General features: G+C 71.3%; 99 protein-coding genes, 1 tRNA gene, 2 rRNA genes and 1 other RNA gene (2 of these 103 only partly in view). 70 read left to right on the forward strand and 33 right to left on the reverse strand.

The features are described from left to right. A 23S ribosomal RNA gene (locus tag BN1555_RS19565) occupies positions 1-1,737 on the forward strand (it extends 1,388 nt beyond the left edge of the window). Positions 1,738-1,812: 75 nt separating this feature from the next. Next, positions 1,813-1,929: ribosomal RNA gene (gene rrf, locus BN1555_RS19570) — 5S ribosomal RNA — on the forward strand. 101 nt (positions 1,930-2,030) lie between these two features. On the opposite strand, the gene BN1555_RS19575 is transcribed toward rrf, so the two are convergent. The 5 genes from BN1555_RS19575 to BN1555_RS19595 are packed head-to-tail and all read right to left on the reverse strand — an operon-like array spanning position 2,031 to position 7,424. Beyond that, positions 2,031-3,341: a DUF58 domain-containing protein gene (locus tag BN1555_RS19575; RefSeq protein WP_093800589.1), complete on the reverse strand. Its 1,311-nt coding sequence runs from the start codon at positions 3,339-3,341 to the stop codon at positions 2,031-2,033. Between the two features lie 10 nt (positions 3,342-3,351). Beyond that, entirely contained in the window at positions 3,352-4,326 is a 975-nt protein-coding gene (locus BN1555_RS19580) for an AAA family ATPase (protein ID WP_093800590.1), read from the reverse strand. Then, positions 4,323-5,507 (reverse strand): DUF4350 domain-containing protein, encoded by a 1,185-nt coding sequence (locus tag BN1555_RS19585; protein WP_093800591.1) that lies wholly within the window; start codon positions 5,505-5,507, stop codon positions 4,323-4,325. The genes BN1555_RS19580 and BN1555_RS19585 overlap by 4 nt, the downstream gene beginning before the upstream one ends. Then, positions 5,504-6,193, reverse strand: a complete 690-nt coding sequence (locus BN1555_RS19590) for a DUF4129 domain-containing protein (protein WP_093800592.1) — start codon at positions 6,191-6,193, stop codon at positions 5,504-5,506. The genes BN1555_RS19585 and BN1555_RS19590 overlap by 4 nt, the downstream gene beginning before the upstream one ends. 4 nt (positions 6,194-6,197) lie before the next feature. Continuing rightward, positions 6,198-7,424, reverse strand: coding sequence for a DUF7847 domain-containing protein (locus tag BN1555_RS19595; protein WP_093800593.1), 1,227 nt, complete (start codon positions 7,422-7,424; stop codon positions 6,198-6,200). Between the two features lie 138 nt (positions 7,425-7,562). Between BN1555_RS19595 and mtnA the strand changes: the two genes are divergently transcribed. The 7 genes from mtnA (at position 7,563) to BN1555_RS19630 (ending at position 16,134) form a co-directional block, all read left to right on the forward strand. Next, positions 7,563-8,717, forward strand: coding sequence for an S-methyl-5-thioribose-1-phosphate isomerase (gene mtnA / locus BN1555_RS19600; RefSeq protein WP_093800594.1), 1,155 nt, complete (start codon positions 7,563-7,565; stop codon positions 8,715-8,717). 4 nt (positions 8,718-8,721) lie between these two features. Beyond that, positions 8,722-9,411, forward strand: a complete 690-nt coding sequence (gene mtrA, locus BN1555_RS19605) for a two-component system response regulator MtrA (protein ID WP_187281934.1) — start codon at positions 8,722-8,724, stop codon at positions 9,409-9,411. 1 nt (position 9,412) lies between these two features. After that, entirely contained in the window at positions 9,413-11,413 is a 2,001-nt protein-coding gene (mtrB, locus tag BN1555_RS19610; RefSeq protein ID WP_093800595.1) for an MtrAB system histidine kinase MtrB, read from the forward strand. After that, the gene (locus tag BN1555_RS19615) at positions 11,403-13,289 is read left to right on the forward strand and encodes an LpqB family beta-propeller domain-containing protein (RefSeq protein ID WP_093800596.1); all 1,887 of its coding nucleotides are present in this window, start codon (positions 11,403-11,405) and stop codon (positions 13,287-13,289) included. The genes mtrB and BN1555_RS19615 overlap by 11 nt, the downstream gene beginning before the upstream one ends. A gap of 138 nt (positions 13,290-13,427) precedes the next feature. After that, the gene (locus BN1555_RS19620) at positions 13,428-14,156 is read left to right on the forward strand and encodes a ComF family protein (RefSeq protein ID WP_093800597.1); all 729 of its coding nucleotides are present in this window, start codon (positions 13,428-13,430) and stop codon (positions 14,154-14,156) included. Positions 14,157-14,419: 263 nt separating this feature from the next. Further along, complete coding sequence (gene raiA / locus BN1555_RS19625) at positions 14,420-15,166, forward strand: ribosome hibernation-promoting factor, HPF/YfiA family (RefSeq protein ID WP_255306099.1); 747 nt, start codon at positions 14,420-14,422, stop codon at positions 15,164-15,166. Positions 15,167-15,387: 221 nt separating this feature from the next. Further along, entirely contained in the window at positions 15,388-16,134 is a 747-nt protein-coding gene (locus tag BN1555_RS19630) for a response regulator (protein WP_093800598.1), read from the forward strand. Here BN1555_RS19630 and BN1555_RS19635 read toward each other — a convergent pair. Further along, positions 16,127-17,299 carry a winged helix-turn-helix domain-containing protein gene (locus tag BN1555_RS19635; RefSeq protein ID WP_093800599.1) on the reverse strand — a complete coding sequence of 391 codons (1,173 nt, stop codon included), beginning with the start codon at positions 17,297-17,299 and terminating at the stop codon, positions 16,127-16,129. The two genes, BN1555_RS19630 and BN1555_RS19635, sit on opposite strands and share 8 nt — an antisense overlap. Positions 17,300-17,349: 50 nt before the next feature. Further along, the gene (locus BN1555_RS19640; RefSeq protein WP_093800600.1) at positions 17,350-17,922 is read right to left on the reverse strand and encodes a GNAT family N-acetyltransferase; all 573 of its coding nucleotides are present in this window, start codon (positions 17,920-17,922) and stop codon (positions 17,350-17,352) included. A gap of 240 nt (positions 17,923-18,162) precedes the next feature. Here BN1555_RS19640 and secA point away from each other — a divergent pair, with 240 nt between their 5' ends. Continuing rightward, on the forward strand, positions 18,163-20,997 hold the full coding sequence (gene secA / locus BN1555_RS19645) for a preprotein translocase subunit SecA (RefSeq protein WP_093800601.1): 2,835 nt from the start codon (positions 18,163-18,165) through the stop codon (positions 20,995-20,997). Between the two features lie 133 nt (positions 20,998-21,130). Here the strand turns inward: secA and BN1555_RS19650 are convergent, their stop codons facing one another. Beyond that, complete coding sequence (locus tag BN1555_RS19650; protein ID WP_093800602.1) at positions 21,131-21,655, reverse strand: Rv3235 family protein; 525 nt, start codon at positions 21,653-21,655, stop codon at positions 21,131-21,133. Positions 21,656-21,933: 278 nt separating this feature from the next. Between BN1555_RS19650 and BN1555_RS19655 the strand changes: the two genes are divergently transcribed. Together BN1555_RS19655 and BN1555_RS19660 are read left to right on the forward strand one after the other, a co-directional pair. Continuing rightward, the gene (locus BN1555_RS19655) at positions 21,934-22,440 is read left to right on the forward strand and encodes a DUF6912 family protein (RefSeq protein WP_093803507.1); all 507 of its coding nucleotides are present in this window, start codon (positions 21,934-21,936) and stop codon (positions 22,438-22,440) included. Between the two features lie 49 nt (positions 22,441-22,489). Continuing rightward, a complete protein-coding gene (locus BN1555_RS19660) occupies positions 22,490-23,155 on the forward strand; it encodes an HAD family hydrolase (RefSeq protein WP_093800603.1) in 666 nt (221 codons plus the stop codon). 170 nt (positions 23,156-23,325) lie between these two features. Here BN1555_RS19660 and BN1555_RS19665 read toward each other — a convergent pair whose 3' ends face one another. Continuing rightward, positions 23,326-23,892, reverse strand: coding sequence for a DJ-1/PfpI family protein (locus BN1555_RS19665; protein WP_093803509.1), 567 nt, complete (start codon positions 23,890-23,892; stop codon positions 23,326-23,328). A 467-nt stretch (positions 23,893-24,359) separates the two neighbouring features. On the opposite strand from BN1555_RS19665, the gene BN1555_RS19670 reads away from it, so the two are divergent. Next, complete coding sequence (locus BN1555_RS19670; protein WP_093800604.1) at positions 24,360-29,303, forward strand: NAD-glutamate dehydrogenase; 4,944 nt, start codon at positions 24,360-24,362, stop codon at positions 29,301-29,303. A 137-nt stretch (positions 29,304-29,440) separates the two neighbouring features. Here BN1555_RS19670 and BN1555_RS19675 read toward each other — a convergent pair whose 3' ends face one another. The 5 genes from BN1555_RS19675 to BN1555_RS19695 all read right to left on the reverse strand — a co-directional run bounded on the left by BN1555_RS19675 (position 29,441) and on the right by BN1555_RS19695 (position 37,823). Beyond that, complete coding sequence (locus BN1555_RS19675) at positions 29,441-30,562, reverse strand: glycosyltransferase 87 family protein (RefSeq protein WP_255306440.1); 1,122 nt, start codon at positions 30,560-30,562, stop codon at positions 29,441-29,443. A gap of 301 nt (positions 30,563-30,863) precedes the next feature. Next, positions 30,864-31,739: a carbohydrate ABC transporter permease gene (locus tag BN1555_RS19680; RefSeq protein WP_093800606.1), complete on the reverse strand. Its 876-nt coding sequence runs from the start codon at positions 31,737-31,739 to the stop codon at positions 30,864-30,866. Beyond that, on the reverse strand, positions 31,736-33,019 hold the full coding sequence (locus BN1555_RS19685) for a carbohydrate ABC transporter permease (RefSeq protein ID WP_093803510.1): 1,284 nt from the start codon (positions 33,017-33,019) through the stop codon (positions 31,736-31,738). Before BN1555_RS19685 ends, BN1555_RS19680 begins: the two co-directional genes overlap by 4 nt. A gap of 84 nt (positions 33,020-33,103) precedes the next feature. Further along, positions 33,104-34,420 (reverse strand): ABC transporter substrate-binding protein, encoded by a 1,317-nt coding sequence (locus tag BN1555_RS19690; protein WP_255306100.1) that lies wholly within the window; start codon positions 34,418-34,420, stop codon positions 33,104-33,106. Positions 34,421-34,646: 226 nt separating this feature from the next. Further along, positions 34,647-37,823 carry an FtsK/SpoIIIE domain-containing protein gene (locus tag BN1555_RS19695; protein ID WP_093800608.1) on the reverse strand — a complete coding sequence of 1,059 codons (3,177 nt, stop codon included), beginning with the start codon at positions 37,821-37,823 and terminating at the stop codon, positions 34,647-34,649. A gap of 410 nt (positions 37,824-38,233) precedes the next feature. Here BN1555_RS19695 and BN1555_RS19700 point away from each other — a divergent pair, with 410 nt between their 5' ends. The 4 genes from BN1555_RS19700 (at position 38,234) to BN1555_RS19715 (ending at position 43,633) form a co-directional block, all read left to right on the forward strand. Continuing rightward, complete coding sequence (locus BN1555_RS19700) at positions 38,234-39,871, forward strand: serine/threonine-protein kinase (RefSeq protein WP_093800609.1); 1,638 nt, start codon at positions 38,234-38,236, stop codon at positions 39,869-39,871. Positions 39,872-40,010: 139 nt separating this feature from the next. After that, positions 40,011-41,261 (forward strand): serine/threonine-protein kinase, encoded by a 1,251-nt coding sequence (locus tag BN1555_RS19705; RefSeq protein WP_093800610.1) that lies wholly within the window; start codon positions 40,011-40,013, stop codon positions 41,259-41,261. 67 nt (positions 41,262-41,328) lie between these two features. Continuing rightward, positions 41,329-42,435, forward strand: coding sequence for a peptide chain release factor 2 (gene prfB, locus BN1555_RS19710; RefSeq protein WP_093800611.1), 1,107 nt, complete (start codon positions 41,329-41,331; stop codon positions 42,433-42,435). A gap of 268 nt (positions 42,436-42,703) precedes the next feature. Continuing rightward, complete coding sequence (locus BN1555_RS19715) at positions 42,704-43,633, forward strand: LPXTG cell wall anchor domain-containing protein (RefSeq protein ID WP_093800612.1); 930 nt, start codon at positions 42,704-42,706, stop codon at positions 43,631-43,633. Positions 43,634-43,791: 158 nt separating this feature from the next. On the opposite strand, the gene BN1555_RS19720 is transcribed toward BN1555_RS19715, so the two are convergent. Next, entirely contained in the window at positions 43,792-43,986 is a 195-nt protein-coding gene (locus BN1555_RS19720) for a hypothetical protein (RefSeq protein ID WP_093800613.1), read from the reverse strand. 270 nt (positions 43,987-44,256) lie between these two features. Between BN1555_RS19720 and ftsE the strand changes: the two genes are divergently transcribed. The 5 genes from ftsE (at position 44,257) to ssrA (ending at position 48,103) form a co-directional block, all read left to right on the forward strand. After that, positions 44,257-44,946 carry a cell division ATP-binding protein FtsE gene (gene ftsE / locus BN1555_RS19725; protein ID WP_093800614.1) on the forward strand — a complete coding sequence of 230 codons (690 nt, stop codon included), beginning with the start codon at positions 44,257-44,259 and terminating at the stop codon, positions 44,944-44,946. Between the two features lie 9 nt (positions 44,947-44,955). Beyond that, complete coding sequence (ftsX, locus tag BN1555_RS19730; protein ID WP_093800615.1) at positions 44,956-45,873, forward strand: permease-like cell division protein FtsX; 918 nt, start codon at positions 44,956-44,958, stop codon at positions 45,871-45,873. 68 nt (positions 45,874-45,941) lie between these two features. Then, positions 45,942-47,111: a S41 family peptidase gene (locus tag BN1555_RS19735; protein ID WP_093800616.1), complete on the forward strand. Its 1,170-nt coding sequence runs from the start codon at positions 45,942-45,944 to the stop codon at positions 47,109-47,111. Positions 47,112-47,129: 18 nt separating this feature from the next. Beyond that, complete coding sequence (gene smpB, locus BN1555_RS19740; RefSeq protein WP_093800617.1) at positions 47,130-47,615, forward strand: SsrA-binding protein SmpB; 486 nt, start codon at positions 47,130-47,132, stop codon at positions 47,613-47,615. 117 nt (positions 47,616-47,732) lie between these two features. Continuing rightward, positions 47,733-48,103, forward strand: a transfer-messenger RNA (tmRNA) gene (gene ssrA / locus BN1555_RS19745). Positions 48,104-48,184: 81 nt separating this feature from the next. Here ssrA and BN1555_RS19750 read toward each other — a convergent pair. Then, positions 48,185-49,474 carry an MFS transporter gene (locus BN1555_RS19750; protein ID WP_093800618.1) on the reverse strand — a complete coding sequence of 430 codons (1,290 nt, stop codon included), beginning with the start codon at positions 49,472-49,474 and terminating at the stop codon, positions 48,185-48,187. 83 nt (positions 49,475-49,557) lie between these two features. Here BN1555_RS19750 and BN1555_RS19755 point away from each other — a divergent pair, with 83 nt between their 5' ends. From BN1555_RS19755 to BN1555_RS39070, 11 genes are all read left to right on the forward strand, one after another. Beyond that, on the forward strand, positions 49,558-50,523 hold the full coding sequence (locus tag BN1555_RS19755) for a LysR family transcriptional regulator (protein WP_093800619.1): 966 nt from the start codon (positions 49,558-49,560) through the stop codon (positions 50,521-50,523). A gap of 293 nt (positions 50,524-50,816) precedes the next feature. Continuing rightward, positions 50,817-52,148, forward strand: a complete 1,332-nt coding sequence (locus BN1555_RS19760) for an MFS transporter (protein ID WP_093800620.1) — start codon at positions 50,817-50,819, stop codon at positions 52,146-52,148. Positions 52,149-52,253: 105 nt separating this feature from the next. Next, positions 52,254-53,411, forward strand: coding sequence for a uroporphyrinogen-III synthase (locus BN1555_RS19765; protein WP_093800621.1), 1,158 nt, complete (start codon positions 52,254-52,256; stop codon positions 53,409-53,411). Positions 53,412-53,669: 258 nt separating this feature from the next. After that, positions 53,670-54,206, forward strand: a complete 537-nt coding sequence (locus BN1555_RS19770; protein WP_093800622.1) for a GNAT family N-acetyltransferase — start codon at positions 53,670-53,672, stop codon at positions 54,204-54,206. A gap of 86 nt (positions 54,207-54,292) precedes the next feature. After that, on the forward strand, positions 54,293-54,904 hold the full coding sequence (locus BN1555_RS19775; RefSeq protein WP_093800623.1) for a CGNR zinc finger domain-containing protein: 612 nt from the start codon (positions 54,293-54,295) through the stop codon (positions 54,902-54,904). 26 nt (positions 54,905-54,930) lie between these two features. Further along, complete coding sequence (locus BN1555_RS19780; protein WP_176710083.1) at positions 54,931-55,560, forward strand: sigma-70 family RNA polymerase sigma factor; 630 nt, start codon at positions 54,931-54,933, stop codon at positions 55,558-55,560. Beyond that, entirely contained in the window at positions 55,557-56,324 is a 768-nt protein-coding gene (locus BN1555_RS19785) for an anti-sigma factor family protein (protein ID WP_093800625.1), read from the forward strand. The genes BN1555_RS19780 and BN1555_RS19785 overlap by 4 nt, the downstream gene beginning before the upstream one ends. A gap of 135 nt (positions 56,325-56,459) precedes the next feature. Then, a complete protein-coding gene (locus BN1555_RS19790; protein WP_093800626.1) occupies positions 56,460-58,844 on the forward strand; it encodes a HelD family protein in 2,385 nt (794 codons plus the stop codon). 369 nt (positions 58,845-59,213) lie between these two features. Then, a complete protein-coding gene (locus BN1555_RS19795) occupies positions 59,214-60,647 on the forward strand; it encodes an NAD-dependent malic enzyme (protein ID WP_093800627.1) in 1,434 nt (477 codons plus the stop codon). 337 nt (positions 60,648-60,984) lie between these two features. Continuing rightward, complete coding sequence (locus BN1555_RS19800; protein ID WP_028815325.1) at positions 60,985-61,266, forward strand: HU family DNA-binding protein; 282 nt, start codon at positions 60,985-60,987, stop codon at positions 61,264-61,266. A gap of 445 nt (positions 61,267-61,711) precedes the next feature. Continuing rightward, positions 61,712-61,873, forward strand: coding sequence for a hypothetical protein (locus BN1555_RS39070; RefSeq protein ID WP_176710084.1), 162 nt, complete (start codon positions 61,712-61,714; stop codon positions 61,871-61,873). 76 nt (positions 61,874-61,949) lie between these two features. Here BN1555_RS39070 and murA read toward each other — a convergent pair whose 3' ends face one another. Continuing rightward, entirely contained in the window at positions 61,950-63,290 is a 1,341-nt protein-coding gene (gene murA / locus BN1555_RS19805) for a UDP-N-acetylglucosamine 1-carboxyvinyltransferase (RefSeq protein WP_093800628.1), read from the reverse strand. A gap of 253 nt (positions 63,291-63,543) precedes the next feature. Between murA and BN1555_RS19810 the strand changes: the two genes are divergently transcribed. The 15 genes from BN1555_RS19810 to BN1555_RS19880 all read left to right on the forward strand — a co-directional run bounded on the left by BN1555_RS19810 (position 63,544) and on the right by BN1555_RS19880 (position 81,835). Further along, a complete protein-coding gene (locus BN1555_RS19810; protein WP_093800629.1) occupies positions 63,544-64,104 on the forward strand; it encodes a YqgE/AlgH family protein in 561 nt (186 codons plus the stop codon). Between the two features lie 214 nt (positions 64,105-64,318). Beyond that, positions 64,319-64,621 (forward strand): DUF3039 domain-containing protein, encoded by a 303-nt coding sequence (locus BN1555_RS19815; RefSeq protein ID WP_093800630.1) that lies wholly within the window; start codon positions 64,319-64,321, stop codon positions 64,619-64,621. 242 nt (positions 64,622-64,863) lie between these two features. Then, positions 64,864-66,168 (forward strand): extracellular solute-binding protein, encoded by a 1,305-nt coding sequence (locus BN1555_RS19820; RefSeq protein ID WP_093800631.1) that lies wholly within the window; start codon positions 64,864-64,866, stop codon positions 66,166-66,168. 5 nt (positions 66,169-66,173) lie between these two features. Beyond that, positions 66,174-67,067, forward strand: a complete 894-nt coding sequence (locus BN1555_RS19825) for a carbohydrate ABC transporter permease (protein WP_093800632.1) — start codon at positions 66,174-66,176, stop codon at positions 67,065-67,067. After that, the gene (locus tag BN1555_RS19830; protein WP_093800633.1) at positions 67,064-67,897 is read left to right on the forward strand and encodes a carbohydrate ABC transporter permease; all 834 of its coding nucleotides are present in this window, start codon (positions 67,064-67,066) and stop codon (positions 67,895-67,897) included. Before BN1555_RS19825 ends, BN1555_RS19830 begins: the two co-directional genes overlap by 4 nt. A 4-nt stretch (positions 67,898-67,901) precedes the next feature. Then, positions 67,902-69,560 (forward strand): beta-N-acetylhexosaminidase, encoded by a 1,659-nt coding sequence (locus tag BN1555_RS19835; protein ID WP_093800634.1) that lies wholly within the window; start codon positions 67,902-67,904, stop codon positions 69,558-69,560. Between the two features lie 288 nt (positions 69,561-69,848). After that, entirely contained in the window at positions 69,849-70,745 is an 897-nt protein-coding gene (locus tag BN1555_RS19840) for an FAD binding domain-containing protein (RefSeq protein ID WP_176710085.1), read from the forward strand. Then, positions 70,742-72,196: a 2Fe-2S iron-sulfur cluster-binding protein gene (locus BN1555_RS19845; protein ID WP_255306101.1), complete on the forward strand. Its 1,455-nt coding sequence runs from the start codon at positions 70,742-70,744 to the stop codon at positions 72,194-72,196. Before BN1555_RS19840 ends, BN1555_RS19845 begins: the two co-directional genes overlap by 4 nt. Beyond that, positions 72,193-74,508 (forward strand): xanthine dehydrogenase family protein molybdopterin-binding subunit, encoded by a 2,316-nt coding sequence (locus tag BN1555_RS19850; protein ID WP_093800636.1) that lies wholly within the window; start codon positions 72,193-72,195, stop codon positions 74,506-74,508. Before BN1555_RS19845 ends, BN1555_RS19850 begins: the two co-directional genes overlap by 4 nt. 67 nt (positions 74,509-74,575) lie before the next feature. Then, complete coding sequence (locus BN1555_RS19855; protein WP_255306102.1) at positions 74,576-75,124, forward strand: AAA family ATPase; 549 nt, start codon at positions 74,576-74,578, stop codon at positions 75,122-75,124. A gap of 139 nt (positions 75,125-75,263) precedes the next feature. Then, positions 75,264-76,403, forward strand: coding sequence for a lactonase family protein (locus BN1555_RS19860; protein WP_255306103.1), 1,140 nt, complete (start codon positions 75,264-75,266; stop codon positions 76,401-76,403). Between the two features lie 140 nt (positions 76,404-76,543). After that, entirely contained in the window at positions 76,544-78,028 is a 1,485-nt protein-coding gene (locus tag BN1555_RS19865) for an MFS transporter (RefSeq protein ID WP_093800637.1), read from the forward strand. Positions 78,029-78,203: 175 nt separating this feature from the next. Next, the gene (locus tag BN1555_RS19870; RefSeq protein ID WP_093800638.1) at positions 78,204-79,985 is read left to right on the forward strand and encodes a DEAD/DEAH box helicase; all 1,782 of its coding nucleotides are present in this window, start codon (positions 78,204-78,206) and stop codon (positions 79,983-79,985) included. 323 nt (positions 79,986-80,308) lie between these two features. Continuing rightward, positions 80,309-80,950 (forward strand): IclR family transcriptional regulator, encoded by a 642-nt coding sequence (locus BN1555_RS19875; RefSeq protein ID WP_093800639.1) that lies wholly within the window; start codon positions 80,309-80,311, stop codon positions 80,948-80,950. A 93-nt stretch (positions 80,951-81,043) separates the two neighbouring features. Beyond that, positions 81,044-81,835 carry a S16 family serine protease gene (locus BN1555_RS19880; RefSeq protein WP_093800640.1) on the forward strand — a complete coding sequence of 264 codons (792 nt, stop codon included), beginning with the start codon at positions 81,044-81,046 and terminating at the stop codon, positions 81,833-81,835. Here BN1555_RS19880 and BN1555_RS19885 read toward each other — a convergent pair. The 4 genes from BN1555_RS19885 to BN1555_RS19900 form a co-directional block, all read right to left on the reverse strand. Next, positions 81,762-83,081, reverse strand: coding sequence for an MFS transporter (locus tag BN1555_RS19885; RefSeq protein ID WP_093800641.1), 1,320 nt, complete (start codon positions 83,079-83,081; stop codon positions 81,762-81,764). The two genes, BN1555_RS19880 and BN1555_RS19885, sit on opposite strands and share 74 nt — an antisense overlap. Further along, the gene (locus BN1555_RS19890; protein ID WP_093800642.1) at positions 83,078-83,269 is read right to left on the reverse strand and encodes a hypothetical protein; all 192 of its coding nucleotides are present in this window, start codon (positions 83,267-83,269) and stop codon (positions 83,078-83,080) included. Before BN1555_RS19890 ends, BN1555_RS19885 begins: the two co-directional genes overlap by 4 nt. Before the next feature lie 16 nt (positions 83,270-83,285). Continuing rightward, positions 83,286-83,903, reverse strand: a complete 618-nt coding sequence (locus tag BN1555_RS19895; RefSeq protein ID WP_093800643.1) for an ArsR/SmtB family transcription factor — start codon at positions 83,901-83,903, stop codon at positions 83,286-83,288. Positions 83,904-84,019: 116 nt separating this feature from the next. Then, positions 84,020-84,505 carry an Lrp/AsnC family transcriptional regulator gene (locus tag BN1555_RS19900; protein ID WP_093800644.1) on the reverse strand — a complete coding sequence of 162 codons (486 nt, stop codon included), beginning with the start codon at positions 84,503-84,505 and terminating at the stop codon, positions 84,020-84,022. Between the two features lie 143 nt (positions 84,506-84,648). Between BN1555_RS19900 and hppD the strand changes: the two genes are divergently transcribed. From hppD to BN1555_RS19915, 3 genes are all read left to right on the forward strand, one after another. After that, positions 84,649-85,797 (forward strand): 4-hydroxyphenylpyruvate dioxygenase, encoded by a 1,149-nt coding sequence (hppD, locus tag BN1555_RS19905; protein ID WP_093800645.1) that lies wholly within the window; start codon positions 84,649-84,651, stop codon positions 85,795-85,797. Positions 85,798-86,107: 310 nt separating this feature from the next. Beyond that, entirely contained in the window at positions 86,108-86,299 is a 192-nt protein-coding gene (locus BN1555_RS19910) for a hypothetical protein (RefSeq protein ID WP_141662868.1), read from the forward strand. A gap of 103 nt (positions 86,300-86,402) precedes the next feature. Then, positions 86,403-87,326 (forward strand): phage baseplate protein, encoded by a 924-nt coding sequence (locus BN1555_RS19915; protein WP_255306104.1) that lies wholly within the window; start codon positions 86,403-86,405, stop codon positions 87,324-87,326. 191 nt (positions 87,327-87,517) lie between these two features. Here BN1555_RS19915 and BN1555_RS19920 read toward each other — a convergent pair whose 3' ends face one another. Continuing rightward, complete coding sequence (locus BN1555_RS19920; protein ID WP_093803513.1) at positions 87,518-88,948, reverse strand: tetratricopeptide repeat protein; 1,431 nt, start codon at positions 88,946-88,948, stop codon at positions 87,518-87,520. Positions 88,949-89,046: 98 nt separating this feature from the next. On the opposite strand from BN1555_RS19920, the gene BN1555_RS19925 reads away from it, so the two are divergent. From BN1555_RS19925 to BN1555_RS19940, 4 genes are all read left to right on the forward strand, one after another. Next, positions 89,047-90,414, forward strand: a complete 1,368-nt coding sequence (locus BN1555_RS19925) for an FAD-binding oxidoreductase (protein ID WP_093800648.1) — start codon at positions 89,047-89,049, stop codon at positions 90,412-90,414. 101 nt (positions 90,415-90,515) lie between these two features. After that, positions 90,516-90,929, forward strand: coding sequence for a VOC family protein (locus BN1555_RS19930; protein WP_093800649.1), 414 nt, complete (start codon positions 90,516-90,518; stop codon positions 90,927-90,929). Positions 90,930-91,020: 91 nt separating this feature from the next. After that, entirely contained in the window at positions 91,021-92,652 is a 1,632-nt protein-coding gene (locus BN1555_RS19935) for an RDD family protein (RefSeq protein WP_093800650.1), read from the forward strand. A 69-nt stretch (positions 92,653-92,721) separates the two neighbouring features. After that, a complete protein-coding gene (locus BN1555_RS19940; protein ID WP_093800651.1) occupies positions 92,722-93,390 on the forward strand; it encodes an RDD family protein in 669 nt (222 codons plus the stop codon). Here the strand turns inward: BN1555_RS19940 and BN1555_RS19945 are convergent. Continuing rightward, positions 93,379-93,684 (reverse strand): hypothetical protein, encoded by a 306-nt coding sequence (locus BN1555_RS19945; RefSeq protein WP_093800652.1) that lies wholly within the window; start codon positions 93,682-93,684, stop codon positions 93,379-93,381. The genes BN1555_RS19940 and BN1555_RS19945 overlap by 12 nt on opposite strands. Before the next feature lie 377 nt (positions 93,685-94,061). On the opposite strand from BN1555_RS19945, the gene BN1555_RS19950 reads away from it, so the two are divergent. Both BN1555_RS19950 and BN1555_RS19955 read left to right on the forward strand, forming a co-directional pair. Beyond that, positions 94,062-96,458 carry an immune inhibitor A domain-containing protein gene (locus BN1555_RS19950; RefSeq protein ID WP_093800653.1) on the forward strand — a complete coding sequence of 799 codons (2,397 nt, stop codon included), beginning with the start codon at positions 94,062-94,064 and terminating at the stop codon, positions 96,456-96,458. Positions 96,459-96,580: 122 nt separating this feature from the next. Then, positions 96,581-96,895, forward strand: coding sequence for a hypothetical protein (locus BN1555_RS19955; protein ID WP_093800654.1), 315 nt, complete (start codon positions 96,581-96,583; stop codon positions 96,893-96,895). 54 nt (positions 96,896-96,949) lie between these two features. Here the strand turns inward: BN1555_RS19955 and BN1555_RS19960 are convergent, their stop codons facing one another. Both BN1555_RS19960 and BN1555_RS19965 read right to left on the reverse strand, forming a co-directional pair. After that, on the reverse strand, positions 96,950-97,534 hold the full coding sequence (locus tag BN1555_RS19960; RefSeq protein ID WP_093800655.1) for a nicotinamidase: 585 nt from the start codon (positions 97,532-97,534) through the stop codon (positions 96,950-96,952). Between the two features lie 165 nt (positions 97,535-97,699). Then, positions 97,700-99,028, reverse strand: a complete 1,329-nt coding sequence (locus BN1555_RS19965) for a nicotinate phosphoribosyltransferase (RefSeq protein ID WP_093800656.1) — start codon at positions 99,026-99,028, stop codon at positions 97,700-97,702. An 82-nt stretch (positions 99,029-99,110) separates the two neighbouring features. Between BN1555_RS19965 and clpS the strand changes: the two genes are divergently transcribed. The 4 genes from clpS to BN1555_RS19985 all read left to right on the forward strand — a co-directional run bounded on the left by clpS (position 99,111) and on the right by BN1555_RS19985 (position 102,296). Next, the gene (clpS, locus tag BN1555_RS19970) at positions 99,111-99,425 is read left to right on the forward strand and encodes an ATP-dependent Clp protease adapter ClpS (RefSeq protein WP_093800657.1); all 315 of its coding nucleotides are present in this window, start codon (positions 99,111-99,113) and stop codon (positions 99,423-99,425) included. After that, positions 99,425-100,027: a DUF2017 domain-containing protein gene (locus BN1555_RS19975; protein ID WP_093800658.1), complete on the forward strand. Its 603-nt coding sequence runs from the start codon at positions 99,425-99,427 to the stop codon at positions 100,025-100,027. The genes clpS and BN1555_RS19975 overlap by 1 nt, the downstream gene beginning before the upstream one ends. 335 nt (positions 100,028-100,362) lie before the next feature. Continuing rightward, positions 100,363-101,811: an amino acid permease gene (locus BN1555_RS19980; protein ID WP_093800659.1), complete on the forward strand. Its 1,449-nt coding sequence runs from the start codon at positions 100,363-100,365 to the stop codon at positions 101,809-101,811. Positions 101,812-101,879: 68 nt separating this feature from the next. Next, entirely contained in the window at positions 101,880-102,296 is a 417-nt protein-coding gene (locus tag BN1555_RS19985; RefSeq protein ID WP_093800660.1) for a M67 family metallopeptidase, read from the forward strand. Here the strand turns inward: BN1555_RS19985 and BN1555_RS19990 are convergent. Continuing rightward, positions 102,185-103,258, reverse strand: coding sequence for a GlxA family transcriptional regulator (locus BN1555_RS19990; protein ID WP_093800661.1), 1,074 nt, complete (start codon positions 103,256-103,258; stop codon positions 102,185-102,187). The genes BN1555_RS19985 and BN1555_RS19990 overlap by 112 nt on opposite strands. A 91-nt stretch (positions 103,259-103,349) precedes the next feature. On the opposite strand from BN1555_RS19990, the gene BN1555_RS19995 reads away from it, so the two are divergent. The 4 genes from BN1555_RS19995 to BN1555_RS20005 all read left to right on the forward strand — a co-directional run bounded on the left by BN1555_RS19995 (position 103,350) and on the right by BN1555_RS20005 (position 105,918). Further along, on the forward strand, positions 103,350-103,985 hold the full coding sequence (locus tag BN1555_RS19995) for an HD domain-containing protein (RefSeq protein ID WP_093800662.1): 636 nt from the start codon (positions 103,350-103,352) through the stop codon (positions 103,983-103,985). Positions 103,986-104,485: 500 nt separating this feature from the next. Beyond that, entirely contained in the window at positions 104,486-104,596 is a 111-nt protein-coding gene (locus BN1555_RS41660; protein ID WP_369688986.1) for a putative leader peptide, read from the forward strand. Between the two features lie 93 nt (positions 104,597-104,689). Further along, complete coding sequence (locus BN1555_RS20000; RefSeq protein WP_093800663.1) at positions 104,690-104,968, forward strand: MoaD/ThiS family protein; 279 nt, start codon at positions 104,690-104,692, stop codon at positions 104,966-104,968. Beyond that, entirely contained in the window at positions 104,968-105,918 is a 951-nt protein-coding gene (locus BN1555_RS20005; protein ID WP_093800664.1) for a PLP-dependent cysteine synthase family protein, read from the forward strand. The genes BN1555_RS20000 and BN1555_RS20005 overlap by 1 nt, the downstream gene beginning before the upstream one ends. 189 nt (positions 105,919-106,107) lie before the next feature. Here the strand turns inward: BN1555_RS20005 and BN1555_RS20010 are convergent, their stop codons facing one another. Continuing rightward, on the reverse strand, positions 106,108-106,638 hold the full coding sequence (locus BN1555_RS20010; RefSeq protein ID WP_093800665.1) for a type II toxin-antitoxin system PemK/MazF family toxin: 531 nt from the start codon (positions 106,636-106,638) through the stop codon (positions 106,108-106,110). Between the two features lie 172 nt (positions 106,639-106,810). On the opposite strand from BN1555_RS20010, the gene BN1555_RS20015 reads away from it, so the two are divergent. Next, on the forward strand, positions 106,811-107,563 hold the full coding sequence (locus tag BN1555_RS20015) for an MBL fold metallo-hydrolase (protein ID WP_093800666.1): 753 nt from the start codon (positions 106,811-106,813) through the stop codon (positions 107,561-107,563). A 79-nt stretch (positions 107,564-107,642) separates the two neighbouring features. Here BN1555_RS20015 and BN1555_RS20020 read toward each other — a convergent pair whose 3' ends face one another. Together BN1555_RS20020 and BN1555_RS20025 are read right to left on the reverse strand one after the other, a co-directional pair. After that, a complete protein-coding gene (locus BN1555_RS20020; RefSeq protein WP_093800667.1) occupies positions 107,643-108,893 on the reverse strand; it encodes a PTS transporter subunit EIIC in 1,251 nt (416 codons plus the stop codon). Between the two features lie 268 nt (positions 108,894-109,161). Beyond that, positions 109,162-110,424: a PTS transporter subunit EIIC gene (locus tag BN1555_RS20025; protein ID WP_093800668.1), complete on the reverse strand. Its 1,263-nt coding sequence runs from the start codon at positions 110,422-110,424 to the stop codon at positions 109,162-109,164. Between the two features lie 221 nt (positions 110,425-110,645). On the opposite strand from BN1555_RS20025, the gene BN1555_RS20030 reads away from it, so the two are divergent. The 4 genes from BN1555_RS20030 (at position 110,646) to rdgB (ending at position 112,809) form a co-directional block, all read left to right on the forward strand. Next, positions 110,646-110,879 carry a PTS sugar transporter subunit IIB gene (locus BN1555_RS20030; protein ID WP_093800669.1) on the forward strand — a complete coding sequence of 78 codons (234 nt, stop codon included), beginning with the start codon at positions 110,646-110,648 and terminating at the stop codon, positions 110,877-110,879. Between the two features lie 80 nt (positions 110,880-110,959). Next, on the forward strand, positions 110,960-111,691 hold the full coding sequence (gene rph / locus BN1555_RS20035; protein WP_093800670.1) for a ribonuclease PH: 732 nt from the start codon (positions 110,960-110,962) through the stop codon (positions 111,689-111,691). Positions 111,692-111,817: 126 nt separating this feature from the next. Next, positions 111,818-112,195: a hypothetical protein gene (locus tag BN1555_RS20040; RefSeq protein WP_093800671.1), complete on the forward strand. Its 378-nt coding sequence runs from the start codon at positions 111,818-111,820 to the stop codon at positions 112,193-112,195. An 11-nt stretch (positions 112,196-112,206) separates the two neighbouring features. Next, the gene (rdgB, locus tag BN1555_RS20045) at positions 112,207-112,809 is read left to right on the forward strand and encodes an RdgB/HAM1 family non-canonical purine NTP pyrophosphatase (protein ID WP_093800672.1); all 603 of its coding nucleotides are present in this window, start codon (positions 112,207-112,209) and stop codon (positions 112,807-112,809) included. Between the two features lie 59 nt (positions 112,810-112,868). Here rdgB and BN1555_RS20050 read toward each other — a convergent pair. The 4 genes from BN1555_RS20050 to bcp form a co-directional block, all read right to left on the reverse strand. After that, positions 112,869-112,952: transfer RNA gene (locus BN1555_RS20050), tRNA-Leu, on the reverse strand. Next, the gene (locus BN1555_RS20055) at positions 112,918-113,538 is read right to left on the reverse strand and encodes an HNH endonuclease (RefSeq protein ID WP_255306105.1); all 621 of its coding nucleotides are present in this window, start codon (positions 113,536-113,538) and stop codon (positions 112,918-112,920) included. Before BN1555_RS20055 ends, BN1555_RS20050 begins: the two co-directional genes overlap by 35 nt. Positions 113,539-113,700: 162 nt before the next feature. Continuing rightward, positions 113,701-115,203, reverse strand: coding sequence for a glycine betaine/L-proline transporter ProP (gene proP / locus BN1555_RS20060; protein ID WP_093800673.1), 1,503 nt, complete (start codon positions 115,201-115,203; stop codon positions 113,701-113,703). A 107-nt stretch (positions 115,204-115,310) separates the two neighbouring features. After that, a protein-coding gene (gene bcp / locus BN1555_RS20065; RefSeq protein WP_093800674.1) for a thioredoxin-dependent thiol peroxidase crosses the window boundary here: on the reverse strand, positions 115,311-115,343 show its 3' end. The gene runs 435 nt beyond the window's last position; the window shows 33 of its 468 coding nt (coding positions 436-468); its start codon lies beyond the right edge, outside the window; it ends in the stop codon at positions 115,311-115,313.

Consider the following 115,343-nt stretch of genomic DNA (forward strand, 5'->3'; position numbering starts at 1 on the left):
GATACACACGTGAGAAACGTGTGCGCCGATTGACTAAGGGTTCCTGGGTCAAGCTGATCTGCCCAGGGTAAGTCGGGACCTAAGGCGAGGCCGACAGGCGTAGTCGATGGACAACCGGTTGATATTCCGGTACCCGCTTTGAAACGCCCAGTATCGAATCCTCTGATGCTAAGGCCGTGAAGCCGTCCCGGAGCCTTCGGGCAAAGGGAAGTGGTGGAGCCGCCGGCCCAAGGTGGTAGTAGGTAAGCGATGGGGTGACGCAGGAAGGTAGTCCAGCCCGGGCGGTGGTTGTCCCGGGGTAAGGGTGTAGGCCGAGGGGTAGGCAAATCCGTCCCTCATCAAGGCTGAGACCTGATGCCGAGCCGATTGTGGTGAAGTGGATGATCCTATGCTGTCGAGAAAAGCCTCTAGCGAGTTTCATGGCGGCCCGTACCCTAAACCGACTCAGGTGGTCAGGTAGAGAATACCGAGGCGTTCGGGTGAACTATGGTTAAGGAACTCGGCAAAATGCCCCCGTAACTTCGGGAGAAGGGGGGCCATCACCGGTGACGAGTCTTGCACTCCGAGCTGGGGGTGGCCGCAGAGACCAGCGAGAAGCGACTGTTTACTAAAAACACAGGTCCGTGCGAAGCCGTAAGGCGATGTATACGGACTGACGCCTGCCCGGTGCTGGAACGTTAAGGGGACCGGTTAGTGACCTTTCAGGGTTGCGAAGCTGAGAACTTAAGCGCCAGTAAACGGCGGTGGTAACTATAACCATCCTAAGGTAGCGAAATTCCTTGTCGGGTAAGTTCCGACCTGCACGAATGGCGTAACGACTTCTCGACTGTCTCAACCATAGGCCCGGTGAAATTGCACTACGAGTAAAGATGCTCGTTTCGCGCAGAAGGACGGAAAGACCCCGGGACCTTTACTACAGTTTGATATTGGTGTTCGGTTCGGCTTGTGTAGGATAGGTGGGAGACTTTGAAGCATGCACGCCAGTGTGTGTGGAGTCAATCTTGAAATACCACTCTGGTCGTGCTGGATGTCTAACCTCGGTCCGTGATCCGGATCAGGGACAGTGTCTGATGGGTAGTTTAACTGGGGCGGTTGCCTCCTAAAGAGTAACGGAGGCGCCCAAAGGTTCCCTCAGCCTGGTTGGCAATCAGGTGTTGAGTGTAAGTGCACAAGGGAGCTTGACTGTGAGACCGACGGGTCGAGCAGGGACGAAAGTCGGGACTAGTGATCCGGCAGTGGCTTGTGGAAGCGCTGTCGCTCAACGGATAAAAGGTACCCCGGGGATAACAGGCTGATCTTCCCCAAGAGTCCATATCGACGGGATGGTTTGGCACCTCGATGTCGGCTCGTCGCATCCTGGGGCTGGAGTCGGTCCCAAGGGTTGGGCTGTTCGCCCATTAAAGCGGTACGCGAGCTGGGTTTAGAACGTCGTGAGACAGTTCGGTCCCTATCCTCTGCGCGCGTAGGAATATTGAGAAGGGCTGTCCCTAGTACGAGAGGACCGGGACGGACGAACCTCTGGTGTGCCAGTTGTCCTGCCAAGGGCATGGCTGGTTGGCTACGTTCGGAAAGGATAACCGCTGAAAGCATCTAAGCGGGAAGCCTGCTTCGAGATGAGTGTTCCCACCCCCTTCGAGGGGTTAAGGCTCCCAGTAGACGACTGGGTTGATAGGCCAGATGTGGAAGCCCGGCAACGGGTGGAGCTGACTGGTACTAATAGGCCGAGGGCTTGTCCTCAGTTGCTCGCGTCCACTGTGTTTGTTCTGAAGTAACGAACCGTGCCCATGTCCGGTTGGTTCAACTTCACAGTGTTTCGGTGGTCATAGCGTTAGGGAAACGCCCGGTTACATTCCGAACCCGGAAGCTAAGCCTTTCAGCGCCGATGGTACTGCAGGGGGGACCCTGTGGGAGAGTAGGACACCGCCGAACAATTCTTGTGGGAGAGCCCCGCACCTTCTGGTGCGGGGCTTTTCCGCGTTCCCGGCCAGCTCCCTCAGACCGGCCGTCGGTGGAGTCTTTTCTTGTGGTTTTTACAGGCGGCCTGCTGCCTTCAGTGCGAGATAGGCGTCGGCGAGGGCCGGGGCCAGGTCGTCGGGAGAGGCGTCAACGACGGTGACGTTGTGGCGGGTGAGCTTTTCTGCCGTGTGGCGTCGTTGCTGCTGAGCCTGGGTGCTGGCGGCGGCTTCGTAGACTGCGTCCGCTGTGCCACGACTGGTTGTCATCTGCTCGATGCGAGGGTCTGCCACTGAAGCCACCAGGACGGTGTGGCGCTGGGTGAGCTGCGGGAGCACGGGGAGGAGGCCCTCCTCGACCGGTGCGGCGTCCAGGCTGGTGAGCAGTACGACCAGGGAGCGCCGGGGGGCGTTGGCCAGTGCCATTGCGCTGAGGCCCCGGGCGTCGGTTTCCACCAGCGCGGACTCCAGTGGAGCCAGGGCATTGACGAGCGCGGGCAGGACGTCACCTGCTGTGCGGCCCTGGACTTGGGCGCGGATACGGCGGTCGTAGGCGAGCAGTTCCACTCGGTCTCCCGCCCGCGAGGCGAGAGCGGCGAGGAGAAGAGCCGCGTCCATCGACGCGTCCAGGCGCGGTACGTCGCCGACGCGGCCGGCCGACGTGCGGCCGGTATCAAGGACGAGAAGGATGTGGCGGTCGCGTTCCGGGCGCCACGTGCGTACGGCGACGGTGTTCTGCCGGGCGGTGGCACGCCAGTCGATGGAGCGGGTGTCGTCACCGGGTACATAGTCGCGAAGGCTGTCGAATTCGGTTCCTTCGCCGCGTGTCAGGACACTGGTGCGGCCGTCGAGTTCGCGAAGGCGGGCCAGCTTGGAGGGGAGGTGCTTCCGGCTTGTGAAGGGAGGCAGGACGCGGACCGTCCAGGGGACTCGGTGGGTGCCCTGGCGGGCTGCGAGGCCAAGAGGTCCGAACGAGCGGACGGTGATCCGTTCCGAGTGGCGGTCGCCGCGCCGAGTGGGCCGGAGGACGGTGGTGAGGCGACGGCGCTCGCCGGCTGGGATCGCCAGTTTGTGACGTGATGCTGTCTGTTCGGTGCCCGTGGGCCAGCTGCTGGGCGGCCAGGCGTCGCGGAGCTGGCCACGCAGGGCGCGGCCCGAGGGGTTGGTGACGGTCAGCTGGATCTCAGCGCTGTCACCCAGTCGAACTGACGTGTCACCACTTCGGGTGAAACGGAGTTTTCGCACTGGCGCGGCCAGGGCGTAGTCGCACAGAATTGCGAGTGTGAGAGGAGTGTTCACGGCGAGGACCCCGGACCAGTTCGGCGCGAGGATGCCGATGGGGATCGAGCCGAGGGCCGCGAGGAGTGCGGTTCGTCCGGTGAGAGCCACAGTCATCGCCTCAGCGGGGGACGGGGACGTGGGTGAGGATCGCGGTGATGACGGAGTCTGCGGTGACTCCTTCCATCTCGGCCTCGGGCCGGAGCTGGATGCGGTGGCGCAAGGTGGGGAGGGCCAGGGCTTTCACATCATCGGGAATGACGTAGTCCCGGCCGGTGAGCCAGGCCCAGGCCCGGGCGGTGGAGAGCAGGGCGGTGGCGCCTCGAGGGGAGACGCCGAGAGCGAGCGAGGGGGATTCGCGGGTGGCTCGACAGATATCCACGACATAGCCGGTGATCTCCGCGGAGACAGAGGTCTTGGCCACGGCGGCGCGGGCCGCCTCCAGGTCGGCGGGGCCGGCAACCGGGCGTAGGCCCGCGGCCTGCAGGTCACGGGGATTGAAGCCCTCCGCGTGGCGGGTCAGGACGCCGATCTCGTCCTCGCGGGACGGGAGCGGAACCGTGAGTTTGAGGAGGAAGCGGTCCAGTTGGGCCTCGGGGAGGGGGTAAGTGCCCTCGTACTCCACGGGGTTCTGGGTCGCGGCGACCAGGAAGGGGTCGGGCAGGGGGCGGGGTGTGCCGTCGACCGTGACCTGTCGCTCCTCCATTGCCTCCAGGAGAGATGCCTGAGTCTTGGGGGGCGTGCGGTTGATTTCGTCCGCGAGCAGGAGGTTGGTGAAGACGGGGCCGGGCTGGAAGGAGAACTCGGCGGTGCGGGCGTCGTAGACCAGGGAGCCCGTGACGTCGCTGGGCATGAGGTCGGGGGTGAACTGGACCCGTTTCGTGTCCAGTTCGAGGGAGGCCGCGAGTGCGCGGACGAGCAGCGTCTTGGCCACTCCGGGGACTCCCTCGAGTAGGACGTGGCCTCGGCAGAGGAGGGCTACGACGAGTCCGGTGACAGCGGGATCCTGGCCGACCACGGCCTTTGCGATCTCGGTGCGCAAGGCTTCGAGCGAGGCTCGGGCGCTGTCCGGGTTCTCTGCTGGCTGGGCGCTCATGAAGCGCGTACCTCTCTTTCGAGGGCGTCGAGTTCGTCTGCCAGGCGGATGAGGCCGGCGTCGTCGGGAGGTGCGGTGCCGAAGAGGAGGGCCGGGAGGTCCCGGCCGGTCGTCGGCAGGTGGGCGGAGACGGCTGGGAGCAGGACGTCGGAGGCGTGGGCCCGGGAGAGGGGAACGCCGAGAAGGGGGGCCAGTCGGGTGCGGGTCGCCGAGCGCAGGGCCGAGGCCGCGCGGTCGCGGGCGTCGGCTCTGCGGTAGAGGCGGGCGCGGCCCTCGGTGGTTTCGGAGGCCCGGACGGCTACGGGGAGCTGTTCGGTGACAAGGGGGCCGAGCCGGCGGGCGCGCCAGACGGCGGTGAGCACGGCGGCGAGGGCGAGTTGGAGTGTTCCCCAGAGCCAGCCCGGAGGGACCAGGTCGTAGAAGCTGCTTCTGCCGCCGTCGGTGGCCGAGGCGTCGCCGAGCGAGGGGAGGTACCAGACGAGATGAGGCCGGGAACCGAGGAGTTGAAGGGCGAGCGAGGCGTTGCCCTGTTTGTCGAGGCGGTCGTTGTGGAGGATGTCTGGCGCGCCCAGCAGGACGGTGTCGCCGTCCGCTGGGGCAGGGACGCGGAGAACGGTGGGGAGACCGTCGCTGAGGTAGCAGGCGTCGTTGCCGGGGACGTCGGTGGTGTAGCGGATTCCGCCGGTGTCGGCGTCGCCGGCGCGGAGCGCGGCGGGCAGCGAGCACTGGGGGGAGCGTGCCGACACGGCGGTGCGGGCCGATGCGCGTACACCTGGTGCGAGGGTGGACACGGAAGGGGCGTCCGGGGTGAGGAGGACGGTGCGGGCGCCGGAGTCCTGTACCGCCGTGCGGAGCTGCCTCTGCTGGTGGGGTGTCAGGAGATCGGGGGTCGTGACCAGGAGTGTGGTGTCGGGTGCTGCCGCGCTCGTGGCTTCGCCGAGGGTGGTGACCACGCGGGTGGTGACACCGCGGGCGGTAAGGAGTTCGGCGACGGCGCGGCTGCCCTGAGGGTCCGCGGAGCGGGGGTCGAGGCTGCCGTGCTGGTCGCCGGAGTGTGCGGCGGCGATGGCGATCCCGGCGACCAGGACGACGACCGCCCCCAGGAGGAGACCGCGGCTGCGCGTCCAGACCTGGCGGATGGTGAGGGCGGTCGATGTGGAGAGTGCGGGAGCTCCGGTCATTCGGCAGCTCCCCGGACCGTGGCGTCGAGCAGTGGCTTCGTGCGCCGGAGGTCGGAGTCGAGTTCGCTCAGGCGCCGGTACGCCTGCCCGTCGGCGGTGCGGCCGCCGTATGCGACGTCGTCGAACTCGCGGGCGGCGGCGCGCAGCAGGTCGGCGTGGCCGGGCAGGGAACGTCCGGCTTCCGCCGCGGCCTCGTCCGCGGTGCGACCGGGGCGCGGGTCGAGGAGTGCCCGCTCCTCCAGGGAGCGTACGACGGCTCGCATGCGCTCCTGGACGGCCTGGTTCCAGCGGTGCGCGGCGGCGTGTTCCTCTGCGGCGGTGCGGTGCTCCGCCGCGCTGCGCGGGCCTTCGTCGAACAGTGCGCCTTCGGAGGAAGGCGTGCGCTGCGGGGTGCCGAGGCGCAGCCACAGGCCGATGACGAGGAGCACGACGAGCACGACGACGACCACGAGTCCGACCGCGCCCCCGGGTGTGGCTCCGGAAGCGGCGGTGAACAGGTCGTTGACCCATTCCCAGAAGCGGTCGATGGCGCGCTCGAGGAGATTCGGGTCGTTCTCGTGGTACACCGGCTTGGACAGTTCGCGTTCCGCGGCCTCGCGGGCCGGGACGCGTGGAGTGTCCACCGGTACGTCGTCACTTGCGCGAGCCCAGAGGCGCGCCGCTGTCCTGCCCCCCGCCGCGGACACCGCATCAGCCTCCGGGAGTGGTGTCGGTGGGCTGCTGGGGGCCGTATCCGGGGAGGCCCGCGGCGCGGGCGAGTTCGAGGTCGAGAGCCTCACGGCGGATGCGCTGGTCCACGTAGAGCAGGACACTCACACCGGCGGAGATCGGGTAGGTGATCGAGGAGGCGATCACTGCGCCGATACCGGTGATGATCAGGAAGGGCCAGCCGAACTCGGGCGCCTGCCCGGTGAGGAGTCCGCCCAGACCGTCGTCCGCGGCGTAGGCGATGAGACCGAACGGTACGGCGATGATCATCGACACGATGAAAGTCAGGAGGCCCGTCAGCAGGAGGATGCCGAAGATGCGCCACCAGGCGCCGCTCACCAGCTTGGCGGACCGGGTCAGGGACTTCCTGATGCCCTGCCGCTCCAGCATCAGTGCGGGGGAGGCGAGACTGAAGCGGATCATCAGCCACAGGGTGACGACGAGGGCCGCGAGACCGCCCAGCAGCGACAGCGCGATGCCTGCTCCGGAGCCCAGCAGGACTCCGGGCGTGATGCCGACCGTCATGATTCCGACGGTCATGGCGGTGAGCAGCAGGGTCAGGCCGAGCAGCTGCGGCAGCCGGGGCTTGGCCTCGCGCCAGGCGTCGGAGAGCGTTACGGGGCGGCCGAGTACGGAGCGGCTGACCACCATGGTGAGCAGCGCCGTGGTGAAGAGCGTGGCGATGAGGGTGATCACGAAGGAGGGAAGCGCACCGACCAGGGTGGTTTGCATCGCGTCGAGGGCCTGGCTCAGGGCCTCGGACGGCGTGGCGTTCGGGTCGACCTGGGCCGGCTCGGGCAGCAGGTAGCGCTGGATCAGGACGTCGCAGATCTGCGTGACCACGGCGACGGTGACCGTGATGCCGAGGACGGTGCGCCAATGGGCGCGCAGTGTCGACACCGCTCCGTCGAGGATCTCGCCGACCCCGAGCGGGCGCAGCGGGATCACCCCCGGCTTGGCGGCGGGGGGCGGGCCTCCCCAGCCGCCTCCCTGGGGCCTGCCGCCCCAGTTCGGCGCGGGCTGCTGCGGAAGGCTCGGGGGCCCACCGGGGGCGCTGGGCGCGGACCACTGGCCGGCCGGCGGCTGCGCCTTGGACCACTTCGACGCGGCGTCACTCTGGTCGGCCGGCTCGACAGGCCGGGGAACGCCGGGCTTCTGGTCGTCAGAGGGGGCGGATCCGGGCGAGGCCCAGCCCGGAGAGTCGTTCATTGTCGCTCCTTCACGGTGCCCGCCCGCGGTCGCGGCGGCAGGTTGACAGCCATCGTGTCATGGGGGCCTGCCGGTGGGCCGGGCCCCGTATCTCCTTTGCACCTTCAATTGTCGGTGTCTCACCGGCAGACTGGGCAGATGGCTGATCAGGACGCGCAATTCCCAGCGGGCGCCAAGCCGCCCGCGCTCCCTTCGCTGCGCTGGGAGGAACCGCCCGAGGGGCCCGTGCTGGTGCTGCTCGACCAGACGCGGCTGCCCGCCGAGGAGGTCGAGCTGGTCTGTACGGATGTGCCTGCCCTGGTGCAGGCCATCCAGACGCTCGCCGTCCGCGGGGCACCGCTGCTGGGCCTCGCCGGTGCCTACGGCGTAGCTCTGGCCGCCGCGCGGGGGTACGACGTGGACGAGGCCGTGGCGCTGCTGCAGCGGGCGCGGCCCACCGCGGTGAATCTCGGGTACGGGGTGCGGCTCGCGGCGGAGGCATACCGGGCGGCCGTCGGGAAGGGGGCGGACGCCGAGGGGGCGGCGGCGTCCGCTCTGGCCGCGGCGCGGGAACTGCACCGGGCCGACGCCGAGGCCAGCGTGCGCATGGCGGCGCACGGGCTGGCTCTGCTGGAGGAACTGCTGCCGGGGGGCGGGCACCGGATCCTGACCCACTGCAATACCGGGGCGCTGGTCTCGGGCGGTGAGGGCACGGCGTTCGCAGTGGCGCTGGCGGCGCACCGGACGGGCAGGCTGCGGCGGCTGTGGGTCGACGAGACCCGCCCGCTGCTGCAGGGGGCCAGGCTCACGACGTACGAGGCGGCCCGCAACGGGATGGCGTACACGCTGCTCACGGACAACGCGGCGGGTTCGCTGTTCGCCGCCGGCGAGGTGGACGCCGTACTGATCGGGGCGGACCGGATCGCCGCCGACGGTTCGGTGGCGAACAAGGTGGGGAGCTATCCGCTCGCGGTACTGGCCAAGTACCACCACGTACCGTTCATTGTCGTCGCACCTGTGACGACCGTGGATCTCGGCACTCCGGACGGTGCGTCCATCGAGGTGGAGCAGCGGTCGGGGCAGGAGGTGACAGAGTTCACCGTGCCGTTGATTCCGGTGGCCGGTTCCGATGCCGGGGTGGGGGCCGGGACGCCCGTGGCGCCGTTGGGAACACAGGCGTACAACCCGGCCTTCGACGTAACGCCGCCGGAGCTGGTGACCGCGATCGTCACGGAACAGGGTGCGATTTCCCCGGTCACGGGGGCCGGACTGGCGGAGCTGTGTGCCAGGTCACGCCAGGTAACGATTAGCTAATGGGATGATGTCGTTTATGAAGGGACGCGTCCTTGTCGTCGACGACGACACCGCACTGGCCGAGATGCTCGGCATTGTGTTGCGTGGTGAAGGATTTGAACCGTCGTTCGTAGCGGATGGCGACAAGGCACTTGCCGCATTCAGGGAGGCCAAGCCCGACCTGGTGCTGCTGGATCTCATGCTGCCCGGACGGGACGGCATCGAAGTCTGCCGGCTGATCCGGGCCGAGTCCGGGGTGCCGATCGTGATGCTCACCGCCAAGAGCGACACCGTAGACGTGGTCGTTGGGCTGGAGTCCGGTGCTGACGACTACATCGTCAAGCCGTTCAAGCCCAAGGAGCTCGTCGCCCGTATCAGGGCGCGACTGAGGAGGTCGGAGGAGCCGGCGCCGGAACAGCTGGCGATCGGAGACCTGGTCATTGACGTGGCCGGGCATTCCGTGAAGCGGGAGGGACAGTCCATCGCCCTGACCCCGCTCGAGTTCGACCTGCTGGTCGCGCTCGCCCGTAAGCCGTGGCAGGTGTTCACCCGCGAGGTACTGCTGGAGCAGGTGTGGGGATACCGCCATGCCGCGGACACCCGGCTGGTCAACGTCCATGTTCAGCGGCTGCGCTCGAAGGTCGAGAAGGACCCCGAGCGGCCGGAGATCGTCGTGACCGTCCGCGGGGTCGGCTACAAGGCCGGACCGAGCTGACATGACCCGAGGCAGCGCTGCTCCGATGCCCGGGGAGCCGGGAGTCCGTACGGGGCGGGCTGCCGGTCCCAGGCGAGGGATGCCCGCGTCCAGGGGCGGCCGTTTTCTGCAGGGCGGGCGGCCCGCCCTGCGGCTCTTCGCGCGCTGGGTGCGCCGGCCGCTGCTGCCCTCCCTGCGGCTGTGGCGGCGGAACATCCAGCTGCGCGTGGTCGTCGGCTCGCTGCTGATGTCGCTCGGTGTGGTGCTGCTGCTCGGTTTCGTCGTGATGTGGCAGGTGCGCAACGGCCTGCTCGACGCGAAGCAGGAGGCCGCCCAGAGTCAGGCGGCCGGTGGATTCGACGTGGCGGAGGAGAAGGCCCGTACCGTCGCGGGAACGGGTGCGGGAGCCGGTGACAGCTCGGAGATCCGGGCCGCCGCCCGCAACTCCACCAACTGGCGGACCGAGCTGGTCGAGCAGCTGGCCAGTGGCGGCCGGCAGGCCTTCCACGTGGTGGCGCTGAGCGCCGACTCGGACGACGAGAGTTCCATCAACCGGGGGCCGCGCGCCTCGGGCGGCGTGAACCAGAGTGCGAGCGTGCCGCAGAAACTGCGGGACGCCATCGACGAGGGGACCGGCAAGGCGTACAAGGCCTTTGTCCGGATCACGTACACGGACGCGCAGGATCCCGAGCCGGGCCTGGTCATCGGCAAGCAGCTGAACGACAACAGCGGCCAGCCCTACCAGCTCTACTACCTCTTCCCGCTGACGCAGGAGGAGGAGTCGCTGAGCCTGGTGAAGACCACGCTCGCCACCGCGGGAGTGTTCGTCGTGGTCCTGTTCGGCGGCATCGCGTGGCTGGTCGTGCGGCAGGTCGTCACGCCCGTACGCATGGCCGCAGGGGTCGCCGAGCGGCTGTCCGCCGGCCGGCTCCAGGAGCGCATGAAGGTCACGGGCGAGGACGACATCGCCCGGCTCGGTGAGGCCTTCAACAAGATGGCGCAGAATTTGCAGGTCAAGATCCAGCAGCTGGAGGAGCTGTCCCGGCTGCAGCGGCGCTTCGTCTCGGACGTCTCGCACGAGTTGCGTACGCCGCTGACGACCGTACGGATGGCCGCCGACGTCATCCATGAGGCGCGTTCCGACTTCGACCCGGTGACGGCGCGGTCCGCCGAGCTGCTCGCCGGGCAGCTGGACCGGTTCGAGTCGCTGCTCGCCGACCTGCTGGAGATCAGCCGGTTCGACGCGGGCGCGGCGGCCCTGGAGGCGGAGCCGATAGACCTGCGTGAGGTCGTACGCCGGGTCATCGAGGGCGCCGAGCCGCTGGCCGAGCGCAAGGGCACCCGGATACGGGTGACCGGTGACGAACAGCCCGTCGTCGCCGAGGCCGATGCCCGGCGCGTGGAGCGCGTACTGCGCAATCTCGTGGTCAACGCCGTCGAGCACGGTGAGGGCCGGGACATCGTGGTCCGGCTGGGTGCCGCGGGCGGGGCGGTCGCCGTGGCGGTCCGTGACTACGGCGTCGGGCTCAAACCGGGGGAGGCGATGCGGGTCTTCAACCGGTTCTGGCGTGCCGATCCGGCGCGGGCGCGCACCACCGGCGGGACCGGCCTCGGGCTGTCCATCGCCGTCGAGGACGCGCGGCTGCACGGCGGCTGGCTGCAGGCGTGGGGAGAGCCGGGCGGCGGATCACAGTTCAGGCTGACCCTGCCGCGTACGGCGGACGAGTCGCTGCGCGGTTCGCCGATTCCGCTGGAACCCGAGGATTCACGGCGTGGGCGCGAGCGCGCGGAGGCGGACAGCCGGATCGCTGGCAACGGGCCGGACAGCGGCGCGCACCGGCTCGCGACCGTGCCCGCTCAGCCGGGTGCCGAGCGGTCGCCGCTGCCGACGGTGCCGCGCGCGGCACCCACGGCGGATCCGACGGCGCTGCCGGGCAGTGGGGCCCGGGTGGTGGCGCGCCCGGCGGGTGACGGCGACAGTTCATCGCAGGCGGAGCGGAAGGACAGCACCCGTGGGCACTGAGCGAGGACGCGGCGGCCGGTGGCGGGTGCCCCGTACGCCGGTGCTGCTGGGATGCGGCGGTCTGCTGCTGGCCGGCTGTGCGTCCATGCCGGACAGCGGTGACGTGGAGGCTGTGGACGCTTCTCCGCGCGGTGACTCGCAGGTGCGGGTGTACGGGATGGCCCCGAGGGTCGGGGCGCAGCCCAACGAGATCGTCGAGGGGTTCCTGGAGGCGATGACGGGCGACGACCCGCAGTTCGCCACGGCTCGCAAGTACCTGACGAAGAAGGCGTCCGACACATGGAACCCGAGCCGGGTCACGGTGCTGGCCAACGGCCCGGTGCCCCAGGACCAGCGGGCCAGTGACCGCGAGGGCGGGGTCTATACGTACGCGCTGACCGGTACGGAGATCGCCGAGGTGAACGGGCAGCGCGCGTACCGGCCGGTCAACCGCGAGTACCACGAGACGATCCATCTCAGCAGGCAGAGCGGTCCGGACGGCCAGGAGTGGCGCATCGACGGTCTGCCGCAGGGCCTGGTGCTCGGCGAGTCGGACTTCGAGCGCATCTACAGCTCGGTCAACAGGTACTACTTCGCCTCGGGCACGTCGTCCGAGCGGACCGGGGCCGCCCACCCGTGGCTGGTCGCCGACCCGATCTATGTGCGCAAGCGCATGGACCCGCAGACCCAGATGGACCCGGTGACGCAGACGGTCGAGGCACTGCTGAGCGGCCCGACCAACTGGCTGAAGCCGGTGGTGAGCTCGAGCTTTCCCACGGGTACGGCGCTGAAGCTGAAGGAGGGCACCAAGTCGCTGGTGTTCGACGACCGCAACGCTCTCAAGGTGCCGCTCAACGGGAAGGCGTCCAACGTCGGCCAGAAGCGGTGCAGGGAGATGGCGGCCCAACTGCTGTTCACCCTGCGGGACCTGACGTCGTACCGGACCGGCCAGGTGGAGCTGCAGCGGTCGGACGGCTCGACGCTGTGCGTGCTCGGCGGTGACCAGGCGCAGGACTTCGCTCCGGAACGCGCTTCGGGGAGCCCCGACTACCAGTACTTCCTCGACACCAAGCAGCGTCTCGTACGGATGGTGGCCAACACCGAGAACGCCGACGCCGACCACGAGGCCGACCCCGTGCCGGGCCCCTTCGGCAACGGCGAGCGGCAGCTCGGCGCGGTCGCGGTGGCGCGCGACGAACGGCGGGCGGCAGGGGTCTCGCAGGAGGCGCATGCGCTGTACGTGGCGTCCGTCGTCTCGGACGGCGAGCCGCGGGAGCCGGTGCTGACCAGCAGCGGCAAGGAGAAGACGGACCGTCTCTCGGCGCCGAGCTGGGACGGCCGGGGCGACCTGTGGGTGGCCGACCGGGACCCCCGGCAGCCGCGGCTCCTGCGGCTGGCGGGCGGCGAGGGCGAGCCGGAGGAGGTCAAGGTCGTCGACGGCCTCGACGGGGCTCGTATCGAAGCCCTGAAGGTGTCCGCGGACGGCGTGCGGATCGCGCTGCTGGTCTCGCAGGACGGCCGGACGACCTTGAAGCTCGGCCGGGTCGAGCGGCACGGGCCCGATGACAAGCCGGAAGTTTCCGTTGCCGACCTGCGGCCCATCGCCCCGCAGATGGAGGAAGTGACGGCCGTGTCCTGGGCCGGCCGCAGCCGTCTGGTGGTGGTCGGCCGCGAGTCCGGCGGGGTGCAGCAACTGCGGTACCTGCAGACGGACGGTTCGACGTCGGACGCCCAGTCGGTGCCGGGCGCGAACCGGGTGACGGCGGTCGCCTCGGCGGACGACGACCGGCTGCCGCTGCTGGCGCACTCGCTGGAGGACGGGATTGTGCGGTTGCCGCCGGGCGCCAACTGGAAGACCGTGGTCAGCAAGGGATCGTCCCCGGTCTACCCGGGTTAGCCGGGCTCGCTTCCGCCCCTGTTTTCCTTAAGAGGTGCAGGTGCAGGTGCAGGTGCAGGTGCAGGTTCCCGGCTTCCGGCCCCTCTGGGTTTTCCACAAGGGTGGCTGTCGCGGGCGCGGCCCGGCAGGGTGGGTGCCATGCGCGGGTGGTGGCGGGAGATCTCCGGCCTGGTGCTGCCGGTCGCGTGCGGCGGCTGCGGCAGGCCGCGGACGCTGCTGTGCCCGGAGTGCGGGCGGGCGCTGTACGGCGCGGGCGCGCGCCGGGTGCGCCCGTGTCCCGAGCCGCCGGGGCTGCCGGTGGTCCATGCCGCCGCTCCGTACGAGGACGCGGTACGGGCCGTGCTGCTCGGGCACAAGGAGCGGGGCGCGCTGGGGCTGGCCGGACCGCTGGGTGTCGCGCTGGCGGGCGCTGTACGGGGTGCGACGGCAGGTTCACCGGCCGGGGCGGCGGGGCCGCTGCTGCTCGTACCCGTGCCGTCCGCGCCCGGAGCGGTCAGGGCGCGCGGACACGATCCGGCGCGCCGGATCGCGCTGGCGGCCGCGGGCGAACTGCGGCGCGCCGGGGTACCGGCCCGGGTGCTCGCGGTGCTCAGGCAGCGGCGTGCGGTGCACGACCAGTCGGGTCTGAGCGCCCGGGAGCGGGGAGTGAACCTGGCGGGGGCTCTGGAAGTGGCCGCCGGGGGCGGCCGGCTGCTGGAGGGCGGCCGGACCGTACTGGTGGACGATCTCATGACAACGGGGGCTTCGCTCGTGGAGGCGGCCCGTGCACTGAGTGCCACCCGAGAACGGCTGATTCCCGCATCCGGCCAGTTGAACGCGGCTGTGGTCGCGGCACCGGCGCTCTCCTTCGGAATGAACCGGAACTGACGGGGAACTTGGATCGTTGCAGGTGGAGACGGAGGAAAAGCACTTGATCGGAGGTACGCACCGGTAGCGGGTGCCGACATACGTCCGAGCGAGCTATGTTCGGTTGTGAGGAAAAGCAGAGCCTGCACCTCACTGGGTTTATGTGAACGGCTGCGCTTCGGGTTTTCTCTTCAGCCCGAAGTCGATGGGGTGGGGACCTTGTCGACTGGGGAGGAGGAGGTGAAAGTCACCAAGTCCGAGGTTCCGGTGAGCACCGGGACCTGGTGCAAAAGGGAGAGGCCCCGCCGCTGAAGCGGGGCTATCCGGGAACGGAGTTCTGCGTGGACATCGTCGTCAAGGGCCGCAAGACCGAGGTGCCCGAGAGGTTCCGCAAGCACGTGGCCGAGAAGCTGAAGCTGGACAAGATCCAGAAGCTCGACGGCAAGGTGATCAGCCTGGACGTCGAGGTGTCCAAGGAGCCCAACCCGCGGCAGGCCGACCGTTCCGACCGTGTGGAGATCACGCTTCACTCGCGTGGTCCGGTGATCCGGGCCGAGGCGTCGGCCGCTGACCCGTACGCAGCGCTGGACCTCGCAACGGGGAAGCTGGAGGCACGGCTGCGCAAGCAGCACGACAAGCGCCACACGCGCCGTGGCAACGGCAGGCTGTCGGCCGCCGAGGTCGGTACGGTGGTGCCGGATGCCGCAGCCATCAACGGCAACGGGACGCTCGTCACCGAGGAAGCGGCGCCCGCCGTCCCCACCACCAGGATCGGCCCGCTCGAAGTGCAGGGCGAAGGACCGCTGGTGGTCCGCGAGAAGACCCACGTCGCGGCACCGATGACGCTCGACCAGGCGCTCTACGAGATGGAGCTGGTCGGGCACGATTTCTATCTCTTCGTCGACTCCGAGACGAAGGAGCCCAGTGTCGTCTACCGGCGGCACGCCTACGACTACGGTGTCATCCACCTGACGACGGACGCTCTGGCCGAGGCCGAGGCGGGCGGCGCCGGAGGTGCGCTCGGCGGGTGATCCGCCGGGCACGCTGAACCAGCGCGGGCAGTGTGCCGTACCCATCCGTGGTGGTGCCCCTGGAGCGCCTGTGCGCCCCCCGGGGCACCATCGTGCGACCGAAGGATCACCGCTGTGCCGTCCGGGCATGAAATCATGACGTCGCAAGCCAATCGGTGCTCTGCACACTGTGGTTGGGGCAGCTCATGAATTTCGGGCCACGGCCTTCAGGGGGAGGAACGATGGCGGACAGCTTCGGTCCGGTGCACGACGGGTTCGGCGTGGAGGATGCCGACGGTCCCGACACGGACGCCGGGGGGTCGCGCAAGGAGCCCATCAGGGTGCTGGTCGTGGACGACCACGCCCTGTTCCGCCGAGGGCTGGAGATCGTCCTGGCGCAGGAGGAGGACATCCAGGTCGTCGGCGAGGCCGGTGACGGGGCGGAGGCCGTGGACAAGGCCGCCGATCTGCTGCCCGACATCGTGCTGATGGACGTACGGATGCCCAAGCGCGGCGGCATCGAGGCATGTACCTCGATCAAGGAAGTGGCTCCCAGTGCGAAGATCATCATGTTGACGATCAGCGACGAGGAGGCGGACCTCTACGACGCGATCAAGGCGGGTGCGACGGGATATCTCCTCAAGGAGATCTCCACGGACGAGGTGGCCACCGCGATCCGGGCGGTGGCCGACGGCCAGTCCCAGATCAGCCCGTCGATGGCGTCCAAGCTCCTCACGGAGTTCAAGTCGATGATCCAGCGCACCGACGAGCGACGGCTCGTCCCGGCGCCGCGGCTGACCGACCGGGAGCTCGAGGTCCTCAAGCTGGTCGCGACCGGCATGAACAACCGGGACATCGCCAAGGAGTTGTTCATCTCCGAGAACACCGTGAAGAACCATGTCCGGAACATCCTGGAGAAGCTGCAGCTGCACTCCAGGATGGAGGCGGTGGTCTACGCGATGCGGGAGAAGATCCTGGAGATCAGGTAAGGTGGGCCAGTTCGGCGGTCAGCGCGGTGCGCAGCTCCGGTGTACCGACGCGCTCCAGCCGTACGTCCGTGCAGCCGACCCACTCCGCCGCCTCGACCAGGGCCCGGGCCATCGGCGCCGCCGCCTTCCGGCTCTCCAGGGAGACCTGGCGCGCCACCAGGGTCTTGCCCTCGCGCGCCGGGTCGACCCGGCCCAGCAGCCGGCCGCCCGCGAGCAGGGGCATCGCGAAGTAACCGTGGATCCGCTTCGGCTTGGGGACGTATGCCTCCAGGCGGTGCGTGAAGCCGAAGATGCGTTCGGTGCGCGGGCGGTCCCAGACGAGCGAGTCGAAGGGCGACAGCAGTGTCGTGCGGTGGCGGCCGCGCGGGGTGCTCGCCAGTGCCTCGGGGTCCGCCCAGGCGGGCTTGGACCAGCCCTCGACCTCGACCGGAACCAGCCCCGACTCGGCGATCACGGACTCGACCTGCTCGCCCTTGAGGCGGTGGTAGTCCGCGATGTCGGCGCGCGTACCGACGCCGAGCGACTGCCCGGCCAGCCGTACGAGGCGGCGAAGGCACTCGGTGTCATCGAGGTCGTCGTGGCGGACGGCGTCCGGGACGGCGCGTTCGGCGAGGTCGTAGACCCGCTTCCAGCCGCGCCGCTCGGTGCACACCACCTCGCCGTACATCAGCGCACGCTCGACGGCCACCTTCGACGCCGACCAGTCCCACCACTCCCCGCCGTTCTTCGCGCCGCCCAACTCGGTCGCGGTGAGCGGTCCTTCGGCGCGCAGCTGCTTGATCACCGCGTCGTACGTGCCGTCCGGCAGGTCGTGGTGCCACTGCGGGCGGTCGCGGTAGGCGCGGCGGCGGAAGGCGAAGTGCGGCCATTCCTCGACGGGCAGGATGCAGGCGGCGTGCGACCAGTACTCGAAGGCATGGCTGCCGGTCCAGTAGGCGTCCTCCACGGCCGCCCGGCCCACGGCGCCGAGGCGGGCGTACGCGATCAGCTCGTGGGAGCGGGCCAGCACGGAGATCGTGTCGAGCTGCACCGCGCCCAGGTGCCGCAGCATCCCGCGCACCCCGCCCCGCCGGTCCGGCGCGCCCAGGAATCCCTGGGCGCGCAGGGCGATCCTGCGGGCTTCGTCGGCGGACAGGGAGGCAGTGGGCGACAGCAGACTGGTCATGGCCGCACCCTAAGGGCCGTCACTGACAACAGGGCCTGGACTGCGGGAAATCAGGCCCTGGCGGGCAGGTACGGGCGGTCCGTGGGCAGTCCGAGGTCGGAGGGGAGCAGGGCGCCGACCCAGCCGTCGCGGCGTACGCCCTTGTTCGCGATACCGGAGCGCTGGATGCCCTCGATGACGAAACCGGCCTTCTCGGCCACCGCGCGGGACGCGTCGTTGCCGACCTCGGCGCGCCACTCCAGGCGTTCCACGCCGGCCGCGGTGAAGGCCCAGTGGGCGAGGGCCCCCACCGCCTCCGTGACGTAGCCGCGGCCGCGGTGCGGCTTCGCCGCCCAGTACCCGATTTCCGCGATCCCCTCACCGCGCGTGATCGACGACAGCGCCGCCACCAGTTCCCCGCCGCCTCGGGTGAGCACCGCGAAGGCGTACGCCGTGCCGTAGCGCCAGCCGTCGGGCACGATCCGGCCGGTGAAGCTCTCCGCGTGCTCCCGTTCGTACGGTGAGGGAATCGACGTCCAGCGCTGGATGCCGGGGTCCTGGCAGGCCTGGAAGACGGCCTCGGTGTCGGCGGGCTCGAAAGGGCGCAGCAGCAGACGCCCGGTGGTGAGGACGGTGGGCTCCATCGGCCGATTCTCGGTGGGGCGGGCGGGGCGCGCCAGACCTTTTCGGGACGGCCCGGCACCTTCCGGGCTCCCTGTCCGTTCTCTTTGCGGGTGACAGTGGGCCTTCCTGCGAGCGGGCCTCCCGGCGTGGCGGGGTCCTCGCTTACGATGGCCGTTGCGGTGGGGACCACCTGCCGTGCCCGCGCCAGAGTCCACATACGACCCAGTGCACAGGCCCGACCGGCAAGGAGACCAGCCTCAGTGTCCGTCTTCAACAAGCTCATGCGTGCAGGCGAAGGCAAGATCCTGCGCAAACTGCACCGCATCGCGGACCAGGTCAACTCCATCGAAGAGGACTTCGTCGACCTCTCCGACGCCGAGTTGCGGGCGCTCACCGATGAGTACAGGCAGCGGTACGCCGACGGCGAGAGCCTGGACGACCTGCTCCCCGAGGCGTTCGCGACCGTTCGCGAGGCGGCGAAGCGCGTTCTCGGCCAGCGCCATTACGACGTTCAGATGATGGGTGGCGCCGCCCTGCATCTCGGTTATGTCGCCGAGATGAAGACCGGTGAGGGAAAAACCCTCGTCGGCACCCTCCCCGCGTATCTGAACGCGCTGTCCGGCAAGGGCGTCCACCTGATCACGGTGAACGACTACCTGGCCGAGCGGGACTCCGAGATGATGGGCCGGGTGCACAAATTCCTCGGCCTCGAGGTCGGCTGCATTCTTGCCAATATGTCGCCCGCGCAGCGCCGTGAGATGTACGCCTGCGACATCACGTACGGCACGAACAATGAATTCGGCTTCGATTACCTGCGCGACAACATGGCGTGGTCGAAGGACGAGCTCGTCCAGCGCGGTCACAATTTCGCGATTGTCGACGAGGTCGACTCGATCCTGGTCGACGAGGCCCGTACGCCGCTGATCATCTCGGGCCCGGCCGACCAGGCCACCAAGTGGTACGGCGACTTCGCCAAGCTCGTCGTCCGCCTGAAGAAGGGCGAGCCGGGCAACCCGCTCAAGGGCATCGAGGAGACCGGCGACTACGAGGTCGACGAGAAGAAGCGCACGGTCGCCATCCACGAGTCCGGCGTCGCCAAGGTCGAGGACTGGCTGGGCATCGACAACCTGTACGAGTCGGTCAACACGCCGCTCGTCGGGTATCTGAACAACGCCATCAAGGCCAAGGAACTCTTCAAGAAGGACAAGGACTACGTCGTCATCGACGGCGAAGTCATGATCGTCGACGAGCACACCGGCCGTATCCTCGCCGGCCGCCGCTACAACGAGGGCATGCACCAGGCGATCGAGGCGAAGGAAGGGGTGGACATCAAGGACGAGAACCAGACCCTCGCCACGATCACCCTGCAGAACTTCTTCCGCCTCTACGACAAACTCTCCGGCATGACCGGTACGGCCATGACCGAGGCCGCCGAGTTCCACCAGATCTACAAGCTGGGCGTCGTGCCGATCCCGACGAACCGGCCGATGGTCCGTGCCGACCAGTCCGACCTGATCTACCGCACCGAGGTCGCGAAGTTCGCCGCGGTCGTCGACGACATCGTGGAGAAGCACGAGAAGGGGCAGCCGATCCTGGTCGGCACCACTTCCGTGGAGAAGTCGGAGTACCTCTCGCAGCAGCTCTCCAAGCGCGGTGTCCAGCACGAGGTCCTCAACGCCAAGCAGCACGACCGTGAGGCGTCGATCGTCGCCCAGGCCGGCCGCAAGGGCGCCGTCACCGTCGCCACGAACATGGCGGGCCGCGGTACGGACATCAAGCTCGGCGGCAACCCGGACGACCTCGCCGAGGCGGAGCTGCGCCAGCGCGGCCTCGACCCGGAGGAGCACATCGAGGAGTGGGCCGCGGCCCTGCCCGCCGCGCTGGAGAAGGCCGAGCTGGCCGTCAAGGCCGAGTTCGAAGAGGTCAAGGCGCTCGGCGGCCTCTACGTGCTGGGCACCGAGCGGCACGAGTCGCGCCGTATCGACAACCAGCTGCGCGGCCGCTCCGGCCGACAGGGCGACCCGGGCGAGTCGCGGTTCTACCTGTCGCTGGGTGACGACCTGATGCGCCTGTTCAAGGCCGCGATGGTCGAGCGCGTGATGTCGATGGCCAACGTGCCGGACGACGTGCCGATCGAGAACAAGATGGTGACGCGGGCCATCGCGTCCGCCCAGTCGCAGGTCGAGCAGCAGAACTTCGAGGCGCGCAAGAACGTCCTGAAGTACGACGAGGTGCTCAACCGGCAGCGCGAGGTCATCTACGGCGAGCGGCGCCGGGTGCTCGAGGGCGAGGACCTGCAGGACCAGATCCGTCACTTCATGGACGACACCATCGACGCGTACATCCAGGCGGAGACCGTCGAGGGCTTCGCCGAGGAGTGGGACCTCGACCGGCTGTGGGGCGCGTTCAAGCAGCTCTACCCGGTGAAGGTCACCGTCGAGGACCTGGAGGACGCGGCGGGCGACCGGGCGGGCATCACCGCCGAGTTCATCGCCGAGTCCATCAAGGACGACATCTACGAGCAGTACGCCGAGCGTGAGGCGCAGCTCGGCTCCGACGTCATGCGTGAGCTGGAGCGGCGCGTGGTGCTGTCCGTCCTGGACCGCAAGTGGCGCGAGCACCTCTACGAGATGGACTATCTCCAGGAGGGCATCGGCCTGCGCGCGATGGCCCAGAAGGACCCGCTGGTCGAGTACCAGCGCGAGGGCTTCGACATGTTCAACGCGATGATGGACGGCATCAAGGAGGAGTCCGTCGGCTACCTGTTCAACCTGGAGGTCCAGGTCGAGCAGCAGGTCGAGGAGGTTCCGGTGCAGGCTGTGCCCGACCAGGCGGGGGCCGGAAGGCCGTCGCTCAGCAAGGAGGACGCGGTGCCCGCCGGCGCCGGCCGTCCGGAGATCCGGGCGAAGGGGCTCGACGCCCCGCAGCGGCCCGACCGGCTGCACTTCTCCGCTCCCACGGTGGACGGCGAGGGCGGTGTCGTCGAGGGCGACTTCGACAACGAGGACGAGCCCGCCCGGTCCGAGTCGGACGGCATGACGCGCGCCGAGCGGCGCAAGGCGCAGAAGGGCGGCGGACGCCGCCGCAAGAAGTAGGCGCGGGCAGGCGGGCGGGCGTACAGCCCGTACGACCCTGCGTGGCATGACGGCCGGGGCCGGACACCGACGGGGTGTCCGGCCCCGGCCGCGTCCCGGCTGTGCCGCGGCCCCGGCCGTGTCTGTGCGGCCTTCACGCCGGGGCGCAGGCGGCCGTCGCCGGTGTGCCGCCCAGCTCGACGGCGGCGCACCGCCAGCGCAGGTCGCGGCCCTGCTCCAGGCGGAACGCCATCGCCCGTACCTGTTCGCCGGCCGCGATGCTCGCGAAGGCCTCGACGACGCCGGGGCGCGGATGGAAACCGCCGCAGGTGCGTACGACGGGAAGAGTGCCGCGCGTGCGCAGCGGGGTCGTGGGCGCGAGCTGGACGAGCTGCTCGTACGCCTCGCCGATGGTGTGCCCGAGCATCCAGTGGACGGGGCGCCGGCCGCTGAGCACCGCCAGCAGGCGCTCGGCGAACTGTTCGTGCGGGGTGGGACGGCGGTGGTGGTGCCGGAGTGCCTGGGCTGCGGGCGTGGTGGACGTGGTGGTGGATGCGGTGTGGGGGGCGCCGGCTGTGGGGCTGCCGGCCGCCGTCCTGGGGGCCCTCGCCCTGAGTGCGGAGGCGCCGGGCCCGCGCTGGTCGTGGCGTCCGTGCGGCCGGGTCCTGTCCTTGTTCATCTGTGTGCCCCGCTCTGCCGGCCCGGTTTTGATACCGGGCGGTAACTTCTGTTGGTGCTCTTCTACGGGGGACGGACGGGTGGCGGCAAGGAGCGGTGGACGCGGGAGGCGCCGGCCAAGCGGATCACCTATCAGGGTGACGGAAGGCAGTGCCGGGGCGGCGCCCGCTCGGCACCGGCCTCACGGGGTGGACGTCGCAGGAGCCGGGGACCACCACCCCGAAGGGGGACTCCGTACGTATCCTTGAGTCCGTCTCCGACTACGAAAGCGGCCTGCCGATGCGCGTCTACGTCCCCCTGACCCTTTCCGGTCTCGCCGAGGCGCACAAGGCGGGCGAGCTGGGACCCGGCCCGCTGGCCGCCTACGCCGTGACCCCCGGCCTGCGCGAGTGGTACGTCTCGGACGACATCGAGGAGCTCGAGTACGCCGCGCTCAACCGGGCCGCGGCCGCGTCGCTGCGGCTGGTGGCGGGAGACCCGGGCGCTGCGCGGCGCCGGGTCGTCGTGGCCGTCGACGTACCGGACGGGGACGCGGTCGCCGACCCGGACCGGGGGCTGGACGCCGCGGCGATCGGCGAGGTGCGGATCGCCGCCGCGGTACCGCTGAAGAAGGCGGCGGCGGTGCACGTCGACGCCGACGACGCGGAGGCGGACGTGACGGCGGCGGCCGCGGCGCTGGGGGCGGCGGACCACGGGGACGACGACGCGCAGTTCACGGTGGACGGCGCGGAGGACCACGAACTGCTGTGGTACGGGGTGCAGGAGATCCCGAATCTGATCGGCTGAGCCCGGCTGGGATGTCTGCGCTGTCGTACCCGGTGGGTACCTTCTTGGAATGGGGAAGCACACGACGACGCATCTCGTCTGGGACTGGAACGGCACGCTGCTCGACGACATCAGTGCGGTCATCGGCGCGACGAACGCGGCGTTCGCGGAGATCGGGATCGAACCGATCACGCTCGAGCGGTACCGCGAGTTGTACTGCGTGCCCATCCCCCGCTTCTACGAGAGGCTGATGGGGCGGCTGCCGACGGACGCGGAGTGGCTGGTCATGGACGAGGCCTTCCACCGGCACTACACCGAGCTGCGCGTGGTGTGCGCGCTCACGCACGGCGTCGAGGAGCTGCTGGTGGAGTGGCAGTCGACGGGCCGCAGCCAGTCACTGCTGAGCATGTACGGGCACGAGCAGCTGCTCCCGGTGGTGCGGGGGTACGGCATCGAGCGGCACTTCGTGCGGGTCGACGGGCGGACCGGGCCTTCGGGCGGCAGCAAGGCCGCGCACATGGCCCGCCATGTCGCGGCGCTGGGCGGTGTCACGCCGCGGCAGGTGGTCGTGATCGGCGACGCGGTCGACGACGCGGTGGCGGCGGCGCATGTGGGGGCGCGGGCGGTGCTCTATACGGGGGGCTCGCACAGCAGGGCCAGCCTGGAGCCGGCCGGCGTGCCGGTGGTGGACAGCCTGGCGGAGGCGGTGGCGCTGGCGGAGCGGTGGATGGAGTGAGGGGTGCGGGGACGCCTCCTGCCAGGCCCCGGCCTGCCCCCGTTCCGCTCCGCCCCCGTTCCGCACCGGCACCGCACCCGTTCCGGATCGGGCCGCACCTCTTCCGGATCGCACCGCACCCGTTCCGGCCCGCCCCGTCCTGTTGCAGCGCGCACCACCCCGCCGCGTGCTCAGGTCACCGGGCTCCTCGCGCGCAGGACCGTGAGGAACTCACGCATCCAGCTCGGGTGGTCCGGCCACGCGCGGGCCGAGACCAGGGTGCCGTCGACCACCGTCTCGACGTCCTGGAAGGTCGCCCCGGCGGACTGCATGTCGAGCTCCAGGGCCGGGTACGCGGTGACCCGGCGGCCGGCGAGCCCGTCGACGGCCGCCGTCAGGAGCGGGCCGTGGCAGATCTGGGCCACCGGCTTGTCCGAGTCGAAGAAGGCCTTGAGGATCTTGCGGAGTTCCGGATCGTTGCGCAGATACTCCGGCGCCCGCCCGCCGGGGACCACCACGGCTGCGTACTGGCCGGCTTCCACCTCGGAGAACGCGAGGTCGGCGGGCCAGGTGTAACCGGGCTTCTCCGTGTACGTGTCGAAGCCGGGTTCGAAGTCGTGGACCACGAACCGGAGCTTCTTGCGGGTCGGGGCGGCGATGTGGACCTCGTACCCCTCCTCGCGCAGGCGCTGGTACGGGTAGAGGACTTCCAGCGACTCCGCTGCGTCGCCGGTGACGATGAGGATCTTGGGTGCCATGGCGGTGTGCTCCCCTCGGGCGGCCTGTTCCGTGCCGTCCGGTTCAACCTGCACCGGCGGGCGGCGTTTGCCAAGGCGCCCCGCCGGTTCCGGCGGCCGGGGGGACCGCCGGGCGGCACCTGCCATGAAGCGGCGCGCGCTGCGCTGTCCAGACTGTCAAACTTCCGGGCTGGTTTTGTACACCGATCGGACATGACGGCGCCCCGGTCCGGGGGGATAGCCTGGTGCCGTGATCAGCGCGATAGCCCTCGGGGGCAGTGAAGCCCCCGGCATCCGCCCGGAGCACCACCGTGCCCGGGCGATCGCTGGTCCCCGAAACCCGGACCGGCCGTCAAAAATGGCCAATAACGTCATGGGTATCCCTCACCGCGGCATAACGTCGACCCGACCGGATACCCCGCGTCGTGGCGTTGTGCCATCTTTCTTCACCTACGTCACGCAATGGCGCGCGACAGGAGCCAGAGGACATGCAGACCAAGCTGGACGAAGCCAAGGCCGAGCTGCTCGTACGGGCGGCCCGGGTAGCTGAGAACAGCCCGGCCGGGGGGCAACCTTCGTCCGGGTCCACGAGCGAAGGCATTCCCGACCGGGACACACTCCTCGCGTACCTCCAGCGCTACTACCTGCACACGGCCCCCGAAGACCTCGCCGACCGCGACCCGGTCGACGTGTTCGGCGCGGCCCTCTCGCACTTCCGGCTGGCGGAGAACCGCCCGCAGGGCACCGCCAGCGTCCGGGTCCACACCCCGACCGTCGAGGAGAACGGCTGGACCTGCAGCCACTCCGTCGTCGAGGTGGTCACCGACGACATGCCCTTCCTGGTCGACTCGGTCACCAACGAACTGTCCCGCCAGGGCCGCGGCATCCATGTCGTGATCCACCCGCAGGTCACCGTGCGGCGCGATGTCGCCGGAAAGCTGATCGAGGTCCTGCCCGGCGACGGAGCGCGCGCCGGCGACCAGGAGCTGCCGCACGACGCGTGCGTGGAGTCCTGGATCCACGTCGAGATCGACCGCGAGACCGACCGCTCCGACCTCAAGCAGATCACCGCCGACCTGCTGCGCGTCCTGTCCGACGTCCGCGAGGCCGTCGAGGACTGGGAGAAGATGCGCGACTCCGCGCTGCGCATCGCCGAAGAGCTGCCGAGCGAGCCCACCGCCGACGACCTGCGCGACCAGGAGGTCGACGAGGCCCGCGAGCTGCTGCGCTGGCTGGCCGCCGACCACTTCACCTTCCTCGGGTACCGCGAGTACCAGCTGACCGACGACGACGCGCTCGCCGCCGTCCCCGGCACCGGGCTCGGCATCCTCCGCTCCGACCCGCACCACAGCGGCGACGAGGCGCACCCGGTGAGCCCGTCCTTCAGCCGGCTGCCCGCCGACGCCCGCGCCAAGGCCCGCGAGCACAAGCTGCTCGTACTGACGAAGGCCAACAGCCGCTCGACCGTGCACCGGCCGAGCTACCTCGACTACGTCGGCGTGAAGAAGTTCGACGCCGACGGCAACGTCGTCGGCGAGCGCCGCTTCCTCGGGCTGTTCTCCTCGGCCGCGTACACCGAGTCCGTACGCCGCGTCCCCGTCATCCGCCGCAAGGTCGCCGAGGTCCTGGAGACCGCGGGCTTCTCGCCCAACAGCCACGACGGCCGCGACCTGCTCCAGATCCTGGAGACGTACCCGCGCGACGAGCTCTTCCAGACGCCCGTCGACCAGCTGACGTCCATCGTGACGAGCGTGCTCTACCTCCAGGAGCGGCGCCGGCTGCGCCTGTACCTGCGCAAGGACGAGTACGGGCGCTACTACTCCGCCCTGGTCTACCTGCCCCGTGACCGCTACACCACCGCGGTGCGGCTGCGGCTCATCGACATCCTCAAGGAGGAGCTCGGCGGCATCAGCGTCGACTTCACCGCCTGGAACACCGAGTCGATCCTCTCCCGCCTGCACTTCGTCGTCCGCGTCCCGCCGGGCACCGAGCTGCCCGACCTCACCGACGCCGACACCGAGCGCATCGAGGCCCGCCTGGTCGAGGCCGCCCGCTCCTGGGCCGACGGCTTCTCCGAGGCCCTGAACGCCGAGTGCGGCGAGGAGCGCGCCGCCGAGCTGCTGCGCCGGTACGGGCACGCCTTCCCCGAGGGCTACAAGGCCGACCACTCGCCGCGCTCCGCCGTCGCCGACCTGGTCCACCTGGAGCAGCTGACGCACGGCCGCAACAGCTTCGCGCTGTCCCTGTACGAGCCGGTGGGCGCCGGACCGAACGAGCGCCGCTTCAAGATCTACCGGATCGGCGAGCAGGTCTCCCTGTCCGCCGTCCTGCCGGTGCTCCAGCGGCTCGGCGTCGAGGTCGTCGACGAGCGTCCGTACGAGCTGCGCTGCGCCGACCGTACGCATGCGTGGATCTACGACTTCGGCCTGCGCATGCCCAAGCCGAACGGCAACGGCGACTACCTCGCCGACGACGCGCGCGAGCGCTTCCAGGACACCTTCGCCGCCGTGTGGACCGGACAGGCCGAGAACGACGGCTTCAACGCCCTGGTCCTGAGCGCCGGCCTGAGCTGGCGGCAGGCGATGGTGCTGCGCGCGTACGCGAAGTACCTGCGCCAGGCCGGTTCGACCTTCAGCCAGGACTACATGGAGGACACCCTCCGCAACAACGTCCATACCACCCGGCTGCTGATCTCGCTCTTCGAGGCGCGGATGTCGCCGGAGCGCCAGAGCGCGGGCACCGAGCTGACCGACGGGCTGCTCGAAGAGCTCGACGGCGCGCTCGACCAGGTCGCGTCCCTGGACGAGGACCGGATCCTGCGGTCCTTCCTGACCGTCATCAAGGCGACGCTGCGCACCAGCTTCTTCCAGAAGACGAAGGTCGGTGAGCCGCACTCCTACGTGTCGATGAAGTTCGACCCGCAGGCCATCCCGGACCTCCCCGCGCCCCGCCCGGCGTTCGAGATCTGGGTGTACTCGCCGCGCGTCGAGGGCGTCCACCTGCGCTTCGGCAAGGTCGCCCGCGGTGGTCTGCGCTGGTCGGACCGGCGCGAGGACTTCCGGACCGAGGTGCTCGGCCTGGTCAAGGCGCAGATGGTGAAGAACACCGTCATCGTGCCGGTCGGTGCCAAGGGCGGCTTCGTGGCGAAGAACCTCCCGGACCCCTCCGTCGACCGCGACGCGTGGATGGCCGAGGGCATCGCCTCGTACAAGACCTTCATCTCGGCGCTGCTCGACATCACCGACAACATGGTGGCGGGTGAGGTCGTGCCGCCGAAGGACGTCGTGCGCCACGACGAGGACGACACGTACCTCGTCGTCGCCGCCGACAAGGGCACCGCGACCTTCTCCGACATCGCCAACGAGATCGCGGTCGCGTACAACTTCTGGCTCGGCGACGCCTTCGCGTCCGGCGGCTCGGTCGGCTACGACCACAAGGGCATGGGCATCACGGCCCGCGGTGCCTGGGAGTCCGTCAAGCGGCACTTCCGCGAGCTCGGCCACGACACCCAGAACGAGGACTTCACGGTCGTCGGCGTCGGTGACATGTCCGGCGACGTCTTCGGCAACGGCATGCTGCTCTCCGAGCACATCCGCCTCGTCGCGGCCTTCGACCACCGGCACATCTTCATCGACCCGAACCCGGACGCGGCCACCTCGTACGCCGAGCGCCGCCGTCTGTTCGAGCTGCCGCGCTCCTCGTGGGCCGACTACGACACCTCGCTGCTGTCCGCGGGCGGCGGCGTCCACCCGCGCAGCGCCAAGGCGATCCCGGTCAACGCGCACATCCGCGAGGCGCTCGGCATCGAGCGGGGCGTCACCAAGATGACCCCGGCCGACCTGATGAAGGCGATCCTCAAGGCGCCGGTCGACCTGCTGTGGAACGGCGGCATCGGCACGTACGTCAAGTCGTCGGCGGAGTCGAACGCCGACGTCGGCGACAAGGCGAACGACGCCATCCGCGTCAACGGCGAGGACCTGCGGGTCAAGGTCGTCGGCGAGGGCGGCAACCTGGGCGCGACCCAGCTCGGCCGCATCGAGTTCGCGCGGGACGGCGGCCGGATCAACACCGACGCCATCGACAACAGTGCGGGCGTGGACACCTCCGACCACGAGGTGAACATCAAGATCCTGCTGAACGGGCTCGTCGCTGACGGCGACATGACCGTCAAGCAGCGCAACAAGCTGCTCGCCACGATGACCGACGAGGTCGGCACGCTGGTCCTGCGCAACAACTACGCGCAGAACACGGCGCTGGCCAACGCCGTCGCCCAGGCGCCCTCCCTGCTCCACGCCCACCAGCGCTTCATGCGCCGGCTGGAGCGCGACGGGCACCTCAACCGCCCGCTGGAGTTCCTGCCCACCGACCGGCAGATCCGCGAGCTGCTGAGCGCGGGCCGCGGCCTGAGCCAGCCGGAGCTCGCCGTCCTGATGGCGTACACCAAGATCACGGTGGCGGACGAGCTGATCCACACCGGTCTGCCGGACGACCCGTACCTGCGGGGCCTGCTGCACGCGTACTTCCCCGAGGCGCTGCGCGAGAAGTTCCCCGAGCAGATCGACGCGCACGCGCTGCGCCGCGAGATCATCACGACGGTGCTGGTCAACGACACCGTCAACACCGGCGGCTCGACCTTCCTGCACCGTCTGCGGGAGGAGACCGGGGCGTCGGTCGAGGAGATCGTACGGGCGCAGTTCTCGGCCCGCGCGATCTTCGGCCTCAGCGAGGTCTGGGACGCCGTCGAGGCACTCGACAACAAGGTCGCGGCCGACGTCCAGACCCGGATCCGGCTGCACTCGCGCCGCCTCGTCGAGCGCGGTACGCGCTGGCTGCTGGGCAACCGGCCGCAGCCGCTGGAGCTCGCCGAGACCATCGAGTTCTTCAGTGCCGGTGTGGCGCGGGTCTGGGACGAGCTGCCGAAGCTGCTGCGCGGCGCTGACCTGGAGTGGTACCAGTCCATCCTGGACGAGCTGACGGCGGCGGGCGTTCCCGAGGAGCTCGCGCTGCGGGTGGCCGGGTTCTCGTCGGCCTTCCCCACGCTCGACATCGTCGCGATCGCCGAGCGCACCGGCAAGGCGCCGATGGAGGTCGCCGAGGTGTACTACGACCTCGCCGACCGCCTCTCCATCACCCAGCTGATGGACCGGATCATCGAGCTGCCGCGGGCCGACCGCTGGCAGTCCATGGCCCGCGCCTCCATCCGCGAGGACCTGTACGCGGTGCACGCCGGCCTGACGCAGGACGTGCTCTCCGTGGGTGACGGGACCTCGACGCCGGAGGAGCGCTTCAAGGCGTGGGAGCAGAAGAACGCGGCGATCCTGGGCCGTGCGCGGACCACGCTGGACGAGATCCGGGGATCGGACGCGTTCGACCTGGCGAACCTGTCGGTGGCCATGCGGACGATGCGGACGATGCTGCGTACCCGCGTCTGACCGGTACACAGCCTGACCGGTACGCATGTCTGACCGGTACGCAGGCTGATCGGTACGCAGGGGGCGCCCCGCACCGGAATGTCCGGTGCGGGGCGCCCCCTTTCCCGCTCCTGGGCCCTGGGTCCCGAGTCCTGCTCCTACAGGCACCGGGCGGAGGCCCAGAGCCTGCGGCAGGACAGCAGGGCCGCCGCGACGAGCAGAGCGTTGCGTACGACCATGAGCGCGCATCCCAGCGGCGTGCCCGCCACCACGTCGTTGTACAGCACCGGGTAGGCGAGCGTGCTCACGGCGGCCGCGGGCAGCAGCAGCGCCGCGACCGGGCGCTGGGTGGTGGCCCGCGAGGTGAGGCAGGCGGCGGCCAGGCCGAGCAGCCAGACCAGGTACTGAGGGCTGATCACCCGGCTGGTGACGGTGAAGAGCAGCACGGCGGCCAGCGCGGCGTCGAAGGGGGTCGCCGGTGTCCAGCGGCGGGCCCTGACGCGCCACAGCAGCAGCCAGCAGAAGGCGGCGGCCGTGGCGAGGAGGGAGGCATGGGCGAAGGACGAGACGTACGGCCCGGTGAACTCCATGGCGCCGTACCGGTACTCGACCTTGCCCGGCCAGCCGGCCGGCCGGGCAAGGGACAGTACGGTGCCGGCGACCGATTCGATCTGCACGCCCCTGCTGCCCTGCTGGCGCAGGAAGCCGAAGGTGTGCGAGAAGACGGACGCGAGGACGGCGAGCAGCGCCGCCGCGCCGGCGGCGGCGGACAGCCAGGCGTGGCGGGTGGTACGCCCGCGGGGGGCGCCCAGCAGCACGAGGACCGGCCAGAGCTTCACCGTCGCACCGAGCCCGGCGAGCACGCCGCCGACGCGCGGACGGCGGTGCATGCAGAGCAGGGCCAGTGCGGCGAGGGCGGTGACCTGGACGTCGTACCGGACGAGGGGCAGGTGCAGGAGCAGCGGCAGGGCGCCCACCCACATCCAGGCACCGGCCGTGGAGCGGCCGGGGCGCCGGCCCGCGCGCGCGAGGGCGACGGCGAGCAGCGCGTCGGCGGCCAGGGTGAGGAGGAGGAACGCCTGGAAGTACGTGAGCCAGGGCAGGGCGCCCGGCCCGAGGATCACCAGGGCCGCGCCGGGCGGGTACTGCCACATGGCGTCGTCCAGGGGGAAGCCGCCCCGGACGAGCTGCTCGTACCAGCGGTGGTAGATCTGGTGGACCTCGCCGTTGATCGTGCCCACGTGGAAGACACCGAGGGGCTGCGCGAGCAGGGCGAGCATGGCGAGGCGGGTGGCGGCCCAGACGGCACCGAGCCTGCGGGCGCAGCGGCGCGCGGCGGCCGCGGAGGTGGGGGAGCCGGGGAAGCCGGGGGCGGTGTTCGCGTCGGTGACCGCGATCTGCTGCGTCGTCATCAACGTGGACTTTAGCCACCCTTGGGCTGTTCCTACGCCTTTGTGTGCGCCGCGTAGGCGGCGACGTTCTTCGCGGTCCCGTTCATTCGTACCGTCCGCCCGAGCAGCCGGACGGCGGCCCGGTCGTGGGGACCGGGCCGCCGTGGTGGGTGCGGGTGTGCGGGCGGGACTACTTCACCGCGCCGGCCATCACGCCGGACACGAACTGCCGCTGGAACGCGAAGAAGACGATCAGCGGGATGATCATCGAGATGAAGGCGCCGGGCGCCAGGATGTCGATGTTGTTGCCGAACTGCCGTACCTGGCGCTGGAGCGCCACCGTGATCGGAGGGCTGGCCGAGTCGGCGAAGATCAGCGCGACCAGCATGTCGTTCCAGACCCAGAGGAACTGGAAGATGCCGAGCGAGGCGATGGCCGGACCGCCGAGCGGCATCACCACGCGCGCGAACAGCCGGATCTCACCCGCCCCGTCGAGGCGCGCCGCCTCCAGCAGTTCCTTGGGGATCTCCGCGAAGAAGTTGCGGAGCAGGAAGATCGCGAAGGGCAGGCCGAAGGCGACGTGGAAGAGGACCACGCCCGCCGTGGTCTCGAAGATGCCGATCTTGCCGAAGAGTTCGGACACGGGCACGAGGGCGACCTGCACGGGCACCACCAGCAGGCCGACGACCACCAGGAACCACCAGTCGCGGCCCGGGAAGTCCATCCACGCGAAGGCGTACCCGGCCAGTGAGCCGATCACCACGACCAGGACGGTCGACGGGACGGTGATCATGATCGTATTGAACAGGGAGTCGACGACGGTGTTGTTGTCGAGGAGGCCGGCGTAGTTGTCCAGGGTGAGGTCGGAGGGCGCGGAGAAGACCTTCCACCAGCCCGTCTCCGCGATGTCGGTGGGGCTGCGCAGCGACGAGAAGAGCAGCCCGATCGTCGGCATCAGCCAGAACAGCGCGACCAGGATCAGGAAGACCCGCATCGCGCCGCCGCCCGCGCGCGCCGCGATCCGCGCCGGGAGGGACTGCCTGGGCTTCGTACTCGTGAGGGTCACCGGCGGCTCTCCTTTCGCATCCGGCGGATGTTGAAGAGCATCACCGGGACGACCAGCAGCAGGAGCAGCACGGCGATGGCGCTGCCGACGCCGGGATCCGCGTCCGTGCCGAACGACGAGCGGTAGAGCTGGAGCGCCAGCACGTTCGCGTCGTCCTGGGACGACCCCGGCGCGATGATGAACACCAGGTCGAAGATCTTCAGTACGTTGATCATCAAGGTGACCAGCACCACCGCGAGGACGGGCGCGAGCAGCGGGACCGTGATGCGGCGGAACACCTGCCACTCGTTGGCGCCGTCGACCCGGGCCGCCTCCAGCAGCTCGCGCGGCAGCCCCGCGAGCCCGGCCGCGATCAGCACCATCGCGAAGCCCGCCCACATCCAGACGTAGGAGCCGATGATGGCCGGGGTCACCAGGCCCGGGCCGAGCCAGTCGACGCCGTTGTACGGCTCCCGGAAGTTCGAGGCGGGCAGGCGCAGCTCGGCCCCGTCGGCCTTCGCGGAGAGCGTGAAGGTGCCGTCGGCGCCGGCCGTGGCCGAGTCGACGACCTTGCCGTCCTTGACCGCCTCGACCTTGATGCCCTTGAGGCCGAACTCCTTGGGGTCGATGGTGTTGGGCTTGCCGCCGCCGCCCTTCGTGAAGTCCAGCCAGGCCGTGCCGGTGACCTTGCCGGGCCCGGCCTCGGCGGGCGCGGCGGTCTCGGCGTCGCCCGGCATCTTGGCGGGCGGCACGCCGACCAGCGGCAGCAGGACCTGCTCGCCCGCCCTGACCGGCTCCTTGGTGACGAAGGACCCGCCGCCGCCCGCCTTCAGCGGATGGACGGGCAACGGGCGCGCCTTCGGGAAGCCGGCCGACTCGGAGAACATGTCGTGGACGCTCACCGCGACGGCGTTGGCGACCCCGCGCTCCGGATTCTGTTCGTACACCAGCCGGAAGATGATGCCCGCCGCGAGCATCGAGATCGCCATCGGCATGAAGACCAGCAGCTTGAACGCCGTACCCCAGCGGATGCGTTCGGTGAGTACGGCGAATATCAGGCCCAGCGCGGTCGAGACGGCCGGGGCGACGACCACCCAGACCGCGTTGTTCTTGACGGCGGTCAGGATGGTGTCGTCGGTGAAGATCTCGACGAAGTTGTCGAGGCCGGCGAAGCTGTCGCCCGACTTGTCGAAGAAGGACCGGTAGACCGAGTACCCGATCGGGTAGACCACGAGCGCGCCGAGCAGCACCAGGGCGGGCAGCAGGAAGCAGGCCGCCATCGCTGTGCGTGTGCCTGTCACGCTCTTGCGTGTGCCGTTGCCGGCGGGGGGCGGCGTGACCTTCGCGGCGCCCCCCGCGGTCGCTGACGTCATCGCGTCAACCCGTCAGCTCTTGTACGCCTTGGCCGCGTCGGACTCCAGCCGCTGCTGGGTCCCCGCGATGTCCTTCGGATTCTTCAGGAAGTCCTGGAGCGCCTTCCACTCGCCCTTGCCGGGCGTGCCGCCGAACGACTGCGGGGCCTGGTCCGACATGTCGAAGCGGAAGTCGTCACCCGCCGCGATCAGCGCCTTCGCGATGTCGCGCTGCACGTCATTGGGGTACGCCGCCACGTCCAGGGCCTTGTTGGGCGATACGAACCCGCCCGCCCGGGCCCAGATCTCCGCCGCGTCCGTCGAGGCCAGGAAGGTCAGCAGCGCCTTGGCGCCCTTCGAGTCCTTGAGCGCCACGGCCGCGTCGCCGCCGGTCACCACGGGGGACTCGTCGCCCACCGCCGGGAACGGGAACACCTTGGCGTCGGTCCCGACCTTCGCCTTCGTCTGCGCGATGTTGATCGAGACGAAGTCGCCCTCGAAGACCATCGCGGCCTTGGGCTCGTCGGCGAACGTCTGGGTGACGGACGCGGGGAACTCGGTCTGCAGGGCCCCGTCCTGGCCGCCCGCGATGAGTTCCTTCTTGCCGAACAGCTCGGCGAGCGTGGTCAGCGCGTCCTTCACGGACGGGTCCGTCCACTTGATCTTGTGCTGGGCCAGCTGGTCGTACTTCTCGGGCCCGGCCTGGGAGAGGTAGATGTTCTCGAACCAGTCGGTGAGGGTCCAGCCGTCCGCGCCGCCCACCGAGACCGGGGTGACGCCGGAGGCGGAGATCGTCTCGGCGGTGGAGAGGAAGTCCTTCCAGGTCTTCGGCTCCTGCGCGCCCGCGTCCTCGAAGGCCTGCGTGTTGTACCAGACCAGGGACTTGTTGGCGGCCTTGAAGTACACGCCGTACTGCTTGCCGTCGACCGCGCCGATGTCCTTCCAGCCCTGCGAGTAGTTCTTGTCCAGCTGGGCCTGGGTGGCGGCGTCGACCGGCTTGGCCCACTTGCGCTCGACGGCCTGCTGGAGCGCGCCGACCTGCGGCAGCATCGCCACGTCGGGCGGCGAACCGCCCGCGATCTTCGTGCCGAGGAAGTTGACGATCGGGTCCTGGGCCGGGACGAAGGTGACCTTCGCGCCGGTGCGCTTCTCGAACTCGGTGAGTACCTTGGTGAAGTTCTCCTGCTCGGGGCCCGTCCAGACGGCGGCGACCTGGACCTCTTCGCCGTTCAGTTCGGGCAGTTCGACGGTGGCCGCGGGGTCCTTCGTGTTCCCCGCGGCGCCCTCGTTCTCGTCCTTCTCCTTGTCGCCACCGCAGGCGGTGAGGGCGAGCGTGCTCGCGGCGATCATCGCCAGGGCAGCCCTCCGAGCCCTGCGTCCCCTGGGTGTGCGAAGAGTTGTGCGCATGCCTGCCCCGTCTCTCCTGTGCGCGTACGGACCGGCGCAGCCTCGAGAGGACCACTGGCGCCGATGCCGGTCTAGCTGTCCCGTGGGTCAGTCCTACGCCCGGCTGTCGGCCCCGGCAATAGCGCCTTCCGCATCAACCGGGTGATCGTAATGGGCCTGTGACGTTCAGTCAGGCTTCACCGGGGGTGCCGAGGGGCGGCAGCGGGGTCGCGTTGACCGTGCGGGCGGCCCGGTCCAGGGCGCTGGCCAGCAGGGCGAGGTCGGTCGGCCCGTTGCCCAGTTCGCGCACCGGGCGGCGGGCCGGCGGATCGCCCATCCGCTCCCACTCCAGGGGAACGACGGTGGGGCGCAGCGTCGCCGTACGCGGAATGCGGCCGGTGACCCGGCCGCCCTGGAACGGGGTCACGGCGGCGTCCGGGCGATGCAGGCCACCGCGCCCCGGTGCGGGCTCCTCGGGGGCGGGCGCGGACGGCGGGGTGTCCAGCACCACGCGCAGCCGTGCGCCGCGCGCGAGCTCGGTGTCCGCCGTGCGGTCCGGTCTGGCGGACGTGACCACCAGGTGGACGCCCAGCCGCTCACCGTCCCTGGCCACCGCTTCCAGGGCCCGTACGACGGAACCGGCCGCGGGCCGGCCCGTACTGCCGAGGGCGGGGGCGACCAGCGCGTCGAAGTCGTCGACCAGGACGACGAGGCGGGGGAGGGGCGAGGGCCCGGTGTCGGCGCGGGCCTGGCGCTCCCGGGACGCGGTGGTCCGCAGGCGCAGCGTGCCGCTGGGGGGCGAGTCCGGGTCGCCGTGGAGTTCGGCGGCGCTGGGGCGGCGCTGGCCGACCATGCGGCCCGACACCTCGCGGTGCGTGTGCCACTCGGCGAAGCCGGTGGAGCCGAGGAGCTCGTGGCGGCGCTTCAGCTCCGCGCCCAGGGCCTGGGCGAACTCCCGCATGCGAACGGGGTCGGAGGCGACGAGGTGCGTGGAGACGTGCGGGAGTTCGGTGCAGGCGCGCAGGCCTTCGCCGCGTTCGCCGCCGGCGCCGTCGACCAGGACGAGGCCGAGACGGTCGGGGCGGGCCGCGGCGGCCAGTGAGGCCGCGACGGAGCGCAGCAGCTCGGTGCGGCCGCTGCCCGCCGGGCCCTCGATGAGCAGGTGCGGGCCCTCGGCGGTCAGGTCTACGCAGAGCGGGCCGCGCGGGCCCGCCCCCAGCACCGCCCACGCGCGGGTGGCACCGGGCGCCTGGCCGTCGTCGGCGGCTGCCGCCCAGCGGGCCATGAGGGAGGCGGGGGTGGCCCTGGCCAGGCCCAGCTCGTCCAGGAGGCGGGAGGACGCGGGGAGGGCTGCTGCGCGGCCGGGCCGGCCGGCGGCGGGTCCGTCCGTACGCAGCGGGGCGAGCGCCCGCGCGAAACGCTCCGCCCAGGCGGCGGACACCGCGTCCACCGCGGCGAGCGTGCCGTGCCCCGCGGGCTCGCCGCCCGCCGTGCGCAGCAACCGCAGCGCGGTGGCCACGTCGCCGCTGAGCAGGGCGGCGGCGCCGCATGCGCGGAACGCGGGCGAAGCGGCGCAGGCGGCCTCGTAGGTCTCGGTGACCGGGGAGAGGGGCGACGCGGCGGCCGTCTCGGCGAGGCAGACGAGGTGGATGCCGGACGCCGCACCGGTGGCGGCGAGCCGAGTGGTGGCTTCGCGCAGGCCCACGGAACCGGGGTCGCCGTCGACGACGACCACGGTGTACGGCCCGTGGTCAGGGCCCTGCTGCCCCTCGTCCGTCCGGCGCACCAGCTCGGCGATCCGGGCAGTGGCCTGGTCCCGGTCGTAGGCGAGGAGCAGCCGGCAGTCCTGGCCGTGGGCGGGCCGCAGGTGCGGCAGCCAGCCGAGCCAGCCCCACTCGGCGGTGCGTTCCTCCAGCGGCCTCGCCCGGTCCGTGCTGATCAGGACGATTTCGAGGTCGGCGGGGGAGTGCAGCGCGGCGAGCTGCGCCACGACGGACCTGGCCAGCCCGGCCAGCCGGGCCCGGGGACCGGCGAGCCCCAGGGCGCCGACTTCCCGGAGCCCCACGGTCACCGGCACGGCGGGCAGCGGGCGTCCGCCGCCGGGCACGGCCCGGTCGGCGGTGCCCAGCCGCAGTGCGAGTGCCTCGGGGTGCCCGGGATCGCGTTCCCACAGCCGGGGGCCGGGGCCGAGCGCGGTCAGCAGCAGCGAGGCGGGGTCGGGCCAGGCGTCGGGCCGGGTGGCGGGGCAGGGGGCCGCGCCCGCGCCGGCCGGTGGCATCCCGAGCGGGGTGACCTCGGCGGGCGCGTACTCGTCCACGGGCTCCGTCCGGCCTCCGGCGAGCCGCCGGGCCCAGTTTCCTATGCCGCCCCGCCGGCGGGTGGTGCCGGGCTGCGGCCCGCCGCCGTGGGCGACGTCTCCTGCGGGGCGCGCGCTCCGCGGGCCGGGCTGCGCCTCGGGGGCTGTGGCTTCCGGCTGCGGGGGCTCCGGGGCCGGCACCGCGTCCGTGCGGCCGGAGACCCGGCGGCCGCCGGGGGCCGCGGCGGCGCGGCCCGTGCCGGTCGCGTAGGCCGTCGGAGCGCTGGGAGCGGCGCTCGGGCGGTGCTGCTCCGGCGTCGGCCCCTGTGAGGGGGGCGTGCCGCGGTCCGGGGCGTCCGGGGTGCGGGTCACACGCAGGTGGCCCTCGCCGTCCGGGGTGGTCGGGAGGGACGGGGGACGGTCGCCGGGGGCCAGGCGCAGGGCCGACTCGCCGACGCGCAGCAACGCGCCCGCGGGGAGCGGGACCGGGTGGCCGGTGAGCTCCTCGCCGTTCAGCAGGGTGCCGTTGGTGGATCCCAGGTCCGCCACGGTGACCCGGCCGTCCTCCGCCAGGGTCACCGCGCAGTGCAGCCGTGACACGTCCGGGTCGTTTAGCGGCACGTCCGCGTCCGCGGAGCGGCCGATGCTGATCCGGCCGCTGTGCAGGAGGTGGACGCCTCCGGCGTCGGGACCCGCCACGACGTGCAGCCGGGCCGGGGCGTCCGGTGTCCGGTCGGGGAGGGCGTCGGCCTCGGGCGCCGGTGTGTGGAGGGACAGCACCGCCCCGTCGACCAGGGGCGGCTCGCCGAGCGCGCAGCGCTGCGTGTCGAGCCGCTCCCGCCCCGCGTAGACCACCACGGCGCCGGTGCTCTCGGGGCCGGAACCGGGACCGGAGACGGCCGCGGCCAGGCCGGAGGCGACCGCGGCCAGCGCGGTCCCGGCGGGGGCGGTGACGAGCACGTCGCAGGCGCGCCCGGTGGCCGGGGCACCCTGGAGGTCCTGGGCGTCGGCGTGCGCGCCGTGCGGGCTCTGGCCGCTGCGCGGCGCGAGGACGGTCAGCCGGATCTGCATCGCGTCAGCGGTCCCTTCTGCGCGGAGTGCCCGGCAGGGGTGCCGCTCTGTGATTCCCCCCACCCGGCACGGACGCGTCGTCCGGTACAGGTCGGCACGTGGCGCGAGGCTCCCGACCCCACAGCCCGTGCTGCAGGCATCCTCGCACCTGCCACTGACAATGCGCCCGTCGCCCACCTCGAAGTGATCTTGAATGGTCGACTGTGGACGTAAAAGTGCCGGCTTGGGACCGTCGGTGACGGGTGTGGCACGGGAGTTCGGCAACCATCCGTGCGGTACGGGCGTCTTCCCTGCGAACACGGCCCGGCCGTGCCCCGTTCGGAGGCAGGCGGGCGGCATTACAGTGGGTCGGGACCACGGGCCCGAACGCCCGGGACGACGTGAGACCACGAGCAGCGAGGAGCACATACGTGCGGCCGGTAGGCAGCAAATACCTGCTCGAGGAGCCGCTCGGGCGCGGCGCCACGGGCACCGTCTGGCGAGCCCGCCAGCGTGAGACCGCGGGCGCCGAGGCGGCCGTGGCCGGTCAGCCCGGTGAGACCGTCGCGATCAAGGTCCTCAAGGAGGAGCTCGCGAACGACGCGGATGTGGTGATGCGTTTCCTGCGCGAGCGGTCCGTGCTGCTGCGCCTCACGCACCCCAACATCGTGCGGACCCGCGACCTTGTCGTCGAGGGCGATCTGCTCGCTCTGGTGATGGACCTCGTCGACGGCCCCGACCTGCATCGCTATCTCCGGGAGAACGGCCCGCTCTCGCCGGTGGCCGCGTCCTTGCTCACCGCGCAGATCGCGGACGCGCTCGCCGCCAGCCACGCCGACGGCGTCGTCCACCGCGACCTCAAGCCCGCGAACGTCCTGCTCGACGAGCGCGACGGCCAGATGCACCCGATGCTCACCGACTTCGGCATCGCGCGCCTCGCGGACTCCCCGGGACTCACGAGGACGCATGAATTCGTCGGTACGCCGGCGTACGTCGCCCCGGAGTCGGCCGAGGGCCGCCCGCAGACGTCCGCCGTCGACATCTACGGCGCAGGCATCCTGCTGTACGAGCTGGTCACGGGGCGTCCGCCGTTCGCGGGCGGTACGGCGCTGGAGGTGCTCCACCGCCATCTGAGCGAGGAGCCCCGCCGTCCCACCACCGTCCCCGAACCGCTGTGGACGGTCATAGAGCGCTGCCTGCGCAAGGAACCGGACGAGCGGCCCAGCGCCGAGAACCTCGCCCGCGCCCTGCGCACCGTCGCGGCCGGCGTCGGCGTGCACTCGACGTCCGCGCAGGTCGAGGCGGCCATGGGCGTCGGCGCGCTGCTCGCGCCCGACCCGGCCCCCGCGCCGGTCCCCGAGACCCCCGGCGCCGCCGACCCGACCCAGGTGCTGCCGAGCAACGCCGGGTCGTACGACCCGGCCGCCGCTACCAGCGTCCTGCCGTCGACCGGCGCACCCCGGCCCCCGTACGGCGCCGCCGACCCCACCGCCGTCATGCCGCCCGTGCCGCCGCGCCCCGACGGCACGCCCGGCGCCCCGGGACCCGAGGACCCGCACCCCTGGCAGAACCAGCTGCGCGCGGCCCGTGACCGCAACGAGCAGACGCAGGTCCAGTACCTCGACCCGAGCCAGGACCCGCTGCGCCGCCGCCCCCAGCGCCAGCCGCAGCAGCCGCCCCATCAGCCCCAGCGGCCCCCGCAGCGTCAACAGCAGCAGCGCCCCCAGCAGCAGCCGCAGCGGTACGCCCCGCCGCCCCCGCCGCAGCACCAGGCGCCGCCCCCGCAGCAGCGGTACGCACCGCCCCAGCAGCCCGCCCCGCCGGCCCCGCGTCCGCCGCGCGAGCCGCGCCGCCGCAGCGCCAATCCGATGCGGATCCCGGGTCTCGGCTGCCTCAAGGGCTGCCTGTTCACGCTCCTCCTGCTGTTCGTGGCGTCCTGGCTGGTCTGGGAGCTGACCCCGCTCCAGGAGTGGATCGGCACGACGAAGGGCTTCTTCGCCCAGATCGGCGACGTGATCGACGAGATCACGAAGTTCTTCAGCGACCTCGGCGGCTCCACCGGCAGCTGAATCGGCCGAGTCAGTTGATTTGTCGACTTCTGGGGGTGTATTTCGCCCCAGAAGTGAAGGTTGGTGCCATACGGCGCGCAGGACGCCCCGGCACCCGCGTAGCCTCGGGGCGACCGTCGGCCGCTGAGGGAGCACAGTCTTGGCACGGAAAATCGGCAGCCGGTACACGGCCCACCAGATTCTTGGACGGGGCAGTGCCGGCACGGTGTGGCTCGGCGAGGGGCCCGAGGGCCCCGTCGCCATCAAGCTTCTGCGCGAGGATCTCGCGTCCGACCAGGAGCTCGTCGGGCGCTTCGTCCAGGAGCGCACCGCGCTGCTCGGACTCGACCACCCCCGCGTCGTCGCCGTCCGCGACCTCGTCGTCGACGGCAACGACCTCGCGCTGGTGATGGATCTCGTGCGGGGTACGGATCTGCGTACCCGGCTCGACCGTGAGCGGCGTCTGGCGCCCGAGGCCGCCGTCGCCATCGCCGCGGACGTCGCCGACGGGCTCGCCGCCGCGCACGCGGCCGGCGTCGTCCACCGCGACGTGAAGCCCGAGAACATCCTCCTGGACATGGAGGGCCCGCTCGGGCCCGGCGGCGCGCACCCCGCGCTGCTGACCGACTTCGGCGTCGCCAAGCTGATCGACACCCCGCGCCGCACCCGCGCGACGAAGATCATCGGTACGCCCGACTACCTCGCCCCCGAGATCGTCGAGGGCCTGCCGCCCCGCGCCGCCGTCGACATCTACGCCCTGGCGACCGTGATGTACGAGCTGCTGGCGGGCTTCACCCCCTTCGGCGGCGGACACCCCGGCGCCGTGCTGCGCCGCCACGTCACCGAGACCGTCGTCCCCCTCCCCGGCATCCCCGAGGAGCTGTGGCAGCTCCTCGTCCAGTGCCTGGCGAAGGCCCCCGCGTCCCGTCTGCGCGCCTCCGAGCTCTCCGCCCGCCTCCGCGACCAGCTCCCGCTCCTCGCCGGAATGGCGCCGCTGGACGTGGACGAGCCGGGCTCGGAGGACGAGCAGGCGCAGTACGAGGCGTACGACGAACCGTCCCGGCAGCCCCCCGCGCCCGCCGCGCCGCGCCGCCGCGGCGCCGTCCCCCTGGTGCCCGGCTCGGCCCCGGACTCCAACCGCGACACCCATACGAGCATGCGCGTCCCCGCCCCCGACGAGCTGGCGGGCGGCGCCCGCGGCACGGCCCGCGCCCCCCGGGCCGCGGGCCAGCGCCGCCCCGGTTCCGCCCGCAACAAGCCGGGCGCCGTCCGCAGGCGGCGCCTCCTGCTCGGCGGCGCGGCGGTCCTGGTCGCCGCCGCGATAGGCGTGGGCGGCTGGCTGGCGGCGACGGGCACCGGCCCGGACCCCGCTCCGCAGGACACGAAGCAGTCGTCTCCGTCACAGCCGTAGCACGGGTGCGCGGCCTGCGCTCCCGGGCGAGGGGAACGTACGGCCGCCCAGCCGTTACGCTGGACCCGTGGCAGTCGTCGATGTATCCGAAGAGCTCAAGTCCCTCTCCTCGACCATGGGGTCGATCGAGGCCGTCCTGGACCTCGACAGGATGAGGGCCGATATCGCCGTGCTCGAGGAGCAGGCCGCGGCCCCGTCCCTGTGGGACGACCCGGACGCCGCGCAGAAGATCACGAGCAAGCTCTCCCACCTCCAGGCCGAGCTGCGCAAGACCGAGGCCCTCCGCAGCCGGATCGACGATCTCTCGGTGCTCTTCGAGCTGGCCGAGCTCGAGGACGACGCCGACACCCTCGCGGAGGCGGAGTCCGAGCTGATCGCGGTCCGCAAGGCGCTGGACGAGATGGAGGTGCGTACGCTCCTCTCCGGCAAGTACGACGAGCGCGAGGCCCTGGTCAACATCCGCGCCGAGGCCGGAGGCGTCGACGCCTCCGACTTCGCCGAGCGGCTGATGCGCATGTACCTGCGCTGGGCCGAGCGCCACGGGTACGCCACCGAGGTCTACGAGACGTCGTACGCCGAAGAGGCCGGCATCAAGTCGGCGACCTTCGTCGTCAAGGCGCCGTACGCCTACGGAACGCTCTCCGTGGAGCAGGGCACCCACCGCCTCGTCCGCATCTCCCCCTTCGACAACCAGGGCCGCCGCCAGACGTCCTTCGCGGGCGTCGAGGTGCTGCCGGTCGTCGAGAAGACCGACCACATCGAGATCGACGAGTCCGAACTGCGGGTCGACGTCTACCGCGCGTCCGGCCCCGGCGGCCAGGGCGTCAACACCACGGACTCCGCGGTCCGCCTGACGCACATTCCGACCGGCATCGTCGTCTCCTGCCAGAACGAGCGATCCCAGATCCAGAACAAGGCGAGCGCCATGAACGTCCTCCAGGCGAAGCTCCTCGAGCGCCGCCGCCAGGAGGAGCAGGCGCTGATGGACTCGCTCAAGGGCGACGGCGGCAACTCCTGGGGCAACCAGATGCGTTCGTACGTCCTGCACCCCTACCAGATGGTCAAGGACCTGCGTACGGAGTTCGAGGTCGGCAACCCGCAGGCGGTTCTCGACGGCGAGATCGACGGCTTCCTGGAAGCCGGAATTCGCTGGCGCAAGCAGCAGGAGAAGTAAAGCTCGCTTTGTCGACACAGCAACTGCCGCCCTTGGGGCGGCAGTTGCCTTTTGTGTCACAGTCGCATTCCCGTACGTCAGGCAACTGCTTTCATTTCGGGCATTGCGCACGCAATGACCTTGACGCCCCCTTTGAAAGTGGCAAAGCTGGCGCGTGGCATGCGTATCTCCGGGGCGTATGTGACCGGGGGAAATTTACACACCCCCAGTGTCTGTCGCCCTGTGCGCTGCTCCACTGACGAATTCAGCTACTGGGGGTAGCAAGCAGATGACCAAGAAGACGCGGATCCGCGTTGCGCGTATAGCAGCCGGTGCGGTGATCGCCGCCGGTGCTTCGCTGACCGCCGCGGGCGCCGCTTCGGCCGTCGGTATCGGCGTCGACGTGGCCGGCCTCTCCGCCGACGCCAGCGTCGACAAGGAGGGTGTCGACGTCTCCATCGCCGCCGACCCGGCCGACCCCGCCGACCCCGCGGACCCGGCCGACCCGGCCGACCCGGCCGATCCCGCGGACCCGGCGGATCCGGTGGACCCGCCGACCGACCCGGTGGACCCGCCCACGGATCCGGTGGACCCGCCGACCGACCCGGTGGACCCGCCCACGGACCCGGTGGACCCGCCGACCGACCCGGTGGACCCGCCCACGGACCCGGTGGACCCGCCCACGGACCCGGTGGACCCGCCCACGGACCCGGTGGACCCGCCGACCGACCCGGTCGACCCGCCCACGGACCCGACGGACCCCTCTGACCCGGGCGGCAATGGGGGGAACGGCACCGGCGGCAACGGGAACGGCGGCAACGGCGGCAACGGCGGCAACGACGCCGGTGGCACCGTGACCGGTGGCTCCGACGGCGGCTCCACGACCGGTGGCACCACGACCGGTGGCACCGTGACCGGTGGCTCCGACGGCGGCTCCACGACCGGTGGCAACGAGGCCGGCGCCACCACGACCGGTGGCGGCGACGGCGACGCCGGCACCTGCACCCTCGACCTCGACGGTGTCGAGTGCGAGGACAACACCGACACCGACAGCGCCGGCTCCCAGCCGGTGGCACAGGGCAAGGCCAAGGAGGAGCTCGCCGAGACGGGCGCCGCCGAGACCTCGTTCCTGCTGATCGGTGCCGCGACGATGATCGCCGGTGGCATCGGCTTCCGCATGCTGCCGCGCCTGGTCGGTGGCGGCCGCACCGCCGTCTGAACCACCTGGGCGTACAGGAAGGGCCCGGAGCGCACTGCGCGCTCCGGGCCCTTCCCCATGGGTCCGTATCCGGCCCCCGGGGGGCCGTAGAGGCGTTTACGGGCCGGCGGAAGCCCCTGGGGGCCTCCCGGGGCTCCCTCGGGCCGCGCGGTCGGGCTCTACGCGGTCTGGTGCGCCACCAGGGCCATCACCGCCACCAGCAGCGCCACGAGCGCCACCAGTGCCGCGGGGCTCAGCCCGCTCAGCGGGCCGCCCTCCTGCTGCATCCTCGCCCTGTTGGCCCGGCAGACCGGGCAGCGGCCCTGGTTCACCGGGGCCGCGCAGTTCGCGCACACCAGTCGGTCATAGGTCATGCGCTTTCCTCCTCCCGCGCGGCGGATCCGCCTGTACGCGTTCTCTCCGCCCAACGCTCAGGGAAACGCGACTGTTCCCCCTTCCACTGTGCCAGCTCCCACGTGTTCCGGCGCGCCCCGCCGGACCGCGGCCGCCGCGGTCCGCTCAGAACCGGTCGCCGACCTGTGAGCGATCCGTGATAAAACGGCCATCGCCGGACGCCGACTGCGCGCGCCCGCCCGGGTCGCGTATGGTCACGCTCACCTACTCCCGGCGACCGTGGTGCACCCGTGATCCGATTCGACAACGTTTCCAAGACCTACCCGAAGCAAAGCCGCCCCGCCCTCAGGGATGTCTCCCTGGAGGTCGAGAAGGGCGAATTCGTCTTCCTCGTGGGCTCTTCCGGCTCCGGCAAGTCAACCTTCCTGCGGCTGCTGCTGCGTGAGGAGCGCGCCAGCCACGGCATGGTGCACGTCCTGGGCAAGGACCTCGCGCGCCTGTCCAACTGGAAGGTGCCGCAGATGCGGCGCCAGCTCGGCACCGTGTTCCAGGACTTCCGCCTTCTCCCCAACAAGACCGTCGGGGAGAACGTCGCGTTCGCGCAGGAAGTCATCGGCAAGTCGCGCGGCGAGATCCGCAAGTCCGTGCCCCAGGTCCTCGATCTCGTCGGCCTCGGTGGCAAGGAGAGCCGGATGCCCGGCGAACTCTCCGGCGGTGAGCAGCAGCGCGTGGCGATCGCGCGGGCGTTCGTCAACCGCCCGATGCTGCTGATCGCGGACGAGCCGACGGGCAATCTCGACCCGCAGACCTCCGTCGGCATCATGAAACTGCTGGACCGCATCAACCGCACCGGCACCACTGTGGTGATGGCGACCCACGACCAGCAGATCGTCGACCAGATGCGCAAGCGCGTCATCGAACTTGAGAAGGGCCGCCTCGTGCGCGACCAGTCTCGCGGCGTCTACGGCTACCAGCACTGAAAGGACGCCATGCGCGCCCAGTTCGTCCTGTCGGAGATCGGCGTCGGTCTCCGCCGGAATCTCACCATGACCTTCGCGGTGGTCATCTCCGTCGCTCTCTCCCTCGCCCTCTTCGGCGGGGCCCTGCTCATGCGCGAGCAGGTGAGCACGATGAAGGGCTACTGGTACGACAAGGTCAACGTCTCGATCTACTTCTGCAACAAGAACGACGCGGAGACCGCCTCCACGTGCGACAAGGGCGCGGTCACCGCAGAGCAGAAGAAGCAGGTCAAGGACGACCTCGACAAGATGGACATCGTCAAGGACGTCCACTACGAGTCGGCCGACCAGGCGTTCAAGCACTACAAGGAGCAGTTCGGGGACACCTCGCTGGCCGACACCATCACCCCGGACCAGATGCAGGAGTCCTACCGGGTCAAGCTCGACGACCCGGAGAAGTACAAGGTGGTCGCGACCGCGTTCGCGGGCCGGGACGGCGTGCACTCCGTCGAGGACCAGCGCGGCATCCTCGACAACCTCTTCGAGCTGATGAACGGCATGAACGTGGCCGCACTCTGCGTGATGGCCCTGATGCTCGTCATCGCGCTGATGCTGATCGTCAACACCGTGCGCGTATCCGCCTTCAGCCGGCGGCGCGAGACGGGCATCATGCGGCTCGTCGGCGCGTCCAGTTTCTACATCCAGATGCCGTTCATCATGGAGGCCGCGTTCGCGGGCCTGATCGGCGGCGTGCTCGCCTGCGGGATGCTGCTCGTCGGACGGTACTTCCTGATCGACCACGGCCTGGCGCTGTCCGAGAAGCTCAACCTCGTCAACTTCATCGGCTGGGACGCGGTGCTGGCCAAACTGCCGCTGGTGCTCGCGATCGCGCTGCTGATGCCCGCGCTCGCCGGGTTCGTGGCGCTGCGCAAGTACCTCAAGGTGTGACATGCGCCCCGGGCGCCGTACGGTCAACCGACCGTGCGGCGCCCTTCGTTTGTCCTAGACTCGGCGCCATGCCAGGCCCGGAAGTCACCCTCCGTCCCCGTGGAATTCGCCGTGGGGCTGCCCTGACACTGGTTTTCGCGGCCGTACTCGTCACTGCCGCCGCCACCGACTGCTGGCAGCGCGACGAGGCGAAGTCGCCTCCTCTCCCCGCCCGTTCCATCGCGGCGACCGCCGACCACGAGGAGGTCGCCGCCGCCGCAGCCCGGGCGATGGCCGACGGCAAGTCCGGCAAGGAGGCGGCCGAAGAGGTCGTCAGCCGCAGCGGGGACCGGTGGGGCGCGGTGTACGGCCCGGCGGAGTACGAGGAGTTCACGCAGGCACTCGACGGCGAGTACACGGGCGTCGGACTGTCGGTCGAGCGCGTGCCCGGCGGCCGCGTCGAGGTGACCCGGGTGCAGTCCGGCGGTCCCGCCGGGCGGGCCGGGGTCAGGGAGGGCGACCGGCTCCGTACGATCGACGGCCGCCCGGTGGCGAACCGTTCCGTCACCGAAGTCGTCGGGCTCCTGCGCGGCGACGGCCCGGCGCGGGCGGGCAGCTCCGTCGTCCTCGGCCTGGAGCGCGGCGCGCGCGAGTGGCGCGAGACGCTGCGCCGCGCGCGCCTGACCACCGAGGCCGTCACCGTGGAGCCGCTCACGGGCGGCGACGCCGTGCTGATCAGGGTGGCGTCCTTCACCAAGGGATCGGGCGAGCGGGTGCGGGACGCGGTCCGCGCCGCGCCCGAGGGCCACGGCGTCCTCCTCGACCTGCGCGGCAACGGCGGCGGGCTCGTCGCCGAGGCCGTCACCGCCGCGTCCGCCTTCCTCGACGGCGGCCTGGTCGCGACGTACGACATGCGCGGCGAGCAGCGCGCGCTCCACGCGGAGCCGGGCGGGGACACCGCCAGGCCCCTCGTGGCGCTCGTCGACGGCGGCACCATGAGCGCGGCGGAGCTCGTCACGGGGGCGCTCCAGGACCGTGGCCGGGCGGTCACCGTGGGTTCGCGCACCTTCGGGAAGGGCTCGGTCCAGATGCCGAGCCGGCTGCCCGACGGCTCTGTGGCGGAGCTCACCGTCGGCCATTACCGGACCCCCGCGGGCCACAGCGTCGACGGCCGGGGCATCAGCCCGGACCTCGTGGTGGGCGAGCGGGCCGAGGAGCGGGCCCGGACAGTATTGAGTGGCCTCGGAGGAGGGGCGTAGTGCGAAAATGGCCGCACTATGGCTAAGGAAAAAGGGCGCAAGATGATCGCGCAGAACAAGAAGGCGCGACACGACTACCTCATCATCGACACCTACGAGGCCGGCATGGTCCTGACCGGCACCGAGGTGAAGTCCCTGCGGCAGGGGCGCGCCTCACTGGTGGACGGCTTCGTGCAGCTCGACGGGGGCGAGGCGTGGCTGCACAACGTGCACGTACCGGAGTACACGCAGGGGACCTGGACCAACCACTCCGCGCGCCGCAAGCGCAAGCTGCTGCTGAACCGGGCGGAGATCGACAAGCTCGCGAGCAAGTCGCAGGAGACGGGTCACACGATCGTGCCCCTGGCGATGTACTTCAAGGACGGCCGGGCCAAGATCGAGATCGCGCTGGCCAAGGGCAAGAAGGAGTACGACAAGCGGCAGACGCTGCGCGAGAAGCAGGACCTGCGCGAGACGAACCGGGCGATCTCGGCGGTGAAGCGCAGGGAGCGGGGGCGGCTCTGAGGGTCCGCCGGGACGGGCCGTCCGGCCGGGAGGAATAGGCTGGCACGGTCGTGCGTTGTTCACGTACGATGGCACCTGTGCCCCCCGGGGCGCGGCACCACCTTGATAAAACAACATGGGGATGATCGGTTTCGACAGCGGATGTCGAGGCAGGGGAAGCGAGTCGAGGAAGCGGCAATGATCTCGTTAACCATATGTCGCAACCAATAATCGCCGATTCCAAGCGCGATTCCTTCGCCCTCGCTGCCTAAGTAGCGACCTAGCGAAGTGTCAGCCCGGGGGTGTTCCCGACCCGGATCCTGGCATCATCAAGGGAACTAAACCACTCGGTCTGGTCACGGGATCGGGTGGGAAATCAAACAGTGACTGAGCCCGTCGGAGACTTGTCCGTGTGATCTCCGGGGCCGAGAAAAACGTAGCGGACTGCACTCGGAGAAGCCCTGTCTCCGCACCGTTGGACGCGGGTTCGATTCCCGCCATCTCCACAATTCCCATGTGAAACGAAGGCCCCGCCGTCCCTGTGACGGCGGGGCCTTCGTGGTGTACCGGGCGCGGAACGCACGCCCCGCCTACCGGGGCCGGCGCAGCGCGACGCAGAAGACCGTGGCCAGGCCCGCGGCCGCGACCGGCGCCAGGTAGGCCGAGGCCGGGGTCAGGTGCTCCGCGAGCCGGCCGCCGGTGGCCGAGCCCGCCGCTATGCCGCCCAGGATCGCGGTGACGGCCAGGGTCATGCCCTCGTTCAACTGGGCCTCGGGTACGACGCGTTGGACCAGCGCCATGCCGGTGATCATCGTCGGTGCGGTGGCCGCGCCCGCCGGCAGCAGGGCGCCCGCGACGGTGACCAGCGAGCCGGTGGAGGCCGCGAGCAGCGGCAGGGACATCAGGGCCGTCATCGCCGCGACACAGACGAGCAGGCGGCGGTACGGGTCGGCTGCCGGGCGCGCGGATCCGTACAGCAGGCCCGCCACGCACGATCCGGCCGCCTGGAGGGCGAGGACCGGCCCCGCGGCCGCGCTGTGGCCCAGGCCGTCGGCGAAGGCGAGAGTGACGATCTCCATGGAGCCGAAGACCACGCCGGTGGCGAAGAAGACGGTCAGCAGGGCGGGGACACCGGGCAGGCGCAGAGGGGAGCGGGCCGTCTTGGCACGGGGGGCGACGGGCGGTTCCGTGGCGCGCTGGGCGGCGAAGACCAGGACACCGGTCATCAGGAGGACCGCGCCGGTCAGGGTGCCGGCCTCGGGGAAGAGCGCCGAGCAGAGGAAGGCGGCGGCGACCGGGCCGAGCATGAAGCACAGCTCGTCGACGGCCTGCTCGAAGGAGTTCGCGGTGTGCCGGGCCGCCGGGTCGTCGCGGTGCAGGTGGGCCCAGCGGGCGCGGGACATGCCGCCCGTGTTGGGGGTGGTGGCGGTCGCGGCGTACGCGGCGAAGAGCGTCCAGTCGGGTGCGTCGTGACGGACGCAGAGCAGCAGGGCGAGCGAGCCGAGCACGGCGACGGCGGTGGCGGGCACCGCGACGCGGGCCTGGCCGTACCGGTCGACGAGCCGGGCCGTCCAGGGCGCCACCAGGGCGGTGGCGGCGAAACCGGCCGCGGTGACGGCGCCCGCCAGGGCGTACGAGCCGCGCGAACCGGCGATCATCATGACCGCGCTCACGCTGAACATGCCCATCGGGATGCGGGCGAGGAGATTGCCCGCGGTGAAGGCGCGGGCGCCGGGGGTGGCGAAGAGGCGGTGGTAGGGGGAGAGGCGGCCGGGAGTGCGGCGGCGCGGTTTGTACGAGCCGTGACCGGGCCGGTGCGCGGCGATCAGTACGTCGCCGGAGACGGCCAGGAGAGGGGGAGGGGGCTCATGGAGGGGCATGGACCGAGCTTCACGGCGGGCGTCACCGCTGGTCCAACACCTTCTGGGCGCCGATTCACGCATCCGCGTTGTAAGTTCGCGGCGTGCCCCACGACATCGAACCCCGTCTGCTGCGCGCCTTCGAGGCGGTCGCCGAGGACCTGCACTTCACTCGCGCGGCAGCCAGACTCTACGTGGCCCAGCAGGCGCTGAGCCGCGACATCCGGCGCCTGGAGCGCGAGGTGGGCTCCGAGCTGTTCGTACGGTCCACCCGCAGCGTGTCGCTGACGGCGGACGGCGAGCGGCTCCTGCCCTACGCGCGACGCGTGCTGGCGGCGTACGACGAACTGGGCGGGGCCTGGGGGTGCGAAGAGCGGCCGCTGGTCTTCGATGTCGGCGCGTCGGTCGGCACCGCCCACCGGGTGCTGGAGGAGGCCCGGGCAGCCGCGCCCGACGTCGAGTTCGTCGCGCGCTTCCACAGCGGCCTGACGGGCGCGGCGGCCGCGATCCTCGGCGGCCGGCTGGACGTCTCGTCGGGGCGGGTCGCCGGGCTCGACCCGGCGGTGCTCGACCAGCTGGAGCACCGGCCGGTGCGCTTCGAGCGGATGGCCGTACTGCTCCGCGAGGACCATCCGCTGGCCGCGCTGGACGAGGTGCCGCTGGACGCGCTGGCGGGGGAGACCCTCTACGCGGGGGCGGGCAACCCGGCCACCGCGGAGTGGACCGATCTGGCGGTACGGCTGTTCGCCGGGCGGGGCATCGAGGTGGCTGCTCCGTTCCCGGAGATCGAGGGCGCCGAGGAGTTCGTCCGGCTCGTCCGCCGGCGGCGGTGGTCGGTTCTGGCGAGCACCGAGTTCATCACGGTGCCCGGCATGGAGCTGCGGCCGGTCGTGAAGCCCGTACCCCTGTCGCCCATCTCGCTCGTGTGGCGGAAAGGGCTGCGGCACAAGGGGCTTGAAGTGCTGAAAAGGTCAATGGACCGGCTTGTGGAGCGGCATGGCTGGCTGGACCTGCCCGCCGACGGGTGGCTCCCCGAGGCGGACATGTCACTGATGCTCGACGGCAACTGACACGACACCCCGTCCGCCGGACGAGCGCGTCGTACGCCGGCACCGTCCTCGAGCCCGCCACCGTCCGGCCGCCGACGGTCTGGCGATCCTGGCCGCGGACCGGCCGGAAGGCGTCGCGGCCCAGCGCGGACCGCGCCCGGGGCCCGGCGGCCCATCCCGCGGGGGAAGCCGCTCACAGAAGCGGTGACAGCCGGGTGAGAGCAAGGTTGCGCGCCGGTCACCTCACGGCACGGGCCTGAAATCCGCCGTGCCTAGCGTCGCCTCCACGACCCGATCACTCGTGGAGGCACGTCATGGCAGGCCGGTGGATCGAACAGTGGGACCCCGAGGACGACACCTTCTGGAAGCGGACGGGTGAGCGGATCGCCCGCCGCAACCTGCTCTTCTCCGTCCTCTCCGAGCACGTCGGGTTCTCCATCTGGACCCTGTGGTCCGTCATGGTGCTCTTCATGGGTCCGGAGTACGGCATCGACCCGGCCGGCAAGTTCTTCCTGATCGGCACGGCCACCCTCGTCGGAGCGGTCGCCCGCATCCCCTACACCTTCGCCGTGGCCCGCTTCGGCGGCCGCAACTGGACCGTCTTCAGCGCGCTGATGCTCCTGCTGCCCACGGGCGCGGCGTACGCCGTGATGGAGCCGGGCACCTCCTACACCACCTTCATGGTGGTCGCGGCCCTCACCGGCGTCGGCGGCGGCAACTTCGCCTCCTCCATGACCAACATCAACTCCTTCTTCCCGCTCCGCAAGAAGGGCTGGGCGCTCGGCCTCAACGCGGGCGGCGGCAACATCGGCGTACCCGTCGTGCAGCTGGCCGGCCTGCTGGTCATCGCCGTGGCCGGGGCGGACCACCCCCGCGTCCTGCTCGGCGCGTACATCCCGCTGATCATCCTCGCGGCCGTGTGCGCCGCGCTGCGGATGGACAACCTGGCGCCCGTGCGCAACGACACCGGGGCGGCGAAGGCGGCCGTCCGCGACGCGCACACGTGGATCATGGCCTTCCTGTACGTCGGGACGTTCGGCTCCTTCATCGGCTACAGCTTCGCGTTCGGCCTGGTCCTCCAGACCCAGTTCGGCCGTACGCCGCTCCAGGCGGCCTCGCTCACCTTCATCGGCCCGCTGCTCGGCTCCCTGATCCGGCCCCTCGGCGGCTCCCTCGCCGACCGCTTCGGCGGCGCCCGCATCACGCTGTGGAACTTCGCCGCGATGGCGGCCGCGACATCCGTCGTCGTCTACGCCTCCACGACCGCGTCGCTCCCCGTCTTCCTCACCGGCTTCACAGCGCTCTTCGTCCTCTCCGGCCTGGGCAACGGCTCGACGTACAAGATGATCCCCGCGATCTTCCAGGCGAAGGCGCTGGCGAAGGGCATGGAGGGCGAGGCGGCCGCCGCGTACGGGCGGCGGCTCTCCGGGGCCTCCATGGGCCTGATCGGCGCGGTCGGCGCGCTCGGCGGGCTGGCGATCAACCTCGCCTTCCGCCAGTCCTTCCAGACGGCGGGAACGGGGACGGCGGCCTTCGCGGCCTTCCTGGCCTTCTACGCCGTGTGCTTCACGGCCACCTGGGCGGTATACCTTCGACGTCCGGTCGCCACACCGGCGAAGCCGCAGCTCACCTACGCCGAGGTCTGAGCCGCGCGACTCCGTTAACGGCCGGGAAATACGAAGGAACCGAGCCTGTCACGTGGTGTTGACAGGCTCGGTCCTCCGCACCACCAGCACAGGAGCCGGGTAGCGATGTCCGTGAACAACACCACGCACGAACCAGAGCACGGCCCGCTCGCGGGCTTCACCGTCGGCGTCACCGCCGCCCGGCGCGCCGACGAGCTGGGCACGCTGCTGACCCGCCGGGGCGCGGCGGTCCTGCACGCCCCCGCCCTGCGGATCGTGCCGCTCGCCGACGACAGCGAACTCCTCACCCTCACCGAACAGCTCATCGACCACGCACCCGACGTGGTGATCGCCACCACGGCCATCGGTTTCCGCGGCTGGGTGGAGGCGGCGGACGGCTGGGGCCTGGGCGAGGCCCTCCTGTCCCGCCTCCAGGGCGTCGAACTCCTCGCCCGCGGCCCCAAGGTGAAGGGCGCCATCCGCGCCGCCGGTCTCACCGAGGAGTGGTCACCCACCTCCGAGTCCATGGCCGAGGTCCTCGACCGCCTCCTCGCCGAAGGCGTGGAGGGCCGCCGCATCGCGATCCAGCTGCACGGCGAACCGCTGCCCGGCTTCGTCGAGGCGCTGCGGGCCGGGGGCGCGGAAGTCGTCGGCGTACCGGTCTACCGCTGGATGCCGCCCGAGGACATCACGCCGCTCGACCGCCTCATCGACGCCACGGTGGGCCGCGGCGTGGACGCCCTGGCCTTCACCAGCGCCCCCGCCGCGGCGTCCCTCCTCTCCCGGGCCGAGGAACGCGGCATGCTTCCCGGCCTCCTGGCGGCCCTCGGCCACGACGTACTGTCGGCCTGCGTGGGCCCGGTGACAGCCCTCCCCCTCCAGGCGCACGGCATCGACACGGCGCAGCCCGAGCGCTTCCGCCTCGGCCCCCTGGTCCAGCTGATCTGCCGTGAACTCCCGAACCGCGCCCGCACCCTGCCGGTCGCGGGCCGCAGCGTCGAGATCCGCGGCCACGCCGTCGTGGTCGACGGCGAGCTGCGTCCCGTGCCACCCGCGGGCATGTCCCTGCTGCAGGCGCTGGCCCGCCGCCCGGGCTGGGTCGTCTCCCGGGCGGACCTCCTCCGGGCACTGCCGGGTTCCGGCCGCGACGAACACGCCGTCGAAACGGCGATGGCCCGCCTGCGCGCCTCCCTCGGCGCTCCCAACCTCATCCAGACGGTGGTCAAGCGCGGCTACCGCCTGGCGCTGGACCCGGCGGCGGACACGAAGTACGCGGACGCGTAACCCCCGCTGCCCTGTGGGACGTACGCACCCCCGCCCCACCCGCCACGGTGGCGGGAGGGGGCGTGCCGGGGCGCTCCCCGCAGGGTGCCGAACGCAGCCACCCCGAAGAAGTCCCCGTACCCGGACGTTCGGCACCCGAGGAGACGCCCCGACCCCGAAGCCTCCGACCCCGAAGTCCCCGCGCCCGAAGTCCCCGCGTCCGGCGGACGAAGCCCCGGCCCTGGCACCTCCCCACCCGGCCGCACCTACCGTACGAAGATGTTCTCCGCCCCCCGCCCCCTCGCCGACGGCACCGTCCTGCGCCCCGCCACCCCCGACGACGCCGCCCCCCTCGCCGAGGCCCTGGCCCGCAGCCGCGCGTACATGCGCCCCTGGGAGCCGGACCGCCCGGACGCCTTCTACACCCCCGAGGGCCAGGCCGACCGCCTGACCGCGCAGTCGGCGGAGGGGCGCGCAGTGCCGTGGATCCTCACCGAGGGCGCAGCCGTCATCGGCGGCCTCACCCTCTCCAACATCGTCCTGGGCCCCTTCCGCAGCGCCAATCTCGGTTACTGGACCGACGTCACCCGCACCGGCCGCGGCCTCGCCACCGCCGCCGTCGCGGAAGTGTGCCGCGCGGCTCGCGACGACCTCGGCCTGCACCGGGTCGAGGCCGGCACCGTCCTCGGCAACGCCGCGTCGCAGCGCGTCCTGGCCAAGAACGGTTTCGAGGAGATCGGCATCGCCCCGGAGTACCTCCACATCAACGGCGCATGGCGCGACCACAGGCTCTTCCAGCGCATCCTGCACCGGTAGGAGGGGTTCCGGCCGGCCGGAACGCCGGGCACTCTGGGTGGGACGGCGAAGGCACCCACCGGTGACCCCGAGGCGGTGACAGACGCATGGCGGCGCACACGGGCGCACGCGAGTCGCGGTTCGTTTCCGGCCGGGTCTGCCTGGACCTGGTGGCGACGGGCCCGGACCCCACCGAGCAGCTGAGCCACCCGGGACGCCTGCGGGAGTGGCTGGTGGGCACACGGCTCGTCCCCCACGACGTGCCCCTGGAGGCCGTGGACGACGCGTGGCTCCACGACTTCACCGAAGTACGCACGCACATCGGTGAATTGGTCCGCGCGGAGCTGGAGGGGAGCCCCGCCCCCCGGGCCCTGGACCGCGTCAACGCCCTGGCCGCCGCCCCGCCCCCCGGCGTCAGGGCCGTACGCACCCCCGACGGCGCCTGGGCCAGGGCGCTCACCGGCGACGCCCCCGAACGCGCGGCCCTGCTCGCCGCCGTCGCCCGGGACGCGGTGGACCTGCTGACCGATCCCGTGGCCCGCGCCCGCCTGCGCGCGTGCGAGGGAGGCGGCTGCCGCCGCCTGTACCTGGACACGTCCAGGGGCCGCCGCAGGCGCTGGTGCTCCAGCGAGGTGTGCGGCAACCGGGAACGGGTCGCCCGGCACCGGCGGCGCGCGCTGGCGGCGACGCGCGCCGAGAGTTTCCCCGGATCGCGTTGAGTCGATCGCCACACGCCTGCGTAGTGATGGGGGAGGGAGCCACACGGGGTCTCGACCGGGAGGTTCGGGTGCGCGAGGATGCGGCCGTGGCCGATAGCCGTCAGCACAGGGCTCGACATCGCAGCGAGCGCCCACGCGCCCAAAGGCCGCTACCCGACGAGGAGTTGATGCGAGCGCTCTACCGTGAACACGCCGGGCCGCTGCTCGCCTACGTACTGCGTCTCGTCGCCGGCGACCGCCAGCGCGCCGAGGACGTCGTGCAGGAGACGCTCATCCGTGCCTGGAAGAACGCCGGTCGGCTCAACCGGGCCACCGGTTCCGTCCGCCCCTGGCTGGTGACGGTCGCGCGCCGCATCGTCATCGACAACCACCGCAGCCGGCAGTCCCGGCCGCAGGAGGTCGATCCGTCGCCGCTGGAGGTCATGCCCGCGGAGGACGAGATCGACAAGGCGCTGTGGCTGATGACGCTCTCCGACGCGCTCGACGATTTGACCCCCGCCCACCGGGAAGCACTTGTCGAGACGTACTTCAGGGGGCGTACGGTCAACGAGGCGGCCGAAGTGCTGGGCATACCCAGCGGGACCGTCAGGTCCCGGGTCTTCTACGCACTGCGCTCGATGAAGCTCGCGCTGGAGGAACGAGGGGTGGCGGTATGACGACGTACGACCGGCACTCCGGGCACGACGCCGTCGGCGCCTACGTGCTCGGCATCCTGGACGACGCGGACGCCACCGCCTTCGAGGCCCACCTGGCCGGCTGCGACCGCTGCGCAGCCCAGCTCGACGACTTCGCCGGCATGGAGCCGATGATGGCGGCCCTGGCCGAATCCCCGGGCCCGCCGCCGCGGTTGACCGAGCCGAGCCCCCAGCTCCTCGGTCGGCTGACCGGCGAGGTCGCCGCGGGCCGCGCGCGAAGCCGCCGCCGCGGGCTCTACCTGGTCGCGGCCGCCGCGGTACTGGCCGTCGGCGGCCCCGCGGTCACCCTCCTGGCCACCTCGGACGGTGACGGCAGGGGCGGCCCGGCCGGCAACGTCGCGGGAGGGGTCCACCCCACCAGTCCGGCCGAGGACGCCTTCTTCCACCACATGGAGGAGAAGATCGCCGCGACCGACGCCGTCACCGAGGTCAGTGCGGCCGTCGGCATGGAGAAGAAGGGCTGGGGAACCCACACCGTCCTGGAACTCAAGAACGTCAGGGGCCCGCTGAAGTGCAGCCTGATCGCCGTCTCGAAGGACGGCGAGGAGGAGACGGTGACGAGCTGGGCCGTCCCCGCATGGGGCTACGGCATCCCGGACAGCACGCACAAGGCGGCGAAGAACCCGCTGTACGTCCACGGCGGCGCGGCGATGGACCGCGGCGAGATCGACCGCTTCGAGGTCCGGACCTTCGACGGACAGCGCCTGGTCGAGGTCGAAGCCTGACAGACCGGCACAATTCGCCGTTCCTGGCAGGTGCGGTCGCGGCTCCCCGTCGCGTACGGTTGACGGCTGCCCGCAGCACGTCAGAAGGGGGCCTCGGTGGCCGCGCAGGATGCCGCTGTCGATTCCGTGAATTCCGTGTCCGACTCCTCCTCCCAGGAGTCGGCGCGGACACGTGAGATCGGTGTGGAACAGGATCATCTGGATCAGGTGTACCGCCGTCTGGAGGAGAAGATCCACGAGGCGGAATTCCTCATGAACGACGCCGCTCAGCGCGGCCAGGTCGGCACGCCCGGCGCGCTCGCCGAGCGCGACGCGCAGGTCTTCCGCGCCGGAATCCACCTCAACCGGCTCAACAACGAGTTCGAGGACTTCCTCTTCGGACGCATCGACCTGCTCCTGGGCAGGGACGGCGAGAAGGGCCCGGACGGCGCGTACACCTCGGTGGAGCCGGCCGAGGACGCGGTGCGCCCCGACCTCACCGCGGAGATCGCCGAGACCCTGCACATCGGGCGCATCGGCGTACTCGACTCCGACTACTCCCCGCTGGTCATCGACTGGCGCGCCCCGGCCGCCGCGCCGTTCTACCGCTCCACGCCCAAGGAGCCGGGCCGCGTCGTACGCCGCCGGGTCATCCGCTCCAAGGGCCGCAAGGTGCTCGGCGTCGAGGACGACCTGATGCGCCCGGAGCTGACCGCCACCCTCGGCGGCGCCCCGCTGCCCGTCATCGGCGACGGCGCCCTGATGGCGGCGCTCGGGCAGGCCCGCAGCCACACCATGCGCGACATCGTGTCGTCCATCCAGGCCGAGCAGGACATGGTCATCCGCGCCCCCGCCGCCTCCGTCACGGAGGTCTCCGGCGGTCCCGGCACCGGCAAGACCGCCGTGGCCCTGCACCGCGCCGCGTACCTGCTCTACCAGGACCGGCGGAAGTACGCGGGCGGCATCCTCATCGTGTCCCCGACGCCGCTGCTCGTCGCGTACACCGAGGGCGTGCTGCCGTCCCTCGGCGAGGAGGGCCAGGTCGCGATCCGCGCGGTGGGCTCGCTGGTCGACGGCGCGGAGGCGTCGACGTACGACGAACCGAACATCGCCCGCATCAAGGGCTCCTCCCGCATGCTCAAGGTGCTGCGCAACGCGGCACGCGGCGCCCTGGACGCGCCGCCCGCCCCGGCGGCCCCCGCCGAGGACGGCCAGCTGGCGTTCGGCGAGGAGGAGGAGAACGCGCCCGGCGGGAACGAGACCCCCACCCGCCTGCGCGTGGTCGCCTTCGGTCAGCGCGTGGAGCTGGAAGCCGAAGAGCTGAAGCGCATCCGCCACAACGTCCTCAGCGGCACCGCCCCCGTCAACCTGCTGCGCCCCCGCGCCCGCAAGCTCCTCCTGGACGCCCTCTGGTCCAAGTCCAGCGGCCGGGGCAGAGCCGTGTCTTCTTTCGGGGGGGACCAGGAACTGATCGCCGAGCTCCGCTCGGGCTTCGACGAGGACATCTCGACCGAGACCGACTTCATCGAGTTCCTCGACGCCTGGTGGCCCGAGCTCACCCCGCGCCGGGTGCTCGCCGCCATGGCCGACGACAAACGCCTGGGCCGCTGGGCCCGCCGCGCGCTGAACCCGCGCGAGACCCGTCAGCTGGCCCGCTCCCTGCGCCGCCTGGACGCGGACGGCAACGGCCCGCTGTCGGTGCACGACGTGGCGCTCCTCGACGAGCTCCAGACGCTGCTCGGCGCCCCGGCGCGCCCCAGACGCAAGCGCGAGTACGACCCCCTGGACCAGCTCAGCGGCCTGGAGGAGCTGATGCCGCGGCGCGAGGAGACCCAGTGGGAGCGGGCCGAGCGGCTCGCGCAGGAGCGCACGGAGTACGCGCACGTCATCGTCGACGAGGCCCAGGACCTCACGCCCATGCAGTGGCGGATGGTCGGCCGCCGCGGCCGGCACGCCACCTGGACGATCGTCGGCGACGCGGCGCAGTCCTCGTGGACCGACCCGGACGAGGCGGCCGCGGCCCGCGACGAGGCCCTCGGCGCCCGCCCGCGCCGCCGCTTCACGCTCACCGTGAACTACCGCAACCCGGCGGAGATCGCGGCCCTGGCGGCCAAGGTCCTGGAGCGCGCCATGCCCGGCATGGAGTCGCCCGCGGCGGTCCGGTCCACGGGTGTGGAGCCGCGCTTCGCCGTCGTACGGGACAACGACCTCGCCCGGACCACCCGCCAGGAGGCGCAGCGCCTCCTGGACCGCGTGGACGGCACCGTCGGCGTCGTCGTGGCGATGCACCGGCGCGCGCAGGCCCGCAAGTGGCTCGCGCCGCTCGGCGAGCGCGTGGTGGCGCTCGGCAGCCTGGAGGCGAAGGGTCTGGAGTACGACGCGACGGTCGTCGTGGCGCCGGCCGAGATCGCGGAGGAGTCCCCGGCGGGCCTGCGGGTGCTGTACGTGGCGCTGACGCGTGCGACGCAGCAGCTCACGGTCGTGTCCGGGGAGCGGGACAAGCCCGGTCCGGACGGGATCCCCGCGCTGCTGGGGGACTGAACCGAAGTCAACATGGGACGGGGCCGTCACTTGCCGGGGTGGTTTGTTAGCCTGGGGGTGGCACCGGCTCGATCCAAGCCCCCGGGCCCAACCTTAGTCGCTACGAGCGACCACTTGCCGCGAGGCGAGCATGGCGGGCCGGTGTCACTCAGTACGTAGATACATACAAAGAAGAGGTCCGTGGCACCCCCGGGTGCCACGGACCTCTTCTGTTTCACCTGCGGTTCTCGTATGGTGGAAAACAGTTTCCGAAAACTAAATGACCGCATTACCTGCTACCCGCAGGTAGGTGCGACCATCGGAAGGCGTTGCCGGGCACCAGTCGCGGCCGCGTAGCAATGAAGCTAGGGAAAGCAGAGGAAGTCGGCCATGGCAACGGCGCCCAGCGTCTCGTACTCGATGACGGTCCGGCTGGAGGTCCCCGCGAGCGGGACCGCGGTCAGCCAGCTCACCACGGCCGTGGAGTCCTCCGGCGGGTCGGTGACCGGCCTCGACGTGACCGCCTCCGGCCACGAGAAGCTGCGGATCGACGTCACGATCGCGGCCACCTCGACCGCGCACGCCGACGAGATCGTCGAGGGACTGCGCGAGATCGAGGGCGTGGTGCTGGGCAAGGTCTCCGACCGTACGTTCCTGATGCACCTCGGCGGCAAGATCGAGATGGCGTCCAAGCACCCCATCCGCAGCCGTGACGACCTCTCGATGATCTACACCCCGGGCGTCGCGCGCGTCTGCATGGCGATCGCCGAGAACCCCGAGGACGCCCGCCGCCTCACCATCAAGCGCAACTCCGTCGCCGTGGTGACGGACGGCTCCGCGGTGCTCGGCCTCGGCAACATCGGCCCGATGGCCGCACTGCCGGTCATGGAGGGCAAGGCGGCCCTCTTCAAGCGCTTCGCCGGCATCGACGCCTGGCCGATCTGCCTGGACACCCAGGACACCGACGCGATCGTCGAGATCGTCAAGGCCATCGCCCCCGGCTTCGCGGGCATCAACCTCGAGGACATCTCCGCGCCCCGCTGCTTCGAGATCGAGGCCCGCCTGCGCGAGGCCCTCGACATCCCCGTCTTCCACGACGACCAGCACGGCACGGCCATCGTGGTGCTCGCCTCGCTGACCAACGCGCTGCGCGTGGTCGGCAAGTCGATCGGCGACGTACGGGTCGTCATGTCCGGCGCCGGCGCGGCCGGCACGGCCATCCTCAAGCTCCTGATCGCCGCGGGTGTCAAGCACGCGGTCGTCGCGGACATCCACGGCGTGGTGCACGCGGCCCGCGAGGACCTCGTCGACGCGGCCCCGGAGTCGGCGCTGCGCTGGATCGCCGACAACACCAACCCGGAGGGCGTCACCGGCACCCTCAAGGAGGCCGTGGTCGGCGCGGACGTCTTCATCGGCGTCTCGGCGCCCAACGTCCTGGGCGGCGACGACGTCGCGGCGATGGCGGACGGCGCGATCGTGTTCGCGCTCGCGAATCCCGACCCGGAGGTCGAGCCGACAGTCGCCCGACGGACGGCGGCCGTTGTGGCCACGGGGCGCTCGGACTTCCCGAACCAGATCAACAACGTGCTGGTCTTCCCCGGCGTCTTCCGCGGCCTCCTGGACGCCCACTCGCGGACCGTCAACACGGAGATGATGCTGGCCGCGGCCGCCGCCCTCGCGGACGTCGTCACCGAGGACGAGCTCAACGCGAACTACATCATCCCGTCCGTCTTCAACGACAAGGTCGCGGGCGCGGTCGCGGGCGCCGTCCGCACGGCCGCGAAGGCCGTGGGGTCCACTGTGACGGGTTCCACGTCCGCCTGACCCCTCCTGGCCCTTCCCGACGGGATCCACCCGGCGCGTCGCGGGTCGCGGGCTCCGAGGGACCCCTTTAGGGTGGCGGGCAATGAGCCCGCAGGGTCCCGCAGACCCTGCGGTCCGCTTCCGGCAGCGGACGGAGCGTCACCAAGGCGAGGCCGTGGCGCTTTTCGTGTGACTCCGGAGGGTGCCGGATTGGCTTTCCCGCCGCTGGTGGGGGCAGGATGCGTATTTGGGCGCGAGGGTCTGACGACAGACCCGGGTCCGGGGACTGTCCGAGGGCCCTGGCAGCATCGGCTTCGATCTCACGCCTTACAGGCAAGAAGAACACGGGAGTAACAACATGAACCGCAGTGAGCTGGTGGCCGCCCTGGCCGACCGCGCCGACGTGACCCGCAAGGACGCCGACGCCGTGCTGGCCGCTCTTGCCGAGACCGTCGGTGAGATCGTCGCCAAGGGCGACGAGAAGGTCACCATCCCCGGCTTCCTGACCTTCGAGCGCACCCACCGTGCCGCTCGCACCGCTCGTAACCCGCAGACCGGCGACCCGATCCAGATCCCGGCCGGCTACAGCGTGAAGGTCTCCGCGGGCTCCAAGCTCAAGGAAGCCGCCAAGGGCAAGTAACACCCAAGGCAGACCCGAAGGGGGCGGTCGTCCGGAACATGCCGGACGACCGCCCCCTTCGGTGCGTCCGGGCGCGTGTGTACTTGTGCGCTCGCACACCTGCGTACGGGGCCCGCCGCGATGCCGGGCGCCCGGGGAGCGGCTCCGGCGGCCGGCGGACCCGCCGCCGGAGCCGCAGCGGCGCCGGTGGCGGCCCCGGCGGCGGGGCGGGCCCTCCGGGGCCCGGCGGGGCGCCGTGTCCCCGCAGAAGCCCGGCCACGGTCTCCAGCCGCCGGTGCCGGCGCCCGTCAGGGCGCCGCCCACGGTGCGGAACGGGACCCAGGCGCCCGTCGACGAGGAATTTCCGGCACATTTCGGACGCATTCCCGGTCGGGTGGTTTACGTCCCGGGAAAGTGGTGAGGAACGGCTTCGCCGACACCACGACCCCCTGACCCAGGAGCACCCGTGCGCGCATCGAACCCGGCCCGACCGAGCCGTTCCCTCCTTCTGGTGGGTGCCGCGCTCCTGACGGCGACGCTCGCCGCCAGCATCGGATCGGCCCCGGGCCAGGCCGGCACGGACGGCCGGGCGTCGAAGAGCACCTCGGTCTCCGCCGGACAGGACTGAGCACGGCCGAAGGGGCGGCCACCCGGATGATCCGGGTGGCCGCCCCTTCGGCGTGACGCAAACTTTCGGCAGATCCTCAGACGAGCGCGCCGCCCGGCAGCTCGACCTTCGCGCCGAGCTCGACGAGCTTGTCCATGAAGTTCTCGTAGCCGCGGTTGATCAGGTCGATGCCGTGGACCCGGGACGTGCCCTGGGCCGCGAGGGCCGCGATCAGGTAAGAGAAGCCGCCGCGCAGGTCGGGGATGACCAGATCCGCGCCCTGGAGCTTCGTCGGGCCGCTGACGACCGCCGAGTGCAGGAAGTTGCGCTGGCCGAAGCGGCAGTCCGAGCCGCCCAGGCACTCGCGGTAGAGCTGGATGTGCGCGCCCATCTGGTTCAGCGCGGACGTGAAGCCCAGGCGCGACTCGTACACCGTCTCGTGGACGATGGACAGGCCCGACGCCTGCGTCAGGGCGACGACCAGCGGCTGCTGCCAGTCGGTCTGGAAGCCGGGGTGCACGTCGGTCTCCAGGGCGATCGCGTTGAGCGGGCCGCCCGGGTGCCAGAAGCGGATGCCCGCGTCGTCGATCTCGAAGGCGCCGCCGACCTTCCGGTACGTGTTGAGGAAGGTCATCATCGAGCGCTGCTGCGCGCCGCGCACGTAGATGTTGCCCTCGGTGGCGAGCGCCGCGGACGCCCAGGAGGCCGCCTCCAAGCGGTCCGGGAGCGCGCGGTGGGTGTAGCCGTCGAGCGAGTCGACACCGGTGATCCGGATGGTCCGGTCGGTGTCCATGGAGATGATCGCGCCCATCTTCTGCAGGACGCAGATGAGGTCCTCGATCTCCGGCTCCACGGCGGCGTTCGACAGCTCGGTGACGCCCTCGGCCAGCACGGCCGTCAGCAGCACCTGTTCCGTCGAGCCGACCGACGGGTACGGCAGCCGGATCTTGCAGCCGCGCAGCCGCTGCGGGGCCTCCAGGTACTGGCCGTCCGCCCGCTTCTCGATCGTCGCGCCGAACTGGCGGAGCACCTCGAAGTGGAAGTCGATCGGCCGGCCGCCGATGTCGCAGCCGCCCAGGCCCGGGATGAAGGCGTGGCCGAGCCGGTGCAGCAGCGGGCCGCAGAAGAGGATCGGGATGCGCGAGGATCCCGCGTGCGCGTCGATGTCGGCGACGTTGGCGGACTCGACGTGGGACGGGTCGAGGATCAGCTCGCCCGGTTCCTCGCCGGGGCGGACCGTCACGCCGTGCAGCTGGAGCAGTCCGCGTACGACACGCACGTCGCGGATGTCGGGCACGTTGCGCAGCCGGCTCGGACCGCTGCCGAGGAGCGCGGCGACCATCGCCTTCGGCACCAGGTTCTTCGCGCCGCGGACGCGGATCTCGCCCTCGAGCGGGGTGCCGCCGTGGACGAGCAGTACATCTTCAGTGCCGGTCATGGATCTCGCGTTCCGGTGTTGTCGGACAGGTGGCCAGAGAAAAGAGTAAGGGGCGACTACCCCTGTGCCATAAGGCCAAGGGGGGTGCTCGCATGTCATGAATCAGACACAACACGCTCCGCACAGCGGTCTCTGCGGAGGGTGACGTTCCGCCGGTGCGCGCTCCCGCTGCCGCCGTACGCCCTGAGCTGCGCACGCGTGCGCAGTGCCGTCCGCTCCCCCCGGAGGGCCAATGTGCGGGATCATGTCTGCCATGACGGAGGTGTCCTCTCTCACAGGGCGGCTGCTGGTGGCCAGCCCGGCCCTGGCGGACCCGAATTTCGACCGCGCGGTGGTGCTTCTCCTCGACCACGACGAGGAGGGCTCGCTCGGCGTGGTCCTCAACCGCCCGACGCCGGTGGGCGTCGGCGACATCCTGCTGCCCTGGGCGCCCCTGGCGGGTGAACCGGGCGTCGTCTTCCAGGGCGGCCCGGTCTCCCTCGACTCCGCGCTCGGCGTCGCGGTGATCCCCGGTGACGAGGGCCCGCTCGGCTGGCGGCGGGTGCACGGCGCGATCGGACTGGTCGACCTGGAGGCCCCGCCGGAGCTCCTCGCGGCGGCGCTCGGCTCGCTGCGCATCTTCGCCGGTTACTCGGGGTGGGGTCCCGGGCAGCTGGAGGAGGAACTCGGGACCGGGGCCTGGTACGTCGTGGAGTCGGAGCCCGGCGACGTGTCGTCGCCGGAGCCGGAGGGCCTCTGGCGGGCCGTACTGCGCAGACAGCGCAGCAGGCTCGCGATGATGGCGACGTACCCGGACGACCCCTCGCTCAACTGACCCGTCCGGCCCCGGCCCCGGCCGCCCGGGCCGGGAGAAGCGCTCCGCCGGCGGGTGCGCCCCGCGGGCCGGGACCGGGGAGCGCACGGTCACCGGGAGCGCGTTCCTCAGCCGCGGGTGGCGGACGCCGGGGTGGCGGCGCCGGGACTCGCGCCGCGTCCGGCGGCCCGCCGAAGCTCCCGGGAATCCGCGCGCGTGGGTACCCTTGGACGCCATGAGCACTCTTGAGCCCGAGCCCGAGCGCGGGGCAGGTACGGGGACCCTCGTCGAGCCGACGCCGCAGACCTCGCGCGGCGACGGAGACCACGAGCGGTACGCCCATTACGTCCAGAAGGACAAGATCATGGCGAGCGCACTCGACGGTACGCCCGTCGTGGCGCTCTGCGGCAAGGTCTGGGTCCCGGGCCGTGACCCGAAGAAGTATCCGGTCTGCCCCATGTGCAAGGAGATCTTCGAGGATCTCGGCGCGGGCGGCGGCAAGGACAAGGGCGGCAAGGACAACAGCGGAAAGAAGTAGTACGCCGGCAGCGGCAGGCGGAACAGCAGAACAAGGGCACGGCCCCCGTGGTGCGCATCGGCGCGCCGCGGGGGCCGTCCGCGTTGCGCGGAGTGCTCGCGCCGGTCACAAGGTGGTGGAGACGGCACCCAAGTGGTTCAGACCTCTTGTCGGCCCTGCGGGGCTCCCTTTAGCCTCCTGCCTGTTGTGCAGTGCGAAACCGACGTTGCGCATGTTGCAATGCCGACTCACAGGAGTCCCGGATGAAGTTCTCCGCCCGAATCGCCGCGCCGGCAGCCGCACTCGTGCTGGCCGGCCTGACCGCCACCGCCTGCGCCCCGCAGACCTCCGACAACAGCGCGAAGAAGGACGAGAAGAGCGGCACGCTGCGTGTCTGGCTCTTCCAGGAGGTCGGCAACGCGCCCAAGCAGAACGTCGTCGACCGGGCCGTCGACGCCTTCCGCGCGCAGCACAAGGACGCCGAGGTCGAGGTCGAGTACATACCGGTCGAGACCCGCGCCCAGAAGATCAAGGCCGCCTTCAACGACCCGGAGAGCGCCCCCGACCTCATCGAGTACGGCAACACCGACACCGCCGGCTACGTCAAGGACGGCGGACTCGCCGACATCACCGAGGAGTTCGGCGCCTGGGCCGAGACCAAGGACACCGACCCGGCCGCCAAGCAGTCGGTTTCGGTCGGCGGAAAGGTGTACGGCGCCCCGTTCTTCGTCGGCGTACGCGCGCTGTACTACCGCACCGACGTCTTCGAGGAGCTGGGACTGAAGCCGCCGAAGTCGCAGGCCGAACTCGTCACCGCCGCAAAGAGGATCCGCAAGGCGAAGCCGGAGCTGTACGGGCTCGCGGTCGGCGGCGCCTACACGTACGGCGCGATGCCCTTCATCTGGGCCAACGGCGGCGAACTCGCCGAGGAGAGCGGCGGAACGTACACCTCCGCCATCGACAGCCCCGCGGCCCGGAAGGGCATCAAGGCGTACACCTCCCTCTTCGGCCCCGACAACTGCCCGGCCGCCAAGTGCGCCGAGATGGGCGGCAACGACACCGTCACCGCCTTCGCGTCCGGCAAGGCGGGCATGGCGATCGGCGGCGACTTCAGCCACGCCGCCGTCGAGGCGGGCAAGGTGAAGGGCAAGTACGCGGTGGTGCCGCTGCCCGGCGTGAAGGCGGGAGAGATCGCGCCGGCGTTCGCGGGCGGCAACAACCTCGGCGTACTGAAGAGCAGTTCGCACCGCACGCTCGCCGTCGACCTGATGAAGCGGCTGGCCGGGAAGAAGGCGCAGGGCGAGCTCTTCGACGCGATGGGCTTCCTGCCGACGTACACCGACGTGCGCGAGACGGCGGCGAAGAAGGAGCCGTTCGTCGAGCCCTTCATCGAGACGCTCGCGGCGGGCGCCAAGGCGGCCCCGGCCTCGCCGGGCTGGGCGCAGATCGACTCCTCGCTGGTCCTGCCGACGATGTTCCAGGAGATCGTCAGCGGCCGCAAGGACGTGACGGCGGCCTCCGGCGACGCGGCGAAGAAGATGAACGACGCGTTCGGAGCGGCGGGTTGAGCGGTATGAGCGCGATCGCACGACGCGGCAGCGGTTGGACGCCGTGGCTCTACCTCGCGCCTGCTCTGGTCGTCCTGGGCGGCCTGCTCGTCTACCCGATCTACCAGCTCGGCCTGATCTCCTTCCTGGAGTACACGCAGGCGCAGGTCAGCGGCGGTGAGCCGACCTCCTTCAAGGGCCTGGGGAACTACACCACGCTCTTCGGCGACCCGCAGTTCTGGCAGGTGCTCCTCGCGACCGTCGTCTTCGCGGCCGCCTGCGTCCTCGCGACACTCTCCCTCGGCTGCGCGCTGGCCGTGCTGCTGACGCGCGTACGGGCCGTGCCGCGCCTCGCGCTGATGATGGCCGCACTCGGTGCGTGGGCGACCCCGGCGATCACCGGATCCACCGTCTGGGTGTTTCTCTTCGACCCGGACTTCGGGCCCGTCAACAAGGTGCTGGGGCTCGGCGACCACTCGTGGACGTACGGACGCTACAGCGCCTTCACGCTCGTACTCCTCGAAGTGGTCTGGTGCTCGTTCCCGTTCGTGATGGTGACCGTCTACGCGGGCATCAGGGCGATCCCGGCGGAGGTACTGGAGGCGGCGTCCCTCGACGGGGCGTCCCAGTGGCGGATCTGGCGGTCGGTCATGGCGCCGATGCTGCGGCCGATCCTGGTGGTCGTCACCATCCAGTCGGTGATCTGGGACTTCAAGATCTTCACCCAGATCTACGTCATGACCAACGGCGGCGGCATCGCCGGCCAGAACCTCGTCCTCAACGTCTACGCCTACCAGAAGGCCTTCGCGTCCTCGCAGTACAGCCTGGGCTCGGCGATCGGCGTCGTCATGCTGCTGATCCTGCTCGCGGTCACGCTCGTGTACCTGCGGCTGCTGCGACGTCAGGGAGAAGAACTGTGAGTCTCGTACGCCGCCCCTGGCGCCTCGCCGCAGAGGCGTCCGCGCTGCTGATCGCGCTGGCCGTCGCCTTCCCCCTCTACTGGATGGTGCTTTCCGCCTTCAAACCGGCGGGCGAGATCCAGTCGACGGAGGCCAGACCGTGGACGCTCTCTCCCTCCCTCGACTCGTTCCGGCGCGTCTTCGAACAGCAGGAATTCGGCCGTTATTTCCTCAACAGCCTGCTGGTCGCATCGGTGGTCGTGATCGCCTCCGCGCTGATCGCCTTTCTCGCGGCGACAGCGGTCACCCGCTTCCGCTTCAAGTTCCGCACCACCCTCCTGATCATGTTCCTGGTCGCCCAGATGGTGCCGATCGAAGCACTGACGATCCCTCTCTTCTTCCTGATGAGGGACTTCGGGCAGCTCAACACGCTCGGCTCGCTGATCCTGCCGCACATCGCCTTCTCGCTGCCCTTCGCGGTGTGGATGCTGCGCGGATTCGTGAAGGCCGTTCCCGAGGCGCTGGAAGAGGCGGCGTACATCGACGGAGCGAGCCGCTCCCGTTTCCTGTGGCAGATCCTTTTCCCGCTGGTCTTCCCCGGGCTCGTCGCGACCAGCGTCTTCTCCTTCATCTCGACCTGGAACGACTTCCTCTTCGCGAAGTCCTTCATCATCAGTGACACCTCGCAGTCGACACTTCCGATGGCACTGCTGGTCTTCTTCAAACCGGAGGAGAACGACTGGGGAGGGATCATGGCAGCCTCGACGGTGATGACCGTCCCGGTGCTCGTCTTCTTCGTACTCGTACAGCGACGCCTGGTCTCGGGACTGGGCGGAGCGGTTAAGGACTGACGCCATGCTCGATCTGGTACCGGCTCCCGGAGCCGCTGCCTGGGCGCCCCCCGCCCAGGGCCACTACCCCCTGGGCCGCGACACCGCCCTGTTCGCCCATCCCGGCACCGAGGGCGTCGCCCACTGGCTGCGCGCCACGGTGGGCGCCGCCACCGGGCTGCCGCTGGCGGACGGCACCGACGCCGGCCGCGACGGCAACCGCATCGAGCTGCGGATCGACCCCGAGACCGGACAGGAACTCGGTCCGGAGGGCTACCGCCTGGTCGTCGACGGCTACCTCGTCCTCATCGAGGGCGGCGGCCCGGCGGGCGTCTTCTGGGGCGCCCAGACACTGCGTCAGCTGCTCGGCCCGGACGCCTTCCGGCGCGCGCCCGTCGACCCGGCCCGCCAGTGGTCCGTACCGATGGTGGCCATCGAGGACAGGCCGCGCTTCGCCTGGCGCGGCCTGATGCTCGACGTGGCACGCCACTTCATGCCCAAGGACGGCGTACTGCGCTACCTGGACCTGCTCGCCGCGCACAAGCTCAACGTCTTCCACCTCCACCTCACCGACGACCAGGGCTGGCGCATCGAGATCGAGCGCCACCCGAAACTGACGGAGACCGGCGCGTGGCGGCCGCGCACCAAATACGGCCACCGGGCCTCCGGCCTGTGGACGGAGACACCGCACGGCGGTTACTACACGCAGGACGACATCCGCGAGATCGTCGCGTACGCGGCGCAGCGGCATATCACCGTCGTCCCCGAGATCGACATCCCGGGCCATTCGCAGGCGGCCATCGCCGCGTATCCGGAACTCGGCAACACGGACGTCATCGACACCACCCTCTCCGTCTGGGACACCTGGGGCATCAATCCGAACGTACTCGCCCCCACCGACAACACCCTCCGCTTCTTCGAAGGCGTATTCGAGGAAGTCCTCGGCCTCTTCCCCTCCGCATTCGTCCACGTGGGAGGCGACGAGGCGCTGAAGGACCAGTGGAGGCGGTCTCCGGCCGCCCAGGCCCGCATCAAGGAACTCGGCCTGGCCGACGAGGACGGACTCCAGTCCTGGTTCGTCCGCCACTTCGACACCTGGCTCACCGCCCGCGGCCGCCGTCTCATCGGCTGGGACGAGATCCTCGAAGGCGGCCTCGCGCCGGGAGCCGCCGTCTCCTCCTGGCGCGGCTACGCGGGCGGGATCGCCGCCGCCCGGGCCGGCCACGACGTCGTCATGTGCCCCGAGCAGCAGGTGTACCTGGACCACCGCCAGCACGGCGGCCCGGACGAACCGATGCCCATCGGGTACGTACGCACCCTGGAGGACGTCTACCGCTTCGAGCCCGTACCGACCGAACTCACACCCGAAGAGGCACGGCACATTCTGGGCACCCAGGCCAACGTCTGGACCGAGGTGACGGAGAACCAGAGCCGCGTCGACTACCAGACGTTCCCCCGCCTGGCCGCGTTCGCCGAAGTCGCCTGGTCGGACCTGCCGGCGCCCGCCGAGCGGGACTTCGCCGGTTTCGAGGCGCGAATGGCCGCGCACTACCGGCGGCTTGATGCACTGGGGGTCGATTACCGGCCACCGGGCGGCCCGTTGCCCTGGCAGAAGCGCCCGGCTCCCGGTGGCGACAGCGCCGCTCTCGGACGCCCGATCGAGGGGACGCCCCCAAACGTGTGAGCCGCGAGGCAAGAGGAGTGCCGCACTGTGCCGGGCCTGGGACCGTTGGGGTCCCGGCTCGGCATACGTCGTAAGTCGCATGAGAGTCGCTGAAGAGTGGCAATTCGCACTCACCGCCGATGGAGTACGAAAGCGGGCGAATGCCCTGGTCGGGGAGGAGGGGTTCCTAGTGGACCCTCGCGTCGGACGGTTCGCGGGATGTGCCAGAGTTGCCTCGTCCGGGCTGTGAGCACGTACCGTACGGCGCAACAGACGGGACAGCCGGGACACCGGGAAGGGGCAGCTGGGTTGACCACGCACGCACCGCGGGCGGCGCAGTCCGTGACGCTCCCGGCCTCGCTCGACGAGGCCGTGGCGGCACTCACCGCCATGCCTGCCGCCGTGCCCGTCGCGGGCGGTACGGACCTGATGGCATCCGTGAACTCCGGGCAGCTGCGGCCCGCGGCCCTGGTCGGGCTCGGCCGGATCAGCGAGATCCGGGGCTGGCAGTACCAGGACGGGAACGCGCTGCTCGGCGCCGGTCTCACGCACGCCCGGATGGGACGGCCGGACTTCGCGGCCCTCATCCCGGCGCTCGCTGCGGCCGCGCGCGCCGCGGGACCGCCCCAGATCCGCAACGCGGGAACGCTCGGCGGCAACATCGTCACCGCCGCGCCCACCGGCGACACCCTGCCCGTACTGGCCGCGATGGAAGCGACACTGGTGATCGCGGGGCCGGGCGGCGCACGCCGTGAGACCCCCGTCTCCCACCTCCTCGCCGGCCGCGACATGCTGGGCGCGGGTGAGCTGATCGGCTTCGTGCGCGTACCGCTGCTGCACGCCCCGCAGGTCTTCTTCAAGGCCACCGGCCGCACCGGCCCCGGCCGCGCGACCGCGTCCGTCGCCCTGGTCCTCGACCCGGCGCGGCGCGAGGTGCGGTGCGCGGTGGGCGCCATCGCGCCGATGCCGCTGCGGCCCCTGGAGGCGGAGGCCTGGATCGCCTCGCTGATCGAGTGGGACGCGGACCGCAAGCTGGCGCCGGAGGCGTGCGCCGCGTTCGGCGAGTACGTCGCGGCCGCCTGCATCCCGGACCCGGCTCCGCCGGCGGACGGGACGGAACCGGCCGCACTGCCGCCCGCCGTACTGCACCTGCGGCGCACGGTCGCCGCGCTGGCCCGACGAGCGCTGGGGAGGGCACTGTCGTGAGCGAGAACGAGAACCCGGGGACGCAGGGACCTCCGCACCCCGGCACCTGGCAGCCGATCCCGCAGGGCGGCGAGTACGACGCGGACGCCACGGCGTTCGTGCAGCTGCCCGAGGGCATGACGGACTTCGGCGACCCGCTGGCGGCGCCCGGACACGACTACGTACCGCCTCACATCACCCCGCAGGCCGCGGGGGCGGCGGACCCGGGAGCGGCCGGCACGTGGGCCGCGCAGTCGATGCCGGGCGAGATGCGGTGGCCGGAACCGGAGGCCACGGGCGTGCCCACGCACGACCTGGGGGCCACGGGCCAGTGGAACTTCGACACGGCCCCGGCGCCCACGCCCCCGGTCGCGTCCGAACTCACGGGCCAGTGGACGGTCCCGGTGGCCGACGGCGAACTCCCGGACGAGTCGGGCGAGTTCACGATGTCGGCGCTGGCGTCCCAGTGGGGTGGCGCGCACCCTTCGGCCACCCTGCCGGGCGGGGCGCCGGCCCCCTGGGCGGACACCGCCGACGCCGGACCGACGCTCCCGGGCGGAGCCCCCGTCCCGTGGGCGGCCCCCGGGCCGATGCACGACTTCGAGCCCCACCCGCCGCAGGAGGACGCGGCCGGCGCCGCCGCGGAACCCGCGGGGGCGGAAGGGGACGCGCCGGAGCACTCCCCGCAGGGCGCCGAACACGACCCCCCCGAAGGAAACCCCGCACCCGGACGTCCGGCACCCGAGGAGACGCCCCGGCACGACGCCGGCCCCGACGCCCCGGACGCCTCCGCAGGCACCGACCCGCGCGCCTCCGCGGACCCGCACGGCCCCGCCGACCCCGGTACCGCAGCCGCGCCCGACGCCTCCCCGGAAGACGCCCACAGCGAGCACCCCCACGCCTCCTACGTCCTGCACGTGAACGGCGCGGACCGCCCCGTCACCGACGCCTGGATCGGCGAGTCCCTCCTGTACGTCCTGCGCGAGCGCCTCGGCCTCGCCGGCGCCAAGGACGGCTGCTCCCAGGGCGAGTGCGGCGCCTGCGCCGTCCAGGTCGACGGCCGCCTCGTCGCCTCCTGCCTCGTCCCCGCCGCCACCACCGCCGGCAGCGAGGTCCGTACGGTCGAGGGCCTGGCCGCCGACGGCCGGCCGTCCGACGTCCAGCGGGCCCTCGCCAACTGTGGCGCGGTCCAGTGCGGTTTCTGCGTACCCGGCATGGCCATGACCGTCCACGACCTGCTCGAGGGCAACCACGCCCCCACCGAGCTGGAGACCCGCCAGGCACTCTGCGGCAACCTCTGCCGCTGCTCGGGCTACCGGGGCGTGCTCGAAGCCGTGCGCGAGGTCGTCGCCGAGCGCGAGGCGACCGCCGCGGCCGAGGAAGCCCGCATCCCGCACCAGGCGCCCCCCGGCGCGGGCAGTGTCCAGCAGCCCCACCCGCACGAGCACCCGCACGACGGAGGCATGGCGTGAGCAACGACGCGGCCACCGCGACCGGCGCACCGGCGGTCGACGGCACCCGGCCCGAGCCGCCCACCCACGGCATCGGCGCTTCCCTTCCACCGGCCGACGCGCGCGCGAAGACGGAGGGCACGTTCCCGTACGCGGCCGACCTGTGGGCCGAGGGCCTGCTCTGGGCCGCTGTGCTGCGCTCGCCGCACGCCCACGCCCGGATCGTCTCGGTCGACACCTCCGCCGCGTCCGAGATGCCCGGCGTACGGGCCGTGGTCACCCACGAGGACGTGCCGGGCGACTCCGCGCACGGCCGCAGCGTCGCCGACCGCCCCGTCTTCGCCTCCGGCCTCGTCCGCCACCACGGCGAGGCGATCGCCGCGGTGGCCGCCGACCACCCCGACACGGCCCGTCTGGCCGCCGCGGCCATCGCGGTCGAGTACGAGCTCCTCGAACCGGTCACCGACCCGGAACAGGCCTTCGCGGCGGACCCCCTCCACCCCGACGGCAACCTCATCCGTCACATCCCCCTCAGCTTCGGCGACCCGGAGGTCACGGGCGAGGTGATCGTGGAGGGCCTGTACCGCATCGGCCGCCAGGACCCGGCGCCCATCGGGGCCGAGGCCGGACTGGCCGTCCCGCGCCCCGACGGCGGCGTGGAGATCTACACGGCGTCCACCGATCCGCACACCGACCGCGACCGCGCCGCCGCCTGCTTCGGCCTGGAGCAGGAGCGCGTGAAGGTCGTCGTCACGGGCGTCCCGGGCGCCACCGGCGACCGCGAGGACGGCAGCTTCCAGATTCCGCTGGGCCTCCTCGCCCTCAAGACCGGCTGTCCGGTCAAGCTGGCCGCCACCCGCGAGGAGTCCTTCCTCGGCCACGCCCACCGCCACCCGACCCTCCTGCGCTATCGCCACCACGCGGACGCCGAGGGCCGCCTGGTCAAGGTGGAGGCCCAGATCCTCCTGGACGCGGGCGCGTACGCCGACGCCTCCTCCGAATCCCTCGCGGCGGCAGTGGCCTTCGCCTGCGGCCCGTACGTCGTGCCGCACGCCTTCATCGAGGGCTGGGCGGTCCGTACGAACAACCCCCCGTCCGGCCACGTCCGCGGTGAGGGCGCCCTCCAGGTGTGCGCGGCGTACGAGGGCCAGATGGACAAGCTCGCGGCGAAGCTGGGCATCGACCCGGCGGAGCTGCGCCTGCGCAACGTGCTGGCCACCGGTGACCTGCTGCCCACCGGCCAGACGGTGACCTGCCCGGCCCCCGTGGCCGAACTCCTGCGCGCCGTACGGGACTGCCCGCTGCCCGCGCTGCCCAAGGACACCCCCCGGGGCGAGTGGCTGCTGCCGGGCGGCCCGGAGGGCGCGGGAGACCCCGCCGCCGTACGCCGCGGGGTCGGCTACGCGGTCGGCATGGTGCACATGCTGGGCGCGGAGGGCGCCGACGAGGTCTCCACCGCGACGGTGAAGGTCCACGACGGCGTGGCCACGGTCATCTGCGCGGCGGTCGAGACCGGCCAGGGCTTCACCACGCTCGCGCGCCAGATCGTCCAGGAGGTCCTCGGCGTCGAAGAGGTCCACGTGGCGTCGGTCGACACGGACCAGCCCCCGGCGGGCCCGGCGACGCACGGCCGCCACACGTGGGTGTCGGGCGGGGCGGTGGAGCGCGCGGCGAAGATGGTCCGCACACAGCTCCTCCAGCCGCTGGCCCACCAGTTCGGCATGTCGACCGAGCTGCTGCAGATCGCCGACGGCAAGATCACCTCGTACGACGGGGTCCTCTCCACCACGGTGGCGGAGGCGATGGAGGGCAAGGAGCTCTGGGCCACGGCCCAGTGCCGCCCCCACCCCACCGAACCGCTCGACGACACGGGCCAGGGCGACGCCTTCGTGGGGCTGGCCTTCTGCGCGATCCGCGCGACCGTGGACGTGGACATCGAGCTGGGCTCGGTCCGGGTGGTGGAGATGGCGGTGGCCCAGGACGTGGGCCGCGTCCTCAACCCGGCCCAGCTGGCCACCCGCATCGAGGCGGGCGTCACGCAGGGCGTGGGCGCGGCCCTGACGGAGAACCTCCGCACCCCGCGGGGCCTGGTCCGCCACCCCGACCTCACCCACTACGCGCTCCCGACGTCCCTGGACACCCCGGACATCCGCATCGTCAAGCTGGTGGAGGAGCGGGACGTGGTCGCCCCCTTCGGCGCGAAGCCGGTCAGCGCGGTCCCGGTGGTCACGTCCCCGGCGGCGATCGCCTCGGCGGTCCGGGCGGCCACGGGCCGCCCGGTCAACCGCCTGCCGATCCGCCCCCAGGCGGCGGTCGCCGTTCCCGGTACGTAGCCGGGCGGGCCGGGTGAGCCGCGTTCTTCCCGGTGGCGCCCGGACGCCCCGTCACCAGGGCCGGTCCGTGGACGAAGCACCCGGCCCCGCCGTCATCCTGGTCACCGGCGTCATGGCCGCGGGCAAGTCCACCGTCGCGCAGGCGCTCGCCGAGCGCCTGCCGCGCGCCGCCCACGTGCGCGGCGACGTCTTCCGCCGGATGATCGTCTCAGGGCGCGAGGAGATGCTGCCCGGGGCGGGCGAGGAGGCCCTGGCCCAGCTCCGGCTGCGCCACCGGCTGTCGGCCTCCGTCGCCGACGAGTACGCGCGCAGCGGCTGGACCGCGGTCGTGCAGGACGTGGTGGTGGGCGAGGAACTGGCGGTGTACGTCCGGCTCGTCCGCACCCGCCCCCTGTACGTCGTGGTGCTCGCCCCCGGCCGGGAGGCGGTGGCCGCCCGGGAGGCGGGGCGGGCGAAGACCGGCTACGGGGCGGGCTGGACCGTGGAGGAGCTGGACCGGGTGCTGCGCGAGGAGACGGAGCGGACCGGGCTGTGGCTGGACACCGCCCGGCAGACCCCGGAGGAGACGGTCGGGGAGATCCTCGCGCGACTGCACGAGGGCAAGGTGGCGCCATGAGCGCCGTCGCGGCCGGAGGGCGGCGTGCGAACGGGTGTGCGCGGGCCTTGCCTCCGCGCGGTGGTGCGGGACACCATCGACCGCGACTGCTGCACGGCTGACGAAGAACGACCGGCGAGCTGAGAGCGTGAGGGCTGCCATGAGCGACGTGCGTACGGCGACGGGTGCGGGCGCGGACACCGGCACGGGCATGACCCGGCGGCGGTTCGGCGTGCTGGCCGGTGCCGGTGCCGCCGCGCTGGCGGTGCCCGGAAGCGCGCAGGCCGCCCGGGCGTCGCGTCGCGCCTACCTCGGTACGTACACCACCCAGCCCGGCGGCGGCACCGGCATCGGGCTCGCCTCCTACCGGCCGCGCAGTGGAGAGCTGGCCTCCACCGGGGTGCTCGCGGGCGTGCAGAATCCTTCCTTCCTCGCGCTCTCGCCCGACCGCCGCACCCTCTACGCCGTCGACGAGCGCGCCGAGGGCGCCGTCACCGCCGTGCGCGTCGGGGCCGGGGCGCCCGAGGTGCTGGGGCGCGCCCGCGCCACCGGCGGCGCCGACCCCTGCCACCTCTCCGTGCATCCCGGCGGGCGGTTCCTGCTGACCGCGAACTACACCGGCGGCAGCGTCTGCGTGCACCCCGTCGGGCGCGGCGGCGTGCTGGGGGAAGCCACCGACGTCGTACAGCACACCGGGTCCGGGCCCGATCCCGAGCGGCAGGAGGGCCCGCACGCGCACATGGTGGTCACCGATCCCGGCGGACGGTACGTCGTCGCCGTCGACCTGGGCACGGACTCCGTCCACACCTACCGGCTCGACCCGCGCACCGGCCGCCTGGAGGAGCGGGGACGCGCCGCGATGAGGCCGGGCGCCGGGCCGAGACACCTCGCCTTCCACCCCTCCGGCCGGCACGCGTACGTCGCCAACGAACTGGACAGCACGCTGGTCGTGTGCGGCTACGAACGGCGCACCGGGACCCTGACCCCCGGCACCCCCCAGCCGACGCTCCCGCCCGGCGCCGGGCTCACCGGGCGCAACTACCCGGCGGGGGTGCTGGTCTCGCCCGACGGACGGTTCGTGTACGTCTCCAACCGGGGCCACGACAGCGTCGCCGCCTTCGCCGTCGAGCGAGGCGGCGCGGCGCTGCGGCCGCTGTCCGCCACGCCGTCCGGCGGCTCGTACCCCCGGCACATCACGCTCGACCCGTCCGGCACGCTGCTGTTCGCCGCCAACCAGAAGTCCGGCACGGTCGCCGCGTTCCGCGTGGACCGGGGCACGGGCCGGCGGGCGCGGTGCTGACGGCGCCGGTTCCGGTGTGCGTGCTGCCGGTGTAGGGCCGGCCGGTCCCGGGCCGGGGCGGCGGACGTACGACCAAAGGCCGAGCGCGGACCGCCCCGACGACAGGGTTCATGCGCCGGTACGCCCCTTACTCTGAGCGAATGACCGCCCTGGAACCGCGCGACGCCGAGGTCGCGCCCGAAGCCGCCGGGATCCCCGGCGTACCCACCGCCGACCGGAGCGGTGTTCTCGGCAGAGCCCACCGCGCGCTCAGCATCGGCATCATCGCCGTCGTCCTGCTGATCGCCTTCGAGGCGACCGCCGTCGGCACGGCCATGCCCGTCGCCGCCCGCGAGCTGAACGGCGTCTCCCTCTACGCCTTCGCCTTCTCCTCCTACTTCACCACCAGCCTCTTCGCCATGGTGCTGTCCGGCCAGTGGGCCGACCGCAGCGGCCCCCTCGCCCCCCTCGCCACCGGCATCAGCGCCTTCGCCGCCGGACTGCTGCTCTCCGGCACGGCGGACGCGATGTGGCTGTTCATCCTCGGACGGGCGGTCCAGGGGCTCGGCGGCGGACTCGTGATCGTCGCCCTGTACGTCGTCGTCAGCCGCGCCTACCCGGCGCGGCTCCAGCCCGCGATCCTGGCCGCGTTCGCCGCGAGCTGGGTCGTGCCCTCCGTGGTGGGTCCGCTCGTGTCCGGGACGGTCACCGAGCACCTCGGCTGGCGCTGGGTCTTCGTCGGCATCCCCGTCCTGGTCGTCTTCCCGCTCGCGCTCGCCCTGCCCGCGATACGCCGCACGGCGGCCGGCCCCGCCGGGGCGGGCGGCCCCGCCCCGGCCTTCGACCGCCGCCGGATCCGCCTCGCGCTCGGCATCTCGCTGGGCGCCGGGCTGCTCCAGTACGCCGGTCAGGCCGCGTCTGTCCAGGGCGCGCGGTGGCTCGCGCTGCTCCCGGCGGCGGTGGGCGGCGCGCTGCTCGTGCCGGCCGTCCTCGGACTGCTGCCGCGCGGCACCTACCGGGCGGCGCGCGGGCTGCCCTCGGTGGTGCTGCTGCGCGGCGTCGCGGCCGGGTCGTTCATCGCGGCGGAGTCCTTCGTACCGCTGATGCTGGTCACCCAGCGCGGGCTGTCCCCGACGACGGCCGGGCTCTCGCTCGCGGTCGGCGGCGCGACGTGGGCGCTCGGTTCGTACGTACAGTCGCGGCCGCGCATGGAGCCGTACCGGGAGCGGATGGTGTCCGGGGGCATGGTCCTGGTCGCCGCGGCGATCGCGACCGCGCCCAGCGTGCTGATCACCGCCGTCCCGGTGTGGGTGGTAGCGGTCGCCTGGGGCGTCGGCTGCTTCGGCATGGGCACGGTCATCGCCTCGACCAGCGTGCTCCTGCTCAAGCTCTCGGCCCCCGAGGAGGCGGGTGCCAACTCCGCCGCCCTCCAGATCTCCGACGGCCTCTCCAACGTCATGCTCCTCGCGATCGGCGGCGCGGTCTTCGCGGCGCTGGGCGGCGGCGCGGTGGGCTCCGCCCACACCGCGGCCTCCACCGCCTCCGCCTCCCACCCGGCGGCCTTCGCGGCGGTGTTCCTGCCGATGGCGGGGGTGGCCCTGGCGGGGGCGTGGGTGGCGACCAGGCTGCGGACACGGGACGCGTGAACCGCCGGCCGCCGGGGAAAGACTTCGTGCGCTCGTGTGAGGTGGGTCCCAACGGCGGGTGGTGCGGCGACGTCCATACATGAGGCCGGGCGGCCCGCCGGTAAGGTGGCCCGGTTGTCGTACGACCCTTCGGCGACCGTCCCGCCACGTACCCGAGCGCCCCGAACCGGAGACCGTGACTACTACCGCCTCCCACCACCTCTCACCCGCCTTCCCCGGCCGCGCCCCCTGGGGCACCGCCAACAAGCTGCGCGCCTGGCAGCAGGGGGCGTTGGAGAAGTACATCCAGGACCAGCCGCGCGACTTCCTCGCGGTCGCCACCCCCGGCGCGGGCAAGACGACCTTCGCGCTGACGCTCGCCTCGTGGCTGCTGCACCACCACGTCGTGCAGCAGATCACGGTGGTCGCGCCGACCGAGCACCTCAAGAAGCAGTGGGCGGAGGCCGCCGCCCGGATAGGCATCAAACTCGACCCCGACTACAGCGCCGGTCCGCTCAGCAAGGAGTACCACGGGGTCGCCGTCACCTACGCCGGTGTCGGCGTACGCCCCATGCTGCACCGCAACCGCTGCGAGCAGCGCAAGACGCTGGTGATCCTCGACGAGATCCACCACGCCGGCGACTCGAAGTCCTGGGGCGAGGCCTGCCAGGAGGCGTTCGACCCGGCGACCCGGCGTCTCGCCCTGACCGGCACGCCCTTCCGGTCGGACACCAACCCCATCCCCTTCGTCGCGTACGAGGAAGGCAACGACGGCATCAGGCGGTCCTCCGCCGACTACACCTACGGCTACGGCAACGCCCTGGCCGACGGTGTCGTCCGGCCCGTCATCTTCCTCTCCTACAGCGGCAACATGCGCTGGCGCACCAAGGCCGGTGACGAGATCGCCGCCCGGCTCGGCGAGCCGATGACCAGGGACGCCATCGGGCAGGCCTGGCGCACCGCGCTCTCGCCGACGGGGGAGTGGATCCCGAACGTCCTCGCGTCCGCCGACAAGCGGCTGACCGAGGTGCGCAAGGGCATTCCGGACGCCGGCGGGCTCGTCATCGCCACCGACCAGGAAAGCGCCCGCGAGTACGCCAAGATCCTGAAGAGGATCACCGGCGACCGGCCGACCGTCGTCCTGTCCGACGAGAAGGCCGCCTCGAAGAAGATCGACCAGTTCAGCGCGGACGAGTCCCGCTGGATGGTCGCGGTCCGCATGGTGTCGGAAGGCGTCGACGTACCGCGTCTGGCGGTCGGCGTGTACGCGACGACGATCTCCACGCCGCTCTTCTTCGCCCAGGCCGTCGGGCGCTTCGTACGATCGCGCAGGCGCGGCGAGACCGCGTCCGTGTTCGTTCCCACGATTCCGATGCTCCTCGAATTCGCCAACGAGATGGAGGTCGAGCGGGACCACGTCCTCGACAAGCCCAAGAAGGGCGGCGAGGACGAGAACCCGTTCGCCGAGGAGGACAAGCTCCTCGCCGACGCCGAGAAACTGGAGGACGAGGAGACCGAGGAGCAGCTGCCCTTCGAGGCCCTGGAGTCCGACGCCGTCTTCGACCGGGTGCTGTACGACGGCGCCGAGTTCGGCATGCAGGCCCACCCGGGGAGCGAGGAGGAGCAGGACTACCTCGGCATCCCCGGGCTGCTGGAGCCCGACCAGGTGCAGCTCCTCCTCCAGAAGCGGCAGACCCGGCAGATCGCGCACAGCCGTCAGAAGCCGGCCGCGGAGGCCGACCTGCTGGAAAAGCCGGCCGAGGCGCGTCCCGTGGTGACGCACAAACAGCTGCTGGAGCTGCGCAAGTCGCTCAACACGATGGTCGGCGCGTACGTCCACCAGAGCGGCAAGCCGCACGGCGTCATCCACACCGAGCTGCGCAGGGTCTGCGGCGGTCCGCCGAGCGCCGAGGCCACGGCCGGGCAGCTCCAGGACCGCATCAAGAAGGTCCAGGAGTGGGCCACCCGCATGCGGTGACGCCTGCCGGGAGGTGACGCACAGGGCCCGGAGACGCTTCTCCGGGCCCTGTCCGTTCCGAGGGGCGGGACCCGTCGGCCGGGGAAGAACACGGATTCGGTCGAATGCGGATCAAGTGCCCTCACGCGCCCGGATTCTGGACGAGGCCTTCCGCTGAGCGGAGTCGATCGCTACCTTTCCCGCAACGCATACGCCCCGTGGCAGAGCCGCCGCGGAGCGCAGCCGGTGCCATGGCCTGCCGGCGGCCTCTGCGCGCGACGTCGACGGGACCGGCGGCGCACCCGTCGGAGAGCCGCCGCACTCACCACAGAGGAGTGGGCGTCGTGACCGCGGAAACTTCCCAGACGCTCGACCGGGGACTACGTGTCCTCAAACTGCTTGCCGACACCGACCACGGGCTGACCGTCACCGAGTTGTCCAACAAACTCGGGGTGAACCGCACGGTCGTCTACCGCCTGCTCGCCACCCTCGAGCAGCACGCGCTGATACGCCGCGACCTGGGCGGCCGCGCCCGCGTCGGCCTCGGCGTGCTCCGCCTGGGCCGGCAGGTCCATCCGCTCGTACGGGAAGCCGCGCTGCCCGCGCTGCGCTCCCTCGCCGAGGACATAGGGGCCACGGCGCACCTGACGCTGGTCGACGGCGCCGAGGCCCTCGCGGTCGCGGTCGTCGAGCCGACGTGGACCGACTACCACGTGGCGTACCGCACGGGGTTCCGTCACCCCCTCGACCGGGGGGCGGCCGGCCGGGCCATACTCGCCGCCCGCCAGGGCGCCCTGGGGGACGGCGGCTTCACCCTCACCCACGGCGAACTGGAGGCCGGTGCCAGTGGCGCGGCGGCGCCCCTGGTCGGCATCACCGGCCTCGAGGGCAGCGTCGGCGTCGTCATGCTCGCCGACTCCGTTCCCGAACGGGTGGGGCCGCGCGTGGTCGACGCCGCCCGTGAGGTCGCCGACGCGCTGAGGTGAGGGGGCCGCCCGGCGGCCCGGAGTCCGCGAAGCGGTGCGAGGGGTGCGAGGGGTGCACGGGGGAGAGGGGCGCGCGCCCACTAGATTGGGGACGTGCTCTCACGTCTCTCCCGTCCCCGTGTCCTCGCCCTTTGCGGGGCCCCCGCGCTCGCGCTCTTCGCCGTGGCCGCCTTCGCGCCGCTGCCGTACGTCCTCGCGCAGCCCGGCAGCACCGCGAACGTGCTCGGGGCGGACAAGGGCGAACCGGTGATCACCATCACCGGCGCGCCGGTGCGCGAGACCGCCGGAGAGCTGCGGATGACGACGATCGTGGCGACGGGGCCGTCCGTCGACATCGACCTGGGACAGGTCGTCGACGCGTGGTTCAGGACCGACCGGGCCGTCATGCCCAAGGACGCGGTCTACCCGTCCGGCGACACCGACGCCGAGGTCGAGAAGCACAACGTCGCGGAGATGGAGCAGTCGCAGGAGACCGCCGTCGACGCGGCGCTCGACTACCTCGGCAAGAGCCCCGACCAGGTGAAGGTGGACCTCAACCTCGCCGACATCGGCGGCCCCAGCGCCGGGCTGCTCTTCTCCCTCGGCATCGTCGACAAGCTGGACGGCGACGGCTCGGGCGGCGACCTCACCGGCGGCCGCACCATCGCCGGTACGGGCACGATCACCTCCGACGGCAAGGTGGGCCCGGTCGGCGGCGTACCGCTCAAGACGCAGGCGGCCCGGCGCGACGGGGCGACGGTCTTCCTCGTACCGGAGGAGGAGTGCTCGCAGGCCCGGGCGGAGAAGCCCGAAGGGCTGCGCCTGGTGCCCGTCACGACGCTGAAGGACGCGGTGCGGGCGCTGGTGGCGCTGGAGAAGAGGAGCGGGAAGGTTCCGAGCTGCTAGCAGGCGGCTGTACGGGCGGTACGTCGTCCATCGTCCGCCAGGACGGGAAGACCACCGGGCTCAGCGTCGCCAGGAAGTACGCCCCGCCGAACACCAGCAGCGCCGTCACGAGCCCCGCCTCCTCGACCAGCAGCCCCGCCGCGAGGCCGCCCAGCGGCATGGTCAGCTCGCAGCCGGCCGTGGACACGCCGCCGACGCGGCTGCGCAGCTCCTGCGGGACGCGTTCGTACGTCACCGTCGTCAGGATCGGGTTGAGCATCCCGGCGGCCAGACCGCCGACCGCCAGCGTCACGGCCAGTGCCGCCGCCCCGTCCACCAGCGCGGCGACGGCGAAGCGCGGCAGCCCGCAGAGCAGGAACGCGACGGTGAAGACCACCCGGCGCGGGAAGCGCTCGCCGACCGCCCCGTAGAGCAGGGCGCCGAGCAGCGCCGCCCCGCCGAAGACCGCGGCGAGCATGCCCAGGACGGCCGCGCCGCCCGGGTCGCCCTGGGCGTGGACGGGCAGGAGGACCGAACTCCAGCCCTGGTCGAGGCCGTTGGTGAGCATCACCATCAGGACCACGGCCAGCAGGAGCCGCCGGCGCAGGAGGAAGACGTACCCCTCGCGCAGTTCCGTGCGGTACGTCGCGAAGGACACCGGCGCCGCCTTCTGCGGCTCGGCCGCCCGTACGCCCCGCACCCCGGCCGCGACCAGCAGCGCCGACACCACGAACGTCGCCGCGTCGAGCAGCAGCACCGCCTCGGCGCCGAGCAGCGCGATCAGTACGCCCGCGAGCGCGGCGCCGATCATGCGGGCCCCGCGTGATACGCCCTCGAAGAGGCCGGCGGCGCGGGTGAGGGTGGTGCCGGTGTGGGCTGCGAGGTCGGGGAGGAGGACGTAACGGGCCGTCGTGCCGGGCGTATGGGCGAAGCCGCCGGCCGCCATCAGCGCGCACAGCATCCAGAACTCCAGCGCGCCGGCCCAGTGCAGCAGCGGGATCGCGCCGACGGCGAGGCCGCACACCAGGTCGGAGGCGACGGAGACCCGGCGGCGGCCGATCCGGTCGATGAAGGGGCCGCCGACGAGCGCGGCGACGACGACCGGCAGCGTCGCGCAGAAGGCGACGACACCGGCCCGGCCGGCGCTGCCCGTGGTGTCGAGAACGAACCACGGGACGCCGATCATCGTGAGCGAAGTGCCCGCTGTGGAGACGGTGTTGGCGGCCAGGACGGCCGCGAAGGGTCTCTTCCGCCCCTGCGCCTTCACGCGATACGGGCAGGCCGGGCCGGGGACTGCTGGGCGAGGCGCAGACCCGGCTCGACCATGGTCCGGCCGAGGCGGGCGCGCAGGGGGTGCGACGGCGCGGGGCGGGGGACGCGGGCGTACCCGGCGGCCCGGGCGCGCAGTTCGGCGGCGCGCTGGTGGTGGAGCCGCAGGTGTGTGTCGGAGTGCATGGCGGGCGGTTTCCTCTCAGTCCGTGGGGCGGCGGGGGAAGGAGTGGGTGTGCAGGCGGACCTGGGCGGAGCCCTCGTCGGACAGCCCGTGGTAGCTGGTGATGAGCGCGTGCATCTTCTCGTTCAGCTCCTTCAGCTGCTCGGGGGTGAGCTGGAGCGTGAAGTCGCTCAGGTCCGAGCTGCCGGCCCACTCCTCGGGCCATTCGCGCGCGGTGCCGAGCCAGGTGCTGACCTCCTGGGTGTGGATGTTGGCGATCTCGTGGATGAAGAGGTCGGCGGCTCCGCGCACGGCCGGATCCGGGCTGTTGTGCAGCTCCCTGCTGAAGGTGGTTCCTTCCTGCGCCGCCTTCCACCACCGCTCGCGTCCCTTGCCGCGCTCCGGGTCGTCCTCGACGAAGCCGTGGGCGGCGAGCTGGCGCAGGTGGTAACTGGTGGCGCCGCTGGACTCGCCGAGCCGCTGGGCCAGTTGGGAGGCGGTGGCGGGTCCGTCGTGGCGCAGGGACTTCAGCAGCTGGATGCGCAGGGGATGGGCGAGCCCGCGCAGCGAACGGGCGTCCAGCACACGGGAGCCGGGCTCCCGGTGTTCGGCGGGTGCGGGTGCGGGGGTGCCGGGCTGCTCGGGCTCTTGGGGCATGCCTTCACCCTAGGCTTGCAAAGAAGTCTCTGCAAGCACTTCTTTGCATCGATTCCTTTGCTTGCCCGCCCCGCGCGCGCCTGCCCCCGGCTCTCCGCCCGTCCCGGCCGGCCCCGTCAGGCGGGCCCGGCCGCCGCGGCCTGCTCCACCAGCGGGATGATCCGCAGCGGCACCGGGTTCTCCATGACGATCGCGGTGGAGGCCCGCACGATGCCCTCGAACCCGACCACCCGGTCGATCACGCGCTGGAGATCGGCGTTCGAGCGGGCGACGAGGCGGCAGAGCATGTCGCCGTGCCCCGTCGTCGTGTGCAGCTCCAGCACCTCCGGTACGGACGCCAGGTGCGTCCGTACGTCGGCGCCCTGCCCCTGTTTGATCTCCAGCGTCGCGAACGCCGTCACCGGATAGCCCAGCGCGGCCGGATCGACGTCCGGACCGAACCCGCGGATGACTCCGTTGGACTGAAGCCGGTCCATCCGTGCCTGCACGGTCCCGCGCGCCACCCCCAGGCGGCGCGACGCCTCCAGCATCCCGATCCGGGGCTCGCGCGCCAGCAGCACGACGAGCCGGCCGTCGAGTTCGTCGATACCGTCCGTGGACATGGGCCGCCCCGCTTCCCGACACCTCGTGCTGAGCCTGGTCATCCTGTACAGATCGCCCGGTCATTCTGGCAAGTTGGTGAGCAGATTGCCCAGCGTTTCGGAGAACTGTTGCGCAGCTTGCGATACGGAGAGAGCCTGCCGCCATGACTGAGACCACGCAGCACACCACCCCCAGCACCGCGCGCGAGGCCGATCCCTTCCCGGTCAAGGGAATGGACGCGGTCGTCTTCGCCGTCGGCAACGCCAAGCAGGCCGCGCACTACTACTCGACCGCCTTCGGCATGAAGCTCGTCGCCTACTCCGGACCGGAGAACGGCAGCCGTGAGACCGCGAGCTACGTCCTGACGAACGGCGCCGCGCGCTTCGTCCTCACCTCCGTCATCAAGCCCTCCACCGACCGGGGCCGCTTCCTCGCCGACCACGTCGCCGAGCACGGCGACGGCGTCGTCGACCTCGCCATCGAGGTCCCGGATGCCCGCGCCGCGTACGCCTACGCCGTGGAGCACGGCGCGCGCGGCATCGAGGAGCCGCACGAGGTCAAGGACGAGCACGGCGTCGTCGTCCTGGCCGCGATCGCGACGTACGGCAAGACCCGCCACACCCTCGTCGAGCGCTCCGGCTACGACGGCCCGTACCTGCCGGGCTTCGTCGCCGCCCACCCGATGGTCGAGCCGCCGGCCAAGCGCACCTTCCAGGCCATCGACCACTGCGTCGGCAACGTCGAGCTCGGGAAGATGAACGAGTGGGTGGCCTTCTACAACAAGGTCATGGGCTTCACCAACATGAAGGAGTTCGTGGGCGACGACATCGCCACCGAGTACTCCGCCCTCATGTCGAAGGTCGTCGCGGACGGCACCCTGAAGGTGAAGTTCCCGATCAACGAGCCCGCCATCGCGAAGAAGAAGTCGCAGATCGACGAGTACCTGGAGTTCTACGGCGGCGCCGGCGTCCAGCACATCGCGCTCGCCACGAACGACATCGTCGCGAGCGTGCGCTCCATGCGGGCGAACGGTGTCCAGTTCCTGGACACCCCCGACTCGTACTACGACACGCTCGGCGAATGGGCGGGCGAGACGCGCGTGCCCGTCGAGACGCTGCGCGAGCTGAAGATCCTGGTGGACCGCGACGAGGACGGCTACCTGCTCCAGATCTTCACCAAGCCGGTCCAGGACCGGCCGACCGTCTTCTTCGAAATGATCGAGCGGCACGGCTCGATGGGCTTCGGCAAGGGCAACTTCAAGGCCCTCTTCGAGGCGATCGAGCGCGAGCAGGAGAAGCGCGGCAACCTCTAGCACGCTGCCGCAGCACGGCATTCGGGGCATCCGCCACGGCCTCCCCGGCCTGGTGGGTGCCCCCTCTTCCGCCCTGGTGATCTCCCCGCTGCTCTGACCGCTCGCATGCGTCACGGGGGAGCGGAACGGCTGAAAGTGGAAGCACGAATGTCGATCCGTCGGAGCTGCGGGCCTCCGCAGGCGCCGCCGACGCGATAGGTGACAACCTGCGAAAGCCGGTCGACAAGGCCGCTACCGCGAGGGCGACCGGCGTCACCTCCTGCTGTACGCGGAGGGCGGTGACGCCAACTTCTTCGTGTCGGTCGGCGCGATGAAGCCCCCGTACGACCGGATGATCCTCAGCGTCACGACCCCCTGCTTCCTCCCGCCGGAAACGAAGCAGGAAGAGGTCTCCGCCCCGCTTCCGCGCCCGCAGCGCGCGTCGGCACCCCTCACGGCCCGGGCCCCCGCGCCGGAGCGTCCTGCGGCCCAGCGCCCCGCGGGAGTCGGCGACTTCGGCTGACGGGGGTGTGGGGCGCGTGGCCACTCGTGCTGCGTGCGCGGTGCTGCGCACCCCTGACCCGTGGGGCCCTTGCTCGCTATCGTGAGTCATGGCCATGACTAGCGTGAGTGCGAGCACGAGTGACGAACGCATCGACTTGGCCGTCCCGTCGAAGCGATGGCACTGGAAGAAGCCCCTCGGGCAGACCACCGTCCTCCAGTCCTTCGCCTTCGACGACTCCCGGCAGCGGCTGTACGTCCTCCAGATGATGCAGGGCGGCATCAGACTCTCCGGCGAGCCGAGGGCCTGCACCGGTACGGAGAGACGGCAGCGCGGCGACATGTGCCTCAACCAGCTCGACTTCAAGGGCGCGCTGCTCGGCCGCATGTACCTGCTGGGGCACGGGCACGGCGTCGGCATGGGCGTCGAGCGGGACGCGGCCGGGGCGACCTGGATCTGGACGGAGGCGGACGCGCGGGTCGCGGACTCCATGGCGTTCGGGCGCGGCATCACGCGGTTCCGGTTCGTGGACCGGCAGGTACGGCGGAGCTCGGCGGAGGCGGCCCGCCACCCGGTCGAGGGGTCCACCGCGAACCAGCCGTCCGTGGACATGAGCCGCAAGCGCATCGCCGTCCGCCACCGCATCGGCGGCGAGGTGCGCTACCGCGTCTTCTCGCTGGCCCACGCCGTCGCCGGCGACTTCTCGAAGCCTCTGCACGACTTCGCGCAGACCGCCGCGCACCCCGACCCGGACATCGACTTCCAGGGGTTCGCGCTGTACGGCAACTACCTGTACCAGCTGGCCGGCGAACCGTACGGGCCGGCCAACCCGCGCTCCGGGCACGGCAACACGTACGTCTCCTGCATCGACATCCGCACCGGCGAACCGGTCCAGCGGACCCGCACCGGGGCCGGCTACTCCCTCGACCACCGCGAGCCGGAGGGCCTCGCGGTACGGCGCACCGGCAAGCCGCGGCTGTGCATGGGGTTCGCCTCGGGGGAGCCGGGAGCGCGCAGGTACTCCATCTACTACAAGCAGCACGCCTGAGCTGTCGTCGGAAGGGCGGGCTCCGCCGGGGGCGCCACGACGCCCCACGAGGGGCCGGTGCCGCGCCGGGGCGTCTCTCCGGGCGCCGAACGCCCGGGTACGCCGGGTCTGTTCGGGGCGGTCGCGTTCGGTGCCCTGCGGGGAGCACCCCGGCGCGTCCCCTCCCGCCACCGTGGCAGGTGGGGCGGCGCTCAGCGTGTCCGGGCAGGGGGCGCCTCGTCATGCGTCCGGCGGGGGCCGCCTCCCGGGGGCTCGCCCAAGGCGTTCAGTACCTCGCGCACCCTCATGGCCGGCAGCGGCGAGAACGACGGGTTGACGCGCAGAGCCTCCTCCAGATGGCGCCTGGCCGCGCCGGACCTGCCCAGCTTCCGCTCGATCATCCCCAGGTGGTAGAAGAACTGCGCGTCGCGGGGACCCTGGTCCGTGGCCCTGAGGGCGTACTTCAGGGCCTCCCCGGTGTTCTTCCCGCCGCCCGCGCGGTACAGGGACCACGCCAGGGCGTCCGCGACGTACGCGTTCGGGTGCCGCCTCCACTCCGCCCGCAGCCGGCGGACCGCTGCCGACGGGGCGCCGTGGTCCGCGTCGAGCCGCCCGAGCAGCAGCTCGTCGCCGCCGCCCCCGCGCTGTTCCGTCAGCGCCACCCGGGCCCGCACCAGCGCGTACTGCTCCTTCGCCTCGTCCTCGCGGCCCAGGGACTCCAGCAGCTCGCCGTACTCCAGGCCGACGGCCGGGAGTGGCGTCTGCCCCAGCGCCGCCAGGTAGTCGCCCTCCGCGTCGGCCGGGCGCGCCAGTGCCGCCATGACCCGGGCGCGGCCCGCCCTGGCCCGCGCGTAGCCGGGGTCCGTGCGCAGGGCCGCCTCGTAGTGGCGCAGGGCCTCGTCCGGCTCGCCGCGTTCCCACGCCAGCTCGCCCAGGCCGTACAGCCCGGTCACCTTCTGGGCCGTGGAGCCCGCGAGCGCCGTCGCGTCGGACAGCGCCGCCGTCGCGTCCTCCCGCCAGCCCCGGTCGCGGTACACCTCCGAGGCGAGCCGCCGCGCCTGCGGGCCCGGACGCAGCGCCTGGAGCCTCTCCACCGCCCCGGCTGCCGCCTTCCGGTCACCCAGATGCCGGTACGCGCCGATCAGGGCCGGGTACACCGTCCACCGTTTCGGCGACCGCTCGCGGACCGCCTCGCCCCACTTCTTCGCGGCGCGGTGGTCGCCGCGCGCGTGGGCGAGCGCCGCGAGACCGACCACGGCGTCCGGATTCGCTCGCGGCCGTACGGACAGCGAGTGGCGCAGCGCCATCTCCGCGCGCGGGAAGTCCGCCGGGTCGGCCGTCCAGCGGCCCCGCTCCAGGTACGCGGAGCCGAGCACCGCCCAGGAGCCGTCGTCGCCGGGATGCTCGCGCAGCCACGACTCGCGGTCCCCGATGAACGCGGTCAGGTCGGACGGCGAGGCCGGCACTCCGGCGCCCACGGCCTCGACGGCGGCCGCCGCACGCCCCACGGGACCCGGCACCGGCGGGGCCCCGTCCAGTACTCCCGAGGCGAGGACCCCCGCGGCACCCGCGACCAGCACCGCCGTGCCCACGAACACGGCGACCGGGAGCCGCCGCCGCTTCACCCGTTCTTCCGTTTCCATGGCGATCACTGTGCGTCAGTATGAAGAGCACATCCGGACACGCGGAGTGGAACGCAGACGGGTTCACACCGATGGCCCCCGAGTGCCACGCTGGGACCATGGACGATCTTCTCCAGCAACTGCGCGCGGGCCTGCCGGCCGAGGCCCTGATCACCGACGCGGACATCACGGCTTCGTACGCCCACGACATGGCGGGTTTCTGCGACGCCGGCGCCCCGGCCGTCGTCGCCCTGCCGCGCACCGTCGAGCAGGTCCAGCACATCATGCGCACGGCGACCGCGCTGCGGGTGCCGGTCGTGCCGCAGGGCGCGCGGACGGGGCTGTCCGGCGCCGCCAACGCGAGTGACGGCTGCATCGTGCTGTCCCTGGTGAAGATGGACCGGATCCTGGAGATCAGCGCTGTCGACCGGATCGCCGTCGTCGAGCCGGGCGTGATCAACGCGGTGCTGTCGCGCGCCGTGGCCGAGAAGGGGCTCTACTACCCGCCGGACCCGTCGAGTTGGGAGACGTGCACCATCGGCGGCAACATCGGCACGGCGTCGGGCGGGCTGTGCTGCGTGAAGTACGGCGTGACCGCCGAGTACGTCCTGGGCCTGGACGTCGTCCTCGCCGACGGCCGCCTCCTGACCACCGGGCGGCGTACGGCCAAGGGCGTCGCGGGCTACGACCTGACCCGGCTCTTCGTCGGCTCCGAGGGCACCCTCGGCGTCGTCGTCAAGGCGGTCCTGGCGCTCAGGCCCGCCCCGCCGCGGCAGCTCGTCCTCGCCGCCGAGTTCCCGTCGGCCACCGCCGCCTGCGACGCGGTCTGCGAGATCATGGCGCGGGGCCACGCCCCCTCGCTGCTCGAACTCATGGACCGTACGACCCTGCGCGCCGTCAACAAGATGGCCGGCATGGGCCTCCCCGAATCCACCGAGGCGCTCCTGCTCGCCGCCTTCGACACCCCCGACCCCGCCGCCGACCTCGCCGCCGTCGGCGAGCTGTGCACCGCGGCCGGCGCCACGGAAGTCGTCCCCGCCGAGGACGCCGCCGAGTCCGAACTGCTGCTACAGGCGCGGAGGTTGTCCCTCACCGCGCTGGAGGCGGTCAAGTCCGCGACGATGATCGACGACGTGTGCGTACCGCGCTCGAAGCTCGGCGCGATGCTGGAGGGAACCGCCGTCATCGCCGAGAAGCACGACCTCACCATCGGGGTCTGCGCACACGCGGGCGACGGCAATACGCATCCGGTGGTGTGCTTCGACCAACGGGACGAGGACGAGTCGAGGCGCGCCCGTGAGTCCTTCGACGAAATCATGGCGCTCGGCCTGGAACTCGGCGGCACCATCACCGGCGAGCACGGAGTCGGCGTGCTCAAGAAGGAATGGCTGGCGCGCGAACTCGGACCGGTGGGAGTGGAGTTGCAGCGCTCCGTCAAGGCGGCCTTCGACCCGCTCGGTCTCCTCAACCCGGGCAAGCTCTTCTGAGACCCGAGGCGTACGGCGAAGGACCGATGCCCCGGACACGGCGCTGCGCATAGCGTGAGGGACAGCAGGACGAGCAGCAGCCGCCTCGACGAGGAGGAACCATGCCCGCGAGCCTTGATCACACCATCGTCCGGAGCCGCGACCGCTTCGCCGCCGCCCGCTTCCTCACGGAGCTGATGGGCGCCCCGGAGCCGGAGCCCTTCGGTCCCTTCGCGAGCGTGCCGCTGGAGAACGGCGTCACGCTCGACTACCTCGACTCCGCGAGCGCGCGGATCGCCTCGCAGCACCTGGCGTTCCTGGTGCCCGACGGCGAGTTCGACGAGATCCTCGCACGGGTCGAGGAGCGCGAACTCCCCTACTGGGCCGACCCGCACCACGAACTGCCGCAGCAGATCAACCACCACCACCGAGGGCGCGGTTTCTACCTCGACGACCCCGACGGCCACTCCATCGAGTTCCTCACGCACACGTACGTGAAGGCCTCCGGGGAGGCCCTGGAGACGACCGGAAAGTAGTGCTTCCAGCGGGACGGGCCCGGCGCGTCGTGGTGGTCTGATAGATGTGGACCTCGTTAACGAGGCCATCGACTAGATACGGGACACGGTGATGAGCGCCCCCACCCCGGCCAGCGGCGACAGCAGCCCCACTCCTGGCTACTATCCCGACCCGTCCATCCCCGGCTACGTCCGGTTCTGGAACGGGGCCGCCTGGGTGCCCGGGACCAGCCGCCCCGCCCCGTCGGACAACGAGTCCCTGCCGGCCGCGCCCGCTGCCGCCACGCCCCCGGCCGCCTCCGTCGAGGAGACCGGCCCGGTCTTCTTCGACGAGGAGCCGGAGGGCGCGCACCTGCGCGGCACCGCCCCGGAACCGGCGTCGGCCTGGCAGGCGGACACGTCCCGCCAGACCGGCTTCGGCGGCGACCGCGACCGCCGGGTCTCCTGGGGCTCCGCCCCGTCGTCCACCGGCTCGCCCGCCGCCCCCGACGCCGGCCCGTCCGCTCCGGGCGGTGCGTCCGCTCCCGGCGGCTCGGGCGGCTCCGGCGGTGCCTCCGCCCCCGGTGAAGCAGCCGCTTCCGGGCGCTCGGGTGACCCGCGCCGCGGAGGCGGCGGGGTCGACCTCCGCCGTACGGGCGGCTCCGCGCCGGAGCGCCCCGCCGGCACGGGCGCCCCGGTCCGGCCCGGCGGTGGGGAGACCGGGAGACCGGCCCCCGGCGCCGACCCCAGCGGGGGCGCGCTCCCCGGCGTCCGTACGCCGCCTCCCGCCGACGGCACCGTCACCATCCGTGCCGTGCGCCGGGACGGGACGGAGTCCCCCCGGACGGCCCGGGCCGACGGCACGATGGCCATCAGGACCATGACTCCGGGCGCGGGACAGCGCCAGGTTCCGGGCCAGACACGGCCTCAGGCTCCGGGGCAAGCGCGGACCGCCGGGCGAGCCGATGCCCAGCCGCAGCCGCAGCCGCAGCCGGGCCGGCCCCAGGCCCCGGGTCAGGCGCAGGTTCCGGCGCAGGCCGGCGTGCCGGTCCGGGCTCCCGGGCCGGGGCAGCCCGGCCCGGCGCAGGGGACGCAGGCCGGTGCGGGGGCTCCCGTCGGGACTCCCGTCGTTTCCGGGGCCGGCGGCGGGGCCGCCTCGTGGGCGCAGCAGGTGCACCAGCTCGCGCAGCCGGACCAGGACGAGGCGGGCGCACCGCCCGTCGTGCCCTGGAAGCCGCCGGTCAGCGACCCGTTCCTGCAGGCCGCCCAGGCCCAGGCCGCGGCCAGGCCCGCCGGCCTCGCCAAGCGGCTGGCGGCGCGGCTGATCGACACGGTCGTCCTCGGTGCCGCGGTCGGCGCCGTCGCCGTACCCCTCGTGTCCGCCGCGTTCGCGCACATCGACGAGAAGATCGAGGCGGCGAAGCTCTCCGGCGAGACCGTGACCGTATGGCTGCTCGACGCCACGACCGCCGGTTACCTCGGCATCGTGCTCGGCGCGTTCCTGCTCCTCGGAGTGGTGTACGAGACGCTGCCGACCACCAAGTGGGGCCGTACGCTGGGCAAGAAGCTGTGCCGGATCCACGTGCGGGACATCGAGGCGCACGAGCCTCCGACGTTCGGCGCCGCGCTGCGACGCTGGCTCGTGTACGGCGTGCTCGGCGTCCTCGCGGTCGGGGTCGTCAACGTGGCGTGGTGCCTGTTCGACCGCCCGTGGCGGCAGTGCTGGCACGACAAGGCGGCGCGTACGTTCGTGGCGGGGGACTAGGGGCAGCCGGGTCCCCCGAACGGCACCCGACCGGATGCGGGCGGCGGGCGGACGCGGTCGACTGCGGTCATGAGCAACGATCAGCCGCCGCCCGGTCAGCCGCCCGAGGACGACCCGTTCCGCAAGAAGCCGCCCCAAGACCCGCCGCCGTCGACGCCGCCACCGCCCGGCGGAGGGTCTCCCTCCGGGGACTCGCCCTACGGTGCCCCGCCCCCGCCGTACGGCACCCCGCCCCCGCCCTACAGCGGCGGCGCCGCCGACCCGCTCGCCGGGATGCCGCCGCTCGCCCCCCTCGGCAAGCGCGTCGCGGCCCGCATCATCGACGCGCTCGTCGTCGGCGTTCCGCTGGCCCTCGTCGGCTGGCTGCTCGGCATGTTCGACAACTACAACGGCGACGACTGGGACGAGGTCTCCACCCAGATGTCCGGCGGCAAGTCGCTCGTCTGGCAGCTCGTCTCGATGGTCGTGTACGTCGGCTACGACACCTACATGACGGCCAAGGACGGCCGGACCGTCGGCAAGCGGCTGATGAACCTGCGCGTCGCGATGCTCAACAGCGGCACGACCCCGCCGGCCAACGCGGCACTGCTGCGTGCCGTGGTCCTGTGGGTGCCGGCTCTGATCTGCTGCTTCTGTCTGTGGTGGCTGATCAACCTGGTGATGATCATGGTGGACAAGCCCTACAGGCAGGGGCTCCACGACAAGGCGGCCAAGACCGTGGTGGTCTCAACCGCGTAGTGAGGGTCCGCCGACCGCCGAGTGCGCCCGGGACGCGTGGTCCACGGTGCCGGAGGCCGCTTCCGTCGAGGGCGAGGCCGGGGCCGAGGTCGCGTCGCTCGTACGGGGTGCCGTGCGCACCGTCCTCAAGCCCGGCGCGGTCAGTGCGACCAGTACGCCCAGCGCGAGCGCCGCGAGGGCGATGACCGCGGCGCCGATGCCCGACGCCGTGCGGGACAGCAGCAGCATGGCGAGGGTCGAGAAGACGACGGTGGCTGAGCCGTAGGCGAACTGTGCGGCAGTCGGACGCGGCATGGCGGTATCCGTCCTCGGAGCAGCGGCAGGGGTTTCTCGACCGGGTCGCACTTCGGGAGACTCTACGAGGGTGAGTGCCCGCACGGAACCAGCAGTAAGCGTGACCTAACCCACGGTGCCGGTGCATCGGGGGCGCACGGAGTCATTCCCCATTCCATCAGGTGGGATCGGCGCGCCCTCGAAGAAGGCTCATGACCCGATCGAAAGTGTCCGGTATCCGGAACCACACGTCTGCATAGTGCACTTGAGCTGCTCAAGTCAAGATCTGTCTTTTCTTCAGCAACTCCGGTCGAATGTCGTCACTTGTGACGCGTGCCGCGCTCGGAACCCCTCACCCTCTTCCGTGCTGACGCGGCCGCAGGGGAGGACATCATCAAGTGACCACCAACAGAAGGCGGATCGGAGTCGCCGCCATGGTCGTGGCCATGGCCACGACCGCCGCGACGGCATCCGCGTTCGCCACCGCTCAGGCCGACGACAAGTCGCCGACCGCGGCCGGCATCGAGCGCCGCGACCCGGCGCCCGCCAAGGGGCACGTCGAGCACGACCTCGAAGGTCCGTTCAGCGAGCAGCAGGCGCGGGAGCGCGAAGCGGCGCTCGAACAGGTCCTGTCGGGCGACGCCACCGTGCGCAAGCGCGGCGGCTCCAAGGTCGTGAAGCTCGGCAAGGGGAAGTACGTCGAGCTGGGCCGGGAGAAGACCGACAAGATCTTCACGATCCTGGTGGAGTTCGGCGACAAGGTCGACGACACCACCCTGTTCGACCCGGACGGCAGCGGCCCCAAGCCGCCCGTGAAGAAGTACGGCGGCGAAGCCGGCCCGGCGCACAACGAGATAGCCGAGCCGGACCGCGGCGAGGACAACTCCACGGCCTGGCAGAAGGACTACGACCGGAAGCACTTCCAGGACCTGTACTTCGGCGAGGGCAAGGGCAAGGACTCCCTCAAGACGTACTACGAGAAGACCTCCTCCGGCCGCTACTCGGTCGAGGGCGAGGTCTCCGACTGGGTCAAGGTCGACTACAACGAGGCCCGTTACGGCTCCAACTACTGCGGCGGCAGCAACTGCGCCAACGTGTGGGACACCGTCCGCGACGGCGTGACCGCCTGGGCCGCCGACCAGAAGGCCAAGGGGAAGACGGACGCCGAGATCAAGGCGCAGCTCGCCGGTTACGACCAGTGGGACCGCTACGACTTCGACTCCGACGGCGACTTCAACGAGTCCGACGGCTACATCGACCACTTCCAGATCGTCCACGCGGGCGAGGACGAGTCGGCGGGCGGCGGCGCCCAGGGCGAGAACGCCCTGTGGGCGCACCGCTGGTACGCGTACGGCACGGACGCCGGCAAGACCGGTCCGGCCGGCAACCCGTCCGGCGGCACCCAGATCGGCAGGACCGGCATCTGGGTCGGCGACTACACCATGCAGCCGGAGAACGGCGGCCTCGGCGTCTTCGCCCACGAGTACGGCCACGACCTCGGCCTGCCCGACCTGTACGACACCTCGGGCAGGGGCGAGAACGGCGTCGGCTTCTGGTCGCTGATGTCGGCCGGCTCCTGGCTCGGCAAGGGCGAGAACGAGATCGGCGACCTGCCCGGCGACATGACCGCCTGGGACAAGCTCCAGCTGGGCTGGCTCGACTACGACAAGGCCAAGGCCGCGACGAAGTCGACCCACAAGCTGGGCGTCTCGGCGTACAACACCAAGAACCCGCAGGCGCTCGTCGTCGAGCTGCCCAAGAAGTCCGTCACCACCCCTGTCGTGAAGCCCGCGGAGGGCTCCAAGCAGTGGTGGAGCGGCATGGGTGACGACCTCAAGAACACCCTGACCCGCTCCGTCGACCTCACCGGCAAGGCCAAGGCCGAGCTGTCGCTCCAGGGCTGGTGGGACATCGAGGCCGAGTACGACTGGCTGTACGCCGAGGTCTCCACCGACGCGGGCAGGACGTGGACCGCCGTCGACGGCACGGCCGACGGCAAGGCGCTCGCGCGCGACGCCGCCGGCAGCCCGGGGCTGACCGGCGAGGGCGGCGCGCACCAGGAGCTCGTCTTCCCGCTGGACGCCTACGCGGGCAAGAAGATCGACCTGCGCTTCCGCTACCAGACGGACGGCGGCGCGGGCGGCAAGGGCTTCGCGGCCGACGCGATCACGGTGAGCGCCGACGGCGCCGCCCTCTTCACGGACAACGCCGAGGGCGACGACAACGGCTGGACCGCGAAGGGCTTCTCGCGCGTCGGCGCGTCCTTCACCGAGGACTACGCCCAGTACTACCTGGCCGAGAACCGTCAGTACGTGTCGTACGACAGGACGCTCGCGGTCGGCCCGTACAACTTCGGCTTCGCCGGGACCCGTCCCAGCTGGGTCGAGCACTACCCGTACCAGAACGGCCTGCTGATCTGGCAGTGGGACACCTCGCAGAAGGACAACAACACCAGTGCCCACCCGGGCAAGGGCCTGATCCTTCCGGTGGACGCGCACGCCGAGCCGCTGAAGTGGGCGGACGGCAAGCTCCTGCGGAACAAGATCCAGTCCTTCGACTCCACCTTCAGCCGCTACCGCACGGACGGCTTCACGCTGCACAACGCGGACGTGCCGCTGAAGCTGGCCCCGCGCAAGGGCGTCTCGTCCTTCGACGACCGCAAGGGGACCTACTGGTACGAGGAGAACCCGACCGGTGGGGTGAAGGTCACTGACACCAACACCAGGATCTCGATCGCCGGCGAGCCCAAGAACGGCTCGACGATCACCGTGAAGGTCGGTCCTTCGACCAAGTAATTCGTATAACTGCAGGTCAGGGCATGATCGGCCGTCGCCCTCTAGCGGGCGGCGGCCGATCGCGTTTAGATGCCTCTTGCCCGGCTCTTATTGACACGACGTCTTATGGGGGATTGATCGGCATGTCCGGTGGAGGTTTCGTACGGCTGCCCGGCGGCAGTGTGGTGGTCGCTCTCACCCTGCCCAGCCCGGTGACCGACGGCCACAAGGTCCGTGTCCTGGTCCATTCCGTGAACCGTGCCCGCGCCCTGACGCGGCTGCGCAACCTCGGCCTGCGGGCGGTCTACCTGCGGGGCAACGCCCACCCGCCGACGCCGGACGAGATCACGGCGGTCCTGCACCACCCCGACGGCCTGCTGTGGCGCACGGCGCCGCAGGAGACCGTGGAGCTCTGGCACCCCATACGGGCCCTGCTCAGACCCGTACGCCCGGCCTGAGCCCCGCCAGGGCCCGGCCCCGCACGGGCGGGGAAGCGGGGAAGGGCGGCCGTCCTAGACCACCGGCTTGCCCGACAGCTCCACGCCCGCCCCGCGCATCTCCTCCAGCGCCCGCTCCGTCGTCGCCTCCGCGACGCCGGCCGTCAGGTCGAGCAGCACGTGCGTGGTGAAGCCCTCGCGGACCGCGTCCAGGGCGGTGGCCCGTACGCAGTGGTCCGTGGCGATGCCGACGACGTCGACCTCGGTGACACCGCGCTCCCGCAGCCAGTCGGCCAGCGGGACGCCGTTCTCGTCGGCGCCTTCGAAGCCGCTGTACGCCGCCGCGTGGGCCCCCTTGTCGAACACGGCGGCGATGGCGCCCGAAGCGACGGCCGGCGCGAAGTTCGGGTGGAAGCCCACGCCCTCCGTACCGGCGACGCAGTGCACCGGCCAGGAGCGGACGTAGTCCGGGCTGGGGGAGAAGTGGTCCCCGGGGTCGACATGGTGGTCGCGGGTGGCCACGACGTGGCGGTAGCCGGCCGGGGCCTGGCCGATCAGGTCGGTGATGGCGGCGGCGACGTCGGCGCCGCCCTCCACCGGGAGGCTGCCGCCCTCGCAGAAGTCGTTCTGGACGTCCACGACGATCAAGGCGCGGTGCATGGCGGGGCCCTTCGGTGGGGATCGGCGGCGGGTGTCCGCTGTGGCGTGATGGTTCGAGAGTAGGGATTTCAACGGCCTCGTGGCAGGGGGCCTTTGGCTTCCGGAGGGCCGGCGGCGCCGCCGGCGGCCCGCCCTCTGGCCTTCCGCTTCCCTCTCACCCGGCGTTCATGCGTACTCGGTGGGGATCACCGGCTCGCCCCTCGACAGCTGCACCGCCGACATCGGCAGGCCCCCGCGTGCGGCGATGTGCCGTTCCCGTACGTCGTCGAGCGGCTCGCGCGCCACGACCTCGCCGCCCTTGACCAGCTCGACCTGGAGCTCCCGGCCGGCCAGCTCGGCCGGCAGGGGCCCGGTGCCGACGACCTCCGCCTCCGCGACGCCGTGCGCGTCCGGCCGGCGCGCGGCCCACTTGCGGCCACCGATCGAGGCCTTCCCGCCCAGCGACTTCTTCGCCACCGGCCGCAGCGGAGCCTTCGGGTCCGCCGAGTCGGCGCGGGCGACCAGCTTGTAGACCATGGAGGCGGTGGGGTGCCCGCTGCCGGTGACCAGCTGCGTGCCCACGCCGTACGCGTCCACCGGAGCCGCCGCCAGGGAGGCGATGGCGTACTCGTCGAGGTCGCTCGTCACCACGATCCTCGTCCCGGTGGCGCCCAGCTCGTCCAGCTGCTGGCGCACCCGGTGCGCGACCAGCAGCAGGTCGCCCGAGTCGATGCGGACCGCGCCGAGCCCCGTCCCCGCGACCTCGACGGCGGTGCGGACCGCCTCGGCGACGTCGTACGTGTCGACCAGCAGCGTCGTCCCGCTGCCGAGCGAGGCGACCTGTGCCTGGAAGGCGCCGCGCTCGCTGTCGTGCAGCAGGGTGAAGGCGTGCGCGCTGGTGCCGACGGTGGGGATGTTGTACCGGAAGCCGGCCGCGAGGTCCGAGGTGGAGGAGAAGCCGCCGACGTAGGCGGCGCGCGCCGACGCGACGGCGGACAGCTCGTGCGTACGCCGGGCGCCCATCTCGATCAGCGGCCGGTCGCCCGCGGCGGCGGCCATCCGGGAGGCGGCGGCCGCGATGGCCGAGTCGTGGTTGAGGATCGAGAGGATCACGGTTTCGAGCAGCACGCACTCGGCGAAGCTGCCCTCGACCCGCAGGACCGGGGAGCCCGGGAAGTAGACCTCGCCCTCCGGATAGCCCCAGATGTCGCCCGTGAAGCGGTACGAGGCGAGCCACTCCAACGTCGGTTCGTCGACGATCGCGCGCTCCCGCAGGAAGCCCAGCACGCCCGCGTCGAAACGGAAGTTCTCCACGGCGTCCAGAACGCGCCCGGTGCCCGCCACGACGCCGTAGCGGCGCCCCTCGGGCAGTCTGCGGGTGAAGACCTCGAAGACCGAGCGGCGGTCGGCAGTGCCGGCCCTGAGGGCGGCCTGCACCATGGTGAACTCGTACTGGTCGGTGAAGAGCGCTGTCGACGGCACGTCCACCGGCAGCCCAAGGTCCGCAGTGTTCATGAGGGGGATGCTACCCCCTAATCTCGTCAGAGTGACGATTTCTGGGCAGCCGTTTGTGCGGTGCCCGTCGGCGGGTGGCACCATGGGACGAGTGAGTACGGCTCCCGCAGAGATCGAACGCCCAGAGACGACCGAGAACACCTCCGCCGTCCCCGAACCCGACGTTCCCTGGGTGACGCTGGTCCACAACGACCCCGTCAATCTCATGAGCTATGTCGCGTACGTCTTCCAGACCTATTTCGGCTATTCCAAGGACAAGGCGCACAAGCTGATGCTCGACGTCCACCACAAGGGCCGCGCCGTCGTCTCCAGCGGCAGCCGCGAGGAGATGGAGCGCGACGTGCAGGCGATGCACGGTTACGGGCTCTGGGCGACGCTCACGCAGGACCGCGGCTGATGGCCGGGCTCTTCGAGAGGATTCCGGGCGGCGGCGCGGCCGTCGCGCTCGACGGGGTCGAGATCTCGATCCTGCGCAGCCTGGCCGTACAGCTGCTGGAGCTGGTCGGACCCGGTGAGCAGCCCGCGGCGGGCGAGGACCCGCTGGCCGCGCTGTTCGCCGAGGGGCCGAGCGAGGCGCCGGCCGACCCCGCGCTGGCGCGGCTCTTCCCCGACGCGTACGGCGACCCGCAGGCCGGGCCCGGCGAGGAGGACGAGCGGCAGGTGCGGGCCGATTCGGCCGAGTTCAGGCGCTTCACGGAGAACGACCTGCGGACGCGCAAGCGCGAGGACGCCCTCGCGGTCGTACGCAGCCTCGACGCGCCGGCCGCCACCGGCGAGGACGGCGCCGTGCTGAAGCTGACGGGGGACGAAGGCCGGCGCTGGCTCGGCACGCTCAACGACCTGCGGCTGACCATCGGCACCCGCCTGGAGGTCACCGACGAGGACGAGGACGGCGAGCTCTACCGGCTGCCGGACTCCGACCCGCGCAAGCCGATGGTGATGGCCTACCTGTGGCTCGGCGCGCTCCAGGAAAGCCTCGTGGAAACTCTTATGCCCTGACCTGTCCGGACATGTCGATCACGGTGTTCGCTCAACGGACGCTCAAATCCGGATAACGATCGCATTAACGCCTGGGGTTCCTTTGCCGCCCCAGGCGTTGTTTGTCCTATTTTCTCCGTGATGTGCGCCACGTCGGGCGCAGTGGATCACTGGTGTGGGCGTGATAAATCTTCACGACCGCCCGGAGACGCCACCCCTGTCTCCGGGGGCGCTGACGTCGGCTGACCGCCGACACGCACTCCATTCCACATCCGGGGGCCCGTCCCCTCAAGGATCGTCACAGTCGATCCGAGCCGCTCGAGGCCGGATCGGCATGGAGAAAGGCGCGACACACCATGACCTCAGTGCAGGTCGACAAGCAGAACGACGGCAGTGAGGCCGAGGGCGCCACATCCGCCGAGGGATACCAGCGCGGACTCGGTGCCCGCCAGATCCAGATGATCGCGATCGGCGGCGCCATCGGCACCGGCCTCTTCCTCGGCGCCGGCAAGGGCATCTCCATCGCCGGCCCCAGCCTGATCCTGGCCTACGCCATGGCGGGCCTGGTCATCTTCTTCATCATGCGGGCGCTCGGCGAGCTCCTCATGTACCGCCCGGTCTCCGGTTCCTTCTCGGAGTACGCCCGCGAGTTCGTCGGCCCCTTCGCGGGTTTCGTGACCGGCTGGACGTACTGGCTCTTCTGGGTCGTCACCGGCATCACCGAGGTCACCGCGGCCTCCGAGTACATGCAGTACTGGACCAAGGGCACGGACGGCTGGACCGATCAGCCGCAGTGGGTCTTCGCCCTGGTCTTCACGGTCCTCCTCTTCTGCGTGAACCTGATCTCCGTGAAGCTCTTCGGTGAGCTGGAGTTCTGGTTCTCGATGATCAAGGTGACCGCGATCGTCGGCATGATCCTGATCTGCGCCGGCATCCTCACCATCGGTTTCTCCGACGCCGGCGACACCGCCTCGGTCACCATGCTCTGGGACCAGGGCGGCTTCTTCCCCAACGGCATCGGCCAGACGCTGATGACCCTCCAGCTGGTCATGTTCGCCTTCCTCGCCGTCGAGCTGGTCGGCGTCACCGCGGGCGAGGCCAAGGACCCGAAGACGGTCCTGCCCAAGGCCATCAACACCGTCCCGTGGCGCATCGCCGTCTTCTACGTCGGCGCGCTGATCATGATCCTGTCGGTCGTCCCGTGGACCCACTTCCAGCCGGGCGTCTCGCCGTTCGTGGCGGCCTTCGAGAAGATGGGCCTCGGCATCGGCGCGGCCATCGTCAACTTCGTGGTCCTCACCGCCGCCCTGTCCTCCTGCAACTCGGGCATGTACTCCACCGGCCGCATGCTGCGCGACCTCGCGCTCAACGGCCAGGGCCCGAAGTTCTTCACCAAGCTGACCAGGAACGGCCTGCCCCTGGTCGGTACGTCCTTCTCCGCCGCCCTGATGCTGGTCGGCGTGTGGATCAACTACCAGTGGCCGGGCGAGGCGTTCAACTACGTCGTCTCCTTCGCCACCATCTCCGGCATGTGGGCCTGGATCATGATCCTGGCCAGCCAGATCCGCTACCGGGCCAAGTCCGACCGCGGCGAGCTGCCGAAGTCCTCCTTCCGGGCCCCGGGAGCGCCGTACACGAGCTGGTTCGCCCTGTTCTTCATCGGCATGGTCATCGTGATGATGGGCATCGACGAGAACGCCCGGATCTCCCTCTACTGCGCGCCGCTGTGGGCACTGCTGCTGGGCGTGTCCTGGCTGGTGCTGAAGAAGCGCACCAGCGAGCCGTCGGCCGCCGAGTCGAGCTGATCCCAGCATGTGGTCCCGTCCGTACCATCTCTCGGTACGGACGGGACCCTTTGCTTATCCTGGGGCCCATGCTGACCATTTCCCAGGCCCTGTACGACCAGATCGTCGCGCACGCCCGTGCCGACCACCCCGACGAGGCCTGCGGCGTGGTCGCGGGCCCGGCCGGCTCCGGGCGCCCCGAGCGCTTCATACCGATGCTGAACGCCGCCCGCTCGCCCACGTTCTACGAGTTCGACTCCTCGGACCTGCTCAAGCTCTACCGCGAGATGGACGACCGGGACGAGGAGCCCGTGGTCATCTACCACTCGCACACCGCCACCGAGGCGTACCCCTCGCGCACGGACGTCAGCTACGCGAACGAGCCCGGCGCCCACTACGTCCTGGTCTCCACCGCCGACAAGGACGGCGCCGGCCCCTTCCAGTTCCGTTCGTTCCGCATCGTGGACGGCGTGATCACTGAGGAAGACGTCAAGGTCGAGGCGTAACCGCCGCCGGCCGCGGCCGTAGTGCGAAAGCGTGCGGCGTACGCGGACGGGGTCACCCCGAAGTGCCGGGCGAAGGCCCGGCGCAGGCTCTCGTCGCTGCCGATGCCACTGCGCGCGGCCGCCCCGGTGACCCCGGCCCCGTTCTCCAGCAGGATGCGCGCCGCCTCCAGCCGTACGCCCTCCACGAACCCGGCGGGCGAAGTGCCCGTCCGGTCCCGGAACAACCGCGTCAGATGACGCGTGCTGACCCCCGCCCGGCGGGCCATCGCCCGCAGGCTGTGGTCGGCCGCCGGATCGGCGACGACGGCGTCCAGCAGCGGACGCACCACCGGATCACGGGTCGGCGGCGTGCGGGACGCGGCGGAGAACTGCGACTGACCGCCGGGCCGCTGGAGGAACACCACCAGGTCACGCGCGACGCGTCGGGCCTCCTCCGGCCCCAGGTCCTGCTCCACCATCGCCAGGCACACGTCTATGCCCGCCGTCACCCCGGCCGAGGTGAGGATTGGGCCGTCCTGGACGTGGATGGCGTCCGGGGTGACCGCGACCTCCGGGAAGCGCCGGGCCGGCTCGGCCGCGTACTCCCAGTGCGTCGTCGCCCGCCGCCCGGCGAGCAGCCCCGCCGCGGCGAGCGCGAACGCGCCCGTGCACACGGCGGCCACCCGCCGCGACACCCCCGCCAGCGCGGCGACCCGGCCGAGCGGCCCCGGCGTACGGAGGAAAGCGTCCACATCGGCGGCCCCCGGCACGACCAGGGTGTCCGCGCGGTCCACATCGGCGGCGGCGACGTCCGCGCCGATCCGCAGACCGGTGGACGTGGTCACGTCCCGCCCGTCCGGAGTGCAGACCCGCACGGCGTACGCGCCGGTGTGGCGCGCGGCCGTCGTGAAGACCTCCAGGGGAGCCGAGACGTCCATCAGCCGGACGCCGTCGAAGGCGAACACCACCACCGAGTGAGTCATCCCGCGAGGCTAAGCGGCGCGTGTCCCGATCTGTGGGAACCGTGTCCCCGCGGACATGGCACCGGCACACGCCCGGGCGCAAGCTGAACCCATGAACACAGCAGCCGGAATCACCGTCCCCGACACCGGGCTCGCCACCGCCGCCACCGAACTCGTCCGCGACACGGCGACCGAGCTGATCTACGACCACTCCCGCAGGGTGTTCTGGTTCGGCAGCCTCCAGGGGCGCAGGCGCGGCCTGAGCTTCGACCCCGAACTCCTCTACATCGGCGCCATGTTCCACGACCTCGGCCTCGGCGAACAGCACCGCGCCAGCGGCCGCCGCTTCGAGGTCGACAGCGCCGACGAGGCCCGCCGCTTCCTCCAGAGCCACGGCGTCCCCGAGGACAGCATCCGCCGGGTCTGGACCGCCGTCGCCCTGCACACGACCCCCGGCATCCCCCAGTTCATGGAACCGGAAGTCGCCCTCGTCACCGCCGGGGTGGAGTACGACGTACTCGGCATCGGCTACGACGACCTCAGCGCCGACGACCGCGCCGCGGTCACCGCCCTGCACCCGCGCCCCGACTTCAAGAAGCGCATCCTCGCGGCGTTCACCGAAGGCATCGCCCCCAAGCCGGACACCGCCTTCGGCAACGTCAAGGCCGACGTGCTGGAGCACTTCGTGCCCGGGTACGAGCGCGGCGACTTCGTCGAGACCATCCAGAACTCGGCCTGGCCCGAGTAGGACCCGCGAGATCCCCGGGGGCGGTCCGAGGAAAGCCCCCCGGAGACCCGACGGGAGACCGTGCGCGACCCGCCCGCCGCCGGCACGGCCACCCGCCCTCCCTCCTCCTGGCGGGGAAGGAGGGCGACACCGCCCTCGGCCGCGACACCGCCCTCGGCCTCGACACCGCCCTCGTCCGCGACGCCACCCTCGTCCGCGACTCGGGCACCACCGGCCTCCTCGCCCCCCACGACCTGAACCCCGTCCCGTACGCCTGCGAGCGCGCCCGCGCCCCGGACCGGGCCGCGCCGTCGCGTCCGGCCCCCGGAAGAGGTCCTCACCACCGGCCTCCCGCGCACCGTCCACGGCGTACCGACCGAGGTCAGAACCCGTCCGGCGACCGGCATCCCGGCCGTCGCCCGCCGCCCGCCACCCAGGACCCGTCCACCTGGCGAACGCTTTTTGGCCACCATGTGAGATCACATGCCGGGAAAGGGGCCGGGAATCTATACGATGACCGCATGGTTCCCCACGACGTGACTGAGACGAGGCCGAGCACCGTGCTGCTCGTGGCGCGCCTGCACGTCGACCTGTGCCGGCTCGCCAGCGCGATCTGTACGGCCGCCGCCTGAGCCGCGGGCCCCATCGAGCACACGCACGCCCCTGCGCGGGGGACTGACTGCCGCGCGCCTTTCACGCCACCCTCCTGACAGGAGTCGAAAGCCATGGCCATCGAGGTCCGCATCCCGACCATCCTCCGCACCTACACCGACGGCGCCAAGGCCGTCGAAGGCAACGGCGACACCCTCGCCGGCCTCTTCGCGGACCTGGAGTCCCGCCACACCGGCATCCAGGAGCGCATCGTCGACGGCGGCCAGCTGCGCCGCTTCGTGAACGTCTACCTCAACGACGAGGACGTCCGCTTCCTCGACGGCATCGACACCAAGCTCGCCGACGGCGACAGCGTCACCATCCTCCCGGCCGTCGCCGGCGGCATGGTCTGATGCGGTACGACTCCCCGCTGGCGGCGGTCGGCAACACGCCGCTCGTCCGCCTCCCGCGGCTGTCCCCCTCCGACGACGTCCGTATCTGGGCCAAGCTGGAGGACCGCAACCCCACCGGCTCGATCAAGGACCGCCCCGCGCTCCACATGGTCGAACAGGCCGAGAAAGACGGCCGGTTGACGCCCGGCTGCACCATCCTGGAGCCCACCAGCGGCAACACCGGCATCTCGCTCGCGATGGCGGCCCGCCTCAAGGGCTACGACATCGTGTGTGTCATGCCGGAGAACACCTCCCAGGAGCGGCGCGACCTGCTCGCCATGTGGGGCGCGAGGATCATCTCGTCCCCGGCGGCCGGCGGCTCCAACACGGCCGTACGGGTCGCCAAGGAGCTCTCCGCCGAGAACCCCTCCTGGGTGATGCTCTACCAGTACGGCAACCCGGACAACGCGGGCGCCCACTACGCGACCACGGGCCCGGAGATCCTCACCGACCTCCCGTCCATCACCCACTTCGTGGCGGGCCTGGGCACCACGGGCACACTCATGGGCGTGGGCCGCTACCTGCGCGAACACAAGCCGGACATCAAGATCGTCGCTGCCGAGCCGCGCTACGACGACCTGGTCTACGGCCTGCGCAACCTCGACGAGGGCTTCGTCCCCGAGCTGTACGACGCCTCCGTCCTCACCACCCGCTTCTCGGTCGGCTCGGCCGACGCCGTGACGCGCACCCGCGAACTCCTCCAGCAGGAAGGAATTTTCGCGGGCGTCTCCACGGGGGCGGCGCTGCACGCGGCGATCGGCATGGGCAAGAAGGCGGTCAAGGCGGGCGAACCGGCGGACATCGTGTTCGTCGTCGCGGACGGCGGCTGGAAGTACCTGTCCACGGGCGTCTACACCGCGCCCACCACCGAGGCGGCGATCGAAACCCTCCAGGGCCAGCTCTGGGCATAGGGGAACGCGCCCGCGAAGGGCGTGTCCTCCCTCGCGGCACGGGCTCGACGCGGCCGCACCGGACTCTCCCGGTGCGGCCGCGTCCAGTCCCCCGGGGCTCCGGACGAAGTCCGGTGGAGTCCGAGGAGCGACCCCCGGAGCGCGGCCCCGGCCGAGCACCGCGCAGCGCTCCGCCCGCCGGGCCGCGCCTCACCGCGCCAGATGCCGGACCTGCTCCCAGACCCCGGGATCCGCGACCCCCACCCGGCGCCGGAACCCCCGCACCCCCACATCCCGCAGCTCGTCCGTCTCCAGGAAGCTCGGCCGCCCCCGCGCGTCCCCGACCGACCCCGGCGGCAACGCGATCACCCCGGGCCGCTCGTCGTGGAACTTGCTGGTGATCTTCGCGATCAGGGCGCTGTCACCCCGTACGGACAACACCAGGCAGGGCCGGTCCTTCGACCCGGGCCCGTCCTCGTACGGCACGTCCGCCCACCAGATCTCACCCGCCCGCGGCGCCCGCTCCGGCCCGCTCCGACCGGGCCCGCGAGGCCCGCGCGGCCCCTTCGGCGGACGCGTACGCCCCTCAGCACGCCCGTTCGTACGCTCATCCGCACGGCCGCCCGAACGTCCCCGCGTACGCCCGCCCGGCCGCCGCCCGCGCCCCCGCCCGTCGACGAGAGCCGCCACCAGCGCAAGCACCACGACGGCGACCAGCGCCACCCACCACGACGTGTCCATATCCCCGACGGTACCGGCGCACCGCCCGGCGCGCGCTCCGCCCGAATCAGTGACAGTGCAGGTGAGTTCCCCCACAACGCCCGGCCATCGAGGAGCGACCGGGACTTTCGCGCCTTACGCTCGACGAACCCGCACGAACCCTCCCCGTCCCTGCTACGGAGGTTCACGCTCCATGAAGCTCACCGTCGTCGGCTGCTCAGGGTCGTTCCCGTCCGCGGAATCGGCCTGCTCGAGCTACCTCGTCGAGGCCGACGGCTTCCGGCTGCTCCTCGACCTGGGCAACGGCGCCCTTGGCGAGCTGCAGCGCCACGTCGGTCTCTACGACATCGACGCTGTCTTCCTCAGCCACCTTCACGCCGACCACTGCATCGACATGTGCGGCTACTTCGTCGCGCGCTACTACCGGCACGAGGGGGGCCGCGCCCCGGCGATCCCCGTGTACGGCCCCGAGGGCACCGAGCAGCGCCTCACCACGGCGTACGCCGACACCCCCACCGAGAAGTCGATGGCCGAGGTCTTCGACTTCCGCACGCTCACATCGGGCACGTTCGACATCGGCCCCTTCTCGGTCCGTACGGAGAAGGTCCGCCACCCGGTCGAGACGTACGGCATCCGCGTCGAGCACGGCGGCAGGTCCCTCGCGTACTCCGGCGACACCGGGACCTGCCCCGCCCTGAGCGAACTGGCCGACGGCGTCGACCTGTTCCTGTGCGAGGCGTCGTTCACGTACGGCAAGGAGGACATTCCGGGCCTCCACCTCAACGGCCGCGAGGCGGGCGAGGAGGCCGCGCGGGCGGGCGCCGGCCGGCTGGTCCTCACACACATCCCGCCGTGGACGGACGCGGAGGTCAACCTGGCCGACGCGCGCGCGGTGTACGACGGGCCGGCGGAACTGGCCGTCGCGGGCGCGGAGTACGAGGTCTGACGCGGCGAAACGTTCCGCGCAACGCAAGAGGGCCCCTGGACCGTGACGGTCCGGGGGCCCTCTTCACCTCACACGGGGCTTACGCCTTCGTCAGGTCCTCGACCTCTTCCTCGGGCTCGCGGCCCGGGGTGGTGAGGTTGAACTTGACGATCGCGAAGCGGAAGACCGTGTAGTAGATCACCGCGAAGGCGAGACCGATCGGAATGATCATCCATGGCTTGGTGGCCAGGCCCCAGTTCAGGAAGTAGTCGATCGCGCCGGCGGAGAAGCTGAAGCCGTGGTGCACGCCGAGCGCCCAGGTCAGCGCCATCGAGATGGCGGTGAGGACGGCGTGGATCGCGTACAGCACCGGTGCGATGAACATGAACGCGAACTCGATCGGCTCCGTGATGCCGGTCACGAACGAGGTCAGCGCGAGCGACATCATCATGCCGAGGACGGCCTTGCGGCGCTCGGGACGGGCGGTGTGCGCGATGGCGAGCGCGGCGGCCGGCAGCGCGAACATCATGATCGGGAAGAAGCCCGACATGAACTGCCCGGCGGTGGGGTCACCGTGGAAGAAGCGCGGCAGGTCGCCGTGCCACATCGCACCGGCGGAGTCCTTGTAGGAGCCGATCTCCTGCCAGGCGACGGTGTTGACGAACTGGTGCATGCCGATCGGCAGCAGGCCACGGTTGATCAGGCCGAAGATGCCCGCGCCGACCGCGCCGAGTCCGGTCATCCACTCGCCGAAGTTGGTGATGACCTCACCGATCGGCTCCCAGACCAGACCGAACAGAACACCCATCGCGGTGCCGACGAAGGCCATGATGATCGGGACCAGGCGGCGGCCGTTGAAGAAGCCGAGCCAGTCGACCAGCTTCTTGCGGTGGTACCGCTGCCAGATGACCGCGGCCAGCAGGCCCATGATGATGCCGCCGAAGACCTTCGGGTCGTTGTACGTCGCTGCGACGTCGGCGCCCTCCTGGATCTTGGCCTCGGTCACGGGAAAGGCGGTCAGGACGTTCTTGTAGACGAGGAATCCGACGAGCGCGGCGAGCGCCGTGGAGCCGTCGGCCTTCTTGGCGAACCCGATCGCGATTCCGACGCAGAACAGCAGCGGCAGGTTGGCGAAGACCGCGTCACCGGCCGTCGCGAAGACGGAGGCGACCTTGTTCCAGCCCAGACCGTCCTTGCCGAAAGCGTCGTCCTGCCCGAGACGGAGCAGAATGCCCGCGGCGGGCAGAACGGCGATCGGCAGCTGCAAGCTGCGGCCGATCTTCTGCAGGCCCTGGAACAGGCCGGCGCCCCGCTTCTTCGCGGGGGCCGCCGTGGCGGTGGCCGTACTCATCAACTTCCTCCATGAGGCAAGGCGCCGCCGGGGGACATTGAAGTGGGACGGCGGCGTCTCCGGGGGCACGCGACGAAGGTCGCGTGGTCTACACCACCCAGTGGTGTAGACCAGTTTTAGCACGGTGAAGGATGGTTAAGGAACCCTCGATTCCGTGCTCCCGGACACATCCGCCCACACACGCCGAAAGCCCCCGGACCGGGCAGGTCCGAGGGTCCTCGCTTCCCTTGCTCCCGTGGGTCGGGGTGCGCGCCGCGACGCTACGGCGCTACGGCTTGGTGGTGTCCCGCTCGATCCCCGCCTCCACCTCCGGAGGCTCACGGCCCGGCGTCGGGATGTCGAGCTTCGTGATCGCCAAGCGGAAGACGAGGTAGTACACGACCGCGAAGCAGAGCCCGATCGGGATGACCAGCCACGGCTTGGTGCCCAGATGCCAGTTCACGACGTAGTCGATCAGACCGGCGGAGAAGCTGAACCCCGTATGCACCCCGAGCGCCCAGGTGATCGCCATCGACGCCCCCGTCAGCAGGGCGTGCAGGCCGTACAGCAACGGCGCCGCGAACATGAAGGAGAACTCCAGCGGCTCGGTCACACCCGTGACGAACGACGTGAGCGCGACGGACACCATCAGGCCCGTCACCTCCTTGCGCCGCTCGGGCCGCGCACAGTGCGCGATGGCCAGAGCCGCCGCCGGCAACCCGAACATCATGATCGGGAAGAAGCCCGACATGAACTGCCCCGCCGACGGATCCTCGGCGAAGAACCGCGTCAGGTCCCCCTGCACGACCTTGCCGTCCGGCGTTCTGAACTCACCCGCCTGGAACCAGAAGAAGGTGTTCAGGAACTGGTGCATGCCGATGGGGATGAGCAGCCGGTTCGCGAGGCCGAAGATGCCGGCGCCCCACGCCCCGAGGCCGATCAGCTGCTTCGAGAACCAGGTCAGCCCGTCACCGACCGGCTCCCACAGCAGACCGAACAGCACACCCAGGACGACGCACAGGAACGCCATCATGATCGGCACCAGCCGCCGGCCGTTGAAGAAGCCGAGCCAGTCCACCAGTCTGGTCCGGTGGAAACGCTGCCAGACGACCGCCGTCAGCAGCCCGATCAGGATGCCGCCGAGCACCCCCGGATTCTGCGGAGTGCCCTCGGGGAGCGCCTCCGTCACCGTGCCCTCGCGCGGAAACGCCTTCAGCACGTTGAAGTAGACGAGGAAACCGACCACCGCGGCGAGCGCCGTGGAGCCGTCGGCCTTCTTGGCGAACCCGATCGCGACCCCGATGCAGAACAGCAGCGGCAGACCGAAGGAGCCGTCCAGGATCGACGTACCGCCGTTGAGAAGGACCTTCGACGTCTTCTCCCAGAACGGCCCGTCCAGATACGCCGAGAACAGGTTGCCCAGGCTGACGAGCAGACCCGCCGCCGGCAGGACCGCCACCGGGAGCTGAAGGCTGCGGCCGACTTTCTGGAGCCCCTGGAACAGGCCGCCCCGCCACGTCCGCTGCGGCGCGGCCCCGCTGTTCGAACTCATGCGCGTCCTCCCGGAACAAGCCAGGTTTGGCGGGCGTTGCAAACTGGTGTAGACCAGTTGCGGTACGGTCCGGAGCTCGGCCGGAAGACAGGGCACCGGTGATCGCCATCATTCGGTACAGGGCGATTACTCGCCCGCGAAGTTGGGCCAACCGTGAGTTACCGTGGCAAAGCGGCCACGGTGGGCCGAGACGTCGCGCTTTGAACAACAGGGAGAAAGACATGGCCAGCAAGGCTGAGAAGATCGTCGCCGGGCTCGGCGGTATCGAGAACATCGACGAGATCGAAGGCTGCATCACCCGCCTCCGCACCGAGGTCCTCGACCCGAGCAAGGTCGACGAAGCCGCCCTCAAGGCCGCCGGCGCCCACGGCGTCGTCAAGATGGGCACCGCCATCCAGGTCGTCATCGGCACCGACGCCGACCCCATCGCCGCAGACATCGAAGACATGATGTGAACCACCCCTGACTCACCCGTGAGGGGCCCGATTCCGTACCGGAACGGGCCCCTCACGCATGTACGGCTAGGCTCCACACCATGTCTCGAATCGACGGCCGCACCCCCGAACAGCTCCGCCCGGTCACCATCGAACGCGGATGGAGCAAGCACGCCGAGGGCTCCGTCCTCATCTCCTTCGGCGACACCAGAGTCCTCTGCACCGCCTCCGTCACCGAAGGCGTCCCGCGCTGGCGCAAGGGCAGCGGCGAAGGCTGGGTCACCGGGGAATACTCGATGCTCCCCCGCTCCACCAACACCCGCGGCGACCGCGAATCCGTACGCGGCAAGATCGGCGGCCGCACCCACGAGATCAGCCGCCTCATCGGCCGCTCGCTGCGCGCGGTCATCGACTACAAAGCCCTCGGCGAGAACACCGTCGTCCTGGACTGCGACGTCCTCCAGGCCGACGGCGGCACCCGCACCGCAGCTGTCACCGGCGCCTACGTCGCCCTCGCCGACGCCGTCGCCTGGGCCCAGAAGAAGAAGATCGTCAAGGCCGGCCGCAAACCCCTCACCGGAACCGTCGCCGCCGTCTCCGTCGGCATCGTCGACGGCATCCCCCTCCTCGACCTCTGCTACGAGGAAGACGTCCGCGCCGAAACCGACATGAACGTCGTCTGCACCGGCGACGGCCGCTTCGTCGAGGTCCAGGGCACCGCCGAGGCCGAGCCCTTCGACCGCAAGGAACTGAATGCCCTCCTCGACCTCGCCGGCGGTGGCTGCGCCGACCTCACGGCCATCCAGACCGTCGCCCTCGAAAGCGCGCTCTGACTCCGGCAGGCCCCGAGCAACCACGGACGCCCATTCCGGCGTCTCCCACAACACGGGCGTACGGGCCGAACCGTACGCCTGTCCGCACCACCGCGTATCCCGTGCCATCTGGGGAGGACCCGCTCCATGCGCAGTCGCCGTATCGCAGCAACCGTTGTCACCGCCGCCGCACTCACCGGCCTCGTCGGCTGCGGAGCCCTCGACAAGGCAATGGACTGCGCCCGGACCGCCGAGGCCATCGCCACCAGCGTCGACAAGCTGTCCACCGCCGTCTCCACGGCGGCGGAAGACCCCGCACAGCTGACCGAGGCCCTCAACGACATCGACAAGGAACTGAAGAGCCTCGACGACACCACGGACAACGCGGACCTGAACAAGGCCGTCGACGACCTGAACAAGGCCGTCGACAACGTCCGCACCGCCGTGGACAACGGCGACGCGACACCGGACATCGCACCCGTCACCGACGCCGCCACCGAGATCGGCAAGGTCTGCACCCCGTAGATACTGGGGGCATGACCCGCCTGATCCTCGCCACCCGCAACGCCGGGAAAATCACCGAGCTCCACGCGATCCTCGCCGACGCAGGCCTCACCCACGACCTCGTCGGCGCGGACGCCTACCCCGAGATCCCCGACGTCAAGGAAACCGGCGTCACCTTCGCCGAGAACGCCCTCCTCAAGGCCCACGCCATGGCCCGGGCCACCGGCCTCCCCGCCGTGGCCGACGACTCCGGCCTCGCGGTCGACGTCATGGGCGGCGCCCCCGGCATCTTCTCGGCCCGCTGGTCCGGCACCCACGGCGACGACGCGGCCAACCTGAACCTCCTCCTGGCCCAGCTGGCGGACATCGACCACCCCCACCGCACGGCCCACTTCGCCTGCGCGGCGGCCCTGGCCCTCCCCGACGGCACGGAACGCGTGGTCGAGGGCCGCCTGACGGGCACCCTCCGCCACACCCCGGCCGGCACGAACGGCTTCGGCTACGACCCCGTCCTCCAGCCGGACGGCCACGACGTGACCTGCGCGGAACTGACCCCGGCGGAGAAGAACGCCATCAGCCACCGCGGCAAGGCATTCCGCGCGCTGGTCCCGGCGGTGCGGGAACTGCTGGGCTGAGTGCCGTGAGCATACGAACGGCCTGCGAACCATTCCTTCGATTCGCAGGCCGTTTGCTGTGCGGCGGAAGGGATTCGAACCCTCAAGCCGTTTCACGGGCCACAGATCCTAAGTCTGCTGTGTCACCATTGCACCACCGCCGCTAGCCGCCTGCCATGGTACCGGGCGGTGGAGTGCGATGGCGCGGCCGTATGACGGATCATTGATGCGCACGGCGGCGGTTGCTTCCCCGGCACCAGGTGCTGGTGACGGCATGGCAGTCGTGGCACAGCAGCCGGAGGTTCCCGTGAGACGCACGTTGGGCGTGCGCTTGGCGTGCACTGAGTGCTCCTCCACCAGGATCTCCTGAGCCGGCCGACGGCGTCGGTTGCCCCGCGTGTTCTCCGCGCGGGCCTGCGGAGCGAAGGGGGAGATGTCGATCCCCAGGGCGTGGGTGCGACGGCTGATGTGCGTGTGCTGTCCGCCTACGGGGGCGACCCCCAAGCGCCGTAACACCTCGTACATGTTGGTTGAGGCCGCGGCGGCGGTTTCGAGGGCTTCCCTGGTCCACCGCACCCCTTCACGCTCGAAGTGGGCGGTGTCGATTCCCGGCTTCTTCATCCGCTCCCGCAGGTATGCGCGCGACGAACTCTTCGGGTCGACTCCGAGCTTGGTCAGCGCTTCGGACAGCGTCCTCGACGAGCTGGCTGCCTCCGCAACACGCTCGCGGGTGTACGGGCTCACCGGCATGGTCCCCCTCCGTATCCGGCCGCACGTTCGCGGCCTCGCACGGATCAATGAACCGGTGATCGGATGGTCGCGTCCGAAATGCGGAAGGCGGTGCGTCACTTGGGCGGCCCGGTGGTCGCTGCGACTGTGACCGGCCGGGCCGCCCATGGGCCGGGCTGCGGGTCAGAACTTCGGGTCGGGGGTCTGGGCCGCCACCAGTTCCGCCGCTTCCTCCTTCGTCTCCACCGACGGCGGGGAGCCCGCCAGGGGCTTCTGGGCCGTCTCCTTCATGCAGGCCACCGCGATGACGCCGACGAGTGCCGCCGCCATCGAGTAGTACGCCGGCATGAGGTTGTTGCCGGTCAGGCTGATGAGGCCGGTGATGACCAGGGGGGTCGTGCCGCCGAAGAGGGAGGCGGAGAGGTTGTAGCCGACCGACAGGGAGCCGTACCTGACGTTCGTCGGGAAGAGGGCCGGCAGCGCCGCCGACATGGTGCCCAGCAGGCAGACCAGGGAGAGGCCCAGCATCAGCATGCCGGCGATGATCGCGGGGATGCCGCCCTGCTTGATCAGGAGGAAGGACGGGAGCGAGAGGAAGAAGAAGCCGAGCATGCCCGTCATCAGCAGCGGCTTGCGGCCGAAGCGGTCGTTGAGGCGGCCGACCTGGTTGATGACCGCCATCAGGCAGATCATGACGCCCAGCAGGATGAGCAGGCCGTGTGTCTCGCTGTAGCCGAGTTCGTCGGAGAGGTACGTCGGCATGTAGGACAGCAGCATGTAGTCGGTGACGTTGTACGCGCCGACCAGGGCGATGCACAGGATCAGGGTCGGCCAGTACTGCCGGAAGATCTTGGCGAGGTCGCCCTTGGCGGTGGTCTCCACCGTGTCGGCGGCTTCGGAGGCGTGGAGGTTTCCGTTCTCCAGCTTCTGGAAGGCGGGGGTCTCGTCCAGGCGCATCCGGAGGTAGAGGCCGACGAGGCCGAGCGGGCCCGCGACCAGGAAGGGGATGCGCCAGCCCCAGGCTTCCATGGCGTCGGAGCCGAGCCAGGCGGTGAGGGCGGTGACGAGGCCCGCGGCGCCGGTGTAGCCGGCGAGGGTGCCGAATTCGAGGAAGCTGCCGAAGAAGCCGCGGCGCTTGTCGGGGGCGTACTCGGCGATGAAGGTGGAGGCGCCGCCGTACTCGCCGCCCGTCGAGAAGCCCTGCACCAGGCGGAAGAAGATCAGCAGGAGGGGTGCCCAGAAGCCGATGGTGGCGTAGGACGGGATCAGGCCGATGGCGAACGTGCCGATGGCCATCAGGATCATCGTCAGGGCGAGGACCTTCTTGCGGCCGATCCTGTCGCCCATGGGTCCGAAGACCATGCCGCCGATGGGGCGTACCAGGAAGGCGACGGCGAAGGTCGCGAAGGAGGAGAGGAGCTGGACCGTGTCGTTCCCGGGTGGGAAGAAGACGTGGCCGATCGTCACCGCCAGGTAGCTGTAGATGCCGAAGTCGAACCATTCCATGGCGTTGCCGAGCGAGGCCGCTTTGACCGCCCGCTTGACCGCCGCGTCGTCGGTGACGGTGATGTCGGAGCGGCGCAGTGGCGGGTTCTTCCGTCTCCTGGCGGCACGGAAGAGGGTGTGGTGGCGCTTGATCGCTTGGGGATCGGCCCCGTGGTCGGGGCCGGGGCCGGTGGCCGCCATGGCAGGTTCCTTTCCTCGGACGTGTTTCCCATGTCCAAGTGGAACCTCTGCCTTTTATTTGACGGTGCAAACCAAGGTCCCCGGTTCCGGGACCTTGGTCACAGTTCTCAGACGCCGAGGTCCTTGATGATCTTGGCTAC

Source organism: Streptomyces sp. Wb2n-11 (assembly GCF_001049855.1).
Taxonomy (GTDB): Bacteria; Actinomycetota; Actinomycetes; order Streptomycetales; family Streptomycetaceae; genus Streptomyces; species Streptomyces altiplanensis.

Bases quoted from the DNA above. Each gene is read 5' to 3' on its own strand.
- BN1555_RS19640 (WP_093800600.1), bottom strand. From the start codon at position 17,922: ATGGAGCCCACCGTCCTCACCACCGGGCGTCTGCTGCTGCGCCCTTTC.
- BN1555_RS19895 (WP_093800643.1), bottom strand. From the start codon at position 83,903: ATGCCCCAAGAGCCCGAGCAGCCCGGCACCCCCGCACCCGCACCCGCC.
- BN1555_RS19650 (WP_093800602.1), bottom strand. From the start codon at position 21,655: ATGAACAAGGACAGGACCCGGCCGCACGGACGCCACGACCAGCGCGGG.
- BN1555_RS20030 (WP_093800669.1), top strand. From the start codon at position 110,646: ATGGCCAGCAAGGCTGAGAAGATCGTCGCCGGGCTCGGCGGTATCGAG.
- BN1555_RS19955 (WP_093800654.1), top strand. From the start codon at position 96,581: ATGTCCGGTGGAGGTTTCGTACGGCTGCCCGGCGGCAGTGTGGTGGTC.
- BN1555_RS19720 (WP_093800613.1), bottom strand. From the start codon at position 43,986: ATGACCTATGACCGACTGGTGTGCGCGAACTGCGCGGCCCCGGTGAAC.
- BN1555_RS20055 (WP_255306105.1), bottom strand. From the start codon at position 113,538: ATGCCGGTGAGCCCGTACACCCGCGAGCGTGTTGCGGAGGCAGCCAGC.
- mtrB (WP_093800595.1), top strand. From the start codon at position 9,413: ATGACCCGAGGCAGCGCTGCTCCGATGCCCGGGGAGCCGGGAGTCCGT.
- BN1555_RS19750 (WP_093800618.1), bottom strand. From the start codon at position 49,474: ATGCCCCTCCATGAGCCCCCTCCCCCTCTCCTGGCCGTCTCCGGCGAC.
- clpS (WP_093800657.1), top strand. From the start codon at position 99,111: ATGGGACGAGTGAGTACGGCTCCCGCAGAGATCGAACGCCCAGAGACG.
- hppD (WP_093800645.1), top strand. From the start codon at position 84,649: ATGACTGAGACCACGCAGCACACCACCCCCAGCACCGCGCGCGAGGCC.
- mtnA (WP_093800594.1), top strand. From the start codon at position 7,563: ATGGCTGATCAGGACGCGCAATTCCCAGCGGGCGCCAAGCCGCCCGCG.
- BN1555_RS19715 (WP_093800612.1), top strand. From the start codon at position 42,704: ATGACCAAGAAGACGCGGATCCGCGTTGCGCGTATAGCAGCCGGTGCG.
- BN1555_RS19580 (WP_093800590.1), bottom strand. From the start codon at position 4,326: ATGAGCGCCCAGCCAGCAGAGAACCCGGACAGCGCCCGAGCCTCGCTC.
- ftsX (WP_093800615.1), top strand. From the start codon at position 44,956: ATGCGCGCCCAGTTCGTCCTGTCGGAGATCGGCGTCGGTCTCCGCCGG.
- BN1555_RS19960 (WP_093800655.1), bottom strand. From the start codon at position 97,534: ATGCACCGCGCCTTGATCGTCGTGGACGTCCAGAACGACTTCTGCGAG.
- BN1555_RS19925 (WP_093800648.1), top strand. From the start codon at position 89,047: ATGGACGATCTTCTCCAGCAACTGCGCGCGGGCCTGCCGGCCGAGGCC.
- BN1555_RS19630 (WP_093800598.1), top strand. From the start codon at position 15,388: ATGGCGGACAGCTTCGGTCCGGTGCACGACGGGTTCGGCGTGGAGGAT.
- BN1555_RS19995 (WP_093800662.1), top strand. From the start codon at position 103,350: ATGAACACAGCAGCCGGAATCACCGTCCCCGACACCGGGCTCGCCACC.
- BN1555_RS19825 (WP_093800632.1), top strand. From the start codon at position 66,174: ATGAGCGCGATCGCACGACGCGGCAGCGGTTGGACGCCGTGGCTCTAC.
- BN1555_RS19815 (WP_093800630.1), top strand. From the start codon at position 64,319: ATGAGCACTCTTGAGCCCGAGCCCGAGCGCGGGGCAGGTACGGGGACC.
- BN1555_RS19990 (WP_093800661.1), bottom strand. From the start codon at position 103,258: ATGACTCACTCGGTGGTGGTGTTCGCCTTCGACGGCGTCCGGCTGATG.
- proP (WP_093800673.1), bottom strand. From the start codon at position 115,203: ATGGCGGCCACCGGCCCCGGCCCCGACCACGGGGCCGATCCCCAAGCG.
- BN1555_RS19910 (WP_141662868.1), top strand. From the start codon at position 86,108: ATGAAGCCCCCGTACGACCGGATGATCCTCAGCGTCACGACCCCCTGC.
- BN1555_RS19735 (WP_093800616.1), top strand. From the start codon at position 45,942: ATGCCAGGCCCGGAAGTCACCCTCCGTCCCCGTGGAATTCGCCGTGGG.
- BN1555_RS19770 (WP_093800622.1), top strand. From the start codon at position 53,670: ATGTTCTCCGCCCCCCGCCCCCTCGCCGACGGCACCGTCCTGCGCCCC.
- BN1555_RS19890 (WP_093800642.1), bottom strand. From the start codon at position 83,269: ATGCACTCCGACACACACCTGCGGCTCCACCACCAGCGCGCCGCCGAA.
- BN1555_RS20025 (WP_093800668.1), bottom strand. From the start codon at position 110,424: ATGAGTTCGAACAGCGGGGCCGCGCCGCAGCGGACGTGGCGGGGCGGC.
- BN1555_RS19635 (WP_093800599.1), bottom strand. From the start codon at position 17,299: ATGACCAGTCTGCTGTCGCCCACTGCCTCCCTGTCCGCCGACGAAGCC.
- BN1555_RS19585 (WP_093800591.1), bottom strand. From the start codon at position 5,507: ATGACCGGAGCTCCCGCACTCTCCACATCGACCGCCCTCACCATCCGC.
- BN1555_RS19765 (WP_093800621.1), top strand. From the start codon at position 52,254: ATGTCCGTGAACAACACCACGCACGAACCAGAGCACGGCCCGCTCGCG.
- BN1555_RS19940 (WP_093800651.1), top strand. From the start codon at position 92,722: ATGAGCAACGATCAGCCGCCGCCCGGTCAGCCGCCCGAGGACGACCCG.
- BN1555_RS19945 (WP_093800652.1), bottom strand. From the start codon at position 93,684: ATGCCGCGTCCGACTGCCGCACAGTTCGCCTACGGCTCAGCCACCGTC.
- BN1555_RS19795 (WP_093800627.1), top strand. From the start codon at position 59,214: ATGGCAACGGCGCCCAGCGTCTCGTACTCGATGACGGTCCGGCTGGAG.
- BN1555_RS20040 (WP_093800671.1), top strand. From the start codon at position 111,818: ATGCGCAGTCGCCGTATCGCAGCAACCGTTGTCACCGCCGCCGCACTC.
- rdgB (WP_093800672.1), top strand. From the start codon at position 112,207: ATGACCCGCCTGATCCTCGCCACCCGCAACGCCGGGAAAATCACCGAG.
- BN1555_RS19670 (WP_093800604.1), top strand. From the start codon at position 24,360: ATGCAGACCAAGCTGGACGAAGCCAAGGCCGAGCTGCTCGTACGGGCG.
- BN1555_RS19975 (WP_093800658.1), top strand. From the start codon at position 99,425: ATGGCCGGGCTCTTCGAGAGGATTCCGGGCGGCGGCGCGGCCGTCGCG.
- BN1555_RS19865 (WP_093800637.1), top strand. From the start codon at position 76,544: ATGACCGCCCTGGAACCGCGCGACGCCGAGGTCGCGCCCGAAGCCGCC.
- BN1555_RS19820 (WP_093800631.1), top strand. From the start codon at position 64,864: ATGAAGTTCTCCGCCCGAATCGCCGCGCCGGCAGCCGCACTCGTGCTG.
- BN1555_RS19760 (WP_093800620.1), top strand. From the start codon at position 50,817: ATGGCAGGCCGGTGGATCGAACAGTGGGACCCCGAGGACGACACCTTC.
- rph (WP_093800670.1), top strand. From the start codon at position 110,960: ATGTCTCGAATCGACGGCCGCACCCCCGAACAGCTCCGCCCGGTCACC.
- BN1555_RS19930 (WP_093800649.1), top strand. From the start codon at position 90,516: ATGCCCGCGAGCCTTGATCACACCATCGTCCGGAGCCGCGACCGCTTC.
- BN1555_RS20005 (WP_093800664.1), top strand. From the start codon at position 104,968: ATGCGGTACGACTCCCCGCTGGCGGCGGTCGGCAACACGCCGCTCGTC.
- BN1555_RS19655 (WP_093803507.1), top strand. From the start codon at position 21,934: ATGCGCGTCTACGTCCCCCTGACCCTTTCCGGTCTCGCCGAGGCGCAC.
- BN1555_RS20020 (WP_093800667.1), bottom strand. From the start codon at position 108,893: ATGAGTACGGCCACCGCCACGGCGGCCCCCGCGAAGAAGCGGGGCGCC.
- mtrA (WP_187281934.1), top strand. From the start codon at position 8,722: ATGATGTCGTTTATGAAGGGACGCGTCCTTGTCGTCGACGACGACACC.
- BN1555_RS19690 (WP_255306100.1), bottom strand. From the start codon at position 34,420: ATGATCGCCGCGAGCACGCTCGCCCTCACCGCCTGCGGTGGCGACAAG.
- BN1555_RS19595 (WP_093800593.1), bottom strand. From the start codon at position 7,424: ATGAACGACTCTCCGGGCTGGGCCTCGCCCGGATCCGCCCCCTCTGAC.
- BN1555_RS19985 (WP_093800660.1), top strand. From the start codon at position 101,880: ATGCTGACCATTTCCCAGGCCCTGTACGACCAGATCGTCGCGCACGCC.
- BN1555_RS19785 (WP_093800625.1), top strand. From the start codon at position 55,557: ATGACGACGTACGACCGGCACTCCGGGCACGACGCCGTCGGCGCCTAC.
- BN1555_RS20000 (WP_093800663.1), top strand. From the start codon at position 104,690: ATGGCCATCGAGGTCCGCATCCCGACCATCCTCCGCACCTACACCGAC.
- BN1555_RS19665 (WP_093803509.1), bottom strand. From the start codon at position 23,892: ATGGCACCCAAGATCCTCATCGTCACCGGCGACGCAGCGGAGTCGCTG.
- BN1555_RS19620 (WP_093800597.1), top strand. From the start codon at position 13,428: ATGCGCGGGTGGTGGCGGGAGATCTCCGGCCTGGTGCTGCCGGTCGCG.
- BN1555_RS19965 (WP_093800656.1), bottom strand. From the start codon at position 99,028: ATGAACACTGCGGACCTTGGGCTGCCGGTGGACGTGCCGTCGACAGCG.
- murA (WP_093800628.1), bottom strand. From the start codon at position 63,290: ATGACCGGCACTGAAGATGTACTGCTCGTCCACGGCGGCACCCCGCTC.
- BN1555_RS19980 (WP_093800659.1), top strand. From the start codon at position 100,363: ATGACCTCAGTGCAGGTCGACAAGCAGAACGACGGCAGTGAGGCCGAG.
- smpB (WP_093800617.1), top strand. From the start codon at position 47,130: ATGGCTAAGGAAAAAGGGCGCAAGATGATCGCGCAGAACAAGAAGGCG.
- BN1555_RS19810 (WP_093800629.1), top strand. From the start codon at position 63,544: ATGACGGAGGTGTCCTCTCTCACAGGGCGGCTGCTGGTGGCCAGCCCG.
- BN1555_RS19775 (WP_093800623.1), top strand. From the start codon at position 54,293: ATGGCGGCGCACACGGGCGCACGCGAGTCGCGGTTCGTTTCCGGCCGG.
- BN1555_RS19780 (WP_176710083.1), top strand. From the start codon at position 54,931: ATGGGGGAGGGAGCCACACGGGGTCTCGACCGGGAGGTTCGGGTGCGC.
- BN1555_RS19920 (WP_093803513.1), bottom strand. From the start codon at position 88,948: ATGGAAACGGAAGAACGGGTGAAGCGGCGGCGGCTCCCGGTCGCCGTG.
- BN1555_RS19935 (WP_093800650.1), top strand. From the start codon at position 91,021: ATGAGCGCCCCCACCCCGGCCAGCGGCGACAGCAGCCCCACTCCTGGC.
- BN1555_RS19835 (WP_093800634.1), top strand. From the start codon at position 67,902: ATGCTCGATCTGGTACCGGCTCCCGGAGCCGCTGCCTGGGCGCCCCCC.
- BN1555_RS20015 (WP_093800666.1), top strand. From the start codon at position 106,811: ATGAAGCTCACCGTCGTCGGCTGCTCAGGGTCGTTCCCGTCCGCGGAA.
- BN1555_RS20010 (WP_093800665.1), bottom strand. From the start codon at position 106,638: ATGGACACGTCGTGGTGGGTGGCGCTGGTCGCCGTCGTGGTGCTTGCG.
- BN1555_RS19660 (WP_093800603.1), top strand. From the start codon at position 22,490: ATGGGGAAGCACACGACGACGCATCTCGTCTGGGACTGGAACGGCACG.
- BN1555_RS19860 (WP_255306103.1), top strand. From the start codon at position 75,264: ATGAGCGACGTGCGTACGGCGACGGGTGCGGGCGCGGACACCGGCACG.
- BN1555_RS19800 (WP_028815325.1), top strand. From the start codon at position 60,985: ATGAACCGCAGTGAGCTGGTGGCCGCCCTGGCCGACCGCGCCGACGTG.
- BN1555_RS19695 (WP_093800608.1), bottom strand. From the start codon at position 37,823: ATGCAGATCCGGCTGACCGTCCTCGCGCCGCGCAGCGGCCAGAGCCCG.
- BN1555_RS19675 (WP_255306440.1), bottom strand. From the start codon at position 30,562: ATGCTCGCCCTGCTCGCGCAGCCCCTCGGTGTCTTCCACGTGGGCACG.
- BN1555_RS41660 (WP_369688986.1), top strand. From the start codon at position 104,486: ATGGTTCCCCACGACGTGACTGAGACGAGGCCGAGCACCGTGCTGCTC.
- BN1555_RS19900 (WP_093800644.1), bottom strand. From the start codon at position 84,505: ATGTCCACGGACGGTATCGACGAACTCGACGGCCGGCTCGTCGTGCTG.